119 protein-coding genes, 2 pseudogenes and 1 other annotated feature (2 of these 122 running past the window's edge) are annotated in these 115,343 nt (G+C 38.9%); of the genes and pseudogenes, 100 read left to right on the forward strand and 21 right to left on the reverse strand.

The window, feature by feature from the left end; translation table 11 throughout:
- The 6 genes from ACFX4N_RS00605 to ACFX4N_RS00630 all read left to right on the forward strand — a co-directional run.
- Positions 1-297, forward strand: the 3' end of a protein-coding gene (locus tag ACFX4N_RS00605) for an amino acid ABC transporter substrate-binding protein (RefSeq protein ID WP_029322351.1). 516 nt of this gene lie to the left of the window's left edge; the window shows 297 of its 813 coding nt (coding positions 517-813); its start codon lies beyond the left edge, outside the window; its stop codon occupies positions 295-297.
- Positions 298-448: 151 nt separating this feature from the next.
- The gene (locus ACFX4N_RS00610; RefSeq protein ID WP_013057466.1) at positions 449-1,258 is read left to right on the forward strand and encodes an SRA domain-containing endonuclease; all 810 of its coding nucleotides are present in this window, start codon (positions 449-451) and stop codon (positions 1,256-1,258) included.
- Positions 1,259-1,440: 182 nt separating this feature from the next.
- The gene (locus ACFX4N_RS00615; protein WP_377260654.1) at positions 1,441-2,352 is read left to right on the forward strand and encodes an NAD(P)/FAD-dependent oxidoreductase; all 912 of its coding nucleotides are present in this window, start codon (positions 1,441-1,443) and stop codon (positions 2,350-2,352) included.
- Positions 2,353-2,466: 114 nt separating this feature from the next.
- Entirely contained in the window at positions 2,467-2,745 is a 279-nt protein-coding gene (locus ACFX4N_RS00620; protein ID WP_013057464.1) for a hypothetical protein, read from the forward strand.
- A 256-nt stretch (positions 2,746-3,001) separates the two neighbouring features.
- The gene (locus ACFX4N_RS00625; protein ID WP_274589370.1) at positions 3,002-4,003 is read left to right on the forward strand and encodes a DUF3231 family protein; all 1,002 of its coding nucleotides are present in this window, start codon (positions 3,002-3,004) and stop codon (positions 4,001-4,003) included.
- A 160-nt stretch (positions 4,004-4,163) separates the two neighbouring features.
- Positions 4,164-4,511, forward strand: coding sequence for a DUF805 domain-containing protein (locus ACFX4N_RS00630; RefSeq protein WP_211079050.1), 348 nt, complete (start codon positions 4,164-4,166; stop codon positions 4,509-4,511).
- A 32-nt stretch (positions 4,512-4,543) separates the two neighbouring features.
- On the opposite strand, the gene ACFX4N_RS00635 is transcribed toward ACFX4N_RS00630, so the two are convergent.
- Positions 4,544-5,728 carry an iron-containing alcohol dehydrogenase gene (locus tag ACFX4N_RS00635; protein WP_377260657.1) on the reverse strand — a complete coding sequence of 395 codons (1,185 nt, stop codon included), beginning with the start codon at positions 5,726-5,728 and terminating at the stop codon, positions 4,544-4,546.
- A gap of 158 nt (positions 5,729-5,886) precedes the next feature.
- On the opposite strand from ACFX4N_RS00635, the gene ACFX4N_RS00640 reads away from it, so the two are divergent.
- The 5 genes from ACFX4N_RS00640 to ACFX4N_RS00660 all read left to right on the forward strand — a co-directional run bounded on the left by ACFX4N_RS00640 (position 5,887) and on the right by ACFX4N_RS00660 (position 10,514).
- Positions 5,887-6,987, forward strand: a complete 1,101-nt coding sequence (locus ACFX4N_RS00640; protein ID WP_335440534.1) for a sugar diacid recognition domain-containing protein — start codon at positions 5,887-5,889, stop codon at positions 6,985-6,987.
- Between the two features lie 127 nt (positions 6,988-7,114).
- A complete protein-coding gene (locus ACFX4N_RS00645; protein WP_013057459.1) occupies positions 7,115-8,383 on the forward strand; it encodes a GntP family permease in 1,269 nt (422 codons plus the stop codon).
- A gap of 22 nt (positions 8,384-8,405) precedes the next feature.
- The gene (locus ACFX4N_RS00650) at positions 8,406-9,542 is read left to right on the forward strand and encodes a glycerate kinase (protein WP_013057458.1); all 1,137 of its coding nucleotides are present in this window, start codon (positions 8,406-8,408) and stop codon (positions 9,540-9,542) included.
- A gap of 197 nt (positions 9,543-9,739) precedes the next feature.
- Complete coding sequence (locus ACFX4N_RS00655; RefSeq protein ID WP_013057457.1) at positions 9,740-10,174, forward strand: GNAT family N-acetyltransferase; 435 nt, start codon at positions 9,740-9,742, stop codon at positions 10,172-10,174.
- A 118-nt stretch (positions 10,175-10,292) separates the two neighbouring features.
- Positions 10,293-10,514: a DUF3951 domain-containing protein gene (locus tag ACFX4N_RS00660; protein WP_013057456.1), complete on the forward strand. Its 222-nt coding sequence runs from the start codon at positions 10,293-10,295 to the stop codon at positions 10,512-10,514.
- 3 nt (positions 10,515-10,517) lie between these two features.
- Here ACFX4N_RS00660 and ACFX4N_RS00665 read toward each other — a convergent pair whose 3' ends face one another.
- Positions 10,518-11,270 carry a uracil-DNA glycosylase family protein gene (locus tag ACFX4N_RS00665; RefSeq protein ID WP_013057455.1) on the reverse strand — a complete coding sequence of 251 codons (753 nt, stop codon included), beginning with the start codon at positions 11,268-11,270 and terminating at the stop codon, positions 10,518-10,520.
- Between the two features lie 322 nt (positions 11,271-11,592).
- On the opposite strand from ACFX4N_RS00665, the gene ACFX4N_RS00670 reads away from it, so the two are divergent.
- The 6 genes from ACFX4N_RS00670 to abc-f all read left to right on the forward strand — a co-directional run bounded on the left by ACFX4N_RS00670 (position 11,593) and on the right by abc-f (position 19,398).
- Positions 11,593-12,627, forward strand: a complete 1,035-nt coding sequence (locus tag ACFX4N_RS00670) for a LacI family DNA-binding transcriptional regulator (protein WP_013057454.1) — start codon at positions 11,593-11,595, stop codon at positions 12,625-12,627.
- Between the two features lie 311 nt (positions 12,628-12,938).
- On the forward strand, positions 12,939-14,198 hold the full coding sequence (locus ACFX4N_RS00675) for an ABC transporter substrate-binding protein (protein ID WP_192100347.1): 1,260 nt from the start codon (positions 12,939-12,941) through the stop codon (positions 14,196-14,198).
- Positions 14,199-14,287: 89 nt separating this feature from the next.
- Entirely contained in the window at positions 14,288-15,220 is a 933-nt protein-coding gene (locus ACFX4N_RS00680; protein ID WP_192100348.1) for a carbohydrate ABC transporter permease, read from the forward strand.
- Positions 15,220-16,050, forward strand: coding sequence for a carbohydrate ABC transporter permease (locus tag ACFX4N_RS00685; RefSeq protein WP_014459693.1), 831 nt, complete (start codon positions 15,220-15,222; stop codon positions 16,048-16,050). Before ACFX4N_RS00680 ends, ACFX4N_RS00685 begins: the two co-directional genes overlap by 1 nt.
- 26 nt (positions 16,051-16,076) lie before the next feature.
- Complete coding sequence (gene melA / locus ACFX4N_RS00690) at positions 16,077-17,399, forward strand: alpha-glucosidase/alpha-galactosidase (protein ID WP_013057450.1); 1,323 nt, start codon at positions 16,077-16,079, stop codon at positions 17,397-17,399.
- Between the two features lie 370 nt (positions 17,400-17,769).
- Positions 17,770-19,398 (forward strand): ribosomal protection-like ABC-F family protein, encoded by a 1,629-nt coding sequence (gene abc-f, locus ACFX4N_RS00695; protein WP_192100349.1) that lies wholly within the window; start codon positions 17,770-17,772, stop codon positions 19,396-19,398.
- Between the two features lie 221 nt (positions 19,399-19,619).
- Here abc-f and ACFX4N_RS00700 read toward each other — a convergent pair whose 3' ends face one another.
- Positions 19,620-21,752 (reverse strand): GDYXXLXY domain-containing protein, encoded by a 2,133-nt coding sequence (locus tag ACFX4N_RS00700; protein ID WP_377260662.1) that lies wholly within the window; start codon positions 21,750-21,752, stop codon positions 19,620-19,622.
- A gap of 245 nt (positions 21,753-21,997) precedes the next feature.
- Here ACFX4N_RS00700 and ACFX4N_RS00705 point away from each other — a divergent pair, with 245 nt between their 5' ends.
- The 4 genes from ACFX4N_RS00705 (at position 21,998) to ACFX4N_RS00720 (ending at position 26,218) form a co-directional block, all read left to right on the forward strand.
- Complete coding sequence (locus ACFX4N_RS00705) at positions 21,998-22,267, forward strand: HNH endonuclease (protein ID WP_080518341.1); 270 nt, start codon at positions 21,998-22,000, stop codon at positions 22,265-22,267.
- 15 nt (positions 22,268-22,282) lie between these two features.
- On the forward strand, positions 22,283-22,723 hold the full coding sequence (locus tag ACFX4N_RS00710; RefSeq protein ID WP_013057446.1) for an SMI1/KNR4 family protein: 441 nt from the start codon (positions 22,283-22,285) through the stop codon (positions 22,721-22,723).
- A gap of 679 nt (positions 22,724-23,402) precedes the next feature.
- The gene (locus ACFX4N_RS00715; RefSeq protein WP_013057445.1) at positions 23,403-23,957 is read left to right on the forward strand and encodes a DUF4352 domain-containing protein; all 555 of its coding nucleotides are present in this window, start codon (positions 23,403-23,405) and stop codon (positions 23,955-23,957) included.
- Positions 23,958-24,715: 758 nt separating this feature from the next.
- Positions 24,716-26,218 (forward strand): malate:quinone oxidoreductase, encoded by a 1,503-nt coding sequence (locus tag ACFX4N_RS00720; RefSeq protein ID WP_013083523.1) that lies wholly within the window; start codon positions 24,716-24,718, stop codon positions 26,216-26,218.
- A gap of 115 nt (positions 26,219-26,333) precedes the next feature.
- Here the strand turns inward: ACFX4N_RS00720 and ACFX4N_RS00725 are convergent, their stop codons facing one another.
- Both ACFX4N_RS00725 and ACFX4N_RS00730 read right to left on the reverse strand, forming a co-directional pair.
- Entirely contained in the window at positions 26,334-26,900 is a 567-nt protein-coding gene (locus ACFX4N_RS00725; RefSeq protein WP_192100351.1) for a DUF6434 domain-containing protein, read from the reverse strand.
- 46 nt (positions 26,901-26,946) lie between these two features.
- Positions 26,947-27,435 carry a DinB family protein gene (locus ACFX4N_RS00730; protein WP_098325957.1) on the reverse strand — a complete coding sequence of 163 codons (489 nt, stop codon included), beginning with the start codon at positions 27,433-27,435 and terminating at the stop codon, positions 26,947-26,949.
- Between the two features lie 150 nt (positions 27,436-27,585).
- Here ACFX4N_RS00730 and ACFX4N_RS00735 point away from each other — a divergent pair, with 150 nt between their 5' ends.
- The 4 genes from ACFX4N_RS00735 (at position 27,586) to ACFX4N_RS00750 (ending at position 31,969) form a co-directional block, all read left to right on the forward strand.
- Positions 27,586-28,515: an ADP-ribosylglycohydrolase family protein gene (locus tag ACFX4N_RS00735; protein WP_192100352.1), complete on the forward strand. Its 930-nt coding sequence runs from the start codon at positions 27,586-27,588 to the stop codon at positions 28,513-28,515.
- A gap of 51 nt (positions 28,516-28,566) precedes the next feature.
- On the forward strand, positions 28,567-29,073 hold the full coding sequence (locus ACFX4N_RS00740) for a hypothetical protein (RefSeq protein WP_155660459.1): 507 nt from the start codon (positions 28,567-28,569) through the stop codon (positions 29,071-29,073).
- Positions 29,074-29,268: 195 nt separating this feature from the next.
- Positions 29,269-30,177: a phosphotransferase gene (locus ACFX4N_RS00745; RefSeq protein WP_097812550.1), complete on the forward strand. Its 909-nt coding sequence runs from the start codon at positions 29,269-29,271 to the stop codon at positions 30,175-30,177.
- Positions 30,178-30,256: 79 nt separating this feature from the next.
- Entirely contained in the window at positions 30,257-31,969 is a 1,713-nt protein-coding gene (locus ACFX4N_RS00750) for a TcaA NTF2-like domain-containing protein (protein ID WP_192100353.1), read from the forward strand.
- Positions 31,970-32,123: 154 nt separating this feature from the next.
- Here the strand turns inward: ACFX4N_RS00750 and ACFX4N_RS00755 are convergent, their stop codons facing one another.
- Entirely contained in the window at positions 32,124-33,101 is a 978-nt protein-coding gene (locus ACFX4N_RS00755) for a patatin-like phospholipase family protein (RefSeq protein WP_057273347.1), read from the reverse strand.
- Between the two features lie 289 nt (positions 33,102-33,390).
- Here ACFX4N_RS00755 and ACFX4N_RS00760 point away from each other — a divergent pair, with 289 nt between their 5' ends.
- Entirely contained in the window at positions 33,391-34,047 is a 657-nt protein-coding gene (locus ACFX4N_RS00760; protein ID WP_057273346.1) for a DUF6037 family protein, read from the forward strand.
- A 363-nt stretch (positions 34,048-34,410) separates the two neighbouring features.
- Positions 34,411-34,653, forward strand: a binding site (T-box leader).
- A gap of 52 nt (positions 34,654-34,705) precedes the next feature.
- On the forward strand, positions 34,706-37,804 hold the full coding sequence (gene ileS / locus ACFX4N_RS00765) for an isoleucine--tRNA ligase (protein ID WP_274589377.1): 3,099 nt from the start codon (positions 34,706-34,708) through the stop codon (positions 37,802-37,804).
- 42 nt (positions 37,805-37,846) lie between these two features.
- Here the strand turns inward: ileS and ACFX4N_RS00770 are convergent, their stop codons facing one another.
- Positions 37,847-38,350: an immunoglobulin-like domain-containing protein gene (locus tag ACFX4N_RS00770; protein WP_057273344.1), complete on the reverse strand. Its 504-nt coding sequence runs from the start codon at positions 38,348-38,350 to the stop codon at positions 37,847-37,849.
- Positions 38,351-38,458: 108 nt separating this feature from the next.
- Here ACFX4N_RS00770 and ACFX4N_RS00775 point away from each other — a divergent pair, with 108 nt between their 5' ends.
- From ACFX4N_RS00775 to ACFX4N_RS00785, 3 genes are all read left to right on the forward strand, one after another.
- Positions 38,459-39,166, forward strand: coding sequence for a Type 1 glutamine amidotransferase-like domain-containing protein (locus ACFX4N_RS00775; RefSeq protein ID WP_274589378.1), 708 nt, complete (start codon positions 38,459-38,461; stop codon positions 39,164-39,166).
- 84 nt (positions 39,167-39,250) lie between these two features.
- Positions 39,251-39,835, forward strand: coding sequence for a hypothetical protein (locus ACFX4N_RS00780; RefSeq protein ID WP_057273342.1), 585 nt, complete (start codon positions 39,251-39,253; stop codon positions 39,833-39,835).
- Positions 39,836-39,890: 55 nt separating this feature from the next.
- Positions 39,891-40,133, forward strand: a complete 243-nt coding sequence (locus tag ACFX4N_RS00785; protein ID WP_223268895.1) for a hypothetical protein — start codon at positions 39,891-39,893, stop codon at positions 40,131-40,133.
- A gap of 54 nt (positions 40,134-40,187) precedes the next feature.
- On the opposite strand, the gene ACFX4N_RS00790 is transcribed toward ACFX4N_RS00785, so the two are convergent.
- On the reverse strand, positions 40,188-40,853 hold the full coding sequence (locus tag ACFX4N_RS00790) for a cupin domain-containing protein (protein WP_057273341.1): 666 nt from the start codon (positions 40,851-40,853) through the stop codon (positions 40,188-40,190).
- Positions 40,854-41,083: 230 nt separating this feature from the next.
- On the opposite strand from ACFX4N_RS00790, the gene ACFX4N_RS00795 reads away from it, so the two are divergent.
- The 5 genes from ACFX4N_RS00795 (at position 41,084) to ACFX4N_RS00815 (ending at position 45,887) form a co-directional block, all read left to right on the forward strand.
- Entirely contained in the window at positions 41,084-41,914 is an 831-nt protein-coding gene (locus ACFX4N_RS00795) for a hypothetical protein (protein ID WP_057273340.1), read from the forward strand.
- Positions 41,915-42,054: 140 nt separating this feature from the next.
- Positions 42,055-42,939: a superoxide dismutase gene (locus ACFX4N_RS00800; protein WP_029322263.1), complete on the forward strand. Its 885-nt coding sequence runs from the start codon at positions 42,055-42,057 to the stop codon at positions 42,937-42,939.
- Positions 42,940-43,097: 158 nt separating this feature from the next.
- Entirely contained in the window at positions 43,098-43,232 is a 135-nt protein-coding gene (locus ACFX4N_RS00805; RefSeq protein WP_255256021.1) for a hypothetical protein, read from the forward strand.
- Between the two features lie 330 nt (positions 43,233-43,562).
- Positions 43,563-44,120 carry a 3D domain-containing protein gene (locus ACFX4N_RS00810; RefSeq protein WP_013057420.1) on the forward strand — a complete coding sequence of 186 codons (558 nt, stop codon included), beginning with the start codon at positions 43,563-43,565 and terminating at the stop codon, positions 44,118-44,120.
- A gap of 279 nt (positions 44,121-44,399) precedes the next feature.
- The gene (locus tag ACFX4N_RS00815; protein ID WP_192100356.1) at positions 44,400-45,887 is read left to right on the forward strand and encodes a DHA2 family efflux MFS transporter permease subunit; all 1,488 of its coding nucleotides are present in this window, start codon (positions 44,400-44,402) and stop codon (positions 45,885-45,887) included.
- Positions 45,888-45,919: 32 nt separating this feature from the next.
- Here ACFX4N_RS00815 and ACFX4N_RS00820 read toward each other — a convergent pair.
- Positions 45,920-46,599, reverse strand: a pseudogene (locus ACFX4N_RS00820) (YetF domain-containing protein).
- 158 nt (positions 46,600-46,757) lie between these two features.
- On the opposite strand from ACFX4N_RS00820, the gene ACFX4N_RS00825 reads away from it, so the two are divergent.
- The 4 genes from ACFX4N_RS00825 to ACFX4N_RS00840 all read left to right on the forward strand — a co-directional run bounded on the left by ACFX4N_RS00825 (position 46,758) and on the right by ACFX4N_RS00840 (position 51,006).
- Entirely contained in the window at positions 46,758-47,402 is a 645-nt protein-coding gene (locus ACFX4N_RS00825; RefSeq protein WP_014459738.1) for a LytTR family DNA-binding domain-containing protein, read from the forward strand.
- Positions 47,403-47,534: 132 nt separating this feature from the next.
- Positions 47,535-49,049 (forward strand): succinyl-CoA:acetate CoA-transferase ScpC, encoded by a 1,515-nt coding sequence (gene scpC / locus ACFX4N_RS00830; protein WP_057273338.1) that lies wholly within the window; start codon positions 47,535-47,537, stop codon positions 49,047-49,049.
- Between the two features lie 119 nt (positions 49,050-49,168).
- The gene (locus tag ACFX4N_RS00835) at positions 49,169-50,131 is read left to right on the forward strand and encodes a quinone oxidoreductase family protein (RefSeq protein ID WP_192100357.1); all 963 of its coding nucleotides are present in this window, start codon (positions 49,169-49,171) and stop codon (positions 50,129-50,131) included.
- A gap of 104 nt (positions 50,132-50,235) precedes the next feature.
- Positions 50,236-51,006 carry an SDR family oxidoreductase gene (locus ACFX4N_RS00840; RefSeq protein WP_057273336.1) on the forward strand — a complete coding sequence of 257 codons (771 nt, stop codon included), beginning with the start codon at positions 50,236-50,238 and terminating at the stop codon, positions 51,004-51,006.
- A 22-nt stretch (positions 51,007-51,028) separates the two neighbouring features.
- Here ACFX4N_RS00840 and ACFX4N_RS00845 read toward each other — a convergent pair whose 3' ends face one another.
- A complete protein-coding gene (locus ACFX4N_RS00845) occupies positions 51,029-51,811 on the reverse strand; it encodes an SDR family oxidoreductase (RefSeq protein ID WP_013057413.1) in 783 nt (260 codons plus the stop codon).
- 307 nt (positions 51,812-52,118) lie between these two features.
- Here ACFX4N_RS00845 and ACFX4N_RS00850 point away from each other — a divergent pair, with 307 nt between their 5' ends.
- Both ACFX4N_RS00850 and ACFX4N_RS00855 read left to right on the forward strand, forming a co-directional pair.
- Complete coding sequence (locus ACFX4N_RS00850) at positions 52,119-52,316, forward strand: hypothetical protein (protein ID WP_013057412.1); 198 nt, start codon at positions 52,119-52,121, stop codon at positions 52,314-52,316.
- A gap of 142 nt (positions 52,317-52,458) precedes the next feature.
- Positions 52,459-52,731 (forward strand): hypothetical protein, encoded by a 273-nt coding sequence (locus ACFX4N_RS00855; protein ID WP_057273334.1) that lies wholly within the window; start codon positions 52,459-52,461, stop codon positions 52,729-52,731.
- Positions 52,732-52,760: 29 nt separating this feature from the next.
- Here ACFX4N_RS00855 and ACFX4N_RS00860 read toward each other — a convergent pair whose 3' ends face one another.
- The gene (locus ACFX4N_RS00860; RefSeq protein ID WP_013057410.1) at positions 52,761-52,997 is read right to left on the reverse strand and encodes a hypothetical protein; all 237 of its coding nucleotides are present in this window, start codon (positions 52,995-52,997) and stop codon (positions 52,761-52,763) included.
- A gap of 267 nt (positions 52,998-53,264) precedes the next feature.
- Here ACFX4N_RS00860 and yjcZ point away from each other — a divergent pair, with 267 nt between their 5' ends.
- Complete coding sequence (gene yjcZ / locus ACFX4N_RS00865; protein WP_013057409.1) at positions 53,265-53,402, forward strand: sporulation protein YjcZ; 138 nt, start codon at positions 53,265-53,267, stop codon at positions 53,400-53,402.
- A gap of 192 nt (positions 53,403-53,594) precedes the next feature.
- Here yjcZ and ACFX4N_RS00870 read toward each other — a convergent pair whose 3' ends face one another.
- Complete coding sequence (locus tag ACFX4N_RS00870) at positions 53,595-53,795, reverse strand: cold-shock protein (protein ID WP_013057408.1); 201 nt, start codon at positions 53,793-53,795, stop codon at positions 53,595-53,597.
- Between the two features lie 283 nt (positions 53,796-54,078).
- On the opposite strand from ACFX4N_RS00870, the gene ACFX4N_RS00875 reads away from it, so the two are divergent.
- The 3 genes from ACFX4N_RS00875 to pdxR all read left to right on the forward strand — a co-directional run bounded on the left by ACFX4N_RS00875 (position 54,079) and on the right by pdxR (position 57,784).
- A complete protein-coding gene (locus ACFX4N_RS00875) occupies positions 54,079-55,779 on the forward strand; it encodes a pyruvate oxidase (protein WP_057273333.1) in 1,701 nt (566 codons plus the stop codon).
- 142 nt (positions 55,780-55,921) lie between these two features.
- A complete protein-coding gene (locus tag ACFX4N_RS00880; RefSeq protein WP_192100358.1) occupies positions 55,922-56,164 on the forward strand; it encodes a hypothetical protein in 243 nt (80 codons plus the stop codon).
- A gap of 186 nt (positions 56,165-56,350) precedes the next feature.
- Complete coding sequence (gene pdxR, locus ACFX4N_RS00885; protein ID WP_063671808.1) at positions 56,351-57,784, forward strand: MocR-like pyridoxine biosynthesis transcription factor PdxR; 1,434 nt, start codon at positions 56,351-56,353, stop codon at positions 57,782-57,784.
- 206 nt (positions 57,785-57,990) lie between these two features.
- On the opposite strand, the gene ACFX4N_RS00890 is transcribed toward pdxR, so the two are convergent.
- Positions 57,991-58,191, reverse strand: a complete 201-nt coding sequence (locus tag ACFX4N_RS00890; protein WP_013057405.1) for a cold-shock protein — start codon at positions 58,189-58,191, stop codon at positions 57,991-57,993.
- A gap of 348 nt (positions 58,192-58,539) precedes the next feature.
- Here ACFX4N_RS00890 and ACFX4N_RS00895 point away from each other — a divergent pair, with 348 nt between their 5' ends.
- The 15 genes from ACFX4N_RS00895 to ACFX4N_RS00965 all read left to right on the forward strand — a co-directional run bounded on the left by ACFX4N_RS00895 (position 58,540) and on the right by ACFX4N_RS00965 (position 74,917).
- Positions 58,540-59,418, forward strand: coding sequence for an NAD(P)-dependent oxidoreductase (locus ACFX4N_RS00895; protein ID WP_192100359.1), 879 nt, complete (start codon positions 58,540-58,542; stop codon positions 59,416-59,418).
- A 23-nt stretch (positions 59,419-59,441) separates the two neighbouring features.
- Complete coding sequence (locus ACFX4N_RS00900) at positions 59,442-60,236, forward strand: GDSL-type esterase/lipase family protein (protein ID WP_098196589.1); 795 nt, start codon at positions 59,442-59,444, stop codon at positions 60,234-60,236.
- A gap of 13 nt (positions 60,237-60,249) precedes the next feature.
- Complete coding sequence (locus tag ACFX4N_RS00905) at positions 60,250-61,161, forward strand: ABC transporter ATP-binding protein (protein WP_013057402.1); 912 nt, start codon at positions 60,250-60,252, stop codon at positions 61,159-61,161.
- On the forward strand, positions 61,154-62,134 hold the full coding sequence (locus ACFX4N_RS00910; RefSeq protein WP_014459751.1) for an ABC transporter permease: 981 nt from the start codon (positions 61,154-61,156) through the stop codon (positions 62,132-62,134). Before ACFX4N_RS00905 ends, ACFX4N_RS00910 begins: the two co-directional genes overlap by 8 nt.
- A 133-nt stretch (positions 62,135-62,267) precedes the next feature.
- Positions 62,268-62,531 (forward strand): hypothetical protein, encoded by a 264-nt coding sequence (locus tag ACFX4N_RS00915; protein ID WP_308355136.1) that lies wholly within the window; start codon positions 62,268-62,270, stop codon positions 62,529-62,531.
- The gene (locus ACFX4N_RS00920; protein ID WP_013057399.1) at positions 62,532-62,978 is read left to right on the forward strand and encodes a DUF6376 family protein; all 447 of its coding nucleotides are present in this window, start codon (positions 62,532-62,534) and stop codon (positions 62,976-62,978) included. It abuts the gene before it with no gap.
- Between the two features lie 811 nt (positions 62,979-63,789).
- Positions 63,790-67,428, forward strand: a complete 3,639-nt coding sequence (locus tag ACFX4N_RS00925; RefSeq protein ID WP_057273328.1) for a multifunctional 2',3'-cyclic-nucleotide 2'-phosphodiesterase/3'-nucleotidase/5'-nucleotidase — start codon at positions 63,790-63,792, stop codon at positions 67,426-67,428.
- Between the two features lie 288 nt (positions 67,429-67,716).
- Positions 67,717-68,313, forward strand: a complete 597-nt coding sequence (locus ACFX4N_RS00930; protein ID WP_013057397.1) for a TerD family protein — start codon at positions 67,717-67,719, stop codon at positions 68,311-68,313.
- A 24-nt stretch (positions 68,314-68,337) separates the two neighbouring features.
- Entirely contained in the window at positions 68,338-68,916 is a 579-nt protein-coding gene (locus ACFX4N_RS00935; RefSeq protein WP_013057396.1) for a TerD family protein, read from the forward strand.
- Positions 68,917-68,951: 35 nt separating this feature from the next.
- On the forward strand, positions 68,952-69,530 hold the full coding sequence (locus tag ACFX4N_RS00940; RefSeq protein ID WP_057273326.1) for a TerD family protein: 579 nt from the start codon (positions 68,952-68,954) through the stop codon (positions 69,528-69,530).
- A 94-nt stretch (positions 69,531-69,624) separates the two neighbouring features.
- Positions 69,625-71,241, forward strand: coding sequence for a YceG family protein (locus tag ACFX4N_RS00945; protein ID WP_053487349.1), 1,617 nt, complete (start codon positions 69,625-69,627; stop codon positions 71,239-71,241).
- An 18-nt stretch (positions 71,242-71,259) separates the two neighbouring features.
- Positions 71,260-72,351 carry a toxic anion resistance protein gene (locus ACFX4N_RS00950; protein WP_013057393.1) on the forward strand — a complete coding sequence of 364 codons (1,092 nt, stop codon included), beginning with the start codon at positions 71,260-71,262 and terminating at the stop codon, positions 72,349-72,351.
- Positions 72,352-72,628: 277 nt separating this feature from the next.
- The gene (locus tag ACFX4N_RS00955) at positions 72,629-73,399 is read left to right on the forward strand and encodes a DeoR/GlpR family DNA-binding transcription regulator (protein WP_013057392.1); all 771 of its coding nucleotides are present in this window, start codon (positions 72,629-72,631) and stop codon (positions 73,397-73,399) included.
- A complete protein-coding gene (locus tag ACFX4N_RS00960) occupies positions 73,396-74,430 on the forward strand; it encodes an oxidoreductase (protein ID WP_053487347.1) in 1,035 nt (344 codons plus the stop codon). The genes ACFX4N_RS00955 and ACFX4N_RS00960 overlap by 4 nt, the downstream gene beginning before the upstream one ends.
- Positions 74,431-74,443: 13 nt before the next feature.
- Positions 74,444-74,917 carry a heme-degrading domain-containing protein gene (locus ACFX4N_RS00965; protein WP_055992841.1) on the forward strand — a complete coding sequence of 158 codons (474 nt, stop codon included), beginning with the start codon at positions 74,444-74,446 and terminating at the stop codon, positions 74,915-74,917.
- Between the two features lie 36 nt (positions 74,918-74,953).
- Here the strand turns inward: ACFX4N_RS00965 and ACFX4N_RS00970 are convergent, their stop codons facing one another.
- The gene (locus ACFX4N_RS00970; RefSeq protein ID WP_057273325.1) at positions 74,954-76,213 is read right to left on the reverse strand and encodes an erythromycin esterase family protein; all 1,260 of its coding nucleotides are present in this window, start codon (positions 76,211-76,213) and stop codon (positions 74,954-74,956) included.
- A gap of 86 nt (positions 76,214-76,299) precedes the next feature.
- Positions 76,300-76,458 (reverse strand): hypothetical protein, encoded by a 159-nt coding sequence (locus ACFX4N_RS00975; RefSeq protein ID WP_014459762.1) that lies wholly within the window; start codon positions 76,456-76,458, stop codon positions 76,300-76,302.
- Between the two features lie 169 nt (positions 76,459-76,627).
- Between ACFX4N_RS00975 and ACFX4N_RS00980 the strand changes: the two genes are divergently transcribed.
- From ACFX4N_RS00980 to ACFX4N_RS01095, 24 genes and pseudogenes are all read left to right on the forward strand, one after another.
- Entirely contained in the window at positions 76,628-77,389 is a 762-nt protein-coding gene (locus ACFX4N_RS00980) for an exodeoxyribonuclease III (RefSeq protein WP_057273324.1), read from the forward strand.
- A gap of 117 nt (positions 77,390-77,506) precedes the next feature.
- Positions 77,507-77,944: a MarR family winged helix-turn-helix transcriptional regulator gene (locus ACFX4N_RS00985; RefSeq protein ID WP_057236015.1), complete on the forward strand. Its 438-nt coding sequence runs from the start codon at positions 77,507-77,509 to the stop codon at positions 77,942-77,944.
- A 193-nt stretch (positions 77,945-78,137) separates the two neighbouring features.
- A complete protein-coding gene (locus tag ACFX4N_RS00990; protein ID WP_057273323.1) occupies positions 78,138-79,793 on the forward strand; it encodes an MFS transporter in 1,656 nt (551 codons plus the stop codon).
- 29 nt (positions 79,794-79,822) lie between these two features.
- Positions 79,823-80,455 carry an HlyD family secretion protein gene (locus ACFX4N_RS00995; protein WP_057236023.1) on the forward strand — a complete coding sequence of 211 codons (633 nt, stop codon included), beginning with the start codon at positions 79,823-79,825 and terminating at the stop codon, positions 80,453-80,455.
- A 154-nt stretch (positions 80,456-80,609) separates the two neighbouring features.
- Entirely contained in the window at positions 80,610-82,004 is a 1,395-nt protein-coding gene (locus tag ACFX4N_RS01000; RefSeq protein WP_057273322.1) for an MATE family efflux transporter, read from the forward strand.
- 336 nt (positions 82,005-82,340) lie between these two features.
- Positions 82,341-82,772, forward strand: a complete 432-nt coding sequence (locus tag ACFX4N_RS01005) for a YwqH-like family protein (protein ID WP_053487341.1) — start codon at positions 82,341-82,343, stop codon at positions 82,770-82,772.
- The gene (locus ACFX4N_RS01010; RefSeq protein ID WP_013083474.1) at positions 82,769-83,026 is read left to right on the forward strand and encodes a YwqI/YxiC family protein; all 258 of its coding nucleotides are present in this window, start codon (positions 82,769-82,771) and stop codon (positions 83,024-83,026) included. The genes ACFX4N_RS01005 and ACFX4N_RS01010 overlap by 4 nt, the downstream gene beginning before the upstream one ends.
- Positions 83,027-83,044: 18 nt before the next feature.
- Complete coding sequence (locus tag ACFX4N_RS01015) at positions 83,045-85,171, forward strand: T7SS effector LXG polymorphic toxin (protein ID WP_377260674.1); 2,127 nt, start codon at positions 83,045-83,047, stop codon at positions 85,169-85,171.
- A 15-nt stretch (positions 85,172-85,186) separates the two neighbouring features.
- Positions 85,187-85,627, forward strand: coding sequence for an SMI1/KNR4 family protein (locus tag ACFX4N_RS01020; protein WP_057236039.1), 441 nt, complete (start codon positions 85,187-85,189; stop codon positions 85,625-85,627).
- Between the two features lie 150 nt (positions 85,628-85,777).
- Positions 85,778-86,242, forward strand: a complete 465-nt coding sequence (locus tag ACFX4N_RS01025) for an SMI1/KNR4 family protein (RefSeq protein ID WP_057273320.1) — start codon at positions 85,778-85,780, stop codon at positions 86,240-86,242.
- Positions 86,243-86,652: 410 nt separating this feature from the next.
- A complete protein-coding gene (locus ACFX4N_RS01030; RefSeq protein WP_057273319.1) occupies positions 86,653-87,102 on the forward strand; it encodes an immunity protein YezG family protein in 450 nt (149 codons plus the stop codon).
- 263 nt (positions 87,103-87,365) lie between these two features.
- On the forward strand, positions 87,366-87,662 hold the full coding sequence (locus tag ACFX4N_RS01035) for a hypothetical protein (RefSeq protein WP_057273318.1): 297 nt from the start codon (positions 87,366-87,368) through the stop codon (positions 87,660-87,662).
- Positions 87,663-87,752: 90 nt separating this feature from the next.
- Positions 87,753-88,148, forward strand: coding sequence for a DNA/RNA non-specific endonuclease (locus ACFX4N_RS01040; RefSeq protein WP_244659686.1), 396 nt, complete (start codon positions 87,753-87,755; stop codon positions 88,146-88,148).
- Positions 88,141-88,620 (forward strand): antitoxin YezG family protein, encoded by a 480-nt coding sequence (locus ACFX4N_RS01045; RefSeq protein ID WP_057273316.1) that lies wholly within the window; start codon positions 88,141-88,143, stop codon positions 88,618-88,620. Before ACFX4N_RS01040 ends, ACFX4N_RS01045 begins: the two co-directional genes overlap by 8 nt.
- Before the next feature lie 305 nt (positions 88,621-88,925).
- Positions 88,926-89,264 (forward strand): annotated as a pseudogene (locus ACFX4N_RS01050) (T7SS effector LXG polymorphic toxin); the annotation flags it as partial.
- Between the two features lie 977 nt (positions 89,265-90,241).
- Positions 90,242-90,757, forward strand: a complete 516-nt coding sequence (locus ACFX4N_RS01055) for an Imm6 family immunity protein (protein ID WP_274589384.1) — start codon at positions 90,242-90,244, stop codon at positions 90,755-90,757.
- Positions 90,758-91,085: 328 nt separating this feature from the next.
- Positions 91,086-91,655 (forward strand): suppressor of fused domain protein, encoded by a 570-nt coding sequence (locus ACFX4N_RS01060; protein ID WP_057273314.1) that lies wholly within the window; start codon positions 91,086-91,088, stop codon positions 91,653-91,655.
- Between the two features lie 118 nt (positions 91,656-91,773).
- Entirely contained in the window at positions 91,774-92,259 is a 486-nt protein-coding gene (locus ACFX4N_RS01065) for an immunity protein YezG family protein (RefSeq protein ID WP_235567308.1), read from the forward strand.
- Positions 92,260-92,291: 32 nt separating this feature from the next.
- A complete protein-coding gene (locus ACFX4N_RS01070) occupies positions 92,292-92,483 on the forward strand; it encodes an immunity protein YezG family protein (protein ID WP_235567356.1) in 192 nt (63 codons plus the stop codon).
- Between the two features lie 172 nt (positions 92,484-92,655).
- Positions 92,656-93,111 carry a DUF4274 domain-containing protein gene (locus ACFX4N_RS01075; RefSeq protein WP_057273313.1) on the forward strand — a complete coding sequence of 152 codons (456 nt, stop codon included), beginning with the start codon at positions 92,656-92,658 and terminating at the stop codon, positions 93,109-93,111.
- 229 nt (positions 93,112-93,340) lie between these two features.
- Positions 93,341-93,829 (forward strand): immunity protein YezG family protein, encoded by a 489-nt coding sequence (locus tag ACFX4N_RS01080; RefSeq protein WP_057273311.1) that lies wholly within the window; start codon positions 93,341-93,343, stop codon positions 93,827-93,829.
- Between the two features lie 27 nt (positions 93,830-93,856).
- On the forward strand, positions 93,857-94,387 hold the full coding sequence (locus ACFX4N_RS01085; protein ID WP_057273310.1) for an ankyrin repeat domain-containing protein: 531 nt from the start codon (positions 93,857-93,859) through the stop codon (positions 94,385-94,387).
- 53 nt (positions 94,388-94,440) lie between these two features.
- Positions 94,441-94,935: a hypothetical protein gene (locus ACFX4N_RS01090; protein WP_057273309.1), complete on the forward strand. Its 495-nt coding sequence runs from the start codon at positions 94,441-94,443 to the stop codon at positions 94,933-94,935.
- Positions 94,936-95,066: 131 nt separating this feature from the next.
- Positions 95,067-95,246 (forward strand): hypothetical protein, encoded by a 180-nt coding sequence (locus ACFX4N_RS01095; RefSeq protein WP_082888763.1) that lies wholly within the window; start codon positions 95,067-95,069, stop codon positions 95,244-95,246.
- A gap of 39 nt (positions 95,247-95,285) precedes the next feature.
- Here ACFX4N_RS01095 and ACFX4N_RS01100 read toward each other — a convergent pair whose 3' ends face one another.
- Entirely contained in the window at positions 95,286-96,680 is a 1,395-nt protein-coding gene (locus tag ACFX4N_RS01100; RefSeq protein WP_377260680.1) for an APC family permease, read from the reverse strand.
- 41 nt (positions 96,681-96,721) lie between these two features.
- Positions 96,722-97,492 (reverse strand): carbon-nitrogen hydrolase family protein, encoded by a 771-nt coding sequence (locus tag ACFX4N_RS01105; protein ID WP_063671774.1) that lies wholly within the window; start codon positions 97,490-97,492, stop codon positions 96,722-96,724.
- Between the two features lie 242 nt (positions 97,493-97,734).
- Here ACFX4N_RS01105 and ACFX4N_RS01110 point away from each other — a divergent pair, with 242 nt between their 5' ends.
- Complete coding sequence (locus tag ACFX4N_RS01110) at positions 97,735-98,994, forward strand: sigma-54 interaction domain-containing protein (RefSeq protein ID WP_057273307.1); 1,260 nt, start codon at positions 97,735-97,737, stop codon at positions 98,992-98,994.
- Positions 98,995-99,006: 12 nt separating this feature from the next.
- Positions 99,007-99,801 carry a carbon-nitrogen hydrolase family protein gene (locus ACFX4N_RS01115; protein WP_057273306.1) on the forward strand — a complete coding sequence of 265 codons (795 nt, stop codon included), beginning with the start codon at positions 99,007-99,009 and terminating at the stop codon, positions 99,799-99,801.
- Between the two features lie 26 nt (positions 99,802-99,827).
- On the opposite strand, the gene ACFX4N_RS01120 is transcribed toward ACFX4N_RS01115, so the two are convergent.
- Positions 99,828-100,700, reverse strand: a complete 873-nt coding sequence (locus ACFX4N_RS01120) for a glycerophosphodiester phosphodiesterase (protein ID WP_098196574.1) — start codon at positions 100,698-100,700, stop codon at positions 99,828-99,830.
- A gap of 267 nt (positions 100,701-100,967) precedes the next feature.
- On the opposite strand from ACFX4N_RS01120, the gene ACFX4N_RS01125 reads away from it, so the two are divergent.
- From ACFX4N_RS01125 to ACFX4N_RS01140, 4 genes are all read left to right on the forward strand, one after another.
- Positions 100,968-101,687 carry an endonuclease V gene (locus ACFX4N_RS01125; RefSeq protein WP_328143063.1) on the forward strand — a complete coding sequence of 240 codons (720 nt, stop codon included), beginning with the start codon at positions 100,968-100,970 and terminating at the stop codon, positions 101,685-101,687.
- A 94-nt stretch (positions 101,688-101,781) separates the two neighbouring features.
- Positions 101,782-102,375 carry an undecaprenyl phosphate transporter UptA gene (uptA, locus tag ACFX4N_RS01130; protein ID WP_013057365.1) on the forward strand — a complete coding sequence of 198 codons (594 nt, stop codon included), beginning with the start codon at positions 101,782-101,784 and terminating at the stop codon, positions 102,373-102,375.
- A 134-nt stretch (positions 102,376-102,509) separates the two neighbouring features.
- Positions 102,510-102,794, forward strand: a complete 285-nt coding sequence (locus ACFX4N_RS01135) for a DUF3219 family protein (protein WP_013057364.1) — start codon at positions 102,510-102,512, stop codon at positions 102,792-102,794.
- A 14-nt stretch (positions 102,795-102,808) separates the two neighbouring features.
- Positions 102,809-103,804: an LLM class flavin-dependent oxidoreductase gene (locus ACFX4N_RS01140; protein WP_057273303.1), complete on the forward strand. Its 996-nt coding sequence runs from the start codon at positions 102,809-102,811 to the stop codon at positions 103,802-103,804.
- Positions 103,805-103,821: 17 nt separating this feature from the next.
- Here ACFX4N_RS01140 and ACFX4N_RS01145 read toward each other — a convergent pair whose 3' ends face one another.
- Positions 103,822-104,781: an aminoglycoside phosphotransferase family protein gene (locus ACFX4N_RS01145; protein ID WP_240530773.1), complete on the reverse strand. Its 960-nt coding sequence runs from the start codon at positions 104,779-104,781 to the stop codon at positions 103,822-103,824.
- A gap of 47 nt (positions 104,782-104,828) precedes the next feature.
- On the opposite strand from ACFX4N_RS01145, the gene ACFX4N_RS01150 reads away from it, so the two are divergent.
- Positions 104,829-105,026, forward strand: coding sequence for a hypothetical protein (locus tag ACFX4N_RS01150; protein WP_013057361.1), 198 nt, complete (start codon positions 104,829-104,831; stop codon positions 105,024-105,026).
- Between the two features lie 125 nt (positions 105,027-105,151).
- Entirely contained in the window at positions 105,152-105,571 is a 420-nt protein-coding gene (locus ACFX4N_RS01155; RefSeq protein ID WP_155660366.1) for a GNAT family N-acetyltransferase, read from the forward strand.
- Positions 105,572-105,611: 40 nt separating this feature from the next.
- Here the strand turns inward: ACFX4N_RS01155 and ACFX4N_RS01160 are convergent, their stop codons facing one another.
- The gene (locus ACFX4N_RS01160) at positions 105,612-107,198 is read right to left on the reverse strand and encodes an MptA/MptB family glycosyltransferase (RefSeq protein ID WP_013057359.1); all 1,587 of its coding nucleotides are present in this window, start codon (positions 107,196-107,198) and stop codon (positions 105,612-105,614) included.
- Between the two features lie 154 nt (positions 107,199-107,352).
- Entirely contained in the window at positions 107,353-107,889 is a 537-nt protein-coding gene (locus ACFX4N_RS01165; RefSeq protein WP_013057358.1) for an IseA DL-endopeptidase inhibitor family protein, read from the reverse strand.
- Positions 107,890-108,181: 292 nt separating this feature from the next.
- On the opposite strand from ACFX4N_RS01165, the gene ACFX4N_RS01170 reads away from it, so the two are divergent.
- The 8 genes from ACFX4N_RS01170 to ACFX4N_RS01205 all read left to right on the forward strand — a co-directional run.
- Positions 108,182-108,304 (forward strand): hypothetical protein, encoded by a 123-nt coding sequence (locus ACFX4N_RS01170; protein WP_013057357.1) that lies wholly within the window; start codon positions 108,182-108,184, stop codon positions 108,302-108,304.
- A gap of 299 nt (positions 108,305-108,603) precedes the next feature.
- Positions 108,604-109,839 (forward strand): Zn-dependent hydrolase, encoded by a 1,236-nt coding sequence (locus tag ACFX4N_RS01175; RefSeq protein ID WP_192100367.1) that lies wholly within the window; start codon positions 108,604-108,606, stop codon positions 109,837-109,839.
- 167 nt (positions 109,840-110,006) lie between these two features.
- Complete coding sequence (locus ACFX4N_RS01180; protein ID WP_013057355.1) at positions 110,007-110,645, forward strand: response regulator; 639 nt, start codon at positions 110,007-110,009, stop codon at positions 110,643-110,645.
- Positions 110,646-110,649: 4 nt separating this feature from the next.
- Entirely contained in the window at positions 110,650-111,771 is a 1,122-nt protein-coding gene (locus tag ACFX4N_RS01185) for a sensor histidine kinase (protein WP_013057354.1), read from the forward strand.
- A gap of 101 nt (positions 111,772-111,872) precedes the next feature.
- Positions 111,873-112,811 carry an ABC transporter ATP-binding protein gene (locus ACFX4N_RS01190; RefSeq protein ID WP_013057353.1) on the forward strand — a complete coding sequence of 313 codons (939 nt, stop codon included), beginning with the start codon at positions 111,873-111,875 and terminating at the stop codon, positions 112,809-112,811.
- A gap of 19 nt (positions 112,812-112,830) precedes the next feature.
- Positions 112,831-113,937 carry an ABC transporter permease gene (locus ACFX4N_RS01195; RefSeq protein WP_057236092.1) on the forward strand — a complete coding sequence of 369 codons (1,107 nt, stop codon included), beginning with the start codon at positions 112,831-112,833 and terminating at the stop codon, positions 113,935-113,937.
- A gap of 1 nt (position 113,938) precedes the next feature.
- Positions 113,939-115,087 carry an ABC transporter permease gene (locus tag ACFX4N_RS01200; RefSeq protein WP_192100369.1) on the forward strand — a complete coding sequence of 383 codons (1,149 nt, stop codon included), beginning with the start codon at positions 113,939-113,941 and terminating at the stop codon, positions 115,085-115,087.
- Positions 115,088-115,332: 245 nt separating this feature from the next.
- Positions 115,333-115,343, forward strand: partial view of an iron-containing alcohol dehydrogenase gene (locus ACFX4N_RS01205; protein ID WP_053487329.1) — the 5' end (the start) only. The gene runs 1,180 nt beyond the window's last position; only the first 11 of its 1,191 coding nucleotides appear in the window; it begins with the start codon at positions 115,333-115,335; its stop codon lies beyond the right edge, outside the window.

The raw sequence follows: 115,343 nt of genomic DNA on the forward strand, positions 1-115,343 counted from the left end.
GATGTAGTTTACGCCGGTCAAGGTGCGGATGATGCCACAACTCAATTAAAAACAGGCCGGGCAGATGCTACGCTTGCGACCCCATTTTCCATCGACTTTAGCAATCAAGCGCTGAAATTTCAGCAAAAAACGGTTGGAGATATCGTGATTAATTCAAAAGTGTATTTTATGTTTAACAAAAAAGACGAAAAGTTAAAGTCGGAAGTCGATCAGGCGATTAAAAAGCTGAAAAAAGACGGTACTTTAAAAAAACTCAGCACAAAATGGCTAGGAGAAGACTATACGGTGCAAAATTGACTATAGCAAAAAAGCAGCTGCCCATACAGCTGCTTTTTTTGTATGATATAAATCCAATAGATAGAAGAAACGATCTGCAAAGAAAACAAAAATTAGTGTATAGTAGAGCTATAAGTACTATAAAAGCAGGACCGCAGTAGGAGGCAATTCATTGATTACGGATTTACAGCGCGGAGATTTCTTTCAAAAAGGACATCGTTATCGCAGAAAACAAATTCATAAGCTTTATAAAGGGCAAGAACAAAGCGAAATATCAACGCCAAAAGCGCATCCATATATTTTTATTTTCACAAAAGAAAGCGGAAGTGAATACGGAACAGGACACGGATGGAATAGAGATAAAACCTCTTTTTTCTATACGGGAGAAGGTCAAAGAGGATCGATGCAGCTCATTAAAGGCAATAAAGCGCTTCGCGAACATTTCCAATCGGGAAAAGCCGTTTACTTGTTTCACTACGTGGAGCCTGGAGTGGTCGAGTTTGTGGATGAAGTGACGTATATTAATCATCAATTAGAAATCATGTGGGACTCAGACGGAGAGCTTCGTGAAGCCATTATTTTTGAACTTGAACGAAATCCTGTAATTGAGGAAAAAGCAGCAAAGCTGGATGTTTCACCTTATTCAACTGAACAGCTTCGTCATATAGCATTAGGGGAAGAAAAAAAGACAAGTGTTTACGAACAAACGGCAGCTCTTAAACAATATGTTCACAAACGCGCAGCAGGTATTTGTGAAGCCTGCGGAGAAAGCGCGCCGTTTATCGCAAAAGATGGAAGCTCCTTTTTGCAAATGTATTATCTTTCAAAGCTTTCAGAGAGCGGGCTCGCTAAGCCAAAGGACGCTGCGGCACTATGTCCCAACTGTTATAGTCGTCTACGCTACGGGAAAGATAGTGAAGTATATAAAGAAGAGCTGATTACTAAAATTAATGAAAAAGAAGCAGGAAAGAAAAATGAGTAATATCGTCTTTTTTCATTTTATAAAAAACCGTCTCTAGGCAGGGCAGCTGCCGAGGCGGTTTTTTTGTATGTAGAATGACCTCAAAAAATAAAGACAATAAAGCGTATAAAAATAATAGAAAAACAGATAATGAAAAACTGAAGCTTTCGTTTAAAAAATAGTAAAAGCTGGGGTGATGTGGTGTGGCAGACAAGTATGACTGCGTTATTATAGGTGGAGGAATTGCAGGACTTCAAGCCGCTATTCAGCTTGGAAGATATAAGCGCAGTGTATTGGTTATTGATTCAAACGATGGACGTTCCAATCTTTGCAAAAATTATCAAAATATATTGGGATGGCCTGAGGGAATAAGCGGGCAAACTCTAAGAGAAACGGGAAGGAAGCAAGCAAAAAGCTACGGCATTCAATTTGCAGAAGAACGTGTTATTCAATGTCAAAAGGAAATAGAGGGGTTTAGCGTCATTACAAACTCTGCTAACTACGAAGCAGCTACTTTACTGTTTGCGACGGGAGTAGTAGACCGGGTTCCGCCTGAACTTCAGCAAGAGCTATATCCCTGTATGGGAAAAACAGTATATGTATGTCCCGACTGTGACGGATACGAAGTAAATAATAGAAGGGTATTAGTACTAGGGTCGGGAAAAGCAGGAGCCAGTTTATCTCTTACGTTAACATATTGGACAAATGACATTACGTACATTAATCATGACAAAAAAGAGATTGGACCTTTAGCAGATACCTTGATGCAAAAGGGAATTACCTATAAAGAAGCGGCAATAAAAAAAGTCATAGCTGAAGCAGAAATGTTAAAAGGAGTCATCCTCGAAAACAATGAATTTATCTATGGAGAAAGAGGTTTTTTAGCGTTTGGAGGAAATAAAGTTCGAACAGAATTAGCCCATGAGCTCGGAGTAGAACTTCTAGAAAATCAGCACATTATCGTAAATCCGCGTACAAAAGAAACAAATGTTTCAAACGTGTGGGCAGCAGGAGACATTGTGGCTCATTCTGAACAAGTTACGGTAGCGATGGGAGAAGGTTTACAAGCCGCTATTTGGATACACAAACGCTTGTTAGAGCTTCATGAAAAATAATTGTTTTTTTATAAAAAAAGTTAAGATTGCATGTTTTGTTTCCTTTTTGTTAGGGAAATGGAAATGAAAGAAAGAAAAAAATGATTAAAAATGAGGAGAAGGAGTGGCAAAAAAGTGGTATATAGTCAAGTGGTAAGAAAACCTGAGTTTCAACAAGCGGAATCGGAAGGGTTAAATGAAGCCATTCACGAGTACATAACTCGTCGTACACGTCACAATGCACCGGTTGTGGATGCGCTTCGATATATTATGACCATTGAACATAAACATGAACGTATGCAGGTAGCAGCAGAACTGTTCGGATCAGCTATTCAGCGTGTAAAAGATCAAGATATTATTCAATATCTAAAAAAGTGCGGAAGCTACAAAAGAATTTCTGATACGACGGAATAAAACCGTTCTCTTTGAAAAAGCGCCTTTAATGGAAAGGGGCTTTTTTTGTTTCCTCCATTTAAAAGCGAAGGCAAATACATAGAATTCTTCCAGTTTGTGCATAGTAAATGAAGCAGAATTAATTGAGGAAGAGACAGAGTTTTGTATCTGACTACGTGAATGAACATTAAAGTAGAATACAATCTTCATTTGTACAGATACCCACTCTTGAATAAATAAAGCTATACGTATGTAGCCCTAGCAGGAGGTTTAGTATATGAGTCAAGAAATACCGTTAAGTTCAAGTGAAATTGCTACTCTTTGGATGACCTATCAGCAAAAGACAATGATCCGAAGAATTTTAGAATATTTTATTGCGCACGCAGAAGATGACCAAGCAAAAGAAATTATGCAAGATACGCATATGCAAGTGGTGAATTATATTGAAGATATCAAAACGATTCTAAAAAATGAAGGGGCAGCCATACCGGTAGGATACACAGAAAAAGACGTAAATGTCGGTGTTCCTAAGCTTTATGATAAGATGTTTGATATTATGTTTCTTCGCCTTTTAAAAGAAATTAGCATGGGGCTACATACGCTTCATTTAACCATGTCCTACAGAAAAGACATGATCTCTCTATATAAAGAGCTTACCGCTTTCACGCAAAGTGGCTATGACAAATGTGTAGATTATCTTCAGGAAAAAAACGTGCTTCCAAGGCCTCCAGCTGTTTCAGTACCTAAAACAGTGAAGTTTGCTGAAGGTACAGATTACATGAATGGAATCCATTTATTTTCCAGTAAACGTGCATTAAATACTGTAGAGGTAGCACATATTTACTACGCTATTGAAACCAACGTTCTTGGCATGCAAATGATCACAGGGTTTGCTCAAGTAGCAAGTGAGCCTGAAGTGAAGAAGTACTTTGTAAAAGGAAAAGAGCTGGCTAAAAAAGTTGTAAGTGATTATAGTAAAATTCTTTTGGAGAGCGATATTCAGACGCCTGCGACGTGGGGAGCGAAAGCGACCGAGTCAAAAGTAGCACCTTTTTCAGATAAACTAATGATGTATTGTGTGAGTTTATTCTGCAGTTTCGGGCTAGGAAGCAACGCTTTAGGCACTGCGTTTAGTTTACGTGGAGATCTTCCTCTTACTCTTGTCAGTACGGCCAAAGACATTTTAACATACGGGCAAGACGGGGGAAAAATCATGGCCAAAAACGGATGGCTTGAGGAACCGCCAAGTATGGAAGACCGAAATGATTTGATTAAATAGAAAAGCATAATACATTACGAAAACTTCTTTTTGTGAAAGAAGTTTTTTCTTTTGCATAAAAAATGTCGTTATTTGTTCGTTTAACGGTTTGTTTTTTGAATAAAAAGGATATATAAACTATAAATTTACAATTTTATACCAAAAAAGGAGGATGTTGCATATGAAGTGGTACATAAAAGTGTTGAAAAATTACGGGACGTTTTCTGGCAGAGCAAGCCGAACTGAATACTGGATGTTTGTGTTAGTTAACTTTGTTATTTCATTTATTCTTTCGTTCATTCAGTTCGTGATTGATAAGCCTCTTTTTCTGCCGGTAATCTACTCGTTATTGGTTGCAGTCCCTTCGTTAGCGGTAGGAGCAAGAAGGCTCCACGATACGGGAAAAAGCGGATGGTGGCAGCTTATTACATTGGTTCCACTGATTGGCGGTATTTGGCTGATTATTTTATTCTGTCAGCCTAGCGATCCAAAAGAAAATCGTTTCGGTACAACGGCCAAAGCAGCATAATTAGAACTCCCCCTTAGGTAAGGGGGAGTTTTTTAGTGGACAGGTTCTACTATAGCGCCATCATAAGCCGATTGGTAAATAGCTCTTATGTCTTTCTCATGAAGAGGCAAAGGGCTGCGAGCAAGAATTCGTTTTTGCTGGACGCCATCTGCTGTCAGCTTTTGAAGGGCACTTTCTGGAATATTAAAGCCGCGAAGGGTTTGAGGAATGCCGACGTCTTCAACAAGTGACTGCAGCTGCTTTACACACTGATAAGAAGCTTCTTCTTCTGATAAAGAGGTCACGTTTCCGCCTAGTGCTTCAAAAATATCACGCATCTTCGCCACGCAGCTGCTGCGTATGTAACCCATCACATATGGAAGCAATACGGCGTTTGATTCACCGTGAGAAATATGAAACTGTCCACCTAATGGGTAAGCAAGTGCATGAACACCTGCAACACCTGCATTAAAAAACGCAAGCCCTGCTAAATAGCTTCCGTAGCTCATCTGAGTTCGCGCTTCTTTATCTTTGCCATTTTCTACAGCTGTTCTTAAAGAAGAGCTAATCATGCGTATAGCCTTTAGTGCTAAGGCATCGGTTGCTAGATTTGCATTTACTGATATATAAGCTTCAACAGCATGAGTTAATGCATCAACCCCTGTAGCCGCCGTTACTTTAGGAGGCACGCTAAGCGTAAGCTCGGGATCTACAATCGCAACGTCCGCAATCAAATAGTCGTGGGTCACAACATCCTTGGTGCTTTCAAGAGACAGCACAGAAATATTCGTTACTTCTGAACCCGTGCCGGAAGTAGTGGGAATTAAAATTTTTGGAAGACCTTTTTTTGAAATTTGTTTCTTACCAGTTAAGTTCAAGTATTCTTCTACAGCTCCGTCATGAACGGCTAAAACGGCCGTAAGTTTTGCTAAATCTAACGCGCTGCCGCCGCCAACGCCAATGACTAAATCAAATTTTCGGCTTTTTGCGTAGGATACGAGTTTTTCACCGAGTGCTAAAGGCGGCTCTGGTGCCGTATCTGCATATACATCTACTTCGTATCCGTTTTTGATAAGGGGAGAACTCACTTTATCTACAAGTCCAATATCTTTTAAAACAGGGTCTGTGACAATTAAAATATGAGCAGGGTGATATTTTTTTACTTCCGGAAGCAGTTGCTGAAGTGATCCCCATCCTGTATAGCTAAGAGGGGTAAAAACTAGTTTTGAAACAGTCATTCTTTTATCCTCCTATAGGCACTGTTTTGTTGGCGGTTTCAAAGATGTGGTTTTGCTTCTACGTATATTATAATGAAGTATCGCAAATTTTTCATTGAATGCAAATTAGCTGTCACGAAAAAATTGAGCTTTACTTCACAGAAACAAAGGATGGGGAAATGTTGAGATACGTAACAAAAGAATTAGCTCAGAAAATTGTGTGTAGAACGATGGAGATTATTGATTGCAACATTAACGTGATGAACGAAAAAGGAGTCATTATTGGTTCGGGTGACAAAAATAGAATTGACCATATTCATGAAGGAGCGTTAATGGTATTAAAAAACGGAAGCCCGTATGAAATTACTCAACAGCAGGCCGACTTGCTGCGCGGGGCCAAACCAGGCGTGAACTTGCCTATTTTCTTTAACGGAGAAATTGTTGGAGTCGTGGGATTAACAGGACTGCCAGAACAGATTCGTAATTACGGAGAGCTTGTGCGCATGGCGGCTGAAATGATTTTTCAAGAAATGATTTTAATAGAGGAAATTCAATGGGACGAACGATTAAAAGAAGAGGTGGTTCATCAGCTTCTTCGACAAGAAGAGCCGCTTGACTCTTTATTTTTTGACCGGACGAATCGCTTTGATATTAACTTATACCTTCCACGAGTGGCAATCATTGTTACAGCTGAAAATCGTCATAAAGTCATGAAACGTGTAAAGAAATATATAACTAATAATGACTTATATGCTATGCTTCCAGACGGAGTGGTCATATTAAAATCTATAGAAGCAGGCAGCGCTAGCAGCTATGCGGAACAGCTGGAAAAACAGCTTCGGGCGTCTGGTATGGTGTGTAAGTTAGCGGCAGGATCTGTTCAAGCTGACTTTAAAGGCCTTCATATATCTTATCAGCAGGCAAAAGATACGCTTGCCGTCGGTTCTAAGCTTCACCCAGAAGCTGTTTTCTACTGCTATTCGGATTATCAAATTCCCGTGCTGTTACGTCAAAGCGCCGGTTTTCAAGAAAATCATGAGCTGTTGCATCACTATGAAAAGCTTAAGGAATACGATAAGAAAAAAGAACTTATCGAAACGTTAACGGTCTACATAGAAGAAAATGGCGAAGGAAGCACGGCAGCTAAAAAGCTTTTTATACATCGAAATACGCTAAGCTACCGTCTAGATAAAATCCAAAGCATCACAGGAAAAGATCCAAGGAAAGTAAAAGACCTTCTCGAACTGTATGTAGCGCTACTGCTATCTAAAATTTCATAATTGTGCACGTGCATAAAAGATCTTGCGATAGTGAGGTCTTTTTCTGTTGAAGTGACTAATGAAAGAATATAAGATAGCGCTTACAATTAACGTTAGGGACAGGAGAAACAAGAAAGGGGATGGCTTTATGGACGTTCAAGTAAGCGCGTTAGGCGCGATTTGTGCATTAGTAATTGCTATTATATTAATCTTAAAGAAAGTGGCTCCCGCATACGGAATGATAGCCGGAGCTTTAATTGGAGGACTGATTGGCGGAGTTAATATTGCTGATACTGTTAATTTAATGATTGAAGGAGCGCAAGGCATCATTCCCGCAGTGCTGCGGATTCTTGCAGCCGGTATATTGGCTGGGGTATTAATAGAATCAGGTGCTGCAGCGGTTATAGCAGAAACCATTGTAAAAAAACTAGGGGAAACAAAAGCGCTTTTAGCTCTAGCGCTAGCCACACTCATTCTTACGACAGTAGGTGTGTTTGTTGATGTGGCTGTGATCACAGTGGCGCCTATTGCTTTAGCCATTGCTAAACGTACGGGTATGTCAAAGCCGGCTATTTTATTAGCGATGATTGGAGGGGGAAAGGCAGGGAATTTAATGTCTCCTAATCCTAACGCCATTGCTGCTTCAGATGCATTTAATATTCCTCTTACATCCGTGATGGCTGCAGGAATTATTCCCGCTGTATTTGGCGTAGCGGCCACTTATCTAGTAGCCAAACGATTAGTGAAAAAAGGAACAATGGTTCAAGCTGAAGAAATAGATACAGTGGATGCAAGCAGCTTGCCGCTGTTTTTAACAGCCATCATAGCACCAATTGTTACCATCGTGCTCCTGGCGCTGCGACCGCTTTTTGATCTTAATATTGATCCAATGGTTGCGCTTCCTGCAGGAGGAATTGTTGGTGCCATTGTGATGAAAAAAGGAAAACAGCTTAATACATATGCTATTTCTGGATTAGGGAAAATGTCAGGTGTAGCCATTATGCTTCTCGGAACGGGGACATTAGCAGGAATTATTGCTAACTCCCAGCTAAAAGACGTTATTATTCACGGCTTGTCTGCCATTGGATTGCCAGCTTATGTTTTAGCACCGGTTTCAGGTATTTTTATGTCAGCGGCAACGGCTTCGACAACTGCAGGAACAGCAGTCGCAAGCCAAGTTTTTGGATCGACAATTTTAGAGCTAGGCGTATCTGCTTTAGCCGGGGCTGCTATGGTTCATGCCGGAGCGACCGTACTTGATCACCTCCCGCACGGAAGCTTTTTCCACGCAACGGGCGGAAGTGTAAACATGAAAATAAAAGAACGTTTAAAATTAATCCCTTACGAATCGCTTATTGGACTCATTATGGCAATTGTATCCACGCTTATATTTGGTGTATTAAAGCTATACGGCTAAAAATAAAAAGGAGTGTTTGCACATGAAAATTGTGATTGCACCTGATTCATTTAAAGAAAGCTTAACGGCTCTTAACGTTTGTGAAGCGGTTGGAAAAGGAATAAAAGCTCATTTTCCTAACGCGGAGATTAGTAAAGTACCTATGGCAGACGGTGGAGAAGGAACCGTTCAGTCGCTTGTAGACGCGACGGGTGGAGAGATTATACAAACAAAGGTAACCGGACCGTTAGGAAAAACGGTGGAAGCTTTTTACGGAATTCTTGGCGGGGGCAAAACGGCTGTTATTGAAATGGCAGCCGCTTCAGGCCTTCATCATGTTCCCGTGGATAAACGCAATCCGCTTATAACAACAACGCGAGGAACCGGCGAGCTCATTCTTAAAGCGTTAGATCACCAAGTGAAGCATATCATTATTGGCATCGGAGGAAGTGCTACAAATGATGGAGGAGCCGGTATGGCAAAAGCTTTAGGGGCAAAACTTCTTGATGCTAACGGAGCAGAAATTAAAGAAGGAGGCGGCAGTTTAGATCAGTTAGCCTCTATTGATCTTGCAAACTTGGATTCTCGGCTTGCTGAAGTCAAAGTAGAAGTGGCGTGCGATGTAGACAATCCGTTAACAGGTGAAACCGGGGCATCTGCGGTATTTGGTCCTCAAAAAGGCGCAACTCCTGATATGGTTAAACGGCTTGACCGTAATTTAGCTCATTACGCAGCAGTTATTGAAAAAGAAATGGATACTCATATCCAAAGTGTTCCTGGTGCTGGAGCGGCAGGAGGACTTGGCGGCGGCTTGCTGGCATTTTTATCTGCGGAGTTAAAGCCAGGTGTAGACATTGTCATTGAAGCAACTCAGTTAGAAAGATATATTAAGGGTGCTGATCTTGTCATTACGGGCGAAGGAAGAATTGATGGTCAAACCATTTACGGAAAAACACCCATCGGCGTAGCCAAAACAGCAAAAAAACACAGTGTTCCCGTGATAGCCATAGCAGGAAGCATTGGAGCGGGAAGCGAAGCTGTATATGAACACGGTATTCATGCTTTATTCAGCGTCGTGCCCGGTGCAGTGGCTCTGTCAGAAGCGCTGGAAAAAGCCGATGAAAATATTGAACGAACGGCTAAAAACGTAGCGTCAGTTATACGTTTAGCCATAAAATAAAGGACTTAAAGTTCTTCTTATTCTCTTTTTAATAAATGTTAGAAGGTTTCTTCCATCAGAAGGGACCTTTTTTTCGTTTAGGGCTGAAGTAGGCTGCTATCATTCTTTTGAAATTTTAATGTTATAATTAACCAATTGTTAAAATGATTTATATATAAATGAGTTTCAAAAAAGTTGATAGGAAAAGGAGAAACATGATGAAAAATCAAGTTCGTTTACTGAGAGATAAAGAATTAGAAGAAGCAGCAATTATCTATACAAACGTTTTTAGTGGTTCACCGTGGAATGAGCCTTGGAGTAGGAACACTGCTTATGCCCGTTTATATGATATTAGTAAAACTCCAGGGTACATAGGGATAGGTTACTTCCATAGTGAAAATAATAAACTCATAGGATTTATAGTAGGAAATGAAGAACAATGGGCGAACTATAAGACGTTTTATTTAAATGAAATTTGTGTGTTAACCAGCATTCAGCAGACTGGAGTAGGAACAAGCCTTTTAACTTTTCTGAAAGAATTGCTTGTACAAAGGAAGGTAAAAGAAGCATATGTGTCTACTGAAAGAGGTCAAGGCAAACCAGCACGTTTTTTGAAAAGAAGGGTTTTATCATCCATAAATCCCGTATATTGATGACGGTAAATATAGATTGAATATAAGGGAAAGAATGTAGGGGATTTGCTTTGTCGTTTTAGAAGAAAAGTGCAATAACTAAACGTAAGCAGCGTATTAGAGTAGGAGGAAATAACCCATGGCTTTTTCGTTACTAATTTTAGTCGCTATTTTAATGGTTAGTATTCCGCTGATGATCATTATCGTTAAAACGGTTTGGCACCGAAAGCTTCCTCGTAATTACTACACGCCGTTTGATTATCTTGCTGTACAAACAGAAGAGGAGTTTCATGAAGAACAAACCGAACGAGAAATAGAAGAAAGAGAAGGAGATGTTATAAAAAGAAAGAGCCAAAACTAGTTTTCAGCTCTTTCTTTTTGCAGCCCAATCCTCCACAATTTCCGTAAATTCACCTAGGTGTTCTTCAAATATCCGTTTTCGATGTCCGTTTGCTCCGGATGGATGTGGAAAGCCAAATAAATACGTATGCCGAGAAAGCGAAGGTTCACCCGAAAGCTTTCTTAAAACATTTTCAACTGCTTTTCCTAGCGGAACGATTAAGCACGGATTCTTTATTTCGTTCAATTCCTGTGGAAACACTTCAAAAGCATAGCGAGAAAGAAGCGCTGAGCGTTCAATTGGCGGCTGATGTCCGGTATAGTTTTTTCCTTTATAAAACACGGGATATTTCAGTACAGACGTTGTATGCAGTAAATCTCGCTGTGAAGCAAATAACTCAGCGGCACTGTTAATACCCATGGCTTTTGCAATTCCGCATTGATCTAACATGTCTATTAAATTGACTCTCATCGTCCCGCTAAAGCTAGCGGTTTTTTTTGTTTCGTACAGCACTTGTTCAACCTGGTGATGAGCCAGGCTGGAAATGCATTGTTTAAAAGCTGTTTTCATTTGAAACCACCCTGGTGTGATGCCTGCAATAACAATATGAGCGTCTGGATTTATGTAGTCGTTATGAGGCGAGTAGTACATGCTTAATTCATGTTCTTGCCCGATTAAAAAGTCTTTTTGCAACAGCTGTTCTTTCGTAAAATTTATGTTATGCAATTGTTGAATGGCAGGCAGACATTGTTGGAAATAAGAATGTTGGCTAATCATAGGCTCTCTCTTTCCTTATCAGTATTTCTTCTTTTATTTTCCCCAACAAACCGTTTTATATCAAATATGAACAAATTCTTATGAAAATTAATATTTACTAAAAGTTTACTTAAGTTTTAGTTCGGTGTGATAAAAACAAAGTAGTAATAGCAGTGATTTTGTCATTTTAAAGGCGGAAATAACAAAATAAATGAGAATTTTTTGATAAATTTACTGAAATTTTAAAAATATTTATTGAAAGCGTTTTATTAGTGTGCTATTCTTCCAATATAAGAGATAAATATTTAGTAAAAATAGAAGATTATAATAGAGAGGTAAAAAGATGGCAACTTTAAAAGATATAGCGGCGTACGCTAATGTTTCCAGTTCAACTGTATCAAGAGTACTAAATAATGATCATACGCTTTCTGTATCTGAGGTTACCCGTGAACGTATTCTGCATGCAGCCAAGGAGCTGCAATATACGCCTGTGAAGATACGAAAAGGAACGGCAAACGGAAAAGACCTCGAAGCTCCAAGAATAGGTATTATTTTTGCTCAGTCCCTTGAAGAAGAGCTAGTAGACCCTTTTTTCTCCTCTATTCGCCATGGAATAGAAAGTGAATGCTCAGAAAAAGAAATTTTTACAGTAAAGTCATTTAGGCTAAAAGGCATGAAGCAAGAAGAGCTGCTGCAGGATCTTGATGGAGTGATTGTAGTGGGAAGAGTTAGTCCAGAAACGGTTCAAGAAGTGAGCGATCATTTAGATACTATTGTTTTTATTAATCACAAAGCGGATGAGGATTTGTACGATTCGGTCATGATTGATTTTGAGAAAGCTACTAAACACGCATTAAATCATTTATTTGGCCTCGGTTATAAAAAAATTGGCTATATCGGAGGGACAGAAAGAGAACATTATATAAATGGAAGCTCTATTATTGAAGATCAGCGTCAAACGGTTTTTGAACGCGTTATGCATGAAAAAGGCCTGCTCGATTCTGAGAAAGTTTATATAGGAGAGTACTCAATGACTGAAGGGTATGAGCTAATGGGACAAGCGATTAAGCAAGGAAATCTTCCTGAGGCATTTTTTATCGCAAGTGATGCAATGGCGATAGGAGCAATGCGTGCCCTACAGCAATCAAATATAAAGGTTCCTGAAGATGTAGCGATTGTAAGCTTTGATGATGTGGATATCGCAGCATTTGCGAGCACGCCGCTCACCACGGTTAAAGTATATACTGAAGAAATGGGAAGGCAGGCTGTTAAAATGCTAGTAGATCGGTTAAGCGGCAGATCCGTTCCTTTAAAAGTCATGGTGCCGACTAAATTAATTTATCGTGAAAGCTGCGGAGCTTTGCTCAAGAAACAGTAGCCTAAAAGTTATAACTTGAAAGGGGGTGATAGAAAAGAAGAATTCATACATAAAGAGTGATAAGGGGGAAGAAAAATAGAAAAAAACATAGAAAAAGCAGGTTAAAAAGCCCTAGAAACTACATACTTATTGGCAGATAAGTATGTAAATGAAAAAGCTTTTTCATCTCTAGGACTCTTTGAACCTTTGTAAAAGTATAGGATTAAATTATAAGTGACTTTATTTCGTTGTGCAATGAATTTGTCTACGTATAAATGGCTGAATATTCAGTTATTTGTGTCTTGATAGAGTATAAGGAGGAAAGAAGATAAATGAAAAAGCTTACGTATCTTTTCGTTCTATTACTAGTCTTTTCTGTTGTGGCAGCGGGCTGCGGAAATAAAGAAGCGGCAACAGGCGGAAATGGGAAAACAAAGTTAACGCTTTTTTCTACGATGAGTAATAAAGGCGAGAGAAAAGCGCTTCAAAACGCGATTGCAGAATTTGAAAAACAAAATCCAGATATTAAAATTGATGCGAATTTTCCGGGTAACGGCTATGAAGATATGCTTCGTGTGAAAATGGGTGCAAATGATATGCCCGATTTATTTGATACGCACGGCTGGTCTCAGCTTCGCTACGGGGAGTATGTAGCAGATTTAAAAGATATGGATTGGGTTCAGCATTTAGATCCGGCGCTGAATCAAATTTTGAAAGATAAAAGCGGCAAAGTGTATGCGTATCCTTTAAATCAAGCAAAAGACGGAATCAGCTATAATGCAACTCTATTAGAGAAATACGGCATAAAGCCTCCTAACACAATGGATGAATTTATAACAGCGTTAGAAACAGTGAAAAAGAAAAGTAAAGGAGAAGTAGCGCCTTTATGGATTCCAGGAGGAGAAAACGGCAATATTGCTCAAGTGTTTGATCAGCTCGCCACACCTCAGCTTATTACAGCAAAAAATAAGAACTATGCTAAGCAGTTAGAAAAAGGAACATTTAATTGGTCAAACTACACGCCGCTAGCGGAAACAATGGCAGAAATGAAGAAAAAAGGGTTATTGAATGAAGATGTATTAACCGCAAAAGTATCTCAAGCAACGGAATTAATGGCTCAAAATAAAATTGCTTTTACATTTGTGGGCGGATCTCTTGGACCGGATGCAACAGAATTAAATTCTGAAGTAAAAGTAGGAACGGTACCGGTGCCGGCTATTCATAAAGGTGGTACGCAAAGCTGGATCGGCGGAGAGCGCTTTACCCTTGCTGCGTGGAAAGATTCTAAGCACCTTAAAGAAGCGAAGAAATTTATTGAATTTGTGTCGCAGCCGGAAGTTGCCAAAAAGATTGCAGAAGGAACGTCTTCAGCATCGGCTCTAACAAACAATAAAACACAAAACTACTACTCTGCATACTACGATAAGTATAGCGATATCAAAGTTGAGCCATACTTCGACCGAAAGTATTTACCGAGCGGCATGTGGGCAGTGATGTCTTCTACAGGTCAAGAATTGCTAGCGGGAAGTTTAACGCCAAAGCAATTATCAAATGAGATGGAAAAAGAGTACAAGCGTCTCAGTAAACAATAAAATAGTGTGCAAAATTTCCTTGTTCGCCGAGAAGCAGGGAGATAGGCTTCTGCTTCTTTTCAACACAAGCTGAAATAGGAGTGAACACGATGAATGAATTAGTCAGGAAAGAGCCGGTTTCCGTAGTAAGAGATACGGAAAAACGAAAGAAAAAATTAAAGACAGAATCCTCTTTATGGTGGATGTACCTTCCCGGCTTAGTAATTATCACCGTTTTTATTATCTATCCTTTTATTAACGGAATTAGACTTTCCTTTACTAATTGGAATGGATTTTCACAAACATATGATTGGATTGGACTCCAACAGTACAAACGCTTGCTTGCAGATCCAACGACTTGGCTTGTGGTAAAAAATACGCTGCTCTACGGAATAGGCAGTACCATTTTTCAAAATATTATTGGCTTGTTATATGCTTTACTTCTAAATCAAAGCATTAAAATGAAGGCTGTAACAAGAACAATTGTCTACCTTCCAGTTATTATCAGCCCAATTATTATGGGGTATATCTGGTACTTCTTTTTTGCCTACCAAGGAGGCGCTTTAAATGACCTTCTTGTATTTTTAGGCTTTGAGAAGATTAATGCTTTGGGAACTCCGGAGCTTAACTCTTGGATTATCGTGTTCGTCAATACGTATCAATTCGTTGGAATTGCGATGATTATTTATTTAGCGGGGCTGCAAAGTATTTCAAAAGATTACTACGAGGCAGCGCAGCTTGACGGAGCATCTGCTCTTCAGCAGTTTAAAAATATCACTCTTCCATTGCTTATGCCTTCTATTACAATTAACGTCGTTTTAAATATTATCGGGGGGTTAAAACTGTTTGATGTCATTGTTGCGCTGACAGGAGGAGGACCTGGAGATGCATCACAGTCAATGTCTACTTTTATGTATGACTTATATTTTAGAAGACAAGACGCCGGCTATGCAGCAACTCAAGGTGTGTGCATGGCGCTTATTATCTTAGTCATTAGCTTATCAGCACTTTTGTACTTTAAACGAAAGGAGACAGAAGCGTGATGGACTATACAAATAAACGGAAAAAACGATTTTTTACCTTTCTAGCTCTTTGTATAACGCTTGTTCATATTGTCCCTTTTTATATTCTTGTTACGACTTCTTTAAAAGCAACCGGGGATTTTAGTTCCAAGTGGGTATTTCCCAAAAGCATACACCTTGAAAATTTCACAGCGGCTTGGGAGCAAGCGAACTTAGGAAACTCTTTTGTTAATACATTTATCATTACATTCGTTTCGGCGATTCTGCTTATTTTTTTAGGATCAATGGCTGCGTATCCTTTAGCGCGCCGACAAACGAAATTAAATAAGTACGTCTATTTTATCTTTATTGCCGTGATGGTAATACCGCCTTTAACAGCGCTAGTTCCGCTGTACAAAATGGTTGTGAATATGGGAATGATGAACACGTACCAAATTGCCATTTTAAATAATGTCGCAGCATTTTTGCCGCTAACGATCTTTTTGTATGCGGGCTTCATTCGCTCCACTATTTCTAAAGAGCTCGAGGAAGCAGCAAGAATTGACGGTGCCGGTACGTTAACGATTTTCTTTAAAATCGTATTTCCACTGCTAAAGCCTGTTACTGCATCCATTCTAATTATTGCCAGCGTCTATATTTGGAACGACTATCAGTTTGCAATCTTCTTCCTTCAAGATAAGGAAATGCATACATTAACCGTTACGTTAGCAAGCTTTTTTGCCGAAAATCAAAATAATCTTAGCTTAGTAGGAGCAGCTGCGATTATTGCGATGCTTCCAATGACTATTTTGTTTTTAGTGCTACAAAAATACTTTATTGCAGGGCTTTCATCAGGATCTGTGAAAGGATAAAACCAATACGAGGAAGGAAGATGACGATGTCTAAAATCACATTTATCGGAGCGGGAAGTACAGTTTTTGCAAAAAATATTTTAGGAGACTGCATGTTTGTGCCTGCTTTAGCTGGCTTTGAATTTGCGCTATACGATATAGATGCTGAGCGTTTAAGAGATTCGGAAAATATGCTAAACAATTTAAAAGAAAACTATAAAGTGAATATTACGGTTAAAGCCTATTTAAACCGAAGAGAAGCTTTAACAGGAGCAAAGTATGTGATTAACGCGATTCAAGTAGGCGGATACAAACCAAGCACCGTCATTGATTTTGAAATTCCTAAAAAATACGGCTTGCGTCAGACGATTGGAGATACAGTAGGAATTGGAGGAATCTTTAGATCACTGCGCACGATTCCAGTGCTGTTTGATTTTGCAAAAGACATTGAAGAAGTATGTCCAGATGCGCTGTTTTTAAATTACACCAATCCAATGGCAACACTAACGGGTGCAATGCTGCGCTATACCAATGTAAAGACGGTAGGCCTTTGTCACAGTGTTCAAGTATGTACAAAAGATTTATTTGATTCTCTCGGAATGGATCATGAAGGAATACAAGAGAAAATCGCAGGCATTAACCATATGGCATGGCTGCTAGAAGTAAAAAGAGATGGACAAGACTTATACCCAGAAATCAAGCGTCTAGCAAAAGAAAAGCAAAAGACAAAGCATCACGATATGGTGCGTTTTGAGCTAATGGATAAGTTCGGCTACTATATTACCGAATCGTCTGAGCATAATGCAGAGTATCATCCATACTTTATTAAACATAAATATCCAAATCTTGTTGATCAGTTTAACATCCCTCTTGATGAATATCCTCGCCGATGCGAAGAGCAAATTAGCAATTGGGAATCAATGAGAGAAGAAATGGTCAACAACAGTCAGCTAACTCATACGCGTTCACATGAGTACGGCTCTAGAATCATTGAAGCGATAGAGACAAACGTGCCGTTTAAATTTGCCGGTAACGTATTAAATACCGGAGGCTTAATTAGTAACCTGCCGACAAAAGCGTGCGTAGAAGTTCCATGTGTTGTAGACCGAAGCGGCATTATGCCGACTTATGTAGGAGACTTACCTGAGCAGCTTGCGGCGTTAAATCGTACGAATATTAATACTCAATTATTAACAATTGAAGCAGCTGTCACTAGAAAAAGAGAGCACATCTATCAAGCTGCGATGCTAGATCCTCATACAAATGCGGAATTATCCATGGATGACATCATTCGTATGTGCGATGATTTAATTGAAGCTCACGGTGAGTGGCTGCCTGATTTTACAGGTAAAGTGAACCAATACGTGTAATAAAAGAATCCTCGGCTGTGATCGGCTGAGGATTTTTTGTGCTTAGGAAAAGAAGGGAATATCATCCAAATGGATATTGACATTTAAAAAACTTCATCATACACTGTAAGAAGCAAGTCATTTCATACTAAGAAAGGAAAGGTACCGTAGACAATGGATAAGTAATCCTATTTTTTTAGACATTCTTTTAAAACTTTATTTTAAATGAACATTTGTCTAGATAGGATTAGTCTGTACATTTTTAGGTGCCATTTCTATATGTCTTATATGAATTGATTTCTCCCTTTTTTTACTCTATAAAAGGGTGCATATTTGCGTATGCCTAATTATGACCTCTAATCCTCTCTAGAAATCCTAGGGAGGTTTTTTTATGTTATTGTTAGAAGCTATAAATATTGAAAAAAGCTATGGAGACCGCCTGCTGTTTCAAGCAGAGAAGCTTCAAGTACATCGCGGAGAGCGAATTGGAATTGTTGGGAAAAACGGAGAAGGCAAATCGACGTTGCTTCATATTTTAATGAAAAAAATGAGTCCGGATCAAGGAATTGTTCAAACATATGGCCGTTCCTCACTGATTCCGCAGCTTGATGTTCAACCTACAGGAGCTGTATCTCCCGAGATGAAAAGTCAGTGGAACGTGCCAAATGAAGGCGACTTTCTTAGCGGAGGAGAAGAAACCAGAAAGAAAATTGCTGCTGCTCTTTCATCCGGCGCGGAACTACTTGCAGCCGATGAGCCAACGAGCCACTTAGATGTAAAAGGCGTAGAGAAATTTGAAGAAGAAATGAAATCTTTTACAGGCAGTCTGCTGCTGATTTCACATGACCGAGAATTATTAAACCGCCTCTGTACGTCCATTTGGGAAGTAGAAGACGGCAAAATTCACTGCTATGAAGGCAATTATCAAGAATATGTGACGCAAAAAAAACATGCAGTTGAAAGACAGCAGTTTGAGTATGAACAGTATGTAAAAGAAAAGCAGAGGCTTGAACTGGCGTCTGAAGAAAAAAGCCAAAAATCAAAGTCGCTTAAAAAAGCGCCGAGCCGCATGGGGAACTCTGAAGCGAGACTTCATAAGCGAGCGGTCGGAAAACAAAAAGCGAAGCTAGATAGAAGTGCAAAAGCGATTGAAACAAGAATTGAAAAGCTGGAGAAAAAAGAAAAGCCAAAAGAAATGGAAGAAATTCATTTTGATTTATCTCAATTTCACCAAGTACACAGCAAGCAGGTACTAAGCTTTGACAAAGTCTCGGCATCAGCTGGTAATCATATGTTGTTTCAAAATCTAAAAGGCGGTGTGAAGCCAGGCGCGAAAGTAGCGATTGTCGGCAAAAACGGCGCCGGAAAATCTACGCTGCTGAATATGATTCAGCAGCAAACAGAAGGCATCACGGTTGCGAAGCCTGTAAAACTCGGCTTTTTCCATCAGCGTCTTGAAAATCTAGATCCCGCTAAAAGCATTTTAGAAAACATTAAAGAAGACAGTCCGTACACCGAACAATTTATTCGTACGGTACTATCGCGCTTACTTTTTAAACGTGAAGACGTGTATAAAAAAGTAGAGATGCTAAGCGGAGGAGAACGAGTGAAAACGGCATTAGCAAAAGTCTTTTTAGGAAACTACAACGTTCTTCTTTTAGATGAACCGACCAACTATCTTGATCTTCATACAAAAGAAGCGCTTCAAGAAGTGTTAAAAGCTTATCCAGGGACGATTTTATTTGTGACGCACGACCGTTACTTTGTTAAAAAGCTTGCGACGCATGTTTTGACGTTAAAACAGTCTAAAGCAGAGCTCGCGGCGATTGAAGATACGGGTAAAAGCAAAAAAGCGTCACAGCAGCAAAATGAAGCGGAGAAACTTGCGGTTCAATTAGAATTAACAAAAGTGATTAGCGAGCTTTCCATCACGCCAGAAGGAAAAGAAAAGCAGCGGCTTGAAAAAAGATATGAAGAGCTGTTAGAAGAAAGAAAACGATTAAATAGAAAGGAAGGATAATATCACTTCGCCTAACAATGAATACAATGATGTTACTGAACATCAAAAGCGTATTGAAGGAAAAATAACGGATATGAATATAAAAGGAACGCCCAAAAGAATAAAATGGATTGGCTATGGAATCATCATTTTCTTTGTGATCCTTATTCTAACGATGATCATCGGCGTATTTATCAATTAAAATAAAAAACAGCCGCTTCAATGTTGAAGCAGCTGTTTTTTTATTTGCCTACTTTTGTAACGATCGCATCTCCGTTTTTTCCAACTCGTACAGTAGCAAAACGAGCTTCGCTTTCCACTTTGCTGCCGGTTCCTTCTGGAATAAAGTAATGCTCAATTCCGTACTGAATTCCCCATTCGTGATACGTCCCCGTAATGACAACGTCTTTCTTTTTAGAAGTATACGGCTTATTCCAGTCATCATCCGCTTGGTAGACTTTTGCGTATTCATACACGCCTTGTTTGTTCGGGCGAAGAACGAGCTTCACTTTTTCACCGTCTTTTACATGAGGTAATGTAACGTGCGCAATATCGTAATTCAGCTCAACGTAATCGCCTTGCAGCAGCGAGCGCGGATCGATCGGCTGTAAAGCGAGCTTAATTTCTTTTCCGTTTTGAAGAAGCACTTCGTTTTTGGTGAAAATGCCGCCAAGAATAATGAGCTGAACAAGAATGATGATCCATACAGCGGTTCGGCTGCGGTCAAGAAACGAAGGCTGCGGCTGATCAGGCGTTGACAGATCCCATTTTCTGCTTAGGAAAAGAAAGATAAGACCTAAAATAACAAGAACAAGTGATTTATTAAATAAATTCCACACAAAGTCGTAATATTTCATTGCTAAAAAAACAAACCAGAAAATCATGCCGACAATAAAATCATATTTTGGCTCTTTTCGTACCGTCACAAATAAAAAGACAGTCGAAATCACAAAAAACACCGTGCAGTAAATGATATTTAAAAAAGAAGGTTCGCTTAATTCAGTCAGCGACAGTAAAAAGATAAAAGCAAGAAGCAGCGCTGCTTTTTTAAACGCGTGGTGTACGTTTATCGCGTACACAGCGGCATTTAATAGAAACAAAGCGAGCAGCACATAATCTATTTTGATAGTGTCATAGTAAGTAGTCGGAACCTTTATTAACAGAAGCCCTTGCACTAGCACAAAAAACAACAGGCGAACGGGGGTATGCTTCGTGAATACTAAAAGCGCTACAAGTGCGATGACGTAGATAAAAAACAGAATGTCGTTCACAAAAAAAGAAGCGCCGCCGCTAATTAATACGCCCATCATTAAAAGCGTATATTTTACTGTTGGAATATCTGCTTTAATCAAATAACATGCGACAATCAGCAAAACGCCAATCACAAGCATTCCGTTTGTTGGGTACGTTCCTGTAATAAGTGTGATGAGTCCTCCTAAAGAGCTGCTGCCGATCACCGATGCAATGGCCGTAATTCCAATTACCGCTATTCGTTTGATTACGCGGAGCGAGGTTTTTTGTGCTGAAGTGTTGGCAGTGAGCCATTTGACAAACCATACGCTTGCACCAATAAATAAAATCACAAATCCTAAAGCTAAGAACAGTGACCATTCAGCGTAGTGTTTAAAAATAAAAGAGAAAAATTGTTCAATAACAAATAAAGCAAATGCCACAATGGAAATTCCTAAAAACGACCTTTGCGGCTCCACTTTTGAAAAATAAAAAAAGGAGCTTAGTAAAAACAGCAAATAAAAAATAATAAGACCAATCCGTAAGCTAGAGCTGCCTGTGAAATCCGGCAGGGAAACAGTTAAAAAAATGTAGTGAAACAAACAAAACGCCGCATACATGATCACAGGAGACGAGAGGTGTTTCTTTTTTATGATCCAAAAGATGAGTAAGTTCACAAACGCCATTCCTGCGTAAAGTAGAAGCGTCTCGTGTTCACCTCGCTGTGAAACTGTGCCTGTTGGTGAAATGAAAAAAGCCATGGTGAATTGAAATAAAACAAACGATAACACGTAAAATGGCTGATACTTTGTAAAAAAGCTAAACAAAATAACCGGCACAAGCCAAATTAAAAACAGCCAGTACGATTCAGTGTGCGTGTTGTAAATTTGAGAAAGAAGCGCGATGCTTAATCCAAATGAAAGAGCGCCGACCAAAAGCGTCCAGTGACTTAAAAACGCCTGCTGAGGAAGCAGCTTTCGCACCGCAAATGCACTTCCGTAAAACAGCAGCATCAGCCCCACGCTCAGCGCAATTTTAGTATAGCGGTCAAAGCCTTGCCAGTTCGATGCAAAGAAATATAAAATGCCGGACAAAACAAGAGCCAACCCCAGTAAATAACCGAGTCTTACGAGCTTTTCTCTCATACTCAACCTCCTCTTTATATTATGTATATACTAGCGCATGTTTAAATATTTGGAAATAGAAAGAATGAATGCGTTTTAACAAAAAAATTGTGTAAAAAGGCCTTTTAGTGGCGTGAAAATAACAAATGAAGTAGTCCAAAAATCTTGATAAATTGTCAATGGTAAGATAGCCTGAAAAATGGCAGAAAAAAGGTGGGAAAATCGAAATTGGCGAGGAAGGAATATGGACTTATATTGATTGGGATATTCCTCCAAATCAAGTTTCTTATCCTGGAGGTTTTCCGGACTTTAAATCTGCTGGGTTGGTAAGACAAGAAGTTCCGATAGGTGAATTTAATAGATATGACATTGATTTTGCTAAGGCTGATGAATTAGCTCCAAATGGACCGAAATTAGATGAAAACACGTGGCACCATCATCAAGATTTAACAACAATGCAAGAAGTTAATAAAGAGATGCACAGAAGATTTCGACATATGGGTGGAATGGCATTAGCTAAGAAGTTAAAAGATTAAATGGGAGTGAAATAAATGAATTTAAATGCTTTTGGTAAAGCAACTGAAGAATCGATTGAAGAATTAGAAGAGTTTTTAGGATTTTTACTTCCGGAAGATTATAAAAAATTTTTAAGTGAATATAACGGGGGGACTTCGAAAGTTAGGTATAGTAAATTTTTTGTTAAAGAATTAAATCAGGAAATCCCTTTAGATGTCTTGTATGGTATAGGTGTAAAAAGAACTTTTGATTTAAGTGAATGCTATGAAGAGTTTGAAGAAGATATGTTACCGAATAGTTTAATAATAGGAGATGATCCAGGTTCAGGATTAATTGTACTTATTACAGATACTGAAAACCATGGTGTATATTATTGGGATCACTCTTTTTATTTTCCGCAGTCTAGTGAAGAAGAAAATACGTATAAAATAGCTGATAGCTTTAAGGGTTTTATTAATGGATTGAAGAATCCTTAGTTACCAAATTTTATATGTTGTAATTAATAATTTAAGAGATTAAGCAAATATACGAAATGGATTACAGTGACTTTATAAATGCTAAAACTATAATTTACACATGAGAACGCCAAAAAATGTGGTTTGTAGTCAAAGATAACAAATATATATGTGGGTGAGTAGAAAATAAAGTGTATTTGCAGTCGAAAGAAAAAGAGTAGACTATTAAAAAGTGCATACTCCATGATGGTTGTACCATCATGGAGTATGATGTGCAATGATAGAATAGAAAAAGAAGTACGGTCTTAGGGGATATAGTATATTACTAGGCTATTAGGAGGTTTTTCATGTTAATAGACAAACAGCCAGTCATTCAAGACTTTTTTTCTTTGATGAAGAGTGATCGACTTAATGTACTAGAGTGTTTGTCTAATAGAGAGCCGTGGTAAAATCATATGATGGGATATGATCTTCCAGAGCATTCTGAAGGTATTGAATTTAAGGAAAGAATCATAATATTTATTAACACAGTAGCACAATACAGGTCCTTATTTAATATATAGAACAGTTGTGATATATTTACTTTTGAGAGATTGTCAGTATTTGGTATATCCTATTTTTGGATTAAGAGTTACGTAGATTTAACTCTTTATACATAAAATACTAATAAAATACTAATTGAAAGAAGAAAGAACCCGTAATGAGTAAGAAAAAATGGTTAATAGAAGCAAGTACATGTTTCCTAGTATTAGGGCTTGCGGCTTGTTCGAGCGGAGAATCAGAAAAGAAATCAGACGATAAAGAGCTAAATGTTGATGCGAAGTTTGATAAAGAAAAAACGGATAAATTCTACAATACGGTTACCAAAAAATTAGGTGAAACTGCTAATGTTGATGATCTTGCGATTACAGTAGACTCTCCACAAGTCGTACCGGATGATGAGTTATCTAAAAACAAAAATGGACAGTTTATCAAAATGAATATTACGATTGAGAATAAAGGAAAGAAAAATCATAAAATAAGTGAGCTACTTCATTTTAATATTCAAAAAGGAGACACTCAATACTTTGCTACAGTTGTTTCTGGTGCAACAGAGAATCATTTGAACGGAAATATTTCACCAGGAGAAAAACAAAGCGGTATTGCAACGTTTGATATATCAAAAGAAGGCGATTTTAAGTTTGAATTTAGCGGTTTTAGTAAAGATCGTGGTATTTGGACGTTTACACAAGAGGATATTCAACCGGCTCAATAAGAACCAAAACAAGTCACGTGCTAAGCGTGGCTTATTTTGGTGGAAGCTACTAATAACCACGACGCATGAACGATTTAACTAAACAACTTTGAAATGAGAGAAACATGTAAAGTGCTGCTCATTATCAACAAGTATTCCTATATAAAAGTCAACATACATGTTAGGTTTTATAACATAAATTTCTGAATAATCATTTACTTATTCACTTATTTCATGGTATGTTATATGACATAGATATTGTAACTTACAATACGAGCTGAAAATCAGCTGTTATAATATATACTTATTTCTCTAAATATGCACCTGGACGAGCCGGTGCTCTATACATATATGAATACATCTACGTATAACTAGTCAAAAAGAATGAAGGCATTTCTAATTATAGTGCTGTTTGTTCTTTCGAATGAGTATAGTTATAGTAGGTGAAATTTTCAAGAAAATTATTTTGGTTTTTGATCTGAATTTTTGGAATAGTTTGTTATTTTATTAATCAATGCTTTGCCACTTAGAAGTAGGTATAAAAGTTTACTAATAAAAGAAAATGCAGACGGAATTTAATAAGTTTTTTAGAATTTGTGGGCGATTTTCTCACTTTTTTATCATTTTTGAATAGTTTATAATCATCAGACAATTATACTGTGATATAGTTATAAGTGAGACAGAAAAAGGTGTGTTCTTAGGTCGCACCTGAATTTTTTTACTACGTAAGCAGGAGCGCCTACATCTTTTTACAAATATAGGGGATGAGGAAGGTTATAATGAGCAACGTACAGAAAAAAACAGACGTTATCTTAATTGGTGCCGGAGTCATGAGCGCAACTTTGGGGTCATTACTCAAAGAGTTAGCACCTGAATGGGACATTAAAGTATTTGAAAAACTCGCAGACGCAGGGGAAGAAAGCTCGAACGAATGGAATAATGCAGGGACGGGCCATTCTGCGCTGTGCGAACTAAACTATACATCAGAAAAAGCTGATGGATCTATAGATATAACGAAAGCGATCCGAATTAACGAGCAGTTTCAGCTGTCAAGACAGTTTTGGTCTTATCTTGTAAGCAGCAAGTTGATTCGCAATCCGCAAGATTTTATCATGCCAATTCCGCATATGAGTTTGGTACAAGGGGAAAAAAATGTATCGTTTCTGAAAAAGCGTTTTGAAGCGCTGTCAAACAATCCGTTGTTTCAAGGAATGGAGTATTCCGACAGTCCTGACAAACTAAAAGAATGGATTCCGCTAATCATGAAGGGGCGCACGTCAAATGAACCGATTGCCGCAACTAAAATTGATTCGGGAACAGACGTAAACTTCGGTGCTTTAACACGCATGTTGTTTGACCACCTGAAGAATAAAGGGGTTCACGTTCATTACAAACGAAGTGTAAAAGATATTAAACGTAAAAGTGACGGTATGTGGGAAGTAAAAGTCGCAGATGTAGACAGCGGCAAAGTTGAGTACCACACGGCAAAGTTTATCTTTATCGGAGGTGGAGGCGGAAGCTTGCCTTTACTTCAAAAAACAGGTATTCCTGAATCCAAGCATATTGGAGGATTCCCGGTAAGCGGATTATTTATGGTATGCAATAACCCTGAAGTCATTGCGCAGCATCACGGGAAAGTATATGGAAAAGCCAAAGTCGGAGCTCCGCCAATGTCGGTTCCGCACCTTGATACACGCTATATCGATAATAAAAAGACGCTGTTGTTTGGTCCGTTTGCCGGCTTTTCACCAAAGTTCTTAAAAACAGGTTCAAACTTGGATTTAATCAGTTCTGTAAAGCCGAATAATATTTTAACCATGCTAGCAGCAGGCGTCAAAGAAATGGCGTTAACAAAATATTTAATTCAGCAAGTGCTGTTATCAAATGAAAAACGTGTAGAAGAATTGCGTGAATTTATCCCGAACGCGAAAAGCGAAGACTGGGATATCGTCGTAGCAGGCCAGCGTGTGCAGGTAATCAAAGATACGGAAGCCGGAGGGAAAGGAACGCTTCAGTTTGGTACAGAAGTTGTAAGTGCCGCTGATGGTTCTGTTGCTGCACTTCTTGGCGCTTCTCCAGGTGCGTCAACAGCCGTTCACGTTATGCTTGAAGTATTGGAAAAATGCTTCCCAGAAAACATGAACAAGTGGGAGCCAAAAATAAAAGAAATGATTCCTTCCTATGGCATGTCGTTAGTTGATCATCCAGACTTCTTTAACGAAATTCATGCGTCTACTTCACAGACGCTTGGTTTAATTAAAAAAGAGTCTGTTTATAGTTAAAGATTTTACGCCGTAACAAACAGCACCTGTGTATGTGAAGAAATCTACAGGTGTGCACAAACACCACCTTTTCTTGAGGTGGTGTTTTAATGGTCTTTATTATGTAGAGTTTGATTTAAGAGCGGTATTGATTGCTTCCAGGCTGAAGTTTTAAATGCTTCCACGCTGCAATCGCATCATCGCGGCTTTTTCCTTTGTTTTTCGGATCGTTAAAAAAATCGCGAATAAAGCGGTTGTACTCAAACTGAGGCGCAATTTCTTTTTGATAGGAAGGCTGCTTTTTTCGTTCTTCTTCTTCATACCACGCTTTTACCACATCTCGATAGGTTTTCCCTACATTTTCTTTAAAGTAGTTTTGAATATAGGTGGAAAAATGAAACGTAGGATGAATGGCTTCTTTAAAAAAAGCCCGTACTTCTTGACTGCAGCGGTGATTTTCCATGATAACGGTATCTAATGTTAGCGGTGCTTGCGTTTTAGAGGACGAGCGTCTTTTAGACGGTGCTTTTGATTGTTGAGTGTCACCGGTTGCTAAAAACACTTCAATTCTTTTTGAAAGTTCCATTTTAAATCCAAACGGGCTCATGTTATTTTCTCGGCAAAATTGCTGCAGCTCGGTTTTAAGCCAGTAAAAGTCCGTAAATTCGTTGATAGGTAAGTCTTTTGTAAGTTCAGGTCTCATCGTTTTCACCTCCATATATTTACTATAGAACGTTTGTTCTTGTTGGTCAATTGTTTTTAGAGAAGTACGAAGGAATGTCTTTTATGTTTCTTCCTACATAGTGAGAAGAAATAGGCTGTTTATTCACTTCTCTTGCCCAAATAGAAAGCTGGCCGATGTGATGGATTTCATGAATGATGATGTGATGCAAGATGTCAGCTTCTGTGTAAGAAGTAGAATCCCAAGGGACTGTTACGTACCTTTTGTTGGAAAAATTCAAATGACTTAGAAAGTCGGCAATTTCAGGTCTATGTGCAGAAGAGAGCGCTTGAAGCTTTTCAAGCGTATCGTGTTCTTCAAAAGAAAGAACGATATCTTGTTTACCTTGGATGGCACGTATCCAGCTGTATTCCACATCAATAATATGAAAAAAAGTTTGTGAAATGCTACTCATTCCTCCAGTCCGCTTCTTCAACAGTTCTTCTCTTGAAAGTTGATAACACCAGCTAAACCATTCATCTCTCACTTGCCAATTATATTCAAAAAAATGAATCATCTACCGCACCTCACATGTTTTTTTACCTCTTATTTAAATTAGATGAACGCTGGTAAATTCCTTTTTATAAAGAAGAAAAAGCGTCTAGGCAGGGTGTCTCTTGCAAATTTCAAAATCAAACAATTACAATAATAGAAAGGAGTTGATCACATGACGCTACATAAAAAAGTCCTTTCTACGATTCTAGGAGGAGCTGTCGGAGACGCTTTAGGTGTTCCAGTTGAGTTTAAAAAACGCGATTCATTTCAAATTACGACTATGACCGGCTACGGTACATACAACCAGCCTAAAGGAACGTGGTCAGATGATACATCTCTGACGATGTGCTTAATTGATAATTTAATAGACAAACAAGATGAGTATGATTTAATGCAAAAGTTTGCGAACTATTGGTCGGATGGCTACTGGACGCCGTACGGAGAAATGTTTGATATTGGCATCGCAACAAGCGAAGCGATTCGCCGCTATAAAAGCGGACTTCCTAAAGAAGAGTGGGGAGGAAGCGCTGAATACGATAACGGAAACGGAGCGCTTATGCGTATTGCTCCGCTTGCGTTTACACTATGTGATGAACCTAGCTTTACAAAAAGAAAAGAAGAAATAGAAAGAATTGCGCACGTCACGCACCGCCACTTGCGCTCTACGCTTGGCTGTATTATATATGTGGAGCTGCTTATTCGTCTCCTTCACGGCGACGAGCCCTTTGAAGCATATGAAAACGCGGTAAACCTCTGCCAAAAGCATTTAACAGGTACGGAGTATGAAGCAGAGTTTTCTGCGTACGAACGAGTGTTAAACCTAAGCTTGCCGCACGCAGCGAGAAATGCAATCGGGTCAACCGGATATGTCGTCAGCTCGCTAGAAGCATCGCTTTGGTCTTTTCTTCAAAGTGACGACTACGAAGAAGCTGTACTTACCGCTGTGAATTTAGGAGAAGACACAGACACAATAGGCTTTATTACGGGTACTGTGGCAGGAGTATATTATGGGCTGGATGGCATTCCTGAAGAGTGGATTTTTCAGCTTGCTAAAAAAGAAGAGTTAGAGAAAGCTTGTAAGAAGTTTGCGGATATATGTTAACGGATCATAAAAATTACTTTAAAGTTCGGAGGAGATAAAGTGAAGTTTTGTATGAATTTTGGCGATACTAATTTTATTGGAGTAGCCAACGCAAAAGAATATCACTCGTTTGTCGATGAGGATTGGGAGCTAGATCAGCTTTTGAACCACTTCGGCAGTGAAATGAAAAAAGGAAATGTCCTAGTATGTCAAATGACGGAAGAAGGAATTGAACGCTCTTGGAACGTGGAAGTGAAGATTGGAACAGAGTCGGATATAGATACATACTTTAGGAAAGCAACAGGTTATATAAATGTAACCAATCATCAGCTTTATCTCGTAGATTATGACTGCCTTACGATGGCCGCCCAGTTTGAAGATCAGTTAGTGCCTGATGAAAACTGTTCTAAGTATAGAATTGATATTAAAAATGGTATGTACAAGCTCGAGCTTATTCAATTTTATAATGTTGACAAAAATGAGTATACAGGAAATGACCGAACTGACCTTTTATTGAACTTTATTAAGGTGGAGCACGTTGAAGAAACAGTCAATGAGGTATTTTGGTGTACGTATTAAGTAGTAAACGTACATGGAGGCTACTAACTCAGAGGCTGGTTGTACCGTTCTAAGGCCTCTATCTTATTTATGTAAAAAGATGGCGTGACATATATTCACTGAAACCCTCTGGCTTTGCGTCAGAGGGTTTTTATGGTCAAAATTATTTATAGTATACTTTACATACAAACTTCACGTTAAAGAAAGGTGATCACAGTGCCCAATGCATGGGATGCAGAACAAATTGTATCAGCACCGCTTGCCAAAACGCTAATCGAGACGCAGTTTCCAGAACTTGCGCCCGCTAAAATTTCACTGCTTGGCTACGGCTTTGACAATACGGTTTATCAAGTAAACGACCGCTTTGTGTTTCGGTTTCCCAGAAGAGAACTCGCAGTAGGACTATTAAAAACAGAAAATCAGCTTTTACCAAGTCTTGCTTCTCAGCTGCCGCTATCCATTGCCGAACCCATTTTTTTCGGTAAGCCGAATGCAGCATATCCTTGGCCTTTTACGGGCTATCACTACGTTCAAGGAAATCCGCCTGCGCGATTAACAGAAGAGGAACGTACGCAATCTGCTTCTATACTAGCAAGGTTTCTTCGTACGCTGCATCACTATCCTTATTTAAAAGCCCAAGAGCTCGGCGTGCCGTTTGATGAGCTAAATCGGCTTGATATGATGAAGCGAAAGCCTGCGCTAGAGAAATATGTTAAGCAAATGAAAGAGCGTAACCTTTATTCTAACCAAGGGGTTCTTGAAGACTATGTAAATGACATACAAGAAATTCACTATCAAGAAAAACATGTACTAGTTCACGGAGATCTTCATATTAAAAACATGATTGTTGATCAAACCAATATGGTTTCAGGCATTATTGACTGGGGAGACGTTCATATTGGTCATCCGGCAGTTGACCTAGCGATTGCCTACAGCTTTTTACCTCCTAAAGGAAGAGCACGTTTTTTCAAAGAATACGGAGAAGTAGATGAAGAAACGCACAGACTGGCAAAATGGAAAGCCGTATTTACAACCGTAGTGCTTGGGGCACATAGCTACGATCAAGGAGATAAACAAACGTTAGCAGCAGCTCTAGAAAGCTTGAACCTTATCTTTCAAGAGTAATAAAACTGTAATAGAATTTCTGTTAAATTCCTGTATAGTTAAAAAAGGATAAAAATAAAAACAACAGGTGAAGCAAACGATGAATACAAGCCACTGGAATGAATCAGCAGCACATTTACTAGAAAGGTGGATACAGCTATATAAAGAAAAAACATCTCTTATCGGGGAAACGGAATCTTTAAACATGCTAAAAGAAGAAGTAGACGGGATGGACAAAGAAAAGTTTCTCTCAATAGTAGAACGTCATCTGCAGAAAGTGTATGAAGAACTAGAAAAAGAACGTACAGAGTCTAATATGAACAACATTGAATATACAATGATGACATTTCTTTCAAGCGATTATCCGGAGTACATAAAAAAGCGTCAAAGCAATATGAAACAGATCCAACAGTTAACAAGCATACATAAGAATGTGACAGAGCTTTTCGGAAAAGAACTTTCTTCCGAAGCGGATATGGTGGCATTTAGGAATGACTTTTTTCAACTAACAGAAAAACATGCTAACACGTCATTGCTAAAAGAAATCAAGGAAAGCTGGAATGCTTATTTGCCAGCATTCATTGACTTTCAAAACAAGCACGAACATGTAAAACAAACGATAGCCACAGTACTTGAAGAAGACAAAAGCTTAAAGCAAGAATGGCATCAGCTAAGCAAAAATAAATTGGTGACCAAACAAAAAGCGACCGCCTTTCGCACAAAGCAGCATGAGCTAAATGAAATTATCCGAAAAGCCACTACTGCACAAAAACAATTACTCGAACTTCACTGGCCTGATATCCGCAGTCAGTTTGATGCGCTACAAGAAAAAATGAGTAAGAGTCTTTCTACTGTGCTGCAAGAAACGCAACGCAGTATGGAAGTCGTTAGCCAAAACGATGCAAGTGAACACGCCAAGTTAAAGCAATCACTTACGGACCTAAATGGAGTCCACGAAGTTGACGTTCATCAAACGTGGTTAGCGGCTTTTATTAAAAAATCACGACCATTTTTTAACGAACTGAGTGAAGATATAAAGGATACTAGGTGTCGGGAACTGTGGAATCGAATTTACGGCATGTATAAAGGAATAGCAGTAAACGAGTTTATTGTTACATACGAAGAATTTTTAGCACTTCAGCCGCTTAACAGTATAAAAAGAACGGAGATGCCAAAGCCATTAGCTCGGTTAAAGGTAGATATAAAACCTGTTACACTGCCAGCCTACGCAGACTTTCCCGTGCTGAAAAAACAGCAAGCATCACGACGTACTTTTCCTGTTTTAATAGGAGGCGCTATCGTCCTTGTCTTATTACTGACGATTGTATACATGAATCGTGACAATCAAACGGCAGAAACAAGCGCAGACATAAAAGCCACGACCAACACCAAGCCGTTAAAAAATGAAGAACCTAAGCCAGCTGACGTAAGCAAAACGGATCTTGAAAACTTTTTTATCTCCTATAAAGCCGCTTACTTTTCAAGTTTAAACAGCGGAGATTTTAGTTCGATGGCGCCTTATATTGACTCGGGTCAGCCAGTTTATAAACAGCTAAAAAGCTATATCACATCACTCGCCGGAAAAAACGTATCGTTTGCTAACGATCAGTTTCTCGTGACAAAAACAGAATCACATGACGACGGAACCTACGACATTTATACAAACGAAGTATACACGTTCACCGACTCGTATGACGCAAGCACGCAGTTTAAAAAAGAACGAATTTATCATGTGAAAGCTGCAGGTAAAGACAAACTTCAAATTACTAAAATTGATACATTAACAGATGAACAGAAGCCGGTGGAAGAGTGAGTGGTTTCTGAGAGATTATGAATAACCGCTAGTTCCTTTTTGGGAGCTAGCGGTTGTTGTGGTTGGGGAGGGAAGTGGTTTAAGTGACTGCTACGCTGCCAGCGTGGATATCTTGTTATATGAAATTTTAAATACTTTCAATAGAAACAAGAAATTAATTTAAAGTACGATCATAGTAATTCCAGTTTCTCTCTATAAATTGAAACGTAGGCCGTAAATTCGTTTTATTAGCAATTGAAATAAGAGCGGGCACCACCGAAGGATCCGTTTTAGAGAAATTAGGAATCCGCGGATTTAACCGGAAAAACTGATCGCCTAAAAGCTCAGAGCTGACCATCGATTCATAGTAGCTTGATCCACCAGAGATAATCTGAAGAAACGGCAGCAATGGCTCATTTGGAGACCGGTCTAAAAGTACTCCCCAATTTGGCGGAAGGTCTTCCATGTCTTCAGGTCGTATGTTATCGGCGCTCACCATTCCCCATCCTTTTGTATCTCTTCTTAATTGAGTTGGCTGCTCACCTGTTCCGATGGATAATACGGCAATTTGATCCAACGGCTGTTTTGCTTTCCCTACTGCAAACGCGATACTAGCTGTACTGGTATTAGTTGCTACCGTATACCCATCCACGTAGTTTTGATAAGCTCTTTGCGTCGCGGGAGCACCGCTGCTCCGGAGGATTACGTCACTCGCTTTTTCATTAAGATAAGGAGAACCTGGAAAGTTGTGAAATAACACAGGATTCCAACGATTCAGCTCTGGTGCAAACAAGTGAAAGGCAGGCACAACAATTCGTTTCTTTAAGTCTTTAAGGCGAAGGTCTCGGGGGAAAAATGTTCGTATGGCTTTAATAAAACCAGAATAGGGTAGTTGCTGGTTAAAGACAGGTCCGCCCGGTCGGGAAACGCTGAACGCTGGTAAGATTTGATCTTTGAAAAACTGAAATGTCTCCTCTGGTGATCTTCCGCTTGCTAGTGAAAGAGCAGTAAATGAACCAATTGAATTTCCTGAAAAAACATCGGTTTCACTAATTAACTTCAGGTTTTGATAAGTCAATCTATTCAAAAGCTGTAAACTTAAAGCACCTAAAGTACCGCCTCCATCAAAGGTCATAATTCTATATTTTGTCAAAGGTGATTTCTCCTTTCGAATTTTATCAGAGGTATTATTCTGTATATGTTTATTTTATGTGTTGAGTTGGTATGAATATTTCTTCTATCAGTTCTTCAGGAAGCTTATAGGATGTGAGTTTAGTATTAGGAGAGGCTTATGTCTTTTAGTTTTGTCTTAACTTTTTACTTATCTTAAAATAAGTTTAGACTTCATAAAATTCCATTTTTTTGATATACTCTGTAAAATTCTTTTTTATAATTATAAAAAATATTTTTCGGAAATTAAGAAAAGGGATAGGAGGAATATTTTGAATAAACAAAAGGCACCTTTAGAAAATTTGAAAATTATAAGAGATGAATTAAAAAAACGAAATTGGGCTGTAGACGTTTTTCTATTTCAGTACAAAAAGCAAGAATATATTGTTCTAGTGAAAGTTTATTCAGAACGCGAAAAGAAAGACAGTAAGTATGCAATTGTAAAGCTTGAGTTTATTAAAAAGAGGGGGAGGAACGAAAATTTTTGTACCTATGCAGATTTGTATAAGATACATATCTCTGATATGAAATCATTTAGAAAATTTTTTGGAATTGAATATAAAGAAAACTTGGGAGATGTTATTCAACAATTTACACAGCAGTTCTCCACTTTTATTCCAAACCAATTAATAGTTGATAAAGAGATAGATTTAAAGAGTTCTATAACAGAGTACTTGAATAAAACGGATACGGATTCTTCTAAGGGCATTTATTGTATTGGTGTAAAAAGAAATGGAACCAAAAAAGATGGTACATCAGGACAAAGGAGTCCTGAGAATAATCAAAAAGCAGCAATATTCAGACCAGAATTATTTGAGAAACTAAAGGATGACACTACAATAAGTTTTTGCTTTTCTGAGGATCCTTCAAGACAAAAAACAGATGAGGATATTCTTTTACGCTGGAAAGAGAAGAAAAATAATTTATAAGTAAAAATTTTTACTTTTTATATTAACTTTTCCTTGATTATAAAAAGTGTCTTATAATTTATATTGTAAACGTCGCGATGTTTATGCGAGTCGTGTATTAGAAAGCAAAGATGCGTGATATGTATTTGTACAAGACCAGGTTTTCTGTACCGTCTTAGCCGCAGCCATATTTATTACACAGCGAAGAAGCAGTGGAACTTCTGAATGGAAAGATAAGAACGGGATAACAGCGCGTAATAAAATCGATCAAATGTTAAGTGCAGAAACAAAATAACCTAGATCTAAACCTTTTGATCTCAATAAGTATTTCAAAACATTGACATTCCCTTCCAAAACGCATACAATAGCTACTAATAAAAGCACACAAATTCGTTGAAGAGAATCAGTACGCTGCAAGTTTGTTCCACAGAGAGCCGGTGATAGCTGAAAGCCGGTGTTCAAGCTGCAGGGGAATATCCTCTCTGAGAAGTCAAACTGAACGATAAGTAAGTTTGAACGGTAGTCTACCGTTAAAAAGAACGCGTATGATTGTACGTTGCTGAGTGCTATTGATGAACGGATCAATAGAAGCCAGGGTGGTACCGCGGTTTAAAACCCGTCCCTAGTCATAGGGACGGGTTTCTTTGTGTGCTTTTAACTTTAAAAGGAGTGGTATCACATGAAAGAAGTGAATGTAAGGGAGTCTTCGCAAGAGCGCGAACAGCGTATCCAGCAGCAGTGGCAAAAAGGAAATGTGTTTCAGCAGTCGGTTCAAAATCGAGAAGGGCATCCTTCGTTTGTATTTTATGAAGGGCCTCCTACAGCAAACGGTTTGCCTCACGTTGGGCATGCGCTAGGCCGGACGATTAAAGATGTGGTGGCTCGTTATAAGACGATGAAAGGGCATCAAGTGATTCGAAAAGCAGGCTGGGATACGCACGGACTGCCGGTTGAGCTCGGTGTTGAAAAGCAGCTCGGGATATCAGGGAAGCATGACATTGAAAAATACGGCGTAGAAGCTTTTATCAACAAGTGTAAGGAAAGCGTGTTTGTGTATGAAAAGCAGTGGCGCACGTTCACGGAGCAGCTTGGCTATTGGGTTGATATGGAAGACCCTTACATCACCTTGGAGAATTCGTACATTGAAAGTGTATGGAACGTGCTTGGCACGATACATGACAAAGGACTTCTTTATAAAGGCCACCGCGTATCACCTTACTGCCCGAGCTGTCAGACGTCGCTGAGCTCGCATGAAGTAGCGCAAGGGTATAAAGATGTAAAAGATTTAACGGTAACGGTGAAATTTAAAGTGAAAAACCGTGATAATGAGTATTTTTTAGGCTGGACGACAACGCCTTGGACGCTTCCGTCAAACGTAGCGCTTGCGGTGCATGAAGAGATGAACTACGTTCGAGCCCAGCAAGGCGACAGCGTGTATATAGTGGCAGAAGCGCTCGCAGACAAAGTGTTAAAAGGAGAGTATACCGTTTTATCTCAACATAAAGGAAATGAGTTAAAAGGGATGGCGTATGAGCCGCCGTTTGATTTTGTGAACGTTGAAAAAGGGCATGAAGTGGTGACGGCTGATTACGTAACGGACCAAAGCGGAACGGGCGTTGTTCATTTAGCACCTGCTTACGGTGAAGATGATTACAGAGTAGTAAAAGAAAACGGCTTTTCATTTGTGAACGTAGTGGATGAAAAAGGACAGTACACATCTGAAGTGCCGCCGTTTCAAGGACGTTTTGTAAAAGACTGCGACGTTGATATCGTGCGTTATTTAGCGAATCAAGACGTGCTGTATCATAAAGAAAAGCATGAGCACAGCTATCCGTTTTGCTGGAGATGCGACTCGCCGCTTCTTTATTACGCAAATGAAAGCTGGTTTATCCAAACGACGGCGTTAAAGGAACAGTTTTTGAAAAACAATGAAAGCGTGACGTGGTACCCGGATCATATCAAACACGGCCGCTTTGGCAACTTTTTAGAAAATATGGTGGACTGGAATATCAGTAGAAAACGCTACTGGGGAACACCGCTAAACGTATGGGAATGCGGGGAATGTCAGCATCAAGTAGCGCCAAAAAGCATCAAAGAGCTTCAGAAACATGCGTCTCATTCCGTGGATGACAGCATTGAATTGCATAAGCCTTATGTAGATGACGTACAGTTAACGTGTCCGGTCTGCAGTGGAGAAATGAAGCGAACGCCGGAAGTAATTGACGTTTGGTTTGACAGCGGCTCAATGCCGTTTGCGCAGTATCACTATCCGTTTGAAAACAGCGAACTGTTTCAAAAACAGTTTCCAGCAGACGTTATCGCAGAAGGAATTGATCAAACGCGCGGCTGGTTTTACAGCTTAATGGCAGTTTCAACGCTGTTTACAGGAAAAGCGCCGTATAAGCGCGTTTTGTCCCTTGGCCACGTCTTAGATGAAAACGGTCAAAAGATGTCTAAAAGTAAAGGAAATGCGCTGGACCCGGTGGATCTTATTCATACATTTGGTGCCGATGCGCTTAGATGGGCGCTTTTAGCTGACAGTGCACCTTGGAATCCGAAGAAATTTTCAGAGCGCGTTGTGCAAGAAGCGAAGTCAAAAGTCATCGATACGCTCGTGAACGTGTACGGCTTTTACGTGCTGTACGCTAAGCTTGACGGCTATAATCCCGAGCAAACGTATGAATTGAAAAAAACAAAATTGGATGAGTGGATTCTTTCACGTTTGCACAGCACGGTTAAGCGAGCAACAGTACATCTTGAAGATTACGGGTTTACAAGCGCCGCTCGTGAAATCGCGGCATTTATTGAAGAACTAAGCAACTGGTATGTACGACGTTCTCGCGATCGCTTTTGGTCAGAAGGGATGGACGGAGAAAAAGCAGGGGCTTACGATACGCTTCATGAAGTGTTAGTCACGCTTAGTCAGCTGTTAGCGCCGTTTACGCCGTTTGTTGCGGATGATATTCATGAAAATCTGACAGGAAAAAGCGTTCATTTGGCAGACTATCCTGTGTATGATCAAACCAAAGTGAATGAAAAGCTGGAAAAAGAAATGGCAGCGGTACTGCAAGTAGTTGAACTAGGCCGAAGCATCCGAAATACGCATTCGTTAAAAGTAAAGCAGCCTCTGCAAAGTCTTTCGCTTGTGGTAACGGAAGAAGATGTAGAGTGGGAAGCATACCATGATGTCATCAAAGATGAGCTTAATGTGAAGAACTTTAATGTGGAGCAAGACGACGACAAACTTGTTTCGTACGTGTTAAAACTTAATTTTAAACAGGCTGGACCGAAGTTTGGAAAACGAGTAAATGAGGTCAATCAAGCATTAAAGAACCTTTCAGAAGGTCAAGGAAAAGAGTTTGTTGAACAAGGCAAGCTAAGTGTTACGCTTGGTTCAGGAGAAAGCTTAACGCTTGAAACGGCTGACGTACTCGTTGAAAAAGTTCCGAAAGAAGGTTTTGCGGTTGCATCGAACGGCATGTATACCGCCGTGTTGGATACGGCGTTAACCGAAGAACTTGTGCAGGAAGGGGTCGCTCGCGAAGTAATTCGAGCGGTTCAAGATTATCGTAAAAAGCTGGACTTACCCGTGAATTTACGTATTGATTTGGAGCTTAGTGGAGACGAAGAAGTGAAGGAAGCCGTGGCGAAGTTTGAAACGCTGCTTCAAGAAAATCTTCTGCTGCACAGTCTCAGTGTGAAAGAAACTATCAAAAACGGAGAGACGGTAAAAGTCGGAACAAAGCAAGTTACACTTCGCGTTTTAAATCAGAACTGATAAAAAGCACTTACCTCATAATGGGTAAGTGCTTTTTTACCTTTAATCAAACTGCCCGAGAACGTTCTTAAGACTCGGCCAAACAATTTCAAAAGGAGTCGCTAATACATACTCTTTTCCATTTTCATCTTTAAAGTGCTGAACAAAACGGTATTTTCCTACTTTGTAGTTAGGAGTTGCGATATCTTGTTTGAATGATTTCCCTGGCTTCAGCGTGACGGTTTTATCAGGAAACTCTAATCCGTTTAGCACAACTTTGTACCACTTGCCGTCTTTTAAGTGATCCGCCGTATTTTCGTAAGGAATTGTTAAGGTATGCGTCGAATTGTTTTGAATAACAAAAAAGCCAAACTGCGTTTTATCGTATTTTTTACTGACAGCAGATAGCGTAATGGTTCCTCCGTCCGTGTTGATGGAAGAAGGAATGTTTTTTTCTTGTTTGGTACCCAGCTCCATTTTTTGACCGTTATAATCGATATAGCCGAAGATACAAAACAAGATAATAAAAATGCCTAGTATTAGTAAAAGGGTTCGTACTATTTTCAAAAGCTTTACACCACCTTTTTATCACTCTTCCATTATACGGAAAATTATCTTTTGGAAATAGTATAAATTTACATTTTTTATATTACCTTTCTGAAAGGACGGATTAGAATGAGACAAGTTATAGCCATGGGCGGCGGAGGCTTTTCAATGGAGCCGGATAACCCGCCGCTGGATCAATACATACTTTCACAAGCTCATACGGATGTACCGAAGATCTGCTTTATCCCTACAGCAAGCGGAGATGCGGATAATTATGTAGAAAGGTTTTATGAAGCGTTTGAGAAGTTAATATGCACACCGTCTCATTTATCGCTGTTTTCTCAAAACTTTATAGATTTAAAAGCATATGTACTGCAGCAAGATATTTTGTATGTAGGCGGCGGTAATACAAGGAATATGCTTCTTTTATGGAAAGAATGGGGACTGGATACGATTTTAAAAGCAGCTTATAAAAAAGGAATTATTTTGGCAGGAATAAGCGCAGGTTCAATTTGCTGGTTTGAAGAAGGCGTCACCGATTCAATGAACAACAAACTGTCTAAAATCGACTGTTTAGGGTTTTTAACGGGAAGCAACTGTCCTCACTATGACGGAGAAAGCAATCGAAGACCTTCGTATCATGAATTAATTGCAAGCGGGGAAATGAAAGAAGGCTATGCTGTAGATGATGGAGTCGCGCTGCATTTTAAAGATGAGAAGCTATCCGCATCAGTTAGCTCAAGACCAACAGCAAAAGCGTATGCTGTTAATCGAAAAGCAAGTAAAGTCATTGAGCATGAACTCCCGGTGACGTATTTAGGTGATGGCAAGCAATAAATGGCCGCTTCCCGTGTTTCTCTGTATAAAATGGAGCTTATTCGTACATACATAAGCAGAGACTCTATATAGGAGGTTACTTCAGTGAGTTATGAACGATACTGGGGAAACATACATGAACAAAGCGATAAGCTGCAGGAGTTATTATCGTCGTATTGGCATCAGTATTCAGATTTTGGAAACTGGCAGTTTTGGGTGGTGCTTGCTTCGCTCGTTCTTCCTCTTGTGTTGTTGTATTTTACCGTAGACCGAACGCGGATTTTTGAGGTGTTTTTCTTCGGTTACACAGTGCATATGCTTTGGGCATATATTGATATTGCACTTGGACGAAGCGGTTATTTGACGCATACATTTTTCTTAACGCCTCTGCTTCCGAACGCAACAAATATTACGGCTTCTATTTTGCCGGTAGGATTTCTGCTGCTTTATCAATATTGTACAAATCATCAAAAGAATTTTTATCTGTATACAATTCTTTTGAGCGCTGTTTTTTCGTTTGGACTGGCGCCTCTTGAACATCATTTTAAATTCATTGATTCAGGAAAAGGAATGAGTTTGTTTTATATTTTTCTTATTGATATAGGAATAACGCTAGTGGCGTACTGGGTTACAAGGCTGCTTGTGAAAGCAAAAGCCGCAGCCTATCGTACAGCGGAAAAAGAACGCTGAAAAAATGTTTTAAAATGATTAGTTAAGGGTATACATACACTTAAGACAAATCGAGGTGAAAAAATTGTATTACTATCGCATTTCAGAAGGACAAGACGAAATGTACTCTGAGACAATTGTTGTCCATGAAGAACAGTTTGATCAAGGTACATTCGAAGAAATGGTAAAAGAAGCGATGGTCGATAAGCCCGGCAAAATCGACCAGGTGGACATTGTGAAATATTTAATTGGACATTATCATTTCCAAGTTGCATATATTGAAGCAGCCTTTCATAGCACGTATATAGAAGAACAATAATGTTATGTATTCGTTAAGAAACCCCGTTGCATTGGCAGCGGGGTTTTCTTGTCTTTACCAATATCGATAGTGATAGGGGTTTTGAGGGGAGTAATAAGGATTCTGAGGCGGAGGATGCTTATAAGGAGGCGTCTCGTGGCTAGCGGAGCCTGCTTGTTTTTTCTGTTTGTAAGGCCCTTTTTCTCCGCATTCGTCCGTTGGTCCAATTACGATGGTTTGATTTTTTAACGGAGCCAGCGTTTTCTTTAGTTGGTCCGGATCTAAGCAGTACGTGTGAGCAAGTACTTCGATAGGCGTTTTATTTAAAATGTCAGATCCAAAAATGTATTCCGGATACGGAGCGTCAAAAATAGCAAGTAAATGCGTATTGTCTTCAGACGCAATTTCCCAGTGCCACCAGCCTTGAGGGATGTTGGCTACTTGGCCTGGAGCAATCGGAATATTTGTGACTTCATTGTTAAACGGGTTGATTAATGAAACGACGGCTGATCCTGAAATGCAGTAGACAAGCTCCGAGGCATTTTGATGATAGTGCGGTTCGACCACGCGGCTTTCGCTTAAGTAAATATCGAGCAATGATACGTTTCCTAATGTATTGAGCACATCCCGGCCTAATCGGTTAATGTAATTTTGATCATTTCGCGTATTAAGTCTGTTTTTATTTACATCAGAGAAGTATTGTACGTTCGGATTATTATAATCCATATAGGACGTTGACAAGGGTCTCCAGCTCCTATCCTTGAATTTTTTATGATGCTGTATCGTATGTGGAGAGTTTTATTTCGTGACAGAAGCCCAGGAAGATGTAGGCAACGGCCTCTTTTGGGTAAGGTGTACAATCATTTGTCCGCTGGTTTTCATATACTGTGACAGGTTCTTTTTTCACAGAACCATGATCAATGTCAGACACATATGACGTATCATTTTAAGGAAAGTGAGTTGCAGAGCTGTTGCTTGATCAATATGAAAAAATAAATAGTACGTATGATAAGATAGATGAACTTCAGCTGCCATTTGATAAGCCTGTTTTAGTGGCGATCGAGTGGAACGGAGTGCTGTTTGAGTTTTTAGTCAGATTAAAAAAAGAGTCTTCGCATTTGCTTGTGTTTGGTTCAGGCGGAGGAGCAAGTCAGGAAATGCCGGCAGGACCTCCATATTTTCAGCGGCATTCGTGGATGAATGAATTCGAAGATTCCATTATTTATTATAACGATCCTACGCTTTATTTAGGAAAAGTGTCGCTTGCGTGGGGACAAGGGACGAGCAATCGTTTTTATTTAAAAGACATTGCCGTTTTAATTGAAAAATTCATGAAAAAAGCGCAGGTGAATTCGTCTAACGTGCTGTTTTACGGATCTTCAGGCGGCGGCTTTATGTCGATGTTTTTGGCGGGGTACGTAAAAGGAGCAAAAGCGCTTGTTAATAATCCGCAGACCTGTTTGACCAAGTGGCTGAAAACGCCGGTTCGGCAAGTGTTTAATTTATCTTATCCCAACCTGACAGAAGAGGAAGTGATAGTCTCATACGGTGAGCGAATCAACGTAGTGAAGTTTTTTAGCCATATTAACTATGTGCCAAAGATATATTATTTGCAAAACGGGGCGTTTGAATATGATATGAACAATCACTTGCTTCCATTTTTAACGGATTTGCAGCATATGCCAGACGGCTGTGAAATCAATAATATAAAAGTGGACCTTTATTACAATCCAAAGCTGAAGCACGCGGCTGTTAGTAAGCAAGAAACGATTGATTATGTGAATATGGCAAAGAATATATAAGAAAAAAGGCAAGAGTTCAAGTGTAAAGGAACCTTTGCCTTTTTTATGTCGAATTTTCTAACTCAATAGATACAAGTAGGCAGTTATGTTGCTTTTTCTTTTGAATATGATAGTGAAGATGAGGTGTAAGGAGGGGAAGTATGGCCGATCAAGATGAGAGAAAAAGATACTTGATGGAAGTTCAGACCTGGCTTGAACAAGTGTGTGACCCTGTATTTGAAGAAGCCATTACAGAAGTAGATATAACGTCATATATCACGCGCACGCAAGAAGACGTTCTTGAATATTTAAGTGAAGAAGATGTTAACGAATATACGTTAGAAGAAATCAACAATGCGGTGCGGCATATTGATAAAGTTTTAAAAGAGCGACTTGGAGATGACGGCAGGGAGCGGGAATCTATAGCGCCGGGACGACACGAGCTGCCGCCGCTTGGCTATAGCTATTCAGCTCTTGAGCCGTATATTAACCGGGAAATTATGCGTCTTCATCACAGCAAGCATCACCAAAGCTATGTCGATGGATTAAATAAAGCAGAGCTCATGCTGCAGCAAGCCCGTAACACAAATAATTTTGACCTCATAAAACACTGGGAACGGGAAGCTGCTTTTCATGGATCTGGTCATTATCTGCATACAATCTTTTGGGAAATTATGAGTCCAGAAGGAGGAGGAAGACCGAGACGACAGCTGTTGCAGCAGCTTCAAAAAGACTTTGGCAGCTATGAGAAATTTATGATGCACTTTTCTCAAGCTGCTAAAAAAGTAGAAGGTGTGGGGTGGGCAATTTTAGTATGGTCCCCGCGTTCGCGCAAGCTCGAAGTTCTGCAAGCGGAGCGTCATCAGCTGCTTACGCAGTGGGACACCATTCCGCTGCTTGTATTAGACGTATGGGAACACGCTTATTATTTGCAGTACAAAAATGAACGTGATCCGTACGTTGACAACTGGTGGAAAATAATTTACTGGCCGAATGTAGAAAAAAGGTTTGAGGCAGCTAAAATGCTTCAGTGGCAGCCATATTGAAAATTAGTGTAACCATTATAATTTAAAGATAAAAGAAGCTGGGACCACAGTATTTTAATTGAAGTAAAATCCGAACGAGTTTGATTCTTGATTGAGAATCAAACTCGTTCGGATTTTTTCATTGTTATGACAATCATGTATGTAGTGGCTTCTAGCTGTTGATTGGAGGGCAAGACGAAGATTCCTGCGGGAATAGCGGAACAGATGAGACCCCGCAGGAGCGTAAGCGACGAGGAGGCTCATCGCCCGCCCGCGGAAAGCGAAGTCTTGCACGGAAATCAGCAGCGGTGTAAAAAGTGATTTATATTAGATCCTTTATTTTATTTTTTTATTTTTAAATAAACTATGTTCTAAATAATCAATTTAAAATAAAGCATAAGCCTCTAGAACCAGTTGAATGTTACAAATGAAACAATTACGTATAAATGTGTGTAAAACCCCCGTTATATGCCTAAATATGTATGTTTTTAAAGTGTGAAGGTGATTATTTTACTAGTTTAAAAGGAAGAATATTTATTTTTACTGTAACTAAACTATCAAACTATTGACATGTTACTGAAATATAACTGTAATATTCATGTGTTATTTTTTATGTATTGGTAGATAAAGGGGAAATCAATTACATGAAAAAGACAATGATTACGTTCAGTTTAGTTCTAATGTCACTGTTCGGAGTGGCAAGTGGTGCATCAGCTGCAACAAATACATATACAGTAAAAAGCGGAGATTCGCTATACAAAATTGCAAAGACATATAAAGTATCGGTTAGTCAGCTGAAACAGTGGAATAACTTAAAGTCAGACAGCATTCATCCTAAACAAGTATTAAAAGTATCTCAAGCAAAATCAAGCACGCCTGCTAAAGCAGCGCCTGCGAAGTCTTCAAACGTTGTGAAAGAATTTAAAGTAACAGCAACAGCGTACACAGCGAACTGCAAAGGCTGCAGCGGAAAAACAGCGATTGGAATTGACTTGAAAAAGAATCCAAATCAAAAAGTGATTTCTGTCGATCCAAAAGTGATTAAACTTGGTTCAAAAGTATACGTAGAAGGTTACGGCACGGCAATCGCAGCTGATACGGGCGGTGCGATTAAAGGAAATAAAATTGACGTTCTTCTTCCTTCTCAAAAAGAAGCGTTAAAATGGGGAAGAAAAACAGTAAAAGTTCAAATCTTAAAATAAGTATTTCTTAAGGAAATGAGAGCCTTCGTTGAAGGGCTCTCATTTTTTTCTTCATTAAAGGGCATGCTACTTTATATATACTGATGGAAAAGTTTTACGAAAATGATCATATTTGTTGACAAATATTTCGGAAACGGATATATTTATCCGGTATATAATTAAGTTCATTAAATATTCGTGACATAAATTAATAGAATGAACACATAAAATATATTCTTAACCTGTTTGTCATCTGAAGATTTACATACAGATAATTTTAAAGGGAAAGGTCTTGTTAAAATGAATACACAAACACAACAGTCCGATCAAGCCCGAACTCGGTCTATTTTTGGCGTAATGATAATGGGAGCGCTCGTCGCTTTTTTAAATCAAACGCTGATTAACATTGCGCTTCCGCAAATGATGGATCATTTCCATGTAACGGCGGCTACGGGCAACTGGTTAACAACTATCTTTATGTTAGTAAACGGAATTGTTATTCCAATTACAGCATTTTTAATGAATCGATTTACTACAAGGCAGCTGTATATTACAGCAATGGGGCTGTTTACAGTAGGAACACTGCTTTGCGGTATTGCACCGACATTTTCCGTTATTTTAGTGGGACGCGTCGTGCAAGCAGCAGGAGCAGGGATTTTATTTCCGTTAATTACCAACGTTATCTTTACATTATTCCCACCTGACCGACGCGGCTTTGCGATGGGGATTTTTGGTGTAGCGATGAACTTCGCACCGGCAGTAGGGCCGACGCTTTCTGGTTTAATAGTTGAGCACTACTCATGGCGCGTTTTATTCTTTATGATGTTTCCAATTGCACTTATTAACGTAATTGCGGCGATTATTTTAGTGAAAAACGTGACAGAAACAAGCCGACCTAAGCTAGACGTGCTTGGCGTTATTTTATCAACAATTGGATTTGGCGGCTTGCTGTATGCGTTCGCTACGGGCGGTACAAAGGGCTGGACCAGCACTGAAGTACTAGCCATGTTCATTGTAGGCGGTATTTCAATTCTGTTCTTTATTTTCCGTCAGTTAAAAATCGATCAGCCGCTTCTTGAATTCCGTATTTTCCGTTACCGTATGTTCACTTTAACAACAATCATTAACGTGATTGTGACAATGGCAATGTTTTCAGGTATGATTTTAATGCCGATCTATATGCAAAACGTACGTGGTTTTTCACCGTTTCTTTCAGGCTTGCTGTTACTGCCAGGGGGAATTGTAATGGGGGTTATGTCTCCGATTACAGGACGGCTGTTTGATAAGTTCGGCGCAAGATGGCTTGCTGTTATTGGTTTAGCGATTACTGTTGTGACAACATATGAATTAACAAAACTTGAAACGACAACAACATTTATGTATGTAATGATTGTTTATACTGTTCGTATGTTTGGTATGTCGCTGCTCATGATGCCAATCTTTACAGCAGGGTTAAATGAACTTGCGCTTAGCTTAAATAAATACGGCACAGCGATGGTTAATACGCTTCGAATGGTTGCTGGAGCTGTAGGAATGGCGTTCTTTGTCTCCATTATGATGAATCAAGGTGAAAAACACGTGAAAAACATCGTGATGAATCAGCAAATTTTGCCGACAGATAAAGGCAGTATGACTGAAGCCGTGAATCAAGGTACGGCAATGGGCATTAACGATGCGTTTATGATCGCAACGATTTTAAGTGTGATCGCGTTTGTTTTAGCCTTCTTTATTCGCAAAACATCACCAAAAGAAGATACTATTACAAATCGTGTAAAAAAAGCAAGCTAATAAAAAATCCGTGCCTTTTGGTACGGATTTTTTTATGAGTTAAACTTGTCTTTTTTATAGTCAATATAAAGGGATCCGTCTGACTGAACTTCAGCATAAAACACTTCATCAATTGATTTGACTCCAGCTTTTTCAATCTGCTTATGAAGCAAATTGTTATCTAAATGCAGGTCCTTCAACGCATCTTCATTCACTTTTCCGTCGTAAATAACGCCTATTGAAGTGGGAAATAAAAGCGTTTTTGACCACGAGTTCGGCTTTTTATCTTGTTTTTGCATAACGGAAAGGTTTCCGTTGATTTCTAATATGGCGATTCTACATCTTTTATGGAAAATACGTTTTGCTGCCTCAGCATGCCTAAAAGAGATTCAATATCTAGCCGTACTTGTTTTAATGCCTTTTCCATCACTTTTCCTTGCTTAATCACAATTTTGGGTTCGCCGGTAATAAGATGCCGTGCTTTTTTCGATTTCATTCCAATATAGCCCATAGCGATCGTTAAAAATGTCCAACCTAGCAGTGAATAAACCCCTTTATCAATCTCTACTCGCTCATCAGTGGAGAGGGAAGAAGCGATATTACCAATCGTAATTGCCGTAATAAATGTAAATACATTTAACTGGCTGATTTCTGTTTTTCCCATGAGCCGCGTTAAAAGAAGCAGCACAAAAAATGAACAGGTGATTCGAAACGTCGATTCAGCATAGCCCATACATTTCACCCTTCCTTCATTTCATTGTTTTATGTTGTGAAAAAATAGAAATTTTATGCAGTTGAAAAGATAAATTCCATGCTTCTTTCCCACTCGCTTTTGCTTTTGCGCTACAATAAAGAAGCAGCGTGTTTGACTAGACAAAAGAAGGTGAAAAGATGAAACCATTTAAAGCTTCAGCATTATTAGACGTTATCAGCGAATTGTTCTCTGATGAAGCGTCGATTGCCGTTTCAGATCTAGAAACGTACGTGTATTACCGGGCAAGTAAACGAATTAATTTAAAAATTAGCCCTGGAGATCAAATTAAAAAAGGAACGATTACATATAAAGCATTAGAACGAAAGCAAAAAGTATCGGAATTTATTCACCGAGACGTGTTTGGCACGCCTTACTACGGCATGGCCGTACCTTTCTTAGATGAAGGAGATGTTCAAGGATGCGTAACGGCGATTTTTCCCGCGTTAACGAGCGGAAAGTCAGTTGTGACGTTAAAGGTGAACGAGGGATGGATACCGGTTCCTTTCTCAAAAATCATCTACGTAGAAGCGCGTGACCGAAAAACATATGTGTACGCACAGAAGTATACGGGTACGCATAAATACACGTTAAATGAATTTGATTATGTGCTTCCAAAAGAAGAGTTTGTGCGCTGTCATCGTTCATTTATCGTCAATGTGACGCAAATTCAAGAAATTTATCCTGATACACATTCAACTTTTTTATTAGTGATGAACAATGGAGAAAAAATTCCGGTCAGTCAGTCGTACGCCAGTTATTTTCGAAAGCTGCTTGGGTTTTAACCGTCATTTAGCTTAATTATCATCAAATATGCTGTTTTGTCGCTATTTTTGTCCATTTCATTCCAAAAACTCTTGTAGTCGCTCGCTTTACAGTAAAATGGTAAAAAAGAGCAAAAACAAGGAGTGAACAGAATGGAAAACGTTTGCAGTCGAATTAAGCATGAAGCACTAAAGAATCGCGTTGTCTCTGCTGAAGAAGCAGCGTCTTGGATTCAAGATGGAATGACTCTTGGTCTAAGCGGTTTTACACGCGCGGGGGATGTCAAAGCTGTACCGTTTGCGCTAGCGAAACGAGCGGAAACAGAACCGATAAAAGTAAGCGTGTATACCGGTGCTTCACTTGGGTCAGATGTGGATAAGCTATTTGCAGAAAAAGGCATGTTAAACAAACGCCTTCCGTTTCAAGCTGACCCGACGATGCGTAAAAAAATTAATGAAGGTGAATTTCAGTTTATTGACCAACATTTATCGCATACTTCTGAATGGGTGCGTTCAGGCGTGTTAGATTCAATAGATTTCGCTATTTTGGAAGCGGTTTCTATCACGGATGACGGAATGATGATTCCAACAACGTCAATTGGCAATTCGATGGTATTTGCCGAGCATGCAAAATCTATTATTATTGAAATTAACACAGCGCAGCCAGAGCTGTTAGAAGGCATTCACGATCTGTATGATCCGGGCGTTCAAGGACAGCGAGATGCAATTCCTTTGAAAAAATCTGATGACCGGATTGGTTCGTTAGGCATACCAATTGATTTAGATAAAGTAAAGGGTATTGTATTTACAAATCAGCTAGATTCACCGTCTACGATTGTAGCACCTGACGAAGAAACGGTTGTGATGGCTCAAAATTTGATTTCATTTTTACGTGAAGAAATTAAAGAAGGGCGATTAACTGAATCGCTTGCGCCGTTACAATCTGGAATTGGGTCCGTAGCAAATGCCGTTTTCCACGGTTTGTTAGATTCAGAGTTTCATGATTTAGAGGTGTATTCAGAAGTATTGCAGGACGCCGTGTTTGATTTATTTGACGCAGGAAAAGTTACGTTTGCTTCCTGCTGCTCAATTACGCTTTCAGCGGATAAAATGAAACAAGTTTTCTCTAATTTTGAAGCCTATCGAGATAAACTGATTCTTCGTCCGCAAGAAATTTCAAACCATCCCGAAATCATTCGTCGCTTAGGACTGATTTCAATTAATACTGCGCTAGAACTAGACATTTACGGAAACGTTAATTCAACGCATGTGATGGGAACAAAAATGATGAACGGAATCGGAGGTTCAGGGGATTTTGCCCGAAATGCGCGCCTTGGTATTTTTGTAACAAAATCCATTGCCAAAAACGGCGATATTTCAAGCATAGTTCCGTTTGTTTCACACGTTGATCATACGGAACACGATGTGGATGTGATTGTAACAGAGCAAGGATACGCAGACTTGCGCGGACTCGCCCCAAGAGAACGTGCAAAGTGCATCATTGAAAATTGTGCCCATCCAATGTACCGCGACCAGCTTATGGCGTATTACGAAGAAGCGCTCACGCGAGGCGGACAAACACCGCACGTTCTTGAAAAAGCCTTTTCTTTTCATACGTCTTATCAAAAAAATCGAACGATGCGAGAAATCGTAGTGCAAACAAATTAAAAAAACGCCTTGTCTCATCAAGAGACAAGGCGTTTTTCTGCTGAGTCAGAAACTTGTGTTTGTTATCTCTTTGAATTACGATGAAAGGGAATACATAAAGAAAACGAGGTAACTTATATATGAAAGCATTAGTATTTGAAAGGTTTGGAGGACCTGACGTTCTTCACTATCAAGATATACCGAGCCCCTCTATTGGTCCAACAGACGTACTAGTAAGAACAAAAGCAATTGGACTTAATTTTGCTGATGTGTACCGAAGAAAAGGGAACTACCACTTAACGGGTAAACCTCCGTATATTTTAGGATATGAAGGAGCAGGTGTGGTAGAAGAAGTAGGAGCAGAAGTAAGTCACGTTAACGTAGGAGACCGTATTGCTTTTGCTGACGTCCCTTTTGCAAATGCAGAGCTTGTTGCCGTGCCACAGGATAAAATCATTGCGGTACCCGATGATATTTCGTTTGACGCAGCTGCTTCAGTGCTTTTACAAGGGTTAACGGCGCACTATTTAACACAAGACAGCTACGGCATTCAGCCTGGCGATTATGTGCTTGTTCACGCAGCTGCTGGAGGAGTAGGTCAGCTTTTAGTTCAAATTGTCAAGCTATTAGGCGGACAAGTCATTGGCTTAACGTCATCTTCTGAAAAAGCAAAAGCAGCGGCTCAAGCAGGCGCTGACTATGTCTTTTTATACGAAGATAACTGGGTGGAACAAGTGAAAGATGTAACGAAGCGAGGCGCAGATGTTGCCTACGAATCTGTAGGAGTTACGCTAGAAAAAAGCTTTGAAGCCGTAAAAACAGGCGGAACCGTGGTATTTTACGGAATGGCAGGAGGCGATCCGGCCCCGGTCGACCCGCGTATGCTGATGGATACCTCTAAAACGCTTACAGGCGGAGACTTGTGGAACGTGCTTGTGTCATATGAAGAACGTAAAGTACGTTCACAGCAGCTGTTTGAGTGGATCAGTAAAGGTCAGCTTGTGCTAACCGATCCCGTGGTGTTTGATTTAAAAGACGGAGCAAAAGCACATGAGCTGCTTGAAAGCCGGAAAAGTACAGGGAAAATTTTGTTAAGACCGTAAAAGAAAAGCCCTTTAGTCAAGGGCTTTTTTCTGTTAGTAAAGGAGAAACTAAGGAACTGTCTAATATATATAGTAGATAAGTAGAGTGAAAGAGGTGAAGGTAGATGAAACATGCATTGATTACAGCGGGTCATAAAGGTATTGGCAAGAAGGTAACAGAACAGTTTTTAAAAAAGCAGTATTCCGTTACCGTCCATTTTCGAAGTGATAAAAATAAAGTGCGAGAACTGCAAGAAGAATGGCATCAATATAAAGACAACGTACAGTTTGTAGAAGGAGATATAACGAATAAAGCAGATATTGAACATGTCGTTGCGCAGGCTATGGAGCAATTTGGACGTATTGATGTTTTAATTAATAATGCAGGTCCGTATGTATTTGAAAGAAAAAAATTAATAGAGTACACAGACAGTGAATGGTATGAAATGCTGGAAGGTAATTTAAGCTCCGTTTTTCATTTTGTAAAAGCTGTTGTTCCTATAATGAAAAAACAGCAGTTTGGAAGGGTTATTACATACGGTTTTCAAGATGTAGAGCATACCCCTGGATGGATGTACCGTGCGGCTTTTAGTGCCGCTAAGTCAGGGCTAGCTTCTCTGACCAAATCGCTTGCTCTAGAAGTAGCCGAATACGGGATTACGGCCAATATGGTCTGTCCCGGAGATATTGTGGGAGACATGAAAGAAAATGATATCATAACAGCAAGATTACTAGAAGACAAGGAAACGCCTGTCGGTCGATCAGGGACAGGAGAAGACATTGCGCGTATTATTGAGTTTCTTTGTGATGAAAACTCAGATATGATTACAGGCAGCATTATATCCGCTTCGGGTGGAGTAAACGTTTTTCATAAAAGTAAAAAAATAAGCCCCTGACGTTGATGCAGGGGCTTGTACGTTACAGCAGTGATTCTCCGCCATCAATAAACATTTCACTTCCGGTAATATGTTTGGACGCGTCAGAAGCTAAAAAGAAGATTAAATCTGCTACTTCTTCGGGCTTAGCCGAGCGTTTAGCAAGCGGCTGATTGCCATTTGGATATTCAATTGGAATCGCGACTTCTTTTAATTTGTCTTCTTGACGGAATGTATTGCTTTCAATATTTGTATCAACTGCTCCTGGACAAATGACGTTTACCCGTATTCCGTATGTAGAAAGTTCAAGAGCTGCCATTTTGCCGAAAGCCATTTGGCCAGCCTTTGAGGAACTGTATGCGCTCATGCCGATATTTGAAAATGTACGGTTGCCGTTAATCGAGCTAGTAATAATAATGCTTCCTCCCTGAGCTTTCAAATAAGGAATAGAATGCTTTACGGTTAAAAAAGTACTTGTTAAATTTGTATCAATTGTTTTTGTCCAATCTTCTGGTGATAGTTCTTCAATAGAAGAGAACGTACCGTTGATGCCTGCGTTAATAGAAACAATATGTAATTGACTCCATAAGCTGCTGATCGTTTCGATACTCTCTTTTATACTTTCAGAGTCAGATACGTCTGTTTTAATGGCTATACACTCTCCGCCGCTCGACATGATGGTCTCTTTTACTTCTTGTAATTTTTCTTCCTCTAAATCTAAAAGAGCAACGCGCGCTCCTTGTTCAGCTAATGTAATGGCTGAAGCACGTCCAATTCCAGACGCCGCTCCCGTCACAAGCGCAACTTTCCCAGTTAATGCAATCATTTGTAACCCCTCCATATAAAAATGTTGTTTCCTTTCTTTAGCCTATACGAAGGAAATAAAAACCTCTTTTAAAATATTTGTGTTTAAATTTGCTGAAAGATGCCAAAAGGAAAAGAGAAAACAGCGGCGAATTATTAATATGACGCCAGAACATGGAAAAGCTAATGTCAAATGATCCTACTTGAGTAGCTAAAGATATACCCTGTCTTTTCAGAAGAATGTTTATATAAAATTTTACATCAGAGGGACTTGCAAATCGTTCCTTGAAAGCTTACACTAGTAAAGCACAGAAAAAGGACGGTGTTTTATGAAGAAGAAAAATAATGTGATTCCATTCCCGCAAAGAAGGGAAGCGGCTGCTTATGTTCCCGCTTCTATTAGCTTAGATAAGGATATTGTGGAATTTTTAGAAATTATGAATTTTGAAGATCGCAATGATTTTTTAAACGAAATGATTGATTCATTTTTTAAATATGTAAAAGGTGAAGAAGACGAAGTAAGATAAAAGGTAACGTAAAGACATCCAAAGAGATGTTTTTTATTTTGTGACCAATTGCTTAAAAGGCATGCTTAAGCCTCGTATAGTTATTTATGGTATAGTATACATTAGATACTATCTAGCAGGTGCAAATGCGAGGAGTGATAAGATGAGTGGATTTAAAAAAGACATTCGTGCCGGATCTGAAGAAACACACTCACTAGAACAATTAAAGCATGAAATGGAGCAAAGCCTGTGGAATTTAAGAAAAGATTTGCGAAATGAAAATCGCTCGGAAACGGAAATGGCAATGATTAAAATTTCGCTGCTGTCACTATTTGAGGAACAGGCAAATAAATTGAGTGAAACTGAGCTTTCTGACTACCTTGCCGATTACCACAAAAGAGTCGAGCTGTTATTCGACAGGTATAGCTATAAATAAGACAAGCATCCTTGCGGGGATGCTTGTTTTTATTTGAGCAAAATTCGCTTGTATTCATTGCGCTTCAGAGGTTTGGATACATACCCGTCGGCTTCTAGCTGATAAATAATGGTGGCAGCTGCATACACGCTAAAGGCATGATCAAGACCAAAGTAGTCTTGCAACGCGGCGACGCTCACTTCCTCTTGAAAGATTTTACTGCGATTCGATAAGACAATAGGGTAGACGTTTTTAACGATTTGCTTTGAAATTTCGAGTGTTAACATATTAAATCCCTCCCGTTTGAGTGTACATAACTAAACGTATTCAGCACGGTGTACATTCATGAAAAAGGGAGCGATTACATTTTTAAAAGATAAAGAAAAGAGGAGTAAATGCCCATAAAATCAAATGTTTTATCTCTTTGTGGGGCATGTTTGAAAAACGCAGTATTTTTAGTGTATGACAAACATTTTCAAAAGTTCTATGGAATTATTAGGAGCAATTTAACTAAATCCACATATCTTAAAGTATAGCAAATGGAGGTGAAACACATGGGATACTACGGAGGTTACGGATACGGTTGTGGTTATGGCGGCGGTGGCTGCGGCGGCGGTTTCGCTTTAATCATTGTACTTTTCATCTTATTAATCATCATCGGCGCTTCTTGCTTCGGCGGCGGCTGGTGCTAATTATTAAAAAATGATGACGACGCAACATCCACACTTTATTTCTTCAACTATTTCTTCCACAAAAGGTCTCTTCGGGATGAAGAGACTTTTTTAGTTTATTATTTATAATAACGTGTACAAACTACACGTTAAAAAGGTTTTATGCATGGTTCTACATAAAAAAAAGACTCTGATTTCAGAGTCTTTTTCTACTTATGCTTTTTGAACGTTAGCAGCTTGAGGTCCGCGTTGACCTTCTTCAACGTCGAATGTTACAGCTTGACCTTCGTCTAAAGATTTGAATCCTTCGCTTTGGATTGCTGAGAAATGTACGAATACATCGTCGCCGTTTTCGCGCTCGATAAATCCGAAACCTTTTTCTGCGTTAAACCATTTTACTGTACCTTTTTCCATGAATGTTGCCTCCTCGTGTGCTATGCACACATTGTATTACTATCCTTGCTCATGATCAAAATCTTTAAGACGAAAGTATTCACCTATCGATTGTTGCCGAACAAAAATAATTCTTCTTATAGAATAGCAAAAGTTAATGATAATTGCAAGGAATGAAGAAAATTTAACGAAAATGGTTCATTCATTTAATGAAAGAAAACGAAAATTATACGAGTGAAAATAAGTAAGAAAGAGCGTATCAGGTCACACTATCTCTATATATAAGAAGAAAGGGGTCAGTCATATGTTTAAACAAAAAGCAGGGGAAAAACTGATTGAACTGTTAATTGAATGGGGCGTTGACCATATTTACGGCATGCCAGGAGACTCCATTAATTCAATTATTGAACCGCTTCGCAAAGCCCAGGACAAAATTAAATTTATTCAAGTGAGGCATGAAGAAGCGGGAGCTCTCGCAGCGGCTGCATATGCAAAGCTAACGGGTAAAATCGGTGTATGCACGGCTATTGCCGGACCGGGAGCGATTCATTTACTGAATGGTTTGTATGATGCAAAGTTAGACAAAGCTCCCGTTTTAGCACTTACGGGGCAAGTGGAGTCTGATCTTATCGGAAGCGATGCGTTTCAAGAAATTAATTTAGAGCGAATGTTCGATGACGTGGCTGTATATAACCAGCGAATCATGTCCGCTGAACAGCTTCCCACTGTTGTCAATCAAGCGATTCGAACAGCTTATGCTAAAAAAGGTGTGGCTGTGTTAACCATTCCCGATGATATCCCTCGTTTTGAAATCGGATCAGAAGCACGAGAAACATCAAGCATAATCGTTAAACAAGACGTCTTTCCTCACAGAGAAGACCTTGAAAAGGCAAAAGATTTGATTGGTAAAGCAGAAAGTCCGGTTATTTTAGCCGGTCGAGGCACACATGAAATGAGAGAAGAACTGCTTGCGTTTGCAGAGAAAATCGCAGCACCTATTGTTCTTACGCTTCCTGGAAAAGGCGCAATACCGGATGAACATCCGTATTGTCTTGGAGGACTTGGATTAATCGGGACAAAGCCAGCGTATGAAGCGATGCAAGAAGCGGATACGCTCATCATGATTGGAACGTCCTATCCGTTTACAGGCTTTTTGCCAGACCATGCGAAAACGATTCATATTGATATTGATCCTGCACAAATTGGCAAAAGATATCCTGTAGATGCAGGGCTTGCCGGAGAAGCAAAAACAACAATTCAGTGGTTCTTAGAAAACGTTGGCCGCTCAGAGCATCGCCAGTTTTTAGAGCAAAGTCAAGAACGTATGAAAAAGTGGTGGAGTCAGCTTGATACTCAAGAGGCAAAAGAAAGTCTACCTATCAAGCCTCAGCGAGTAATTCGAGCGCTTCAGCACGTAGCGGCTGATAACGCGGTCTTGTCCGTAGATGTAGGAAACGTCACAGTATGGATGGCGCGTCATTTTCGTATGACAAATCAGCAGTTTGTGATTTCAAGCTGGCTAGCGACTCTCGGATGCGGGCTGCCGGGCGCACTTGCTGGAAAAATTGCTTATCCGGATAAGCAGGTGTTTGCGGTCTGTGGAGACGGCGGCTTTGCGATGACCATGGCAGATTTTATTACAGCTGTTAAATACAATCTTCCGCTAGTTGTGGTGCTATTTAATAACCATAAAATCGGTATGATTAAATTTGAACAAGAAGTAATGGGAAATGCTGAATTCGGCACAGACTTAACAAATCCGAACTTTGCCAGGTATGCAGATATTTGCGGAGGTGTTGGCTACCGAGTAGAAAAAGAAGAAGAGCTGCTGCCAGCTTTTGAAAGTGCTGTTAGACAAAACAAGCCGTGTATTATCGATGTAATCGTTGATGCAAACGAAGCCCCTATGCCAGCTAAGATTACGCTAGGGCAAGCAACGGGTTATGCCAAGCATATGGTGAAAGAATTATTTCAAGAAGGCAAGCTAGATTTACCTCCTCTATAAAAAAGAGGCCGTGACGAAAGTAGTTTAGTTGAAGAAAGATCCGAACGATGAATCGAGATTCTTGATGGAGAATCAACTTCGTTTGGGTTTTTTTTATTGGCATGGTGAATGTAGTTTTCATGTATTTCGTTGCTTCTAGCAGTTGATTGGAGAGCAAGGCGAAGACTCCTGCGGGAAAAGCGGAATAGGTGAGACCCCGCAGGAGCGTATGCGACGAGGAGGCTCATCGGCCGCCCGCGGAAAGCGAAGTCTTGCACGGAAATCAACTGCGGTGTACCAAGCAACCCATATGAGCTCATGTATCCCATTTGTTCGTCTTCAGATTGGACTGGTGTGGTTATGTCTCAATCTCTTTTTTACGGTGAAATTTATTCAATATGATTAACTATAAAATTATTATGTAAACTAAAATACCTAAAAATGAAAAATAGCTACTATTATAATTTTTGATAAAGTGGATGAGCAAAAAAACACCGAATTGGATGGTCTTTTTTTATGAAACTGCTTTAAGATAAGAGAGATAAAGGATAAACTACTAATAAGAAAGTTTAAATGTAAGGACTGACGCCGCATGAACTGGAGACCAGATCGCGCTAGCAAAAAAGCGATTTATAAACAAATTGCAGAATATATTGAAAGCTGTATTTCATCGGGAGCGTTTCCGCCGGATTCTATGCTGCCATCAGAACGAACGCTTGCTGCTGAGCTAAACGTGAACAGAAGCACGGTAGTAGCTGCTTATGAAGAGCTGCAGGCACTTGGAATCGTAGAACGTAAAAAAGGAAGCGGCACGCGAGTTAGTTCGAGCATCTGGGGAATTTCCCGTAAACGTATTCCAAACTGGGGGAGATATGTAGAAGACGGTTCATTTTTGCCTAATTTACCGCTCGTACAGCGAATAAGAAGCGAAGCTTTGCGAACAGATTTTGTAAACTTAGCCAGCGGAGAATTAGCTCCTAGCTTGTTTCCAAATGAAGATTTTCAGCGAATATTAGCGGGCATGCCGTTTAATGAGCATTTAGGCTATGATCATCCGCACGGCAATGAACGTCTGCGTGACGCTATTGCTGCTCATGTTCATGAGTACCGGAAAATCTCCACCGATGCTAATTCCATTTTAATCACATCAGGTGCACAGCAAGCACTTCATTTGATTGTGCAGTGTTTGTTAAAACCAGGAGATGCAGTAGCGATTGAAGATCCGTCTTATAGCTATTCACTGCCGCTTTTTCAATCAGCAGGTTTACGAACGTTTTTGCTGCCTGTAGATAAAAATGGAGCCAACCCGGACGACTTAGTAGAATTACATAAAAAGCATCGCATTCGTATGGTTTTTTTAAATCCGTATTATCAAAACCCGACCGGTATTGTGTTATCAGAAGCGCGTCGAAAGCGGTTTTTAGAGCTTTCTTCAGAATACGGCATTCCGCTTATTGAAGATGATCCTTATTCACTCACGGCATTTGACGGAAATGTACATCAAACGCTGAAATCGATGGACGAGAACGGAAATGTCCTCTATATCAGCTCGCTTTCTAAAATCGTGGCATCGGGCCTTCGAATTGGCTGGATAGTGGGGCCAGAGCAAGTGATTCAGCGCCTGGCAGATGCTAAGCAGCAAATTGACTTTGGTCACAGCATCTTTCCGCAGTGGATTGCTTATCAATTCTTAGATTCTCCTACGTTTTCTTCGCATATTGAAAAGCTTAGACAAGAGCTCAAAAAGCAAGAGTATGCCCTGTCGTCGAGTCTGAACGAGTTGCTCGGATCAAAAGTATCTTTCGATTCGCCTCAAGGCGGGATTCACTTATGGTGCAAAGTGAATCAGCCGGTCGATGACTATCGTCTATTGGAAGAATCGCTTAAAAGAGGAGTGGCTTTTGTCCCAGGAAGCGTGCTGAGTTCTCAAAGCGGAGCTATTCGCTTTACGTTTGGCAGAGGAGAAGAAGAGGTGATTCGAGAGGGAATTAAACGATTTGCGAGCGCCCTAGAGAGTCTGGAATAGCTATAAACATAGGTAAACGTGCCGGATGAAAGTTTTATTTTATTATTTCGTATAGATTGTTATGATCTTGTGCTATACTAAGAGTACCATTAACTTTACTTCTGTATTTGTACCGACTGGCCCTGTTGAAAAACAGGGCTTTTTTTTATGTTTGTACACAAAAAAACAGATCCTTTAAAGGATCTGTTTCTGATATGTTGTGTTTCTTATGCTTTTTGAACGTTAGCAGCTTGAGGTCCGCGTTGACCTTGTTCTACGTCAAATGTTACAGCTTGACCTTCGTCTAAAGATTTGAAGCCTTCGCTTTGGATTGCTGAGAAGTGTACGAATACATCGTCTCCACCTTCGCGCTCGATGAATCCAAAACCTTTTTCTGCGTTAAACCATTTTACTTTACCTTGTTCCATAATTGTTGCCTCCTCGTGCGGACTCGCACATTGTGGTACTATTCTTGCTCAAATCTAAAGACGAAAAGTGACAATACTCATACATCCCCACCGAACAAAAATAATTCTCTTACATCTTAGCAGAAATTTCCTATGTTTGCAAGCGCTTTATTTAAAAACCATTCGTATTTTTTTGACAAGTTTTTCATAAATCATGTCTAAAAAATGTCACATTTTGAACATTATAGAAAGGCTATTCTTTGTATTCGCTTTTACTGTAGTTATATAATAATGAAAATGTGCTTTTTCTAAAGATAGACGACAAGTATAAGAAACGTACATACTGAGTGCTGAAATGGAGTGGTAAAGATGAAGGTGGGTTTAATTGGTTTAGGAAATATGGGATTACCGATGGCGGAAAATATGATAAAGGCGGGTCATGAACTTGTTATTTATAACCGCACTGCTTCGAAGGCGGAAAGTCTTGTGAAAAAAGGAGCAAAGGTTGTGGAGACACCTGCTCAAGCAGCACAAGAAGCGAATCTTGTCTTTACGATTCTTTCCAATGACAAGGCTTTAGAAGAAGTAACGCTTTCAGAAGCCGGTGTACTTGCAGGCCTTCAAGAAGGTGGTATTCACGTCTCAGTGAGTACTATTAGCGTAGATTTGTCGGAAAAATTAACAAGTGCACATGCTGCATCAGGACAGCATTTTGTTGCAGCGACTGTTTTAGGTCGCCCCGACGCAGCAGCAGCTGCGGCTCTCAAAGTAATAGTTGCAGGTAATAAAGAAGCAAGAGAGCACGTTTGGCCGCTGTTTGAAGCGATTGGTCAAACTATTTTCACTGTAGGAGACGAGCCTTACTTATCAAATGTAGCTAAGCTTGGCAATAATTTTTTATTAGTTTCGATGTTAGAAGCTGTTTCTGAAGCAGTAGTCATGGTAGAACAGTATGGCATGCAAGCGGAGGAGTTTCTTGAAGTGGTTAATAGCTTATTTGCATCTCCTGTGTATAAAAATTACAGCAATTTAATTGCTAAAAGAGACTTTGAACCAGCCGGGTTCAAGCTGGAGCTTGGACTAAAAGATGTAAACTTGGCTATTGATGCAGCCAAAAAAGTGTCCGCTCCGCTTCCGTTAGGAGAGCTTGTGAAAGGTCATTATGAACAAGGAATCGAAAATGGCTGGGGTCATTTAGACTGGTCCGCTTTACTAAAAACAGTTGAAGCTCTAAAAAAAGATAACTAAAAAGACGAAAAGGAGTGCAGCCAGTGAAAGCGAAAGGAAAGTGGGTATGGATTGTATCCTTTATTTCGATTATTTCGTGTCTGCTGTTTGCAGCTGGGCTTGGAATGTCTATTTATGATTATGTTAGCGCCTCAAAAGCTACTGTAAAAGAAATGCCAAAGCCAAAGCAGGAAACAAGCAGCAGTAACAAAAGTACAAAGAATTATACGATTGTCGCTTTAGGAGATTCACTGACAAGAGGAACAGGAGACGCAGCGGGAAAAGGATACGTTGGGTATTTAAAAGAGAATCTTGAAGAAAAAACGAAGAAGAAAATTCTTTTAAGTAACTTTGGAATAAAAGGTCAAACGTCTTCGCAGCTGGCAAGTCAAGTAAAGCAGCAGCAAATTCAGCGGCAGATTAAGTCGGCAGATACCGTGCTGATCACCATTGGAGGAAATGACTTATTTCAAGGCGGACAAACGCTGCAGAACTTAAATAAAAACAATATTCAAAAGCTAGAAAATGACTATTTAAAAAACGTAGACAGCATCTTAAAAAGCATCCGGTCGGCAAATAAAGACGCAACAATTTTTTTAATTGGTTTATACAATCCGTTTAGTAACCTGCAAGATGCAAAAACGACAACGGCTATTGTACGAGAATGGAATTACAGAAGCAGTGAATTAAGTGCTAATTATAAGCAAACTGTTTTTGTACCGACCTTTGATTTGTTTCAGCTAAAGGTAGATGACTACTTATATACTGATAAGTTTCATCCGAATGCAAAAGGCTACAAGCTGATCGCAGAACGTGTAGCATCGCTTATTACATGGTAAGGGAGGGAATGATATGAGTGAAGTAACGCTTTCAGTAAAAGGACTGAGAAAAGTAATAGGAAAACGTGAAATCATCAAAAATATTGATTTTGAACTAAAAAGAGGCGAAGTATTTGGTTTTTTAGGGCCAAATGGAGCTGGTAAAACAACAACGATCCGAATGCTTGTCGGCTTGATTCGCCCGACGGCTGGTTCGATTTCTATCTGTGGGTACAGCGTATCGAAGCAGTTTACAAAAGCGATGGAGCATATCGGCTGTATTGTTGAAAATCCTGAGCTGTATCCATACTTAAGCGGTTGGGAAAATCTGCAGCACTTTTCACGCATGATTCCTTCTATGACGGAAGAACGCATTCATGAAGTGGTGGAATTAGTTGGCTTACAAGAGCGTATCCACGACTTAGTTCGCACGTATTCATTAGGTATGAGGCAGCGTTTAGGAATTGCGCAAGCGCTTCTCGGAAAACCGAAAGTGCTCATTTTAGATGAGCCAACGAACGGACTCGACCCATCTGGGATTCGGGACATGCGTAAATTCATTCGCTTTTTAGCTGAAAGTGAAGGTCTAAGCGTCTTAGTATCGAGTCATTTGCTGAGTGAGATTCAGCTGATGTGTGACCGAGTAGCGATTATTGCAAAAGGAGAAGTTATTCACACAGAATCGGTGAAGACCCTGTTAACTCAGCAAGAGCGCTTACTGTGGAAGCTAGATCCGCAGCCTGCGGGAATAGACGTCTTAAAACAAGTGACGGACTTTGTGCAAGTGCAGGGGGAATATGTCACGACGTTTTATGAAGAATCTGAAGTGGGAGAGTGGAACAAACAGCTCATTCAAGCAGGAGTAACGGTAAAAGAAATGAATCGAAAGCTTCCAACTCTTGAAGATTTATTTATCGAAATGACAGGAGGCGAATCGATTGATTAGTTTGGTTCAAAATGAAATGATCAAGCTCGTTCGAAAAAAGCGCCTGTTAATCGTTACCCTTATTATGGGCGTTTTGATTTCCATGTTCACATATGCTCAGCTTCGCGAAACGCAGCGCCTTCAAGAAAAGCTAGGAACGACCGATTGGCGCAGTACGCTGCAGCAAGAAATTATCGATACGCAAAACCGGCTGAGCGGAAGCCAAATTTCAGATGATTGGCGCAAGCAGCTTGAAATTCGCGTGGCGCAGCAACAGTATTACTTAGATAACGATATCAATCCTTCAGAACCAGGAGCCCCAACGTTTGTGCGAGGGTTCATTGAAAACGCCATTCAGCTTTTGCTGCCGCTGATGATTATGATTATTGCAGCGGATTTAGTGTCTTCAGAATACAGCTTGGGATCCATCAAGGTATTGTTGACGAGGCCTGTGAAACGCTGGAAAATCCTGCTTAGTAAATATATCACGCTCGTCATGTCCGTCTCGTTTTTAATTTTAATGTTTGGCGTTTTGTCGTATCTCATTTCTGGTGTTGTATTTGGATTTAAAGGCTGGACAGCGCCTATTCTTACGGGATTTAGCGTGCAGGGCAATGATTTGAATACAGCGGACGTTCATTTAATTTCGCAGTGGAGATATATTTTAATGGAATTTGGCCTTGCTTGGTTTGTATCACTTGTTGTTGGAACGCTTGCTTTTATGCTGTCCGTTTTAATTAAAAGTACGGCTGCTGGTATGGGTGTGATGCTTGCTTGTTTGATTGCAGGTACGATTTTAAGCAGTATGGTTTCTTCGTGGAATTCAGCTAAGTACTTGTTTATGGTCAATTTAAATTTAACTTCTTATCTGCAAGGCACAGCTCCTCCGACTGAAGGAATGACACTAGGATTTTCCTTGGGTGTTTTAACCATTTGGGGACTTGCCGGGCTGCTCGTGTCGTTTCTGGTATTTACCAAAAAAGATGTGTACTAATTCCATATAAGTTGACGATAATCAGGAACATACGTTATGATTGTTTTAACAAAAAATGCTGTTTTGTTCAAAGGGGAGTAGCTCTTGCAGTAAAGTCGTCATTTCGAGATTATTATCTCCGGCTTTATTGACAATGCAAATTGTTAGCGAGACCTTTGCCAATGTTGCCATTGGTAAAGGTCTGGATAAAAACACCTTTACCACATGTGGTAAAGGTGTTTTTTGTCATTTCAAAATGAGAGAGGAGCTTAAAAATGTCAAAACTATCGAGACTGTTAAAAAGCCCCGCTGTAAAAAAAGGAATAAAAAAAGCTGTACCCATTATTATGAAAGAGTTAAAGAAACGAAAATCGAAAAGAAGATAGCAGAAAAGAAAATAAGAAAGGTTGAGTGCTAAGTGAAAAAGTGGATGCTAGTCATATCAACTGCTGTTCTTTTTATGGTCGGAGGCTGTTCTTTTCTTGAAGATACAAGCAGTACGTTGAACTACGCAAACGATGCGAAAGATTACGTGAGTGAAGCACAAAAGTTTGCTGAAGAAATACCGCCTCTAGCGGAAAAAGCTGTTAATGACGACGAGGCAATAAAGAAGCTAGAGCAAAAGCTGCAGCAAATGAAAGGGAAAGCTGAAGAATTTAATAAAACAAAAGCTCCTGACATCGCTTCTGATGTGCACGATCAGCTTGTTCAACAAAACGAAAAAATCATTAGTGGAATTGAAGCGTATGAAGCCAATATAAAGGATGGCAGCTTCAATCCAGAAGCGCTAAAAAACAGTGAATTGTTTCAATCAATTCAAGATGTATCAAGTATTATGAAACAAATTAAAGAATTAGGTCAGTAAGAAAACGCAACTGAGAAAAAAGTATGTTAACTAAAGAAAATCCGAACGATGAATCAAGGTTCTTGATGGAGAATCAACTTCGTTCGGATTTTTTCATTTGTAAGGTGAACGTAGGATTCACGTGTATAGGTGCTTCTAGCTGTGGATTGGAGGGCAAGACGAAGACTCCTGCGGGAAAAGCGGAACAGATGAGACCCCGCAGGAGCGCAAGCGACGAGGAGGCTCATCGGCCGCCCGCGGAAAGCGAAGTCTTGAACGGAAATCCACAGCGGTGTCACAAGCGATTCATACTAGCTCATTGATCCTCTTTGTTCACCTTTAGATTCGATTAATGTAGGTATGTCTTATGACTCAACCTCGTTTTCTTGTTATAAATGTAAAATTATATAAATATATCTATTTATTAGAAGACAAAAACCTTCTCTTTCTTTTTTACATCTACGAAATTTTGTTAGAAGCTGTGACAAACTTAATGTCTGCTTTTCATATCCTATGTATAGTACATATATACACACCGCTTGAAATAAATTTTTTTTTAAATTAAAAGAGGGCGTGGGAACGTTGATGTATTAGGTAATAAGACTCATTTAAAAAGGAGGGTTCATCCAATTAATAAAAACTATAGTCTTTGGTTTTAAAGAGAGAAACTAAAAAAAAATTTTTCGGTTTACAAAAAGTTAATAAAACGCATACAAATGGTTTACTAAAAAATCAAAAAATTTACATCCTTTATAAATCTTTTCTGCTATACTATTTTTGAACAGTTGCTAGATTTATAGCGATGATAACTTACTTGAAAGGTGAATGGTAGATGAAAAAGAACAAAAGTAGTAAAACGAAAAAAATCCTATCCACATCACTGGCACTTTCTCTATTATCTATGCCTCTTTTAACTACACAGGCAGGAGCGGAAGAACGTCATCCTGGACAAAGCTCACAGCAAAGCAAGCATCAAGGCCATAATAAAAAAGATGCGCTTGTGAACATACGCCTGATGGAAACAACCGATGTTCATACGAATCTATTAAACTATGATTATTTCAAAGATGCCTCTTACGAGAAAGTGGGTTTAGTTAAAACCGCTACCTTAATCAAAAATGCTCGAAAAGAAGTAAAAAACAGCTTATTAGTAGATAACGGAGACCTCATTCAAGGAACGCCCCTAGGCACGTATAAAGCTAAGATTGACCCGCTGAAAAAAGGCGAAGTTCATCCTGTATTTAAAGCGATGAATCAGCTAGATTATGATATTGCAACGCTTGGAAATCATGAGTTCAACTACGGATTAGACTTTCTAAAAGAAGCGTACAACGATGCGAACTTCCCTTACATAAATGCCAATGTCTATGTTGACGATCATGACAGCAACCCGAAAAATGACAAAAATAAATTTACGCCTTATAAAATTATGAATAAAAAAGTCGTTGATGAAAACGGTAAAAAACGAACGATTAAAGTCGGTTTCATTGGTTTTGTGCCGCCTCAAATTAACGATTGGGACAAAGCAAACCTTGACGGAAAAGTCATTACAAAAGGTATTGTAGAAACAGCCAACAAGTACATTCCAGAAATGAAGAAAAAAGGTGCGGACGTAGTTGTCGCGATGGCTCACTCTGGGTTTAGCAGCAATAAGCAAAACACGGAAGATGTGATTTACTCATTAAGTGAAGTAAAAGGCATTGATGCTATTACGTTTTCACACACGCATAAAGTCTTCCCTGCTAAAACGGAAGCTGCGCTAGACGGTTTGTTCCTCGGAGCAGATAAAAAGCCTCTTCCTGGCGTCGATAATGCAAAAGGAACAATCAACGGCGTTCCGGCTGTCCAAGCAGGTTACGGCGGAGGATCACTTGGCTTAATTGACTTAACGTTAAAAGAAGAAAAAGGAAAATGGAAAGTAGTAAACTCTCAATCGTCCACGCGTGAAACGTATAAAGACGTAAAAGATGCGTCAGGGAAAACGGTTACGCAAAGTACGGTAGAACCGGATAAAGGTGTTGTTAAAGCGGTTCAAAAAGATCACGATGCAACGGTTAAATACGTGAACACACCAATCGGTAAAACGACGGATGATATTCACAGCTATTTTTCTCTTGTGAAAGATGATCCATCTATTCAAGTTGTAACAAATGCACAAAAAGACTACGTGGAAAAATACGTTTCTCAAAACAAGCCGGAATATAAAGACCTTCCGATTTTATCAGTCGGAGCACCTTTTAAAGCAGGAAGAAACGGCGTAGATGAATATACGGAAATTAAAAAAGGTGACTTAACGATTCGAAGCGCAGGTGACCTGTATCTATATGACAACACGTTAAAAGCGGTCAAAGTAAAAGGTTCCGTTATAAAAGACTGGATTGATATGTCTGCCGGTAAGTTTAATCAAATTACACCGAATAAAACGGAAGAGCAGGAATTATTAAATCCAAGTTTCCCTGTTTATAACTTCGACGTCATTGACGGCGTTCAATATCAAATTGACGTCACTAAACCAGCAAAATACGATGTGAATGGAAACGTGATTCATGCGGATTCAAGCCGAGTTGTTAACTTAACGTATAACGGTAAACCAGTTGACCCGAATCAAGAGTTTATCGTTGTGACAAATAACTACCGAGCTGGCGGAGGCGGAAACTTCCCTGGTCTAAAAGGAAGCGAGCTTGTGGTGGATTCAGCGGATGAAAACCGTCAAATTCTAATGGACTACATCACCGAGCAAAAAGAAATTACGCCTACAGCTGACGATAACTGGTCCATTGCACCAATTAACGGAACGGCTAACGTGACGTTCACAAGCTCACCGCGCGGAGAAAGCTATTTAACTGAAGGAAGCAACATTACGTATACAAATAAAACGGATGACAAAGGATTTGGCATTTACAAAATCAACCTAAACGGTGAATCCAAAGATAATACAAAGGTACAGCTTTTAGGCATGAACGACCTGCACGGTCAGCTCGATACAGATACAAAAATTACGTCAAATGGCCAATCGCTGTTAGCTGGAAATATGAAGTATACAGCAGCAGCTATTCGTAAACAAGAAGCTGAAAATCCGAATACGCTTTTAGTTCATGCTGGAGATATGATTGGCGGAAGCCCGTTAGTTTCAGCGCTGTTTCAAGATGAGCCAACGGTTGAAGTGATGGAATCACTTGGATTTGATGTAGGCACGCTTGGAAATCATGAGTTCGATGAAGGCATTGCTGAGCTTCACCGTATGATTGAAGGGGGAGACCATCCAAAAGGAACAAAAGGATACGACGGCATGAATTTCCCGGTTATAGCGGCAAATGCTTATGATACTTCAACGAATAAATTAATTACAGAACCTTACGCGATAAAAGAAGTAGGCGGCAAGAAAATTGGATTCATCGGCGTTGTAACACAAGAAACGCCAAGCATGATTGTTCGTAAAGGAAATGAAAACTTAAAAATTACGGATGAAGCAGAAGCAATTGATAAATATACGGCAGAGTTGAAAAAGAAGGGTATTAAAGCAATTGTAGTACTTGCTCATAATCCATCTAATCAAAATGGAACGTCTACCGAATTTGATGCAGCCGATATCGCTAAAAAAATTGATGATGAAGTTGACGTTATCTTTTCAGCTCACAATCACGTATACAACAACAAAGTAGTAGATAACAAACTAATCGTTCAAGCTTATTCATACGGTTCAGCGTTTTCTGACGTAGACGTTGAAATCGATAATACGGGTGACATCGTGAAAAAAGATGCAAAAATTGTGACCGTTTATCAAAAAGACTATACGCCAGATCCTGAAGTTTCAAGCATTATGAAAAAGTATGAAGACTTAGCAGCACCTATTAAAGCAGAAGTTGTTGGAAATTCATCTACTGCTCTAGCAAAAGGTTATCCATCTAGCGGAGCAACGGGCGATATCGCGCTTGGAAACTTAATTGCTGACGGTATGAAAGCAGAAATGAAAGCTGACTTTGCGTTAATGAATGGCGGAGGCGTTCGTTCACAGCTTGATTCTGGTGACGTCACATACGGTGATTTATTTGCGATTCAGCCGTTTGGCAACGTCTTAAATAAAGTAAAGCTAAGCGGAGCAGATTTAGAAACGGTGTTAAACAATCAAATTACATCATCCGGCTTAGATTTCCATATTGCAGGCTTTAACTATACGTGGGATGGAAGCACCAATAAAGTAGTCGATATCACGCTTCCAGATGGAAGTAAAATTGACAAAGAAAAAGAATATACAGTAGTAGTCAATAACTATATGTATGGAAATGAAAAATACGGTATTGGCGCACTTTCTTCAGATATGGAAGTGGGACCAGAAGATTTACAAGCAACGGTAAACTATATTAAAACACTTAATAGCCCGTTTGAATACAAAGCAGAAGGACGTATTCAAAACGTGGCAGCTGCTAAAACAGCTGAACAGCAAGAACCTACTTTGAAAATAGCTCAATAAGCCAAAAAAGACTGTCTCATAACCCGGATTTCCGGTTTAGAGACAGTCTTTTTTTAGTAGGCTGACTTACCTTTTAAACTTTAAATCAACTAATTTATGTCACAACAGACCGCTTAATTTTTGAAACAATCACCAGATTGTGGTATTCTTTCCATGGAAAGAAGATTTACGTAAACGTTAAAAGTGGTATAAAAGATTTCACTATTTTTTCATTTATTTGCGCTATGATATAGAGCTATATAGAACCTGAAATAGAATATGTTCGTTACAGTAAAGGAGTAAATAAAAGTGGCTATTAATCTACAAAAAGGTCAAAAAATTGATTTAACAAAAGGAAGAGAAGGCCTATCTTCTATTACTGTTGGATTAGGATGGGATCCTGTAAAAAAACGCAGCTTTTTTGGTTTCGGAGGAAACGGACCAAGTATCGACTGTGATGCATCTGTTCTTATGCTAAATTCAAACGATAAGCTTGTAAGTAACTCAGCCGTTGTGTATTTTGGAAATCGTCACAGTAACTGCGGGAGCGTTAAGCATTCAGGCGATAACCTTACCGGAGCAGGTGAAGGAGACGATGAACAAATTTTTGTTGATTTAAAAAAAGTTCCTGGAAACGTACATAAACTTGTGTTTGTGGTCAACATCTATCAGTGTGTTGAGCGAAACCAAGATTTCGGTATGATTAAAAATGCGTTTATTCGCGTTGTAGACAGCGCTAAAAACGAAGAACTTGTCTACTTTAATTTATCTGAAGACCATTCAGGAGCAACCGCTTTGTTTGCAGGTGAAATTTACCGAGACGGGAAAGAATGGAAGTTTTCCGCAACTGGAGATGCAACGAGAGATACTGGATTAGGTGAAATTGCAAATAAATATACAAAATAAACAACTTGAAAAGAGGGAAACGAAATGGCTATTAATCTTTCAAAAGGACAAAAAGTAGATTTAACAAAAACGAATCCAGGATTAACAAACGTCGTGGTAGGTCTTGGATGGGACGTAAATAAGTATGACGGTGGAAACGATTTTGATCTAGATTCATCTGTTTTTTTATTAAACGGCGCAGGAAAATGTGCTTCAGAATCTGATTTTATTTTTTACAATAATACGACGGGTGCAAACGGAGCGGTTGAGCATACCGGAGATAACCGTACAGGCGTAGGTGAAGGAGACGATGAGCAGGTTCAAGTAGATTTGAAAAATGTGCCTCAATCTATTGAACGTATCGCGTTTACCATTACGATTCATGAAGCGGAAGCACGCGGTCAAAACTTCGGTCAAGTAAGCAACGCCTATGTTCGTATTTTAAATGCAACAAATGACGAAGAGTTAATTCGTTATGATTTAGGTGAAGACTTCTCTATTGAAACAGCAGTCGTGGTAGGCGAGCTGTACCGACACGGTGGAGAATGGAAGTTTAATGCTATTGGCAGCGGCTATCAAGGCGGCTTAGCGGCACTTGTAAACGACTTCGGTTTAAATGCCTAATCATTAAAGTAAGAAAATGTACGGAGGATGTTTTTATGTCAATTTCTTTATCAAAAGGTCAGCGCATTGACCTAACCAAAACGAACCCAGGATTAACAAAAGTAATAGTAGGTCTTGGGTGGGATACAAATAAATATGCTGGATCTCAAGATTTCGATTTAGATGCATGTGCATTTTTAGCCAATAAATCAAGCCAAGTTGTAAATGACGAGGAGTTTGTTTTTTACAACAATTTAAAAAGTCCAAATGGAGCTGTGGAGCATACCGGTGACAACCGTACGGGTGCAGGAGATGGAGACGATGAGCAAATCGTCGTTGATTTTTCTCTTCTTCCTGACCATGTTGAAAAAATCGGAATTAGCGTCACGATTCACGACGCGGATGCTCGAGGACAAAACTTTGGACAAGTATCCAACGCGTTTGTTCGTTTGATTGACGCTGAAACAAATGAAGAAGTGCTTCGATATGACTTAGGCGAAGATTTTTCGATTGAAACAGCTGTCGTTGTATGCGAGCTATACAAGCACGGAAACGATTGGAAGTTTAATGCTATTGGCAGCGGGTTTTCCGGTGGCTTGGCCGACCTTTGCCGCAACTACGGATTATCCGTATAAAAAAGACGCGGGATAAATGAAAAAGAAAGGGTGCTTTAACGAGTACCCTTTCTTTTTAGCATGTATATGTCTGAAAAGAAAGGAGCTGTAAGGCGTGAATAAACTAATTGATCCTCATATAATTAATCTTAACGAGCAGGATGGAACTTCTCTTTTTTCTCAAGATGTTTCTTTGCGAGGTGACTTTGTACAAAATGAGCAGCAAACTTCCTATAAGCAAGTGGCAGGCAGATATTTAGGCACTCATCTTGATGCGGACGAGTACGCAGCTTTTCTTTATGAGCTTGCACATTCTTCACCATCAATTATTGTCCTGCATGATAAGCTTGATAAGTCCATTTCGAATGATAGATTAAAAGAAGTCCAAACGATTCTTAAAATTAATCAAGAAGAACGCGGCCTTTCTGTCAATCGGCTGTTTGCTTTTTTAGAAGGGAAAAAGCTGATTGTGAAGTCAGAAAATCCTGCTATACATAGAAGAGTACGCGAAAAATTTATTGAAACGTTAACGTGTTTTAAAGAACAGCACGCAGAGGGCTTTATGGATGCACAGTTTCAACGCGTATTAATCGATTTAATAAAGTGGCAGTGGAATCATGTGAAAACTTGGATGCTGGATAAAGCCTTTCCTGAGCACGCGCCTCGCATCATGTGGTACGGAGATGCGAATAAAAGCGAGCAGTATTTTCTTCATTATTTGATTTTACTAGGTTTTGACGTCCTCACCTTTCATCCAGAGGGAAAGGATAATTTAAAAGAAGTAGATAAGAATCAACATTTAACAACGGTTTATACGTTTCCTTCTACTAGCTCGCTTTTTCCTTTTCCAACGGATAAACCGGTTCGAAAAGGTACGGTAGCATTTAGAGCGTCTCAAGAAATTGAGCAAGTGCTTCATTCAGAGGAGTCCATGCTGTATAAACCGTGGCAATTTCGTTCGTATTTTCCAACTTCAGTTACTCTTAAAACGACGTATGATGAGGTTTTTTTATTAATGAGAGAACGGGCGTTTATTCGTCCTAATTTTGGAGTGTCAAAGCCATATGTACACGTGCCGGTCCTGTTTTCAAAAGTACTTGGCATTTCTAGAAATCGAAAAGAGTACTGGAGTAAAGTGCATGAGCTCATGCAAACGGAAAATGAGTTAGCTCTGACGATTGATTCTGTTCCTTTTGCCAAAAAGATAGAGGGGAATAATCACTTTCACTATCAAGGAGCTCTCGGAAGTGATGGTACGCTCAGTCCAGATAAAATGATTGAAAGCAACTGGTGGCGCTATAAAGAGCTGCCTATCGGGCTTCAGAAAGGGCTCGCTGCAGCTATTTCCAGATATTGTGCACATTCAAAGCTCCTTCGGTTGGATCATGAAGATGCGTATCAGCATCAAATGTACTTGTTTAATCAGTCTTTGAAGCTTCCAAACAACGTGCTTCGCATGCTTCAAAAATTTGATTATACGCAGCACGTCCCCCGGCTCATTATTTATCACGGAAATGAACATGAAACGTTTACGCGTGAAGATGCAGCTTTACTGCTTCTATTAAATGAATTCGGCGTTGATATTGTTCTTTTTAATCCGACGGGTCAACTGGATATAGAAGCGTTCGTCGAAGAAAAATATTTCGATATGCACTGGCTAGAAGATATTAGCTTTAATGAAGAATTCAAAGAGCCGTCGCTCATTCAAAAATGGTTAAAACGAATCTTTTAAAGAAAGAAGGGTTTTTAAATGGCAACAAATGAATTACAGCCTTTAGATCTAAACGAAGCGGAAGAAGCTTTAGAAACAAAGCCTAATGAAGTAAAAGCAAAACTGCGAGAAGAACCGGAAGTACGTCGCTTAGCAGAACAAATTGATTATAAAAATCAGCTGGCTCTGCTTGAATATGGGAAAGAAACGGCCAATGAAATTTCCTCGTTTTCTGGAAAAGTGCTTAGTACAATTAAATCGTCCAGCATGGAAGAGTCAAGCCAATTATTAAAGCAGCTTGGAAAGATTATGGATAAATTTGACGCAAAGGATTTTGTTGAAGATAAAGGGTTTTTCTCTAAGCTTTTTAAACGCGGTCAAAAAATAGTGGATAAGCTGTTTCAAAAATATGAAACGATGGGCTCTGAAATTGATAAAGTATATGTAGAGATTACAAAATATGAAACGGAAATGAAGCATTCGACCACAACGCTTGAACAGCTTTACGAGCAAAACTATCAGTACTATATGGAGCTTGAAAAATATATTGTAGCGGGCGAAGTAAAAGTAGAAGAATTAAAACAAGAGTTAAAGGTGCTTGAAGAACGAGCGTCGAGTGGAAATCAGCTGGCGGCAATGGAGCTTCAAACCTTAAAAAACGCAGTTGAGCTAATGGAGCAGCGATTATATGACTTAGAAATGGCAAAACAAGTATCTTATCAATCTGCTCCTCAAATCCGTATGCTGCAGCGAGGAAATACAAAGCTGATCGGAAAAATCAATTCTGCGTTTATTACAACGATTCCTATTTTTAAAAATGGACTTATTAACGCAATTGCAGCAAAACGCCAAAATTTAGTAGCCGAGTCAATGAACGAATTAGACAAACGCACAAATGAACTGCTCATTCGAAATGCAGAAAACATTTCACAGCAAAGCGTTAAAATTGCCAAAATGTCCGGTGCTCCTAGCGTAAAAGTAGAAACGATGGAGCAAACGTGGAATATTATTATGAAAGGAATGCAGGAAACAAAAGCAATCGAAGAAGAAAACAAACGTCTGCGTGAAGAAGGACTTGTTCGCTTGGAGCAATTTCAAGAAAACTTCAAGGCGCTTGAGCATAAGATGTAACGACAAAGCGGGAATCTTTACGATTCTCGCTTTTTTTTCATATACGTTTGCTAGAAGTCTGAATTGTTTAGAAGAGATTAGTCAAAAGCATGAAAGGGTATCAGATATAAAAGAAGTATTATCCAAAATAAGATAGTTATTTCCAAAAAGCGTTTGTGTACTTTTATATTTTAAGTTAAAAAATTAAAAAACTTAATATTTTTAAGTTTTTTCTGGCTTTTAGCTTTTATTTGCGCTACAATTAGCTCATATCAAAGTAAAAAAGGAGGGTATTCGGATGTATCAAGAGCAGCGCATGAGTGCGATTGTTGAATACCTTCATACAAACCGTACGATTATGTTAGACGAAATTTGCGATATGTTTACCGTTTCAAAAGATACGGCGAGGCGTGATTTAGTCAAGCTTGAAGAACACGGTGAGGTTATGAGAGTCAAAGGCGGGGCGACGCTATCGTCAAGTCACATCGTTGATTATAGTGAACGAACGCCTACCAAAGCGAAAGAACAAATTGCTAAAGAAGCAGCTTCGTTAATTTCGGCGGGCTATGATGTACTTTTAGATACGTCTTCTACCATCGCACTGATGGCGAAGTATATGGATGTAAAGCATGCAACTGTTATTACGAATTCCATTGATAATGTGGATTTGCTCGATCAATATACGACGTGTGATACGTTTTTGCTGCCGGGCAAGTTTAACGGGAAAAACCGTAACGTCACCGGGCCAAGAACGATTTCTACGTTGCAGGAATATAAAGTAGATCAGCTGTTTTTAGGGACATGCGGCGTTGGGGCAGAGAGTATTACATCTCCAAGTGAAGAAGAAGCGTTTTTAAAAAGACAGATGATTCAATGTGCAAGACAAGTGATTATGCTTGCGGATCATACGAAGTTTGAACGTGAATTTTTACACCGAGTATGTGATATGAGCGACATTGATATCTTGATTACAAATAAAGAGCCAGAAGCGGATGTAAAAGAAAAAATAGAACAAAATCAAGTGCGGCTTATCGTCACAGATTTTGATAAAGGAGAGGAAAAACGATGAAAAAAATAAAAGTAGGATTAGTAGGATACGGATTTTCAGCAACGGTCTTTCACACGCCTCTTTTAAGCGTGTTAGACGAATTTCATATTTCAAAAGTCATGAGTTCAAATCCTGAAAAGGTGAAGAGTGACCTAGAGGGTGTTGAAGTAGTAAGCAATCTGTCTGAACTTCTAGAAGATGACAGCATTGATTTAGTTATTATTACAACGCCTAGCGGCATGCACTATGAAATGGTGAAAGACGCACTTCGCGCAGGCAAGCATGTAATTGTTGAAAAGCCGATGGTCGTATCGGAAAAAGAAGCAAATGAATTAATTCAATTAGCAAAAGAACAAGATGTTCAACTAAGCGTCTATCATAACCGCAGATGGGATAATGATTATTTGACGGTGAAACAGCTGATTGAAGAAGGAAAATTAGGCGACGTTAAAATGTATGAAGCTCATTTTGACCGCTATCGTCCGGCTGTTCGAGACCGCTGGAGAGAAAATGAAGGACCTGGGTCAGGAGCGCTTTACGATTTAGGCTCTCATTTAATTGACCAAGCCTTACATCTTTTTGGAATGCCTGAATTTGTTCAAGCTGATGTGTTTGGTCAGCGAGATCATGCACGTACGGATGATTACTTCCACGTAGTGCTTGGATACGGTTCTCTTCGCGTTATTTTGCATTCAAGCGCTATTGTGCCAAGCAACGGGCCGCGCTTTCAAGTTCACGGAACAGAAGCAAGCTATATCAAATACGGGATTGACGGCCAGGAAGATATGCTAAGAGCCGGCAAGAAGCCTGTGAATGATACGTGGGGAGCAGATCATCCTGAACACTACGGTAAGCTGACAACGGGCGAAGGAGAAACAACAGAAATTGAAACGCTGCACGGTTCTTATGTGACGTATTATCAAAAAATTGCCGACAGCCTGCTTCGAGGAGAAGAACTTCCGGTTTCAGCAGAAGAAGCTCGTGACGTGGTTAAAGTTATTGAAGCGGTATTTGAAAGCAGCAAAGAAAAACGAGCGGTTTATTTTAACTAAGGAGCGAGAAACAGTGAGTAATCATTCGGCAGAGACGCTGCTTGAAAAAGTAGTTCAACAGGAAAAAGAACTGATCTTTCATCAATTTACAAATGACCAGGCTCTACAGCTCGGAATGGCCATTATTAATGAAGCAAAAAGCAAGGGTAAGGCAGTAACCGTAAGTATTAAACGAAATGGTCAAACTCTCTTTCAACATGCGATGGAAGGGGCTATTCCCGATCATGAAGAATGGATTAAACGAAAATCAAACACCGTTCTTCGTCACCATCACAGCTCGTATTATATGAAGCTGTACTGCGAGTTAAAAGATCGTTCTTACGCGCAGTTTTACGCAGCGAACCCTCAGGAATTCGAAGCAGTAGGAGGGTCATTTCCGATTTCGGTTAAAAACGTCGGCGTAATTGGAACCATTACCGTATCAGGTATGTCGCAAGAAGAAGATCATGCACTTGTGGCAGATACGATTCGTAGCTTTTTGCAATAAAAATAAGCGGACTTCGTTGGAAGTCCGCTTATTTAATTAAAAGATGAGTGGCGATAAGGCGTGTGTTTTTTCTACATAAATAAAAGCATCATATCGTTTTGACAAGCGAGAAGGAACATAATTTCCGTATTGTTCAACCTCTGGGTCATATACAACACCAATGGCGCGGTGGCCTATCGTTGAATGAAAAAATTTTCGGTTTTCCTCTGTGAACATGAGATATTGATCAAAAGCACCTGCTCGGTGAATGGTATCTTCCCAGCTTCCTTCCATAGCTGGAGGAACGGTTAACTCCTGCTGAGGATTACCCCAGCTATCAGAAGCAATGACCGTGCCGTGATGAGTTCCGAATCCGACGGCGTAAACATGCTTCGGTCCGTATTCTTCACGGGTAAGCTGACCTACATTCACCATGCCGCTGCTTTTCATGTCCGTTGCTCTTGCATCTCCGATGTGAGTGTTATGCTCCCATACAATTCCTTTCGCGCTATCTTTGTAGTAAGATTGAATATATTTTAAAGCTTCTACCATATGACGATCGCGAATATTCCACGATTCATTGTCATTGGTAATCATCGTATGATAATAAGCTTCAGCATTGCTTGCTACCAGCGCATTTACCTGCATACTAAGCGCAGCTTCAGGCTCATGAGTATAGGTATCTTTCTTTTGCTGAATGGTTTGTAAAAGCTCTAAGATTTCTACCATGCAGTTTTTTCCGTAAAAGGCAGAAGAAATTCCGTACATCTGTGCTTCGCGATGAAAAGGTTCAAAGCATTCAAAGGCTTTTTTCGCTTTCTTTGCATCAGAAGCGTGGTTGTTTTCTAAGTACTCAATAATAGCTTCCATCGATTCCCACAGGCTGTATACATCTAAACCGTAAAAACCTACTTTTGGCTGATGTGCTGGCAAGTTGTTGTTATAATCACGAAGCCATTCAATCAATTCTTTTATTTCTTGATTGGCCCACATCCATGAAGGCCAGCGGCTAAAAGTTTTTAAGACATCTTCGGCATTGGCGTACTGAGTTGTATATCCTTTAATATAGCGATTAACTTCAAAACACGAAGGCCAGTCTCCTTCCACTGCTATAAAAGAAAAATCATGATGCTGAATTAATTCTTTCGTAATAGCTGCTCGAATTTCGTAAAATTCAGATGTGCCGTGAGATGCTTCGCCGAGAAGTACGTATTGAGCGCGGCTTGCTGTGTTAATAAGCGGCAGTAAGTCATCAATATTAGCAAAAGGGATGGAATATTCTTTGATAGCTTCTATCATTTGATTGGTTTTTAGCATATGATCACCTTATTTTTAAGAAATGAATAGCAAGAGCTTGAGACAGCAAGTCTTGCTACCAGTTAACGGGTTCTTATTTTTATGGATTACCTGCTGAAGTGCTTAATGGCAGAATCATTTAAAGAAAAATCTTCTTTAGTAAGCGCCGTTTGATTCTGTGTTTCGCATTCTTTAGTAGGGTGCTCTTCTTTTTTAGAAACAGTAGAAACTTCTTCGTTATTTTCATACGTGTAGTTTGTTGACATTATGTTTCACCTCTTGTATCTAGTGTTTGAGGTACAGAAAATAAAATAAGAAGAAATATCAGGAATACCTTAAAAAGAAGGGTACCCTTTAAATTATTTGAACTTATGCAAAAAATTGTCTACACTAAACACTGATACATAAATCAAGTGAGGAGAACGTGGACAGTTTATGAAGTTGATTTCCTGGAACGTAAACGGTATTCGCGCGTGTGTGCGAAAAGGTTTTTTAGATTATTTTCAAGAAGTGGATGCGGATGTATTTTGTATTCAAGAGACGAAGCTGCAGGAAGGACAAATTGATTTGCAGCTAGAAGGATATTATCAGTACTGGAATTACGCCGTGAAAAAAGGCTATTCTGGAACGGCTGTTTTTACAAAGCAGAAGCCTTTATCCGTTTCATACGGTGTGGGTAAAGAATCGGAAGAAGAAGGACGTATCATTACGCTCGAGTTTGAACAATGCTATGTAGTAAATGTGTATACGCCAAATTCTAAAAGAGATTTAGCGAGGCTTGAAGAAAGGCTGCAATGGGAAGATGATCTGCTCGTGTACTTGAAAAAATTAAATAGCCGTAAAGCGGTGATTTTGTGCGGAGACTTAAATGTAGCCCACGCAGAAATTGACTTGCGCAATCCAAAGCCAAACCGAGGCAATTCTGGTTTTACCATAGAAGAGCGAGGGAAAATGACGACGCTTCTTGCTAGCGGATTTCTTGATACATTCCGCTATTTATACCCGAATCAAGAAGGAGCCTATACGTGGTGGTCGTATATGAATAAAGTGCGAGAACGAAATATCGGGTGGCGCATTGATTATTTTATCGTATCAGAGAGAATTAGAGACGTTATTCAAGGAGCTGCTATTCATCCGCATGTAATGGGAAGCGACCACTGTCCTGTGATGCTAGAATTAAATGTACCTCATCTATGATTTCTTTCTATATAATAGAAGAAAAACGGAAAAAAGGTTGGTTCACGCGAACGGTTGCGGTATAGTAAACATAGCGAAAAGTACAGAATGTTCTATGAGATAAAGGGGGAGACAGAGGTGAAGCGAGACTCGCTGCAAACCATTGAGCACGAAATTGCGCTGCTTGTTCGTCTAACAACGACGCACAGTCCTAAGCTTGGAAGCTTGGACCGTTCTGAATATTTACTGTTAAGCGAGCTAGATCAGCGCAGTCCGCTCGGGATTAATGCATTAGCTGAAAATTTAAAGCTGAGCTTATCTACAGCTAGCCGGCAAGTATCTGCGCTTGAAACCAAACAGTTTGTTCGCCGCTTTCCGAGTCCAGAAAATGGGCGGATTAGTTTAATTGAAATGACGGATTCAGGAAAAGATATTTTGCAGCATGTACAAAACAAGCGGAAACAAGCCTATGCTGAAGTATTGGAAGACTGGTCGGAAGAAGAGATTTTAGCACTGGAAAAAAGCTTATCCCGCTTGAATCACGATTTTAAAAAATGGCGCAGTAATGGATGTTAAAACGAATACATATAGATGAACAAAAAGGCTATTGAAAAATAGTCTTTTTAAGTTGAAACAAAGAAGTTGATTTCTTCATTAAAAGATGTATAATATATAGTGCTGCTATAACTTGCATGATACAACTTGCACAATAAAATATGTAAGGAATTGTTAGTCATATGAAAAGAATTTAATAAAAGGAGGAATAAATATGAGTCAGAATAATCCAGCAGTAGCCTCCGACAAACAAGGTTTAAGCGTACCTAAATACTTAATTATGGCGATTTTAACGCTATTTTCAATTGGCCCTCAGTATTTTTTGAATTTATCTTACACGGTCAATCAAGTATTGATTCAAAATCGATTTGATGCGAGTACACAAAGCTTACTATTGCCATCTATTATTTCTAACTTGGCATTTGGACTCGGAGTACCTATTGGTCCGATGCTAACGAAAAAGTATGGCGTGCGTAAAGCATACTTAACGTTCGTTTTAGTCTTTTTAGCAGGTTCGATTATCAACGTTTTTTCCGAAAACGTTGCGTTTTTATCCCTTGGTCGTCTGATTCAAGGCTTAAGTTCAGGAATGCTGTTTTTAACCATTATTCCAGCTGCGCTGATCTCGTTTCCGAATAAAATCCGAAACTTCTTTTTAGTGTTAGCGATCGGCGGACTGTTCGGTTCAACGGCGATTGGAGCCTTTTTAGGTGCTGTATCTCTTAGCATGGATAATTGGCGCTGGGTTTTTGTTTTAGGAATAATAGCTTCTCTTGTCTGTCTGTTTATTGGGTATAAGGTATTGCCTGCTCATGATCCAACTCAGCAAGAAGATCGACCAGTGGATAAGAAAAGTATCTTTATTCTTAGTCTTATTATGATTTTATTAGTGTATCCACTGTATGAACTAAGATACGAAGGATTTGCTTCTATTCAAGTGTGGCCGTTCTTACTAGCTGCAGCAGGATTAGTTGTCATTTTTGTCTTAGTTGATTTAGCCGCTGAAAATCCGTTAGTACCATTAAAATCACTGCTAGCCGTAAAACCAGTTGCAGGTACAATTATGGCGATTGGCGGTCATATGGCGTATATTCTAGCCATTGCAGGCATTAATGGCGTCATGCAAAATGTTCAAAATGCATCGTACACCACGCTTTCTTATTTTTATTTATACTTTTTTGTTGGGGTACTGATTTCAGCATTTGCTACGACATTCTTGTATGACAAATTTGGTCCAGGTTACCTTGGAGCGATTGGATCACTTCTCATTGTCATTGTAGGATTTAGCTGGGTGAACGTATCAGCCGATACATCACTAGTGAGCTTGTATGTTCACATTATGCTCTTTGGTATGGGTGTTAGTATGGCACTGGTATCCGGTGCACTAGGAGCGGCATTAGCCGGAGATTTACATCAAGCTTCGATGCGTTCCATTTCACTGCACTCCATTCGAAATTTATTAGGAGCGATTGTAGCACCTGTGATTGGATGGTTTGTTGTTCGACAAAACGCGATTTATTATGAAGATTTTCGAGGTCAAATTAGCTCAGTAGATCCTCAGGTGAAGCTGCAGCTGTCTGAAATGATCAAACGCTATATGGGTATGGGAATGAGCCAAGGGGACGCAAAAACATCGGCTGTGACGGCTGTTGTAGCAAGCGCTAAAAAAGCGTCGATTTTACATGCGTATCACAACTTATTTTTCATGCTTGGTATTTTAGGCGTAATCATGCTCATTGCTTCACTAAGTAAAGCGTGGAGCGGTCAAAATAGAATTCTTGTTCAAAAAGAAGAGGTGCAAGAAAAAACTGAGCCGCAAGGAGAAAGAAAAATGCTGCCGGCGCCTCAAACAGAAGAAACATCTGTATAATATACTAACTATAGAAAGAAGGAATTCCGATGAGTAAAAGTCGTTTATTGGTTACTAACATTGTTGGAATCATTGTGATTTTATTACTAGTAGGTTTTGGTGGATATTATTTCTACGAAAAAGCAAATTACGTTAAAACCGATGAAGCGCAGGTAGAAGCACCGCTTTCACAAGTTATTGCTTCAGCTAACGGTCAGTTAAGCGAATGGAATGTAAAAGAAGGAGACAGCGTTTCTCAAGGTGACTCTGTTGGAAGCTTAAAAGAAGGCGACAAATCAACAGACGTAACGTCTATGATCGACGGAACAATCATTAAAAACAACGCGTCTCAAAATCAATTAGTAAAAGCTGGCGATGTATTAGCACAAACAGCTGATTTATCTAAAATCTATATCAATGCAAACATTAAAGAAACAGACCTAGGTGATATTGAAGAAGGAGACAGCGTCGACATTACAGTGGACGGAGACTCAGGTAAAGTCTTTAAAGGTCATGTTGAAGCAATCGGCCGCGCAACAAACTCAGTGTCTTCTATGCTTCCTGCTCAAAATACAGGAAACTACACAAAAGTAACGCAAAAAGTACCGGTGAAAATTTCAATTGATGATGCATCAGATAAAGTTCTTCCAGGTATGAATGCGGAAGTGAAAATTTCAATTTAACAACGGAAAAAAAGCTGCTTCCTTCAAGGGAGCGGCTTTTTTTATGCCTAAACAAATAAAATAAAAAATGTGCTAAAAAGGGGATGTATACAAAGGAAATGTGTGGTAAGATACTTCTTGTTTGAAATTGGATATCGGTAAAGAAGGTGATGGGATGACCGCGGTCGAAACAAAAAAAGGGCCAAAAGAAAAGCTGAATTTGTTTTTCTTAACGTGGCCGATCTTTTTAGAAGTGTTTCTTTTTATGTTAATGGGGATTGCTGATACCTTTATGCTAAGTGCGCTGTCGGACGATGCCGTATCAGGAGTCGGAGCAGCCAATCAATACCTTCACATTGCGATTTTGGTGTTAGAGGTCATTGGCAACGGGGCGGCAATTGTTGTCTCTCAGTATTTAGGATCAAAACGGTATATGGAAGCGTCAAAGATTTCTGCTTTGGCCGTTACGTTAAATTTAGGAGTCGGGCTAGTCATTAGCGCGGGTTTTCTTTTGTTTTCAAGACATATGATGGAAGCTATGAACTTACAAGGTGACGTGCTGATGTATGCACAAAGCTATTTATCCATCGTCGGAGGAGCTATTTTTCTTCAAGCGATTATTAACTCGCTTGCAGCGATTATTCGCGTACACGGCTTTACGAAGCAGGCGATGTTTGTTTCACTTGGAATGAACATTTTTCATATTGCAGGAAACTATGCTTTAATTTTCGGGAAGTTCGGCTTTCCGGAAATGGGCGTGCAAGGAGCTGCCATTTCATCTGCGTTCAGCCGATTCGTTGCGCTGATTGTATTCTTTTGGCTGCTGTATCAAGTGATGGAATACAGAGTGAAATTTCAGTACTACATTACGCTTTCAAAAGAATATATCGGTAAAATTTTAAAAATCGGTATTCCGTCGGCTTTTGAACAGGTTATGTATCAAGGCTGTCAAATTGTCTTTTTATACTATGCGACGTACCTAGGCGCAGAATCACTTGCTGCGAGACAGTACGCGATGAACATTTCGATGTTCATTTACTTGTTTGCCATTGCGATTGGAATGGGTACAGCGATTATTGTCGGCCGTTTAGTAGGCGGAAACGAAAAAGATGAGGCGTACCATCGCGTATGGAAAAGCGTCAAATGGGCCAGTGCCGTAACGATGATGATGGTTGTTCTTGTGATGACATTCAGAACACAGCTGATCAGCGTGTTCACAGACAATCCGCATATCATTGAGCTTGGGGCGACGGTGCTGCTTCTGAGTATTCTGCTTGAAACGGGAAGAACGATGAACATTGTGCTGATTAACTCGCTGCGGGCAGCGGGAGATGCCAAATATCCGGTGTTAATTGGTGCCATGTCGATGGTCATGATGAGCTTGCCGCTCGGTTATTTCTTCGTTTTCCATTTAGACATGGGGCTTGCTGGCATTTGGCTTGCCATTGCAGCCGACGAATGGACGCGCGCAGTTATTATGTTTTTCCGCTGGAAAAGCCGGGCGTGGGAAAACTACGGACTTGTGCAGCACGAACAAACAGCTGAAGAACCAACGCCGGTTCAAGTATAAAACAAAACCTCTGCAGAATGTGCAGAGGTTTTTTGCTGTGTAAAAAAACGAAGTGAAGTTGGTCTTTTTACGCAAAAAGCTTTAATTTGTAGGAAAAAACGGGTATGGGTACAAAGGAATGGTTTTATTCTACTTATTCTTTATTTTAGATAACGGTATATGGTTGGATGACGTATTTAGACATGAGTCTTTTTTCTCTGATTTTCCATTTTTATCTCAATTCATGAAACTAGAAGCATAAAAAAGAGAGTTTTTTCCTATTTAGCTATAATGAGACAAATTTTATACTTATAATTATTGGATTAAACTCGAATTGTGCGGAACAGGAGGAACGATATGGGGTTAGGAAGCGTATTAGACGGACTGCTGGGTGAAGTATCTGGAAGAGTCTCAGATGTAGAAGGAAAGATCTCTAAGCTAAGAACAGCTAAAAGTAAAATTGAGCATGAACAAGCTGTTTCATTACAAGAAATTGAACACATCAAAAAGCCTGAGCTGGGAGACAAATGGACGGGTACGTTATCGGATGATTTTGACGAAAAACGTACGGCAGCCTACGACAACATAAAAGGCATTTTAGACGGTGATTACGATGGATACATTCGTGAAATTGAAACAAAGATATGGGCGCTAGAAGCTGAAAAAGGAGCTTTGAGTGGCTTGAACGCCGCTATTGGAGAAGCGGATTCTTTATTAGCTAAAGGTGAAGAAGCCTATGACGCAGTAGAAAACAAGATTAGTGAAATTAGAAGGGGGCTGTTTTCATGACAATTAAGCTTGATCACGCTGACGTTATCAAAAAGCTTGAAGCAGTCAGCACAGCGATTGGAAATTTATCCATTAGCAAAATGCCTGACCTTGGAAAAAACAGCCTTGATACTACAGAGAAATGGGAAGCGCGCGAAGAAGAAATTCAAACGCTTATTTCTACTTATATAAAAGCATTAAACAAAAACGTAAAAGATACAAAATCTAATGTAGACTTACTAAAAGAACAAGACGAATCTATTATCCATTCGTAGCAGCAAAGGGGGATGACTGTGGGAAAGGTATACGATGCAAAAGCGCTGTTTGATGTAGCAAAAGACAGGGAAAAAGCCTACGATGAGTTACTCAGCCAGCTGGGTGAACTGAAAAAAGCGCTGCAGGGCGTAGCGGACTTAGAAGGCAGCTTAGAAGGAAAAGGCGCTGACAATATAAAATCTTTTTATAAGCAGCACGCCGATACGGCCGGACAGTGGGAAAACTTAATTAAAATGCAGCAAAGCTATTTTTCAACGCTTCACGTTAAAGCTGAAAAAGCAAAGCTAACAGGAAGCACGATTGTAACTGAATCATTTTTAGAAACAGAGCTAAAAAACGCCAACAGCAATGCTAAACAAATGGTTGCTCAGCAGCACGACGATCTGCAGAGTATTTTAAACGGTATTGACGATATCGTCTCTATTTCAGCGTTTTCAACGAGTGAGTTTAACGATAAAATAGAAGAAGCAGAGAAAAAACGCACCGATACAATTGAAGCAGTGAACCAGCTTGACGCTGAATGGTCAAAAGAATACAGCGAAATGGACGACTTCTATACGGTAGTGGATACGCTAGTAAGCGGCTTAGAGCTTGCTACGAGTCAAGGAGGAAGCGCCTATCAGCTTGCCTTTAACGAAAAAGCCTATCACGACAGCGAGCTGTATAAAGTGCAAACAAAGCTAAACGACTATGCGACTTCATATGTTGACTACAACAAGCAGCAAGAAGAAGTATACGAGCTGGAAAAAAAGCAAGAAGAAGAAGCAAACAAGCCGTGGTATGAAAAAACGTGGGACGCGGTTTCTACCTTTACAGGAGAGGTCAGCGGATATTATGATTATAAACGAGCAGCAGAAGGCGTGGACCCTGTTACAGGTGAAAAACTTTCTACCTCACAGCGCGTCGCAGCAGGAGCCATGGCAGCAGCCGGCTTCATTCCGGTCGTCGGCTGGGTAGGAAGAGCCGCAAAAGGCGGAAAAGCAATCTCCAAAACGGCTAAAGGCCTAAGCGCAGCGGATCACGCCTTAGACGCCTACAAATCCGCCAAATCCTTTAAAGTCCTGGAGCAAACCGAAAAAGGCCTCTACGGTCTTGTGGCTGCAAACGGGCTAGGAGAATACATGACCGGACGCGACATGTTCGGGAATAAAATCAGTGAAGAGCAGCGTAAAGCAAGTCTTCTGCAAGCCTTAGGAATTGCTGGAGCTGGGGCGCTTTCTACGAAGGTAGCGGGGAAAATGGGACAAAGCCTTGCGACCAAAGGAACCGAAAAGCTCAACAACATGCGCAACACGCTTCGCACAAGCGCCGTTGCCAACGTCACAAAACAAGCCTACCAAAGCGTCAAAAACGCACCGGCCTCTTGGACGCAGTCGCTACATAAAACGTATAACAACATCCTAGACAGCAGTATGCCAAGACTGGGGCCAGAACTAGCACCAGCAGGTCCGGCATTTGCCCAGCAGACGGTGAGGGAGACCTTGCAGAATGTGAAGCAGCAGACGATGCAGATGGTAACGAAAGTGAAATATTATCCGGATCGCAACAGCTACCGTGGACCTGGCGGAAGGTTTATGTCAGAGAGTGATGTTAAAAAACTGGGTGATGAGATTGAGGTTGAGACGGTTAGCAATTTAAAAGAAGGAAAAAAAACAATTCAACCTCTTCCAAATGTAAATGAATTCCTTCCTAAAAAAAGCAGAAAGCCGATACAACCTCGAGAATATAAAGAGATGACAATTAATGATGATGGAACAAAAACTTACACTTTGATTTCTGGTAAAAATGGTAAAGAATATAAAGTTACTTATGATATACAAGGATATCCTATTTTTAATTCCGTATATGAGGTTAATTTAGTAGAAGAGTTACATTTAGCATCTGATGCAAGGCAATTCAGAAGCTTAACAAAAGGTTTAGCTTTAGAAATTGAAAAAAATAAATTATTAGCTGGAAAGTTTAATGACGCCGAACTACGTTTAATTAGTGCAGGGGAGGTACCAGCGTCTCTAACTTGGCATCACCATCAAGATATTGGTAGAATGCAATTGGTAGATTATTATGAACATGAAGTAGCTAAGCACACTGGAGGTAGGGCTATTTGGGGAGGAGGAAGAGCAGGAAGAGAAGGGAAATTGAGTTAATGAGGAGAGAATAAAGTGAAAAAGATAAATTGGATTCAACCATTAGATAGCCCTATTTCAGAAAAAGTAATTAATGATGTAGAAAGTTATTTTAATATACAGTTTCCCCTTGATTATAAAAAATGCATATTAAATTTTAATGGAGGATACCCACAGCCTAAAGTTTTTGACACTGATGTGAAGAGTGAACTGGTATTTTCATGTTTGTTAAGCTTTACAAGCGATGATGCTAATATAGTAGAAGTCTATGAAATGAAATCGCAAGTGTTACCAAGTGGCATTTATCCTTTTGCGAGAGATCCTTTCGGAAATCTTCTTTGCTTTGATTATAGAAAAAACGTTAGTGAACCGACAATTGTGTTTTTTGATCATGAAGTAGAGAAGGAACAAGCTATATACCATATATGTGATACATTTACAGAGCTTCTAGAAAAGCTATATTCGCTAGATGATTAAAATTCTTATATAGCGTATTTTTTATATAAGTAGCGTCGCAGTTAAACGAGTTTTTTAAAACTTGAAACTAAAAGAAAGAGTCTCTGGGTATGATATGGGTTGCAAAGTTATGGACTGAGATAATTTATAGAGGGAGGTTAATATTTATTTATGAATATAGAAATTAAAAATAATAGTAAGCCTGCAAATTTGCAAGAGATTCAATCATTCGAAGAAGAGTGGAATATTCAATTGCCCGATGATTATAAAGAGTTTTTACTTAAAACCAATGGCGGTAATCCTACTATACGAAGGTTTCAAACCTTAGACAAAAAAATCACGTCATCTTTAACATCCATACTTCCATTCACTAAAGATGTGCATAAAAATGTACAGAATGTATTTTTGGCTTTTCATAGTAACCATGTAATACCTGATAATTTTCTAATTATTGGCGAAGATCCAATTGATAACAAAATTTGCTTGTCATTATCAGGAGAAGATGCTGGAGCGGTTTATTATTGGAGCTTAGACATGGAAGACATCTACGAAGAAGAGTATGAACCTTCTAACACGCATTTTAGCCTTATTTCTTATAGCTTTGAAGATTTTATAAAAAGCCTAACAAACAAATAACCCTAGAGCGCTGCTAAACTTATTTTTTTGTTAATTTTATTCGGAAACTTATAAAGCCTACGTTCGTAAATAGGTATAAATTCTTTTATTCCTGAATTAATGAGATTAATTTGGCAATAAAAAGTTTGCAAGAGTAAGCGGGAGCACCGATTGCATTTTCTAGGCAATCGGTGCTTTTATTAAACGCATTTGCGCATTTCATCATTTATTTTCTATTTTATAAAAGTTAAGGCTTATAAAATAGAATAGCGCCAAAATAGCTTATTCCAATCGCTAGTCATTGCAAGTGCACTATCGTTACGCTACGCAAACAAGGTGGGTCACTCTATGGTGACCAAAGGAACGAAAAGATTTTTTAGGTAAGGTTAACTGGAATTCTTGAGAGTTAATCTAAGGAGTGAAAAAGCAAAATGAAAGAGTATGAAGATAAGTTTAGTGAATTACAAGCTGATATGATATCTATATGTATGGAGTACGTTGAAGATAGCGCTGATAAAGTGTATGTGTATGCTTCGTGTGAAGAAGATATGATATCAAGCAGCTTTTTTTATTTAATTAATGATAAATACGTAGAGCGTCATAGAGTAAATGATGCATGGGGAAATAAAAAATATGATGTATCTACAAAGCGACAGTCCATGGTATTGAACATTATCAATGATGATGTTGAAAAAAATGAAGAACTATGTAGAGAGTATGAAAGAGATATGCCGACAGAGATGAAGCTGATCTATAATGCAAGGAGCAGCCGCTTTAAAGCAGAATATAAGTATGATTTAGTACACACAAATGATGATATTAAAACGGCTAGTGATATTGCTGATGAGTGGTTTGAAGAAGTAAAAAATAATAAGCTTTAATTTAGTATTGATGTGTGAGCTTAGTAGAATTCAGTTTAATTTAAACCAATAAATCGTCATGTTTTAGATTCCCTCCAAGTTTTTCAGGTATATAGTTATAGGTCCAGAAGAAAGTGACGAGGTTCATAAAAGTGCAAGTATCTCCATGAAAAATACGGAGGGTACTTGCATTTTTTTATGTGAGATTTTGAAATGAATTAACTTAATGTCTGATCACGCTTCGCACAAGCGCCGTTGTCAACGGAGCGAAGAAACTTAGTGATATGCGGAACATGTTGAGAGAAAATGTAATTGGATCAAAATTCAATCAAGCATACGAAGGTGTGCAAAAATTACCTAATTTACTTGCTGAACATGTGAAAAAAGGATATGAAAATTTAAGAAACGTATCTTTACCGCAGCCATATTATCAACTGGAAAGTGGTTATTTGCCTCCTACTAAATTAGGTGATGTAATAGATACGGCCAAAGACCACATTGTGAAATTTGCAGCAACAAGAGATAGTGTAGAGACAGTTCAAGTGGTAACCTCTACAGGTAGGACAGTAAATAAAGTTTAATATGGTAAGCATTATACAAGAGTAAATCGTAAAAAGTATTAAAACCAGACATTCAATATACATCTAAATCTGGGCATACTTACACTACCAATGAAAAAGGCCGAATTACACATTAACCTTAGAAAAAGAAAGAAGAAATCAATATCCACAAAGAGTTGTAGAACATCACAAAGAGTTGTAGAACATAATGATCGTTTGTCAGGTGATGACGGAGGTCATTTGATTTCCAGTATTTTAAAAGGGTGTGGAAACCTAGACAATTTGGTTCCCATGAATAGTAATTTAAATAGGGGCGAATGGAAGAAACTTGAGAATACATGGGCCGATGCCTTGGAACTTGATGAAAAAGTACAAGTGAAAATAACACCAAATTATAAAGGCGATTCTATACGTCCAAGTAGTTTTAATATTAGGTATAAAATTGGTGAAGAAGATTGGGATTTTAGGCGATTTGATAATGTACCAGAAGGAATATTAGATGAATGAAGAAACATTGAATAATTTATACCAAGACATAGCGAATATCGTAATAGAGACCATTCCCAAAGAGTGGTCTGAAGTTTACCTTTATGGTGAAGTAGTTGAAGGTGCACAAACAGCTTACTTCTATTATCATCCTAATGATAGTGATGAGATTATCTACAGCCACGACATTCCTGAAATTTTTCCAGTAAGTGAAGAAGAATATTCTAAACAATGGAATGAGTTATTAGATTGCATACAAGAACTATGGAAAGTGTTTATTGAGAATGAGATGCAAGAGCCATGGACCAATTTCACTTTAGTTTTTGACAATAAAGGAAAGTTCAACATCCAATTTAATTATGATGATCTTTCAACAGCAGATTCCTATGCTAGGAAGACAATATGGAAATATGAATATCTTGGTGTCTTACCAAAGAGTAAATTAGGGAAAAAACATCTAGAGAGATATCTTGAGGCTGTAAAGGATAACTAAAAGGTTAATACAAAAACGAAAATTAAAAGGGTTTTTTATGAAATAAGCTGTCTTAGTGAATATTCTACTCTTTAAGATAATGTGAGCTAAATAGAAACCATAGAGGGTTTCTATTCTATGAACTTGATAAGTTAAGACTTATCAAGTTTTTTATTATGATGGCAAGGATAATAAGTCGTTTAACCAACCAATTATATGAGACTTGTGAATTAAAGGTAAATTTTAACGTGGAGTATGAATGAGAATTTATTCTTGATATTAATATCTTTCACTTAAATATTTGTCGCTGGCGTAAAACTATCTACGTCACAGCAGCCGGCTTCATTCCGGTCGTCGGCTGGGTAGGAAGAGCCGCAAAAGGCGGAAAAGCAATCTATAAAACGGCTAAAGGCCTAAGCGCAGCGGATCACGCCCTAGACGCCTACAAATCCGCCAAATCCTTCAAAGTCCTGGAGCAAACCGAAAAAGGCCTCTACGGTCTTGTGGCTGCAAACGGCTTAGGAGAATATATGACCGGACGCGACATGTTCGGGAATAAAATCAGTGAAGAGCAGCATAAAGCAAGTCTTCTGCAAGCATTAGGAATTGCTGGAGCTGGGGCGCTTTCTACGAAGGTAGCGGGGAAAATGGGACAAAGCCTTGCGACCAAAGGCACCGAAAAGCTCAACAACATGCGCAACACGCTTCGCACAAGCGCCGTTGCCAACGTCACAAAACAAGCCTACCAAAGCGTCAAAAACGCACCGGCCTCTTGGACACAGTCGCTACATAAAACGTATAACAACATCCTAGACAGCAGCATGCCAAGACTGGGGCCAGAACTTGTGCCGGCTGGTCCAGCACTTGCCCAGCAGACGGTGAGAGAGACCTTGCAGAATGTGAAGCAGCAGACGATGCAGATGATTGGCAAGGTGACCTACGATCCAGTTCATAATCGCTATCGCGGAGCTGGCGGAAGATTTATGTCCAAGCGTGATGTGGAGAAGCTGGGTGATTCGGTTAAGGTAGAGACGGTCAAAAAGGTTGACGAGCCTGTAAAAGTAGAGCATGTGAGTGAACGTTCAATTCAAAAGGATACTGAGGGTACTGGTAATGGTAATATCCACTTTGGTAAGACAGATTTGGACGCTTTAAGAAAAAAGTGGAATGTTCCAGAAACTGATACAATAGCGGTAGGTAAAACTGATGTAAAGGAACTTGAAGGGTTGATTTTTGAAGGAGGGTCACCGAAAGTTAGGAAAGAAGCTGGCCTTTCAGACCTTGATGTATCAAATCCAAACAGACCAATAAAATCTTCGGGGAAAATACCATCTGCTACAAGACATGCTGAAGAGGGAGTAGCGAATCAATTTGTTGAGGCAGTCGAGAAAGCAGGTATACAACCTCAGGATGTAGTTGGGATTTTTAAGCTACATCAATCTAACCCCTCTGGGGTATGTCCAACTTGTCTTAGTGGGTTAGGAAATCCTAAAAAAGATCCAGGTATAATAAAACAATTAAGTTTAAAATATCCTAACTTAATTGTTGAGGTAACCTCACAGGCGGTAGAAGGTGCTAAAGTCACTGGAAGGTTAAATTTTAGAGTGAAAAATGGTGTATATATTGATTAGGAGTGGGTTAAATGAATCGATTTAATAATTTGAGTGAGGATGCCAAAGTAGTTTATCTATTGTCGCTATCGGACTTGATTATAGACAAGATTTCTAAATCTGAAGGATTTGAAGTAGCTGTTGAGTCATTAGAAAAAGCTTGGGAATGGTTAAAGTTTAAGAATATTGACGCATCTAACCTTTATTTATATTTAGAAAACATGGATGAAACAGATATCATGACTTATATGCAACTCGATAATGATGAAGATAATGAAAAAGTATGGATATGTATAGGAAATGCTTTGGCATATATAATTTGGGAGGCGTATCAATATGAACAAGGTAAATATCTCCCACAGACTATTGAAAGTGTTGATTACGAGACTGTCGAAAGTTTCATAACAAACTTTGAGAAGGTTTATGAGAATAACAGCTTGTCAGATAGATTATTACATTTTCTGGAAGAAAATTATCCGAAAGATACTGATAAAAAGGTGGATTTAACTTCAGTAAAGATTTTTATTAATGAATCTATTGAGAAATAAATAACTAAACAACCCCAAAAAATTCATAATTATTTAGTAATCTAAGCACACTTGTTATACTTTTAAAGACTGATTTTACCTTAAATGATAAGAGAGAATCAGCCTTTTAGGTAACAAGTGTTTTTGTTTTTTTGAGATAGTCATACTTTGTGTACTTAAATGATGATTTATTGAAGTTCATAACCCATTAAGGTAGTACCATCAAGGAGTATCAATAGGAATAGACGTGATTCCTATTGCTGCACTATTTGCTGGGGATTTCTTATGTTTAGACTTTAGAGAAGCTCGCAACAGACGTAAATAGGAAATATAGAGGAGAGGTCAAAAAATGATTAACTACGGAGAGCTTTATTACGATCATTATAGTAAATATTTAGGTGAGCCAATAGACCGAGAAATTTATCGGAATAATGAAGAGCTTCCTAGTATACAAATTTTAAAATATGAAAATGTCTTTGAAGAATGTTTAGTGTTTAATACATTAGGATTAAGTAACTATGAAGAAGTTTTAAGGGATAATATGGAAATTCCGATGGTAGTGGATGAAGCATTTAATAGCACAGGATATATCTTGGCTAATGTGTTATTTTACTGTCTCGGTAATGAAATAGAAATAGGGCGTGGAACAGCGGTTAGCGGTATTGAAAGTATTGAAAAGTCATTTTACCAAAAATACGATAAAAATGCAGTTTACTTTACTGAACCGTTTGCTTTTCCCGAAGAATATCATGAGCTAGATACTGAGAGCACACAACAAATGGGTAAAGTTTTGTTAAGTTTCTTTATTTCTCAAGCTGAATATGACTTTTTTATAACATATGGAGCAGAAAAGTTTGAAGAGTTGTTAGAAGAAAGCAATGTAGATCCTTTGAATGTTAATAGAAAGTCTGTAATTTGATAGCTAATTATCTATTAATAGCGCTTTCGAATTCAGTTGTTGTATCAAGTAATATATAAATACTACATCAGCAAGTGACCGTGAATGTTTTGATGACTGAGTAGGAGGAGTCGTACATATGCAAGCCATTAGTTTAGTAATTCTGAATGACTCAAATATTAATAAATATATTCCTTTGTTAAGACAAAAAATATTTAAATCTATAAGCGACATAAAACAAAATATTAGTATGAGAAATCCTGTGATTGCATGTAATTATTATGATGCAGAAGCCTTGGAACGTTTAGTAGCATCTGCTGAAGAGTTACTTTTAATGAGAGCAAGTATTAAAATTTATGAAGATGAAGAAGAGATTACACTTAATATGGTGAAAAATTTAATCAAAACGACAGAAGGTGTTGCAAAAGATAGGGGAGAAATGAATAACTTAGTGCTTAATGAAGCAGAGGGGAATAATATGTCATTTGAAAATGAACTTCATACACTTTATCGTAAAATTACTCAAAAGGTAAGCGATATGATTCCTGTTGAATGGGGCAGTTTTTACTTTAATGGTGAAGTGAAAGATGGAGAAGGTGGAGTATACTTTTTTATAAAGTTGTAGGAGAAGAAAACGAATATCAATATTCACATTTAATACCTCGAACATATCAAGTCGAAAAAAAAGCGTACAATCATTCTCTTCATGAATTATTTCATTTAACGGTTCAATTACACAACGTATTTATGGAGAATGAACAAGAACCTTGGTATTCAGTTACGATGATAGTGAATGATAAAACAAACTTAAAGGTGCACTTTAGTTATGTAAACTGGAATGACTCATAATTTGGACCTTCAGATCGAATTGAGTACTTTGAATACAAATATTTAAGTAGAGAATTAGCGGATGAAAAAGATAAAGAACAAATGATGAAAATGAAAAGATATGAAGAAGGTTTTAACAGCAATAATCAATAATTTATAGCATTTGAGTGTATTTAAAAGGAGGAAACAACTTATGGATAAGGACGATATTCATTTTCTTCAACAGTTACTTAATAGGACAGATAAGGATTACATAATAAGTTATTTATTGAATACTAATAACTCTCTATTGCTTCATTACTTTGCTGCAAATTATAACTGGAATAGTGGATTTGAAGTGCCAACAGTTATTCTAGAAAATGCAGCTTGTGATTTTGGAACAGGTTTACTGATGTTTCATTATGCGGACGGGTATCGTATGTTAGAAGATCCTGGTGAGGTTTTAAATTCTCCCTTGGGAAATTGGAAAAAATTTTTAGGGGAAGTTTACAATAAACTTATAAACTTAGAGTTTACATCTCAGGATATTTCTTTCAATCCTGAATTAACAAATATTCAAAAATATAAATTAAAGAAGAGTAATCCAAACATTCCTGAACTCCTTATTAATAAATCTCCAGGAGATGTGGTTGATATTTTTAAAATATAATGAATTAGTAACTAACTAACCTTAGGTTAATTGATGCATTATAAAAAGAGAAAAGAGTTAGGTCTAAGTCTAAAATACATAAAGGAAGCTAAATATCAATATCAAGCAGCTAAATCTGGAAGAATGGTAGGTATAGAATTTGAACGAACTGAAGTCATGAAAAGAGTGGCAGGTGAGACCGTTTTTGTTGGTGTTTCATTAAGGTCAAATGTATCGGAGGTTGCTAAAAGTGGAAAATGAAATGAAGCAATTACATAAAGAAATAGCTGAAACAGTGAATAAAATGATACCAGAAGAATGGGGAAAGTTTTATTTTTATGCTCAAATATCAGAAACTGGGGGAGGTACTTATTTTTTTTATAATACACCTCAGAATACACAAAGTTTTACGTATAGCTTGAAAATCCCGTTTGAGTATCATGTGGATCAACAAGAATTTAAAAAATGTAAAAGAAAACTGTTTGAATTGAGCAATCAATTAAGAAACAGTTTTGAAAATAATCATCAAGAGCTTTGGTATTCATTTACAATGTCTGTAGATAGTAACAGGAAGTTGAACATACACTATGATTATACGAATTGGTTTGATACAAAGTATAGTTTTAGTGACCAAATGATGATTTGGAAACGTAAATATCTAGGTGAAGAAGCAAGTGAAGAAAAAGATAGAGCATTAATTGCAAAGTACGATAGTGAATTTCCGAATGATCCTATTTGAGTAGATGATAATGAAGGAGTTTGCATAGTGGACCGAAACCCTAGTAAGAAATTGATAAGAAATGCCATTAAAACTGGCGATATCAACGTAGTGAAAAAACTAATAGGCGATGATATAGAGGTTTTAAATACCGTGACTGTATTTGGTACGTGGTTACATGTAGCGGTTAAAAAAGAGAACCTTCAAATCGTCCAGTATTTAGTTGAAAAAGGAATTGACGTTAATGCGAAAGGCGGGACATTCAATGCTTCTGCGTTAAATCTAGCAGCTGGGTCCGGCAATTTAGAGATAGTAAAGTATTTAATAGAATCTGGAGCAGAACTAGATGTGAGCTTAGCGAAGAGAAATCCGCTGTTTGGAGCAATTTATGGGGGGCATCAAGAAGTAGTTAAATATTTAGTACAAAAAGGAATAGATGTGTCTATTAGATACACAGGAGAAAATATCAAAAATATGAATGCCTATGAATATGCAAGGGAGTTTGGGCAGACTGAGATTGCTGAATATTTAAAGCGAAAGCTGAATGAAAAAGTACAAAAGAGAGTGCTTGAAGACTAATTAAATCGCATACAACAGGTTACAAAGCTAATAAAAGCAAGGAGGTCCACCTCATGCTAGAACCCATATATGCTGAAAACGTAATTGTCGGAGTTGTACATAAAAAGCAGTTTCAATGGTATGTGACTGACCGAAAGCTATGGTATTTGGATTATGTGAAGTTTGCACAAGCTTTTGAAAATGAAGGTGATTCAGCCGTTGACGAATACATTGAACCTGAACGAAAAGGGATCGAGGTTCTTAGCAGTGAAAATGCTGAGCTTTTTTTAAAACGTATAGAGTCGTATAAAGCAGAGGTGCCAACTCTTTTAAAGCTATTTGAAGATAAAATAGAAAGCGGAGATGAAGAAGATGCATTAGATTTTAGCCCTTCATTTTTAGTGAATTTTGATCAAAAGACGTTCTATTCCATGTTTCCTGAGCCTGCTTCATTTGAAGAATATGTTCCAAGCGATTGGAAAGGAACGTACAAAGACTTTACAGCTTTGATTCCAGAAACAGAAAAGTATTGGGTGAATAAGGACGGAGAAAGTTTATTTGAGGTGTGAAGACAAAAAGAAGCGTTGGTTTTAGACAAAGTGAAAAACGAACCATTAATCAACATGTTTGATTAGTGGTTCGTTTTTTTTTTTTTTTTGATGGTGAACGTAGGTTTTATCTATTTAATTCCTTCTAGCAGTTGATTGGATGGCAAGACGAAGACTCCTGCGGGAAAAGCGGGATAGATGAGACCCCGCAAGAGCGCAAGCGACGAGGAGGCTCAGTGCCCGCTCGCGGAAAGCGAAGTCTTGCACGGAAATCAACTGCCGTGTCACAAGCGGTTCAGCTCATGTATCCCATTTGTTCGTCTTTAGATTGAATTCATTTCGTTATGTTTCAACCTCTTTTTTAAAAAAAGTTATAATGTCTTTTCAGCAGCTTTTTGATATGCAAAAGAGGAAGATTTCGTTATTTCCTCTTCATCGAAGTCCATTTCTGGAGGAGAAAGCTTAAATCCTTTTGTAAGAAAAGTTAAGTACACAAGTCCTATGGCAGTCCAGATGCTTCCTAGCACTAAGGCGTGTTTATCCAGATTAATAAAGAGATAGAAATCAAGGGCTGCTCCAATAGCTGGTATAAGAAAGTACAGAAGAAAACGATTCTTTCTTTCATTTTTTAACGTGAAGTAATAGTGAAAAATGACCGATAGATTTACAAAAATAAACGTTAAAAATGCTCCAAAGTTAATAAATGAAGTAGATGTACTTACATCAAGCTTAACAGCCAGTAATGAAATGCCTCCTATGAATAAAATATTCATTAGGGGTGTTTTTGACTTTCGGTGAAGATAACCAAATATCTTAGCGGGAAGTACGCCGTCTCTTCCCATTGCAAATAATAAACGGGCTCCGCTTGTTTGAGCAGATAAGCCAGATGCGAATTGAGCAATAATTAATCCAGCTAGAAAAATAGAGCTAAATAAATTGCCGCCGATTTGTACGGCAATTTCAAATGCTGCTGAATCAATATTTTGAAAAGATGTATAGTCAGGATGAACAAGCTGTAGAAAATAAGAAGCTCCAATAAAAATGATGCCTCCAATTAGTGTAATAAGAAAGATAGCTTTTGGCATTGTTTTTTCAGGATTAATGGTTTCTTCAGATAGAGTTGTAACAGCATCAAATCCTAAAAAAGAATAACAAGCAATGGAAGCGCCAGCGGCTACAAACGAAAAGGAAAAATGCTCGTTCAAGAATGGGTTAAAGCTAAAGAGTGCAAAAGGTGATGAGCCTTTTATAAGGTATATAATGCTTAGTGAAATAAAAATACCGACTACGAGCAATTGAAAAATCATCATTAATGTATTGACGCTCGCCGCTGCTTTTAAGCCAATCATGTTGATAACAGTTGTAATAAAAATAAAGGCTAGTACAAATGCCCAAAGAGGAATGTTAGGGAAAGCTGTATGTAAATAAACAGCTCCGATAAGCCAAATAACCATAGGAAGAAACAGGTAGTCTAGTAAAACAGCCCATCCAATCATAAATCCGACATATGGATTTATGGATTTTCTTGTATACGTATAAGCAGACCCTGCAATAGGAAAAGCTTTAGTCATTTTACCGTAGCTATAAGCGGTAAATAGCATAGCAGCTAAAGCCACTATATAGGCAGTGGAAACTAGTCCATGGGTGGTTTCAGCCAACAAGCCATAAATACCAAATACAATCATTGGTGTCATATAAGCAAGTCCAAACAAAACAATATGTGACAACTTCAAAGTTGGAACTGCTTGGTTTCTTTTTGTTTCCATCTTTGCGCCTCCCTTAAAAATTGTTTTTAATCTTCTTATATCTATTTGTACAAATCCGCTCTTCTGTGCATAAGGTAATTAAGCTTCTGATCTTTTGATTCCTCTAAAGAAATAGCTACTGTTGAGATTTGTTCCTTGCTACCCATTTTTAGAAGAACTTTTCCTTTACTGTTGACGACTGCGCTATGTCCAAAAAAGAATGTATCTTCTTCAGAGCCTATTCGATTGCATAGAGCAATCGGCAGCTCATTTTCCATAGCACGGCTTTTTAAATAAGTTATTTGATAATCTTCGTAAGGGCTCATGTTAGCAAGCGGGATGATGAGTAAATCCGCTCCTTTTATTTTTAAAGTTCGGGCCACTTCAGGGAATTCAAGGTCATAGCAGATCATTAATCCAATGTTTCCGAATTTGGTTTTGAAAACAGGTAAAGTGTTGCCTGGGCGGAAGATTTCTGCTTCCCTGTCAAAAAGATGTGTTTTTTGATACGTACCAATTACAGTTCCGGTATCATCTATAAGAGCTGATGTAATATGATAATGCCCGTTAGCTGTTACTTCAGGAAAAGATATAACGGCGTGGATGCTGTGATCCCTGCAGCTTTGTTGGAAAAGCTGCAAGCTTTCACCACTCACGGATTCAGCTAGCTCCTTAATATCATCCCAAATAAAATAACCTGTTAAACAAAGTTCCGGAAAGACAACAAGGTCAGCCTGTTCGCTTACAGCTTGCTTGATACAGTCATTTATTTTTCGAATGTTTTCTTTTTTATTGCCTAGTACAGGACAAAACTGAGCAATTGTAATATTCACTGTAAAATACCTCCTCATAATAGTTTTCACTATAAATACAAGCAAGAAGTGTGCCAACGTATTTTTTCAGTCAATTCTGATTTTTAATCTTTAAAAAGATGAATTTTTTCATTATACTAATAGGGAGAAAAAGAAAATAAGTCATATTCTGCTTATACAGTTATTTGGAAAGCTAAGATGATGATTTTTATCATCAATGATGCGATTTTTCATTAGAAACAATCGAAAGGAGGAAATGGATAATGAGGAATTCTTCAATAGGTACCCGCGAATCAATAGTAGTCATCATAAATCATGAAGGACGCATTGATACCGTATCTATCAATAATAAACAAACCAGTCACTTATCGCTGTTTCAAGAAAGTATGTTATTTGAAGAAGTTCAGTGGAAAAAGGTCTTTACTGCTGCTCCAAGTGGCTCTACTCAGTTATTAAGCACCTATGAGGGAAGAACCTATCTATTTACCCTCCACCTTGTCCAAGCGAACGCTTACATAAATCAAATCGTGACATTAGCGAATATATCTCAAAGCATGTTTAACCCTTATTCCAATCAAGATCAGCATAAAACTGATGAGTTGATTATGGAATCATCTGCTATGAAACGAATTGGTAAAATTATTGAAACAATTGCTCATGTAGGCTCCACTGTTCTTCTACTAGGTGAATCGGGAGTAGGCAAAAGTCAAATTGCTAAATTTATTCATAGTACTAGTACACGTTCAACGCAGCCTTTTATTTCTGTTAATTGTGGTGCTATTCCAGAGAGTTTAATCGAATCAGAGCTATTTGGGTATGAAGAAGGAACTTTTACAGGCGGAAAAAAAGGAGGAAAGGTCGGCTTATTTGAAGCTGCTCATAAGGGAACAATTTTTCTAGATGAAATTGCGGAATTTCCTTTAAACCTACAAGCAAAACTGCTAGGTGTTTTGCAAGAAAACGCGGTGCGAAAAGTAGGAAGTACAGAGGAAAAAAAAGTAGATGTACGAGTAATTGCTGCAACAAATAAAAATTTACAGGAGCTTGTTGAGAAAAAATTATTTCGTGAAGATTTGTTCTATAGGCTTAATGTCGTACCGCTCACTATTCCACCTCTTAGAGAGCGAGAAAAGGACATACATATCTTAATTGATCATTTTCTTTTTAAATATAATACAAAATATCATCTTCGAAAAGAAATTAATGATGAAGTAAAACAAGAGCTTATCCAATATAAATGGCCAGGAAACATAAGGGAATTGGAAAACACGATAGAAAGAATTGTCGTCACAAATATGACTGAAAAAGAAGTGCTAGAAGAAAAAAATATACGTGAAAACGGTTGGTCATTTTCTCCTAAAGCACCAATGTCTTTGAAAGAAGCTAAAAGACAAGTAGAAAAAGAATTAATTTTAAAAGCTTACGGTGAATACAAAAGTACTTACAAAGTAGCAGAAGTACTGCAGGTTGATCAGTCTACTATTTCAAAAAAATTAAAAGTATACAAAAAAGAAGGTTTTTAAAGAGGTGAAGGGATGCGTCAATTAAAAATTGCATTAGCCCAGCTTAGAAGCAATTTGCATGATAAAAATAAAAATTTAAAGAGAGTTTTTGGAACGATGGAAGCGGCTAAAGATCAAGGTGCGGATTTTGTGTTATTCCCTGAATTATTTTTGACTGGTTTTTTGTTAAATGAACAGGTGGAGGAATTAGCTGAATCAGTAGAAGGAGAATTAATCACGAAAGTTAAAAAATGTGCTAAAGAATTACAAATAGGAGTTATTCTTGGTTTTCCGGAAAGACACCACTTTAAAATATATAATTCCGCTGTATTTATTAATAAGAAAGGTGAGATAGTAGGAACTTATCGTAAAATTCACCTTTTTGATCATGAAAATTCATATTTTACTTCTGGAGATAGTATACCAGTCTTTGATACACCTCAAGGAAAGTTTGGAGTAATGATTACATATGATATGGAATTTCCTGAAGTGGCGCGAATTCTAGCATTAAAAGGAGCCGAAGTCGTCTTTGTTCTTTGTGCGAACATGATTCCTTACGAGCATCATCAGCACGTTTATTTGAGGTCAAGAGCTTTAGAAAATCATATTTTTATTGCAGCTGCTAATAAAGTTGGATTAGAAGATGACTATGTCTATTTTGGTGAAAGTGAAGTTATTAATCCTAATGGGCACTGTGTGTTTAAATCTCTTAATAATGAGGATCTTGCGATTGTTGACATAGACCTATCGTCTTCGGTAAGTTCAAAGGAAATTTTGAACTATTTAGATAATCGAAAGTCAGATTTATACAGAAGAGAAGGGTTATAAGAGCTCTTTATTAAAGAAAGCTGCTATTACTTTTTTACACCAACTAAGCGAGCAGTGTGGCTCGCGGAGCTTGCGTGAATGGTTTTCCCTATTTTTGTTGATGTTTGCACCCAATTCACTTCATCCGGATAATTCGTAATCACTCCGTCACTTTTTGTTTTCCACAAAAATGAAGCCGGAAGCCGCTTGGTTCCAGACCACGGTGATATTTTCATTCCGGCAGAATGGACTTGGTGGATGAGAGTAGGCGTTAGGATGTCATAGGACGGGTTAAAGTAAGTGGCAAAAGCGGCTAATTGCTGAATTGAGTTTGGGTTTGCATCTCGTTCTGAAGAAGTTAGTATGCCTATAGGAACATTTGGGAGAAGCTCATGCATTTTTTTCATGGATGAAACGTTAAAAGACTGAATGATAATGTGATCGAGCTGTCGCTTGTTGATTTCAAAAGCTACTTTTCTTTCAATTCCAGGATAAAGTTCCGGCGCTTTTAACTCTATCAATATACCGATTTTTCCTTGAAATTCATCTAACACTTGTGAAAGAGTTGGAATTTTTTCATTCGTAAAAGAATCGTCTTTCCAGCTTCCTGCGTCCAAGCGCTGAAGCTCAGCGTACGTTAATTCTCGAACGTGCCCGCTTCCGTTTGTCGTTCGGTCTACGGTACGGTCATGCATAATAACGAGTACACCGTCTTTGCTTTGCTGCACGTCAAGTTCAATGTAATCCGCATTCATTTCTAGCGCTTGGTGAAAAGCAGCCATTGTATTTTCAGGTGCGTAAGCAGAAGCTCCTCGGTGCGCAATGTTCGTAAGTTTTTCTTCCGTGCGTGCAAAAGCAGAAGAGGCGATTGAACAGCATAACAAGGCGACGGCGCTTAGACCAGCTAAATATTTTTTCATCACGTTTCTCTCCTATGCGTTGGTATAGAAATAGCGTAACGAAAAAATATGATGCTGATATAGCGAAAGTATGTAGAAAGCGTTGACATTTCGTAAAGAAAAATAGGGACTTTTTCCTGGTGATGTTTACAAAAAATGCGTAAAAGAATAGTGATTTTAATTAAATATTAAGGAAACAGCGCTATAATAAAAGGTGTAAAAAAAGAATAGGAATTTCTTAGAAAATAGTTGTATAATAGGTGAGTCAGTCAATGAAAGGAATGGAACATGGATATTCAGTACATACATACGTTTACGATGCAAACAAAAGAGGAGTGCCGGACGCTTCAGCAAAAGCTAAAAGCACAAATTGATTTAACATCACGCGTCAAAATGGCGCATATACATAACTGTGCTGGTGTTGATGTTGCGTATTGGGAAGAAAACGGCGTATCCTACGGAGCGTGCAGCATTGTAGTGGTTGATTATCAGACGAAAAACGTTGTGGAAAAAGTGCACAGTGTAGGAGAAGTAACGGTTCCTTATCTTCCTGGGTTTCTAGCTTTTCGAGAGCTTCCTTTAATACTTGAAGCGGCTAAAAAACTTCAAGTAGAGCCCGATGTGTTTTTATTTGATGGCAACGGATATTTGCACTATGAGCATATGGGAGTAGCCACACATGCTTCGTTTTTTCTCAATAAACCCACCGTTGGAATTGGGAAAAGCTATTTAAAGATCAAGGGATATGACTACGTTATGCCTGAAGATGAAGCAGGCGCTTATGAAGATATTGTGATTGATGGCGAAGTTTATGGTAGAGTAGTAAGGACAGCAAAAGGAGTAAAGCCTATTTTTCTGTCGTGCGGAAACTATATTGATTTGGACATGTCATATCAGCTCATGATGCATTTTATTTCCAAAGAAAGTAAGCTTCCGATTCCGGTGCGCCTAGCAGATCTGCATACGCATGAGCTGCGGAAAAGGTATCGGCAGTCAACGGGGAAGTAAGCTGTTCATAATGAGTTCATAGTTTCCTTTTATACTGATGGTTGGAATATAGTAGTAGTGTAAAATTATTAAAGAATGAGTAAGGTGATTAAAGGTGAGTTCATTTGTTGCGAGTATTTTAGATTTTCTAACGAGCCTTGGCTATCTAGGTATTGCGCTCGGTTTAATGATTGAAATCATTCCAAGTGAAATTGTACTAGCTTACGGAGGGTATATGATTTCTCAAGGTATGATTAGTTTTCCTGGAGCAGTCATTGCCGGAATTATTGGCGGAACGATTGCACAGTGGTTTTTATATTGGATTGGAGCCTACGGAGGACGTCCGTTTCTTCAAAAATACGGCAAGTACTTATTTATTCATGATAAGCATATTGATCTTGCGGAAAACTGGTTTAATAAATACGGCGCGGGCGTTGTTTTCTCTGCTCGTTTTGTCCCGGTTGTTCGACATGCAATTTCGATTCCTGCAGGTATTGCTAAAATGCCGTTTTGGAAATTTACGTCTTTAACCGTGTTAGCGATGATTCCTTGGTCGATTTTATTTATTTACTTAGGGGGAAAGCTAGGCGAGAACTGGGCGAACATTGAAGACGTAGCAAGCAAATATACGCTTCCGTTTGTAGTTGCGGCATTTGTTATTATTGTTCTTTATTTCGTATTCAAACGCACGCGTACAAAGCGCGTATAAGATCGTTTTTTGACTGAAAGCATGGCAAAAAGCCATGCTTTTTTTGCATGCGCAACCAGAAGCTCTTTTATTTGCTCATGACTTCTTCAAGTGCTATTATTTTTCATACGCACTAAAAAAGGAGACGATTTAACGTGGTACAAGAAATTGTATTAAATGATACGCCTATTCAAGTTTACAGCTATGAACAAGAGATTGTAAAAGGCAAAACGAAAATTTCAGTTGATTTTAAAGTAACAAGTGAGGAATATCATGATATTACTACACTGTTATATAAAGGCACCTTTCATGTAAATGTCCCGGAAGAAGATCTGGATTTTCAAGGAACGATTCATCAGTACTCCACATCTTTTACAAATTTATATGAAAAAGGACAGGTAGGGGATTTTTCATTAAGTTTAATTGAAGTGAACGAATAAGGAGCAGATGCGTGATGAAAGTAAGTATACTCGACCAATCGCCCGTTTCATCCCATCAGACCCCAGCTGAAGCGTTAAAAGCATCAATGCAGCTGGCCAAGGCTGGTGACAAGCTTGGCTATGAACGCTACTGGATTGCAGAGCATCATGATTTGTCTGGACTTGCCTGTTCGGCTCCTGAAGTGATGCTTGGCTATATCGGCGCACAGACTAATAGAATTCGAATTGGATCGGGAGCGGTGCTGCTGCCTCACTACAAGCCGTATAAAGTAGCGGAAACGTATAACATGCTGGCAACGCTGTTTCCAGGGCGCATTGATTTAGGAATTGGGCGCGCGCCGGGTGGATCCGCTGAAGCAACAAATGCGCTGTCGGATAATTTCTTGCAGCAAGTATTTAAAATGCCTGAACTTGTTGAAGAGCTTCTTCAGTTTTTAGACGATAAATTTCCGGCTGAACATGAATACGCAAAGCTTTCAGCTTCGCCGCTGCCGCCGGTCTCTCCCGAACCTTGGCTTCTTGGCACAAGTAAAAAAAGTGCTGAGCTCGCCGCTAGAAACGGAATGGCCTATACGTTTGGACAGTTTATGAGTGAACAAGACGGTTCAGCTATTATTGATCAGTACAAACAGGCATTTCAGCCAAGACAGAGCGGAGATCAGCCCTATGCGATTGTCACTGTATCGGTCATTTGCGCTGAAACAACCGAGCAAGCGCATCTCATCGCAACGAGCTCACTCGTATGGAAAATTCAGCAGGATAAAATGGAAGCAAAAGGCGTGCCTTCTATTGAAGAAGCGGCCAGCTATCCGTTTACAGAAGAAGAAGAGAAAAAAATCAAGAAAATGAAAGAAGCCATGATTATCGGAAATCCAGAAGAAGTATATGAGCGTCTTCAAGAAGTTCAAGCACGCTACGGAGCGGATGAACTCATGCTTGTGACCATTACGCACGATCCGGCTGACCGATTAAAATCGTATGAGCTTGTAGCAAAGAAATGCAAAAAATAAGAGCCGAATGTCGGCTCTTATTTTTTATGCCCGTAATAGCGTTCGTATAAGTGTTGAAATGCTTCTATGGCATGTAAAAAAGAAGCGGCGTCTTGGCGGTCTTCTATTAACCAGCACGTGGCTAGTACAGAATGAGCGTATCCCCACAGTAAGATTCGTTTTTTACTTACGTTCAGTTCTTTGACAAATATATTGATTCGATGGTCAATTGTCTCTGCCACGTTTGTCTTAGGCAGATGATTTAAAAGAAAAGGGACGATTTCGTACTCTTTTTCTCCAATTAACCCTTTTGGGTCAATTATTTTCCACGCTTCACCAGACTGTAAGATGTTATCATGATGCAAGTCGCCGTGAAGCAGAAAAAGCTGCTGAGAAGTGCGGTTTAATTCAGAGAAAACGGCTAGTGCATTCTGAAGCGTTTCAGAAGAAAGGAAATCAATACCGTTTGGATACATTTGTGTACACTCTCGAAGCTGTTTCTCTCTTTTAATGGCTGTTTCGATAGTGGAGTCTGAGTGCGGCATGCGCCATAGAGATTTCATGAGCCCAGCAGCGATTAACGCAGCTTCGTCTTTAGTTGAGAAAGAGGAAAGCGGGCATCCGGGAGACAGCTTTTCGAGCAGTAAAATGCCTTTTTCAGCATCGCTGTCCACTATTTTTACCGTGTTCTCACCAGCTAGTGCTGTCAGTGCTTCTTGCTCATAAAGCAACTCTGAAGGCTCTACAAAAAATTTGACAACTAGTTCGCTTCCATCTGCTTTACGCGCAGGAGCAACAAAGTGGTAAGAAAGAGGGAAGTGAATGTGAATATTGATACGCCAGCGCTCTTCACAGTAGTGAATAAGCTGAGGAAAGTCAGCTAACCACTTTTGACCTTTATGAGAGTGAAGGTGAGTAACGGTGTCACAAAATGTTTGAGGCAGCGTATACATGCGTTTATCTCCTTTGTCGTTTCCAATTTTTTCTGATAAACTCATCATATACAGCCTACATAGAATCTGTAAAGAAAGAGGAGATCGTACACATGAAGAAAAAGAAGGTGAAATCTCCTTGGGCTCTCGCGGGGTTTCCGATTTATATCATTGGATTTTCACTTTTACTTGCTGGAGGCGCACCGGAGTGGTTAGAGACAGTGAGTAAAATCATGATTGCTCTTGGAGTCATTTTGCTTATCATTGCAGGAATTGATCTTAAAAAACGAAAAAAATCAGTACAAGCCTAAAAAACTGCCAAACGGCAGTTTTTTTATTTGAAGAAAGGGTAACAAGATAACTAGATAAAAATGTTGAATTATTATTCCGTTTGATGTATAAATATAATATAGAAAACAACGGTATTGAGAGGAGAATGAACGTGTCTTACGTAATAAAAAAAGAGGTTCCGTCATTTGAGCAGTTTGCTGCTTTGCATGAAGCGAGCGGATTACATAAAAGTAAAAAAGGCAATTATACAAAAGAACAGCTGTTTGAGGCTGCAGCCAACAGCTGGTTTAGAGTCGGTATTTATGACAATGAACAATTAATTGCATTCGGACGTATGATTTCAGACGGAATTTATCAAGCGCTTATTTGCGACGTGATGGTAGATCCCTCATACCAGAACAAAGGACTTGGAAAGCAAATTATTCAAGAGCTGTTGACGAAGTGCCAAGAAAGCGGAATTGAATCGATTCAGCTGTTTGCAGCAAAAGGAAAGCATCATTTTTATAAAAAATTAGGGTTTCAAGAAAGAGAAGAAGACGCGCCAGGTATGTCGCTTGTTATGTAAAAAAGCTCAGTGATCAATCATACTCACTGAGCTTTTTGTATTATGCCGTTTTTAAAACCGTACTTTTTTGGACTAAATTCCAAGCAACTTTTACTAAATAAACAACAAGCAAAACGTTCAGCATAGACGTAGCAAACATAGAAAATGGATAGGACGTGCTGTTTTGCATATTGCTGTCACCGTATAAAACAAAAAAAGTGTTCATGAAAATACTGATGCTAAATCCAAGGGATAAGTAAAGCAAGTTTTTGTCTTTTAAATAAATATAAGCGAGCAAAGCAAGCGCTGCTGCTGGAAATAAGTAGCGCTCATGCATGCTTGAAGCAAACGTAAATACCCCTGAAATTTGAATAAGCGCTGCAAGAGCGGCGTATTTAAAGCTGCGCCCTTTTATATAAATAAGCCATGAAAAAACAGTTGTCGCGACGATAAAAATAAGTCCCCACGTATGATAGCTGAAAAACAGCAGCGTTGCAGAGCTGTCTTTATAGTTTGCGCCTATTAAACTAAAGAAGTTATAGGCGTTAACAGAGGCATACGGGTATTCTCCAATGGTTGATGAAAATAAATCAATAATCCACGTTGGACTTTTTCCAATTGAAAAAGGCAATAAAATCGCTGCAGCAGTGAAAGCCGCCGTTAAAGCAATGCCGAAGAAATGTTTTACTTGCTTTAGGCGAATGAGTTCAAAAAACAAAATGGGCAGGATAATAATCGCCTGCGGCTTCATTAAGACCGCTGCTGTAAAAATAACGGCTGACGCGTAAATTCTTTTTTCCGTAATCATCACAATCGCTAGGACAATAAGCAAAGTGAAAAATGAATCGACTTGTCCCCAAAACGTTGAATTAACTAAAATGGCCGGATTAAATAAATACCCAATTGCTAACAGATATGCAAAAGAAGGTGCTAAGTATTTACGAGCTAAACGATAGAGTAAATAAGATGTGATGACATCTGCTAAAATAGGCGGGATTTTAATCAACAGCGAAAAATACTGCTGAAAATCCGGTAAACTGCCAACTTTCCCAACGATAAACAAGATATAAATATAAAACGGCGGATAATCGCTCCCGCTTTTAGCGTAGAAATTGGAAAAATGATTGGCCGCAACCGATGCCCAGTTTTTGAAAAGCGACGCATCCATATGAGAGCCTACCCACGGAATCAGCGCAATCCGGATAAATAGTCCAGTGCCAAGTAATGACCATAAAATAACGCGAGAATGCCCTATCGAATGATGCCATTTCTTTTTCTTTAATAATCCGTAAACGAAAGCTGCTGCTATAAAAAAGCCCACCGTATAAAGAGCTAGCGGTGTTTCATAGTCCTTATTAGCTCCTTGACTTCCGGCACCGTTATCCATAGATAGATTATGAAAAGGCGTTACGTGTTCTCCGGAATTGCTAGACGAAGCGGGACCGTTTCCTGAAGGGAGACGATGATCCCTCGAATTATTATCAGGAGCAGATATACCATTAGTAATCTTTTTTAACTGATAACTTTCTTGAATCGAAAATAAATGTTCTTCTCCTTTGTAGTGTGATAGTGAAACGATACTGAAAACAAATGCTAAAAGAAAAGCTGCCGTTACGATAAAAGCCGTTCTTTTTTGTAGTATGTTCATATAAAATCCTCCGATGACAATGTATCGAATAAGTAGTAGTGTGTCTCCATACTATAAGGGGAGTTGGTGAAAATAAAGTGAAACTTCTTTAATAAAGAGCGGAAGCGAGAGCATAAAAAAACAAGGCCTTAGAAGACCTTGTTTTTTATATTGCTTATAGTACAGCATCAAACTTATTCACTTTCCACTGTGAACCAGATTTATAAAATGTAACGGTGCGTTTTACACTTCCTCCGTCAACCGTTGGAACCGTAAATTGATAAGAGCGAACATCGGCACGCTGATAAGTTAGTTTTACTTTTGCTTTGTTCCACTCTAGCATGCTGAATCCGTCACCGACAGGACGAGCAAGCTTTCCGTTATATGTGATGTAGCGATAATTTGTTAATCCTTTTTGAATAGCACTGTTTGTAAAAGTTTCAGATAAGTAGCTTACTAGTTTGCTTTTTGTATTAAAATCTTGACAAAGATATGAGTACTGAGTGCCTTTATAATTAAATGTTTTTTGAGTACATAAATTACCTTTAGATCCATGAAGTGCATTCCAGAAATGGTTGCTTGCGTTTGCTGCAATTTTTACCGCATTAGTCGTTGATAGATTTTGTGATGCTGCTTGAGCTGTAACTCCTGTGCTTAGTGAAAAGAAAAGAGCAAGTGATGCTAAGATTATTCCAATTTTTTTCATTTCCATTTCCCTCCTACTCATTCATTGAAATATATGTAACATTCATGCTGTTAATATTACAATTGTTACATTTATATTACAATACTTCTTTAAAGAAATAAAGAGTATTTCTTATATATGTTTGAATTATTCCCGTATTTTCTTAAATAAAACGTAGAATTAAAAGAAAACATATAAACAGTATGTCAATTATGTGTCACATATTTCGTCGCTTTACAAGTTCGTATATAATAGGAATAAACCGACCACTATGCTGATGTAGATAAATAGGTCAGGCACAAAAGGAGAACGTAGACTAATGGGTGTTTCAGAAGTAACATCAGGAATTATTATTACCACTGCTGTAATTGCTATTGTGATTATTACAGTTGGTGTTTTGGCTACAATGATTGCGATTGCGAAGAAAGCAAATAAAAAGTAAGTATGTAGAGGAGAGTTAGTATAGTAACTAATTCTCTTTTTTTTGAAAAAAACCTATCGCTATTTTTATAATAAAAATGCATAAATAACGCGTGCATTATTCATAGAAAAAAGCAGGAAATTTACGTTTTGAAGCTAATAGATACATAAGGCAAGCTGCGCACTTTCATTACAAAAACAATGGAAGGGGTTCTAACAGACTTCAAGTGATATCGCCTATTTTATGTCATAATGAATGATATTCATTAACCCCGCACCTTAGACGCACTTTATAACCAAATAATGAGGAGAGTGGTTGAGTTGCAACGACAAAAAGTAGCAGTGAATGGAGAAAGGTTAAAAAATACGCTTGAACGATTTGCCGATTATGGACGAACACCTAATAACGGTGTAACCCGCTTAGCGCTGTCAGAAGAAGACCGCTTAGTACGAGACTATTTTTGTTCATGCTGTCGTGACCTTGGAATGGATATTAAAATTGACGATCTTGGATGTATTTACGCCACGCTTGAAGGACTAGAAGATAAGCCGCCTGTTGTGATTGGCTCACACATGGACAGCGTAAAAAAAGGCGGAAGGTTTGACGGAATCCTCGGTGTAGTTGCAGGATTAGAGTTAGTAAGAACGCTCGTTGAACATAATATTAAGCCGAAGGTGCCGATTACCATTGTTAACTTTACGAATGAAGAAGGAGCGCGTTTTGAGCCTTCTATGATGGCTTCAGGTATTTTATCGGGCAAATTTCAAAAAGACGTTATGATGAAGAAGACGGATGTTGACGGCGTGACGTTTGAGCAAGCTCTTCAATCATGCGGATATGAAGGCGATACGAGTAACCGCCTTACTGAAGCATCGGCATTTGTAGAATTACATATTGAGCAAGGGCCTATTTTAGAACGAGAAGCCAAATCAATCGGTGTAGTGGAGTGCGTGCTCGGCATGGTATGTTATGAAATTGAAGTTACCGGGGAGTCAGACCACGCCGGGACGACGCCGATGGATATGCGGAAAGATGCGCTTTTTGCAACCAATAATTTAATTGCTGAAGCTCGTCATGAGCTCGGCAGATTAGATTCAAATTTAGTCTATACAATGGGTCGTATGAACGTACTGCCTAATATTCATACCGTTATTCCAAATAAAGTTATTTTTTCGCTTGAAGCGAGACATACGGATGAAGACGTCATTGCGTCCGTGGAAAAGATCATTCAGTCACTGCCTGATCAAGCGGAGCTGTTAGAAGGCTGCGAAGTGCGGGTGACCAAGCTTTGGGGACGCGATACCGTATGGTTTGATAAAACCGTTTGCGATGAAGTGGAAGAATCCGTTCGTTCGCTTGGGTATTCCTACAAGCGAATGGTAAGCGGAGCTGGACATGACGCACAGTTTTTAGCTACCTATATTCCGACGGCTATGATTTTTATTCCGAGCGTAAACGGAAAAAGTCATTGTGAAGAAGAATTTACTCCTTGGGAAGAATGCGAAAAAGGTGTAAATGTACTTTTAGAGACGGTGATTAAGTTAGCTCAGAAGTAACGGAGCAAAAGAGTAAACCTGCGGAGGTTTGCTCTTTTTTAGTGCTTAGAAAGACTGCGAACTATCGCATTGAACTTTTGGTTTATTATGGCTACAATAAATGAGAAGCATGCGGATGGATGTGAAAGAAGGATGTGAAAAAAAGTGAGATGTTCTCACTTAAAGAAATGAAAATTACTATTATTATTGCAGATGATAATTCGTTTATTCGAGAAGGAATGAAAATTATATTAAATACATACGAGGAGTTCGACGTTGTCGCTACTTTAAAAGATGGTCAGGAAGCCGTTCAATATTGCAAAAACCATTCCGTCGATATTGCATTGTTAGATGTAAGAATGCCCGTTATGGACGGTGTAGAGGCTACAAAGCTTATTTCAGAGTTAACGAAAGCAAAGCCGCTTATTTTAACTACGTTTGATGATGATGAATATATTATTGATGCCGTAAAAAACGGAGCTAAAGGCTACTTGTTAAAAAATACAGAACCGGAGCGCATTCGAGACGCAATCAAAAGTGTATTCAACGGACATACGGTTCTTCAAGATGTTGTGCTTGATAAGATTAAATCAAGTTTAAACGCTGCAACTGAGCGTGAGTCAAAAGCGGATATGACACAGTTTACAGAGCGTGAAACGAGCATTATGACGCTTATTGCCAAGGGGCTTTCGAATAAAGAAATTTCTAAAACGCTTTTTATTTCAGAAGGTACCGTAGCAAACTATATTAGTTCGATTTTAAGTAAAACGGGACTTGAGCATCGCACTCAAATTGCTATTTATTATTTAACCGGTAAAGGGAAGTAGGGCTATGGAAGTCGGATTAATGATGACTAAGCTCATCCTTATACTGTTTTTGGCTATTACGTACATTCAGTTTAATTATGTACACTCGATTTCAGCTATTGTGTTAGCACTGCTTCTTTACAGCTGTGTTAATATTGCAGCGTCCATTGTGAAAAAGAGCGTCTTCAAGCGCATGTTTATTGTTATTTCAATTGTCCTTATTCTATATTGTGCGTATAAACTTCATCCTTTGTTTTTTCTTCTTTTGCCGCTAAACCTTTGTGAGCTTGTTGGAGAATCAGTCGTAAAAAAATGGATGGTGCTGCTGCTTGTTTTGCTTCCAATGCTGCTTCTTCCCTCTGACATTAGCGCGCTGTATGTGTTAGTCGCTGCGTTTACTTTCTTTATTTATACAGCAGCAGCTCTCTATCAAAAACGAACGATTAATTATGAGCAAAAAATTGATGAAATGAGAGTAAGTATGCAAAAGCTGCAAAAACACGTGAATGAAAATAAAGAGTATGTGAGGCAGTCTCAATATGCTTCAAAGTTAGAAGAGCGAAATCGATTATCGCAGGAAATTCATGATAAGATTGGTCATTCAATGACAGGAGCGCTTATTCAAATGGAGGCAGCAAAGCATGTGATGAAGCAAGACGAGGAAAAAGCGCTGTCTCTTCTTCAAAATGCGATTACGATTTCCAAAGAAGGTATTGAAGAAATTAGGTTAACGTTAAAAAGTATAAAGCCTCCCGCTGAGCAAATAGGAATCAGCCGGCTTAAATTATTTATTGGTGAGTTTGAGGCTAAGCATAGTATCGCAATGCCTCTTGTATACAAAGGTAATTTAGATCTTATCACGCCTCTTCAGTGGAAAATTATCCATGAAAATATAACGGAAGCTATTACAAATGCCTTAAAATATGCAGAAGCAACGATGATTGCCATTGAGCTTCATGTACTAAATAAAATGGTTAAAGTAGAAGTCAAAGACAATGGAAAAGGGGCTCACTTGTTTCAAAAAGGACTTGGCATAGCAGGGATGGAAGAGCGAGCCGCTTCCATTAACGGAACGGTGATCGTTGATGGGGCAAACGGGTTTTCTGTTACAACGCTGCTGCCGATAGGTGAGAAACTTCATACATAAATAATGAGATTTCTCATGGGAAAAAGGTGAACTTATGCACTGACGTAAGTTTGCCTTTTTTTCATAAAATAAGGATATACCAACACACTAGAGGTGAAATGATGAACGTATTATCAATTCAAAAACTAACAAAGAAATTTGGAGATTTTATTGCAGTAGATAATTTGTCTTTACAAGTAGAAGAAGGAGATATATTTGGGTTTTTAGGAACAAACGGAGCAGGAAAAAGCACAACGATTCATATGGTTGCTAGTCTGCTTCAAAGCAACAGCGGTGATATTGAAGTGCTAGGGAAAAATATAAAGAAACATCGAAATTTCGCAAAGATGAACATCGGGATCGTTCCGCAAGACTTAGCGATTTATGAAGATTTGACAGCATATGAAAATGTGAAGTTTTTTGCCGGACTTTACGGATTAAGAGGATCACTTCTTAACGAACGAGTGGAAGAAGCTTTAGCGTTTGTAGGGCTTTTAGATAAACAAAAGGCTTATCCGAAAAGCTTTTCAGGAGGTATGAAAAGAAGGTTAAATATCGCATGCGCAATTGCTCATCGCCCAAAGCTTATTATAATGGATGAACCGACGGTTGGTATTGATCCTCAGTCGCGAAACTATATTTTAACATCTGTAAAAAAGCTAAATGAAATGGGAAGCACAATCATTTATACAAGTCACTATATGGAAGAAGTAGAAGAGGTATGTACAAAGATTGCCATTATTGATCACGGCAAAATCATTGCGGAAGGAACAAAAGAGCAGCTAAAAGCGATTATCACCGATACAAAAGATATTTGGATTGAAGTAAAAGCAGCGGATGATATAGATTGCAGCGGTCTAAAAGAAATTCCGGGAGTAACAGCCGTTACGTATGAAGATGGAATCATTAAAATTAATTCAAATGCCGAAGTGAATAACTTAAACAAAGTCATTCAGTATTTAATGACGCATCATATCGAAATTAAAGCAGTCAAGGAACAAGCCCCAAATTTAGAGACGGTCTTCCTCACGTTGACAGGGCGCAGTCTAAGAGATTTATAAAAGAAAGGAGGAATAATGAATGAATATTATTGCAATTGCTTTGAAAGAAATGAAAAGTGATCTGCGAGATAAGCGTGCATTTATCTTTATGATTCTTTTTCCGCTAGCTCTTGTCCTTATTTTAGGAACAGCTTTGTCTCAAGCCTTTAATAATGACATGACGATAGATGACAGTTACGTTCTCTACAAAATGGACACAAGTAATGAAGAATCTGCTGCCTTTAAGCAGTTTGCTGCAAACGCAGAAAAATCTGGCATTCACTTTAAAGCGTTGAAAAAAGATCAAGATGGAAAAAAAGAAGTAAAAGAGCAGCGCTATACAGCTTATGTAGAAGTGAAAGACCAAGGCATTCATCTCTACGGAAATGAAGAAAACAGCATTGAATTCAACATGGTCCAAGGTATGTTAAGCACCTTTGTTGATAAGTACAATGTGGCTATGGAAGTGGCCAAAGTAAATCCTCAGCAAGTGGATAATCTGCTCCGTGCGTCTAAGCATGACTATATTCAAGAAACATCTCTTCATTCTCAAAAACAGCCAAATTCAATAGACTACTACGCCATTTCAATGACAACTATGATTGTTTTGTACGGATCTATCTCAGCGAGTTATTTAATTAGAGGAGAGCGTATGCGAAATACGGCCAATCGATTAGTAGCCGCTCCGATTAAAACCGCTGAAATTTTTGTCGGGAAAATTTTAGGTACTGTTTTGGTTCACGCCATTTGTGTGTTAGTCGTCATTATGTCGACTAAATATTTTTTTGATGCCAACTGGGGAGATCATTTACTCCTAGTACTGCTGATGTTAGTATCTCAGATTCTTTTTGCCATTAGCTTTGGATTAGGAGTTAGCTACCTTACGAAGACAGAAGCGGCGTCAAGAGCAATTATTATGGTTGTTATTCAAGTGTCGTGTATTGTGGGAGGAACCTATTTTCAAAATGGATCTGGAGAGGGCTTCGTCAATGTATCACCTTTAACCTGGATGAATAATGGACTTATTAAATTGATTTATACAAATGATATCGGCGCTTCTCTTTCAGTTATTGGGTTGAATGTAGGCTTCTCTATTTTATTCTTGGGCATAGCAATTGTGCTTTTGAGAAAAAGAGAGGGGTTATAACATGAAAAATATCATGTGGCTTGTAACAAATATGCTAAGAAATATGCTGCTTAGAAACAAAAGGACGCTTGTGCTTGTTATTGGTTTGCCTATTGCAGGGGTTTTAATGTCCGTTCTTATTTATGGAAATGCAGGAGGGACTTCGGTGAATATCGGAGTTGTCAATCACGACTCAACGGATATTACAAAAGATACCGTTCAGTTTTTAAAAGGGCTGCACAAAACAAATGTTAAAATGCTCACGGACAAAGAAGTGGATCATGAGATTACGTCAAAGAAAGTTGATGCGGTTATTACCTTTGAAAAAGGGTTTTCTGACAGCGTCAAAGCGAACAAACCAGATCATATTACAATCACTTCAATAAAAGGAGCAGAAGTAACGAGCTTTATTAAGTCTTATTTATATCAATATATTGATAATGTTTCTGCGCTGAATCAAGCTGCTGAAGGCGACGATGCTGCGTTTAAACAAATGTATGAGAATTATCAAAAAGCGCCATTCCACGTCTCAACGCATGCCCTTGAAGACAAAGGAACCGATCAAAACATTGTCAAGCAGACAATTGGGTATTTAATTATGTTTATGCTTTTTTCTGCGGTGAATTTATCAGCTCTTATCACAAAAGAAAAAGAGCAGCGAACGTATTTTAGACTGTTAGCTTCGCCAGTTAGTGCAAGGCAATACGTGATATCCAATGTTATTACAAATATGATTTTATTAACTCTGCAAGTAATGATTACACTTGTTTGTATTACGACTCTTTTTCACGTAGATATGAACATTCCCGTATGGCAGCTGTTTTTCATTTTAGTTTTGTTTGGTCTAGTAGCCATCGGCTTGTCTCTTGTAATTATCGCTTTTACAGAAAGTTCAAAAGCAGCGAATGGTCTTCAGACGCTTATCATCACGCCAACTTGTTTACTGTCCGGCTGCTTTTTTCCGCCTGAATTTATGCCGGATGTGATGCAGAAAATAGCCGACTTTCTTCCTCAAACGTGGGTATTAAGTACGTTAAAAAGTGTTCAACAAGGAGCTGATTTAAGCAGCCTATGGTTAAATATCAGCATTTTAATAGCTTTTGCACTCGTTTTTTTCCTGCTGTCTATTTATAAATTAAATCGAAATAATACTGTTCAAAAGTTTATTTAAATGGTAAAGTCAGAGAATACCTCTGGCTTTTTTTGTAATTTTTAAAAAGTTACAAAAAAAGATTGAAAAATATAAGATGAAATTTTAGAATGAAAGAGGAAAGGGGTATACAAAAAGAGAATAAATAGGGGAGAAAAACGAAGTTCATGTTGGTTTTTTGCACAAATAAATGAAATCGCTTACATAAGTCAGCATGAAAATACGGAAGGAGAGATTGTCAGCGAGATAACAAAGGGGGAAAAACAGTGGCAATTTA

This window comes from Priestia sp. YIM B13551, assembly GCF_042787905.1.
GTDB lineage: Bacteria > Bacillota > Bacilli > Bacillales > Bacillaceae_H > Priestia.

Coding starts and splice junctions, on each gene's coding strand:
- ACFX4N_RS00625 (WP_274589370.1), top strand. CDS start 3,002: ATGAGTCAAGAAATACCGTTAAGTTCAAGTGAAATTGCTACTCTTTGG.
- ACFX4N_RS00630 (WP_211079050.1), top strand. CDS start 4,164: ATGAAGTGGTACATAAAAGTGTTGAAAAATTACGGGACGTTTTCTGGC.
- ACFX4N_RS00635 (WP_377260657.1), bottom strand. CDS start 5,728: ATGACTGTTTCAAAACTAGTTTTTACCCCTCTTAGCTATACAGGATGG.
- ACFX4N_RS00640 (WP_335440534.1), top strand. CDS start 5,887: ATGTTGAGATACGTAACAAAAGAATTAGCTCAGAAAATTGTGTGTAGA.
- ACFX4N_RS00645 (WP_013057459.1), top strand. CDS start 7,115: ATGGACGTTCAAGTAAGCGCGTTAGGCGCGATTTGTGCATTAGTAATT.
- ACFX4N_RS00650 (WP_013057458.1), top strand. CDS start 8,406: ATGAAAATTGTGATTGCACCTGATTCATTTAAAGAAAGCTTAACGGCT.
- ACFX4N_RS00655 (WP_013057457.1), top strand. CDS start 9,740: ATGAAAAATCAAGTTCGTTTACTGAGAGATAAAGAATTAGAAGAAGCA.
- ACFX4N_RS00660 (WP_013057456.1), top strand. CDS start 10,293: ATGGCTTTTTCGTTACTAATTTTAGTCGCTATTTTAATGGTTAGTATT.
- ACFX4N_RS00665 (WP_013057455.1), bottom strand. CDS start 11,270: ATGATTAGCCAACATTCTTATTTCCAACAATGTCTGCCTGCCATTCAA.
- ACFX4N_RS00670 (WP_013057454.1), top strand. CDS start 11,593: ATGGCAACTTTAAAAGATATAGCGGCGTACGCTAATGTTTCCAGTTCA.
- ACFX4N_RS00675 (WP_192100347.1), top strand. CDS start 12,939: ATGAAAAAGCTTACGTATCTTTTCGTTCTATTACTAGTCTTTTCTGTT.
- ACFX4N_RS00680 (WP_192100348.1), top strand. CDS start 14,288: ATGAATGAATTAGTCAGGAAAGAGCCGGTTTCCGTAGTAAGAGATACG.
- ACFX4N_RS00685 (WP_014459693.1), top strand. CDS start 15,220: ATGGACTATACAAATAAACGGAAAAAACGATTTTTTACCTTTCTAGCT.
- melA (WP_013057450.1), top strand. CDS start 16,077: ATGTCTAAAATCACATTTATCGGAGCGGGAAGTACAGTTTTTGCAAAA.
- abc-f (WP_192100349.1), top strand. CDS start 17,770: ATGTTATTGTTAGAAGCTATAAATATTGAAAAAAGCTATGGAGACCGC.
- ACFX4N_RS00700 (WP_377260662.1), bottom strand. CDS start 21,752: ATGAGAGAAAAGCTCGTAAGACTCGGTTATTTACTGGGGTTGGCTCTT.
- ACFX4N_RS00710 (WP_013057446.1), top strand. CDS start 22,283: ATGAATTTAAATGCTTTTGGTAAAGCAACTGAAGAATCGATTGAAGAA.
- ACFX4N_RS00715 (WP_013057445.1), top strand. CDS start 23,403: ATGAGTAAGAAAAAATGGTTAATAGAAGCAAGTACATGTTTCCTAGTA.
- ACFX4N_RS00720 (WP_013083523.1), top strand. CDS start 24,716: ATGAGCAACGTACAGAAAAAAACAGACGTTATCTTAATTGGTGCCGGA.
- ACFX4N_RS00725 (WP_192100351.1), bottom strand. CDS start 26,900: ATGAGACCTGAACTTACAAAAGACTTACCTATCAACGAATTTACGGAC.
- ACFX4N_RS00730 (WP_098325957.1), bottom strand. CDS start 27,435: ATGATTCATTTTTTTGAATATAATTGGCAAGTGAGAGATGAATGGTTT.
- ACFX4N_RS00735 (WP_192100352.1), top strand. CDS start 27,586: ATGACGCTACATAAAAAAGTCCTTTCTACGATTCTAGGAGGAGCTGTC.
- ACFX4N_RS00740 (WP_155660459.1), top strand. CDS start 28,567: ATGAATTTTGGCGATACTAATTTTATTGGAGTAGCCAACGCAAAAGAA.
- ACFX4N_RS00750 (WP_192100353.1), top strand. CDS start 30,257: ATGAATACAAGCCACTGGAATGAATCAGCAGCACATTTACTAGAAAGG.
- ileS (WP_274589377.1), top strand. CDS start 34,706: ATGAAAGAAGTGAATGTAAGGGAGTCTTCGCAAGAGCGCGAACAGCGT.
- ACFX4N_RS00775 (WP_274589378.1), top strand. CDS start 38,459: ATGAGACAAGTTATAGCCATGGGCGGCGGAGGCTTTTCAATGGAGCCG.
- ACFX4N_RS00800 (WP_029322263.1), top strand. CDS start 42,055: ATGGCCGATCAAGATGAGAGAAAAAGATACTTGATGGAAGTTCAGACC.
- ACFX4N_RS00810 (WP_013057420.1), top strand. CDS start 43,563: ATGAAAAAGACAATGATTACGTTCAGTTTAGTTCTAATGTCACTGTTC.
- ACFX4N_RS00815 (WP_192100356.1), top strand. CDS start 44,400: ATGAATACACAAACACAACAGTCCGATCAAGCCCGAACTCGGTCTATT.
- ACFX4N_RS00825 (WP_014459738.1), top strand. CDS start 46,758: ATGAAACCATTTAAAGCTTCAGCATTATTAGACGTTATCAGCGAATTG.
- scpC (WP_057273338.1), top strand. CDS start 47,535: ATGGAAAACGTTTGCAGTCGAATTAAGCATGAAGCACTAAAGAATCGC.
- ACFX4N_RS00835 (WP_192100357.1), top strand. CDS start 49,169: ATGAAAGCATTAGTATTTGAAAGGTTTGGAGGACCTGACGTTCTTCAC.
- ACFX4N_RS00840 (WP_057273336.1), top strand. CDS start 50,236: ATGAAACATGCATTGATTACAGCGGGTCATAAAGGTATTGGCAAGAAG.
- ACFX4N_RS00845 (WP_013057413.1), bottom strand. CDS start 51,811: ATGATTGCATTAACTGGGAAAGTTGCGCTTGTGACGGGAGCGGCGTCT.
- ACFX4N_RS00850 (WP_013057412.1), top strand. CDS start 52,119: ATGAAGAAGAAAAATAATGTGATTCCATTCCCGCAAAGAAGGGAAGCG.
- ACFX4N_RS00855 (WP_057273334.1), top strand. CDS start 52,459: ATGAGTGGATTTAAAAAAGACATTCGTGCCGGATCTGAAGAAACACAC.
- ACFX4N_RS00860 (WP_013057410.1), bottom strand. CDS start 52,997: ATGTTAACACTCGAAATTTCAAAGCAAATCGTTAAAAACGTCTACCCT.
- yjcZ (WP_013057409.1), top strand. CDS start 53,265: ATGGGATACTACGGAGGTTACGGATACGGTTGTGGTTATGGCGGCGGT.
- ACFX4N_RS00870 (WP_013057408.1), bottom strand. CDS start 53,795: ATGGAAAAAGGTACAGTAAAATGGTTTAACGCAGAAAAAGGTTTCGGA.
- ACFX4N_RS00875 (WP_057273333.1), top strand. CDS start 54,079: ATGTTTAAACAAAAAGCAGGGGAAAAACTGATTGAACTGTTAATTGAA.
- pdxR (WP_063671808.1), top strand. CDS start 56,351: ATGAACTGGAGACCAGATCGCGCTAGCAAAAAAGCGATTTATAAACAA.
- ACFX4N_RS00890 (WP_013057405.1), bottom strand. CDS start 58,191: ATGGAACAAGGTAAAGTAAAATGGTTTAACGCAGAAAAAGGTTTTGGA.
- ACFX4N_RS00895 (WP_192100359.1), top strand. CDS start 58,540: ATGAAGGTGGGTTTAATTGGTTTAGGAAATATGGGATTACCGATGGCG.
- ACFX4N_RS00905 (WP_013057402.1), top strand. CDS start 60,250: ATGAGTGAAGTAACGCTTTCAGTAAAAGGACTGAGAAAAGTAATAGGA.
- ACFX4N_RS00915 (WP_308355136.1), top strand. CDS start 62,268: ATGCAAATTGTTAGCGAGACCTTTGCCAATGTTGCCATTGGTAAAGGT.
- ACFX4N_RS00925 (WP_057273328.1), top strand. CDS start 63,790: ATGAAAAAGAACAAAAGTAGTAAAACGAAAAAAATCCTATCCACATCA.
- ACFX4N_RS00935 (WP_013057396.1), top strand. CDS start 68,338: ATGGCTATTAATCTTTCAAAAGGACAAAAAGTAGATTTAACAAAAACG.
- ACFX4N_RS00940 (WP_057273326.1), top strand. CDS start 68,952: ATGTCAATTTCTTTATCAAAAGGTCAGCGCATTGACCTAACCAAAACG.
- ACFX4N_RS00950 (WP_013057393.1), top strand. CDS start 71,260: ATGGCAACAAATGAATTACAGCCTTTAGATCTAAACGAAGCGGAAGAA.
- ACFX4N_RS00955 (WP_013057392.1), top strand. CDS start 72,629: ATGTATCAAGAGCAGCGCATGAGTGCGATTGTTGAATACCTTCATACA.
- ACFX4N_RS00960 (WP_053487347.1), top strand. CDS start 73,396: ATGAAAAAAATAAAAGTAGGATTAGTAGGATACGGATTTTCAGCAACG.
- ACFX4N_RS00970 (WP_057273325.1), bottom strand. CDS start 76,213: ATGCTAAAAACCAATCAAATGATAGAAGCTATCAAAGAATATTCCATC.
- ACFX4N_RS00975 (WP_014459762.1), bottom strand. CDS start 76,458: ATGTCAACAAACTACACGTATGAAAATAACGAAGAAGTTTCTACTGTT.
- ACFX4N_RS00980 (WP_057273324.1), top strand. CDS start 76,628: ATGAAGTTGATTTCCTGGAACGTAAACGGTATTCGCGCGTGTGTGCGA.
- ACFX4N_RS00990 (WP_057273323.1), top strand. CDS start 78,138: ATGAGTCAGAATAATCCAGCAGTAGCCTCCGACAAACAAGGTTTAAGC.
- ACFX4N_RS00995 (WP_057236023.1), top strand. CDS start 79,823: ATGAGTAAAAGTCGTTTATTGGTTACTAACATTGTTGGAATCATTGTG.
- ACFX4N_RS01000 (WP_057273322.1), top strand. CDS start 80,610: ATGACCGCGGTCGAAACAAAAAAAGGGCCAAAAGAAAAGCTGAATTTG.
- ACFX4N_RS01005 (WP_053487341.1), top strand. CDS start 82,341: ATGGGGTTAGGAAGCGTATTAGACGGACTGCTGGGTGAAGTATCTGGA.
- ACFX4N_RS01010 (WP_013083474.1), top strand. CDS start 82,769: ATGACAATTAAGCTTGATCACGCTGACGTTATCAAAAAGCTTGAAGCA.
- ACFX4N_RS01025 (WP_057273320.1), top strand. CDS start 85,778: ATGAATATAGAAATTAAAAATAATAGTAAGCCTGCAAATTTGCAAGAG.
- ACFX4N_RS01030 (WP_057273319.1), top strand. CDS start 86,653: ATGAAAGAGTATGAAGATAAGTTTAGTGAATTACAAGCTGATATGATA.
- ACFX4N_RS01035 (WP_057273318.1), top strand. CDS start 87,366: ATGCGGAACATGTTGAGAGAAAATGTAATTGGATCAAAATTCAATCAA.
- ACFX4N_RS01040 (WP_244659686.1), top strand. CDS start 87,753: ATGAAAAAGGCCGAATTACACATTAACCTTAGAAAAAGAAAGAAGAAA.
- ACFX4N_RS01045 (WP_057273316.1), top strand. CDS start 88,141: ATGAATGAAGAAACATTGAATAATTTATACCAAGACATAGCGAATATC.
- ACFX4N_RS01055 (WP_274589384.1), top strand. CDS start 90,242: ATGAATCGATTTAATAATTTGAGTGAGGATGCCAAAGTAGTTTATCTA.
- ACFX4N_RS01060 (WP_057273314.1), top strand. CDS start 91,086: ATGATTAACTACGGAGAGCTTTATTACGATCATTATAGTAAATATTTA.
- ACFX4N_RS01065 (WP_235567308.1), top strand. CDS start 91,774: ATGCAAGCCATTAGTTTAGTAATTCTGAATGACTCAAATATTAATAAA.
- ACFX4N_RS01075 (WP_057273313.1), top strand. CDS start 92,656: ATGGATAAGGACGATATTCATTTTCTTCAACAGTTACTTAATAGGACA.
- ACFX4N_RS01090 (WP_057273309.1), top strand. CDS start 94,441: ATGCTAGAACCCATATATGCTGAAAACGTAATTGTCGGAGTTGTACAT.
- ACFX4N_RS01100 (WP_377260680.1), bottom strand. CDS start 96,680: ATGGAAACAAAAAGAAACCAAGCAGTTCCAACTTTGAAGTTGTCACAT.
- ACFX4N_RS01110 (WP_057273307.1), top strand. CDS start 97,735: ATGAGGAATTCTTCAATAGGTACCCGCGAATCAATAGTAGTCATCATA.
- ACFX4N_RS01115 (WP_057273306.1), top strand. CDS start 99,007: ATGCGTCAATTAAAAATTGCATTAGCCCAGCTTAGAAGCAATTTGCAT.
- ACFX4N_RS01120 (WP_098196574.1), bottom strand. CDS start 100,700: ATGAAAAAATATTTAGCTGGTCTAAGCGCCGTCGCCTTGTTATGCTGT.
- ACFX4N_RS01125 (WP_328143063.1), top strand. CDS start 100,968: ATGGATATTCAGTACATACATACGTTTACGATGCAAACAAAAGAGGAG.
- ACFX4N_RS01140 (WP_057273303.1), top strand. CDS start 102,809: ATGAAAGTAAGTATACTCGACCAATCGCCCGTTTCATCCCATCAGACC.
- ACFX4N_RS01145 (WP_240530773.1), bottom strand. CDS start 104,781: ATGAGTTTATCAGAAAAAATTGGAAACGACAAAGGAGATAAACGCATG.
- ACFX4N_RS01150 (WP_013057361.1), top strand. CDS start 104,829: ATGAAGAAAAAGAAGGTGAAATCTCCTTGGGCTCTCGCGGGGTTTCCG.
- ACFX4N_RS01155 (WP_155660366.1), top strand. CDS start 105,152: ATGAACGTGTCTTACGTAATAAAAAAAGAGGTTCCGTCATTTGAGCAG.
- ACFX4N_RS01160 (WP_013057359.1), bottom strand. CDS start 107,198: ATGAACATACTACAAAAAAGAACGGCTTTTATCGTAACGGCAGCTTTT.
- ACFX4N_RS01165 (WP_013057358.1), bottom strand. CDS start 107,889: ATGGAAATGAAAAAAATTGGAATAATCTTAGCATCACTTGCTCTTTTC.
- ACFX4N_RS01170 (WP_013057357.1), top strand. CDS start 108,182: ATGGGTGTTTCAGAAGTAACATCAGGAATTATTATTACCACTGCTGTA.
- ACFX4N_RS01180 (WP_013057355.1), top strand. CDS start 110,007: ATGAAAATTACTATTATTATTGCAGATGATAATTCGTTTATTCGAGAA.
- ACFX4N_RS01185 (WP_013057354.1), top strand. CDS start 110,650: ATGGAAGTCGGATTAATGATGACTAAGCTCATCCTTATACTGTTTTTG.
- ACFX4N_RS01190 (WP_013057353.1), top strand. CDS start 111,873: ATGAACGTATTATCAATTCAAAAACTAACAAAGAAATTTGGAGATTTT.
- ACFX4N_RS01195 (WP_057236092.1), top strand. CDS start 112,831: ATGAATATTATTGCAATTGCTTTGAAAGAAATGAAAAGTGATCTGCGA.
- ACFX4N_RS01200 (WP_192100369.1), top strand. CDS start 113,939: ATGAAAAATATCATGTGGCTTGTAACAAATATGCTAAGAAATATGCTG.